The organism is Catenibacillus scindens, assembly GCF_014202115.1.
Taxonomy (GTDB): domain Bacteria; phylum Bacillota; class Clostridia; order Lachnospirales; family Lachnospiraceae; genus Catenibacillus; species Catenibacillus scindens.
Genome location: NZ_JACHFW010000004.1, coordinates 1 through 115,343, shown reverse-complemented (window position 1 = coordinate 115,343; position 115,343 = coordinate 1). Strand labels below are relative to the sequence as shown.

The following is a 115,343-nucleotide window of genomic DNA, read 5'->3' as shown; positions in this document are numbered from 1 at the left end:
AGCAGGTGGAACAAAGGCTGGGGATTCTGTGCCATCCGGTGGCCGGGGCCGCCGAAGATGATTGCCGGGGAGATGGACTTGAGGATGCGGTAGGCATCAGCGCTGTTTTTCAAAAATGTATAGTAAAACTGATTTTTTGAAAAATATCCTTCCTCCACCATGTTGTAAGAGTACTCAAAAATCCACTGTTCAACGCTTTCAATGCCATAGCGGTGGAGGCAGTGGTTCATGAACGCTTTAAAAGCCCTGGAGAAATCGGGAAAATCCTGGTTGGTATAAGTGTAAACCGGCTGGCCGTTTTCGCCAAATACAGGTTCCGGTTTGCCAAGGACGATAAAAGGCTTCAGACGAAAATATTTTAAAATATCTAACAGTGTGTCAACCTGGTGAAAATTCCATGTGCGGTCACTTTCGTTGTAGGGGATCAGATCCGGGTGAAAAAGTCCGTAAATCCTGCCATACTCAAAAGAAAAATGATTCATAATAGAGGCGATGTGTTCATGGAGGATAAAATCATTCAGTTCTTTGCCATAGCCCACGTTTAAAATCCGGCTCCACACATGAGACAGCGGGGCGTCAAGTGTGTTTTCAATAGACAACTCTACAGGATAGGCGCTGCCCTCCGGGTTTTTTATGCGGCAGTCCCGGTATACACCTTTGCTTTTTTCATAATCATAAATATCCGGCGGAAGAATATCCAGGTATGCCATGTTCTTTTTATATTGCATCCGGTAATTGAGAGGAGTCTTTTTATAAACATTTTTGAAGATCCGGTTAAAGGAGGCCAGATTGGGAAATCCGTAATTAAAGGCAATATGGGTGATACTCTCTGTGGTGTTGACAAGATCCCGGACAGCGTAGGATAAGCGCACTTTATATAAAAACTGATTAAACGTCATTCCCATATGCCGGCGCATAAATGAGGCCAGATACTGAGGAGTGATCTTTAATTCCTCGGCCAGATCATTTAAAGTGATGGAGGAGGCATAGTTGCGTTCAATGAAATCTTTGATATGAAAAATGCGCTGGGCTTTTTTATCTGAGGATACAGGAGAATTTGGCCGGTCAGCACCAAGTCCCTGAAGAAAGCATACATAATCGTAGGCGTTCAGGTTGCGGAAAGCGTCAGGATCTTCAGATTCCGTAAAATATTTGTCGATAAAATCTACAGTGCGGAAAAAAAGAGCGTCATAGGTTTCCTGCGGATAATTTTTAGGATCCAGATCCAGACTGTCTATGGCATAGGGAATATTTTTTAAAAAGAAATTGTACTGAAAGGAGATAAAAGCTGCCGCTGATGGCGGCACCTTATCAATTTTCGTGGAAAAATAATCCTGAGGCTTGAGAAGAAAAAGCATGCCTTCGGACAATTCATGTTCTTCCTGGTTACATAAAAGATGAATTTTCCCTCTGAGTACGGCGATAATAGTAAATGCCTGGTTCATTTCGATGGTCTGAGGATATTTATCACATACAGCGATTTTAAAAGGCGACTGGGCCTGACGGTTCAATGTTATCCCTCCATTTTACAAAAAATTGTTCCCGATTTTACTTTTATTTTATCAAAAATGCCGGAATATGACAAGAAAATATGAATAAAAAGAGGTGAATAATTAATATATTATTTTGAAAAAGTGACAAAAGTTGAAATATGAAAAAAATACTAGAAAAAAATATTAATTTTTACATAGAAATTCTTACGAAATCATTTTATAATACCTTTATGTTCTTACGGAGGATACGGAACATAGATTTTAGGGTTATTTTGAAGGAGGAAACGCGATGAAACCAAAAAGACTTTTAGCGATTCTTATGTCATTGGCAATGGTTGCAGGCATTGCGGCCTGTGGTAATTCTGAAAGCTCCTCAGGCTCAAACGGCGGCTCTGCCGCTGACACAACAGCGGCTGCGGGGGACAGCACAGCGGCGGATGATTCTGCGGCAGGCGATGACGCTGCGGCAGCAGATGACGGCGAACTGGAAGATATTGCTCAGATTGAGATTATGTTCTGGACACTGAACGTGATTCCGTCAGATGTGGATATGGTTGAGGAAGCCATTAACGAAATCACACGTGAAAAGATTAACACAGAAGTTAATTTGAATATTTTGGAGATGGGCAATTATACCCAGCAGTTGAACCTGATCATCTCCGGCGGTGAGAAGATGGATCTTATGGTTACATTGCCTGGCGATTCCGCTCACTTTAACTCCATGACATCCCAGAACCAGCTTATGGATATCACAGATCTTCTGACCGAGTACGCTCCGGAACTTCTTGAGACAGTGCCTGAGAGCTGGCTTGCCGGCACCGAGATCGACGGCCGGATCTATTCTGTAACATCCTTTGGCGATAAGGCCACACCTTTGGGCTTTGCCTGCCGTACAGACATTCTTGAACAGACCGGCATTGATCCGTCCACAATAGAGAACGCCAATGATCTGGAAGAACTTTTTGCAGCAGTGCAGGAAATTGATTCAAGTCTCACTCCTGTGGGTACAGGAAGCCAGAAGATCCTCACCGCTCCATATCTCATCGACGCTGACGGCAACTTTGTAAAGTATGACGGCCTGGGCGACGGCGACAACTCCCTTATCGGCCTTATGGACGGCGACGGGACAACCATTCAGAACAACTACACAAGACAGGTATATATTGACACATCCACCCGTTTCGTAGAGTGGTACAACAACGGTTGGGTATACAAAGACGGCGCTACCTATGATGAAACAGCAGAAACTCTTGTGGCTGGCGGCACAGCTTTCGGTCTGTTTAAGACCTTCGCCACAGGTTCTGAGTCCAGTTTAGCAGCATCCTGCGGTCATGATATGACCATCATCTGGCTTGATGATTCTCCGGAGATCAACACCGGTTCTCTCCGTAAGTTCTCCTGGGCTGTACCAGTAACCGCCACAGAGCCTGAGGCAGCAGTGAAATTTATGAACCTTCTGTTTACAGATGAGGAGATTGTAAACCTTCTCACATGGGGTATTGAGGGCACACATTACCAGACATTAGAGGATGGCACCATCGACTTTATGGATGGACAGGATGCAACTTCCTCCGGATATTATCTTGGCGATGAGACCGCCATCTTAGGCAACGGCTTCCTCGCAAAAGTATGGGCTGGCAGCGATCCTGGCCTGAGAGATCAGCAGTATGAAGTGAATATGAACGCCTATGTATCTCCGTACACAGGCTTCAGCTTTACAACAACAGGCTATGAAAATCAGGTAGCTTCCATTACAAGTGTGATCGAGCAGTACCGTCCGACTTTCGCGAATGGTCTTTACACAGAAGATTATTATAACGAATTTATCTCCAGACTTGAGGACGCCGGTGTAAACGAGTATATCGCTCATATTCAGGAAGAGTTTGACGCATGGCTTGCGGAAAATGGCGACGCTGCAGCTTCTGACAGCGCTTCCACAGACACAGCGGCTGCTGAAGAGACAACTGCGGAATAGGTTTTCCCAGCCCTTCAACCAGCAGGTTGAGCGGGCAGGCGGCTATGATTTTATCGAAACAGTAAAAAGGGAACAATCCCTAAAATAAAAAATTCCTCACGGCAGGCGCGGTTTTCAATCGTTTCAGATTGAAGCTGCGCCTGTTTGTTTTTCTTTTCTTTCGTGAAAAACTGTGATAAGATACTTCATAGATAGAGATGAAAGGTTTTATAGGAGATGATGTTTTTTGTTTGAAAGTCTGGCTGGAAGACAACCGGGGCTTATAGATTTTAACGAGTATAAAAGATATGCTCTTGGCATTCCTCTTGTGGAAAAAGGTGGACAACTGAGCGTGGTGTTTGAGGTGCGCGCCAGATCTCTGAAACGTCAGCCCGGTGAGGTATGCCTGCCCGGCGGACATGTGGAGACGGACGAGGATTTTGAGAGAGCGGCGGTGCGGGAGACCTGTGAGGAGCTGTGTATAGAGCAAAGTCAGATCCAGGTGATCGCTCCCATGGACATGTATGTCTCTGCTTCAGGACAGATGATCCTTCCCTACCTTTTCCGGCTTTTGGATTATCAGGGGACGTTTAATCCTGAGGAAGTGGATGAAATATTTTATGTGCCCGTGGATTTTTTCTGGGAGAATCCCCCGGTAAGCTATAAAAACCACATCTTTACAAAGCCGGATCGGGATTTTCCTCTGGACAAAATTCCCGGCGGGAAGCGCTATCCATGGAGCAGCGGATGGAGCAGCGTTTATTTTTACCCTAAGATCCACGGGCATGTGATCTGGGGACTGACAGCAAAAATTATGAAGTCGGCTGCCAATATTATGAAGGAGGCTGTTGATCATGGCCAATAAAAAAAATCAAAAAATTAAAAATACATCTAAAAAGATTTCCGGCGTCAAAAAAAACACCAAAAAGATTTTGGAATATTATTATATGACCCCGGAGGATACAACGGCAAAAGATATTTCCCTGAACATTACTGTCCTTCCGGAGGAGAAGATTGAGGTATGGCCTCAGCTTGATCTTTTGGAAGTGGTCATGGACAACGATTCTCTGATTTTTCAGAACGGACAGGAGTGCTTTATGGATCCGCTGGATCTGGAATATATTAAGGATCATCAGGTGAAATCCATCTACCAGATTAGTTTTGAACAGGGGGATATTGACCTTGTCCGCAAGGTGATGAGAGAAGTGCTGGAGAAAAAAGGCGGCATGGTGTGCAGCGATACCGATGATTTTGAGCCGTTGTATACCTGTGAGAATATCGGCCAACTGGGAGCAGAGCCAGACCGTTAATTTCAGGAATATAAAAAGGATGCCTCGCAAAATGCGAAGCATCCTTTTTTAGTCTTTTAAAATTTTGTTCCTGCGTATCTTTTTCTGCCGCAGCCGCAGGTGAGTCCGCTCTCTGAGAAGTGTATAAAATACTGAGAAGAGCGGAATAAATAAAAGCATACCGGCAACACCCCACAGGTTTCCGCCTACAGTTACCGCAGCCAACACCCACAGGGAAGGCAGACCCACAGAATTGCCCACAACTTTTGGGTAGATAAAATTCCCTTCGATCTGCTGGATGACAAGAAAGAGAATGACAAAAAGCAGCATATCTCCGGGGCTTACCATGAGCATGAGGAGAGCGCCGATAATGCAGCCCAGGAAGGCGCCTACAATGGGGATAAGGGCGGTAAAGCCGATAAGTACGCCGATCAGGAGTGCGTAGGGCATCCTCAGTATGGACAGAACAATAAAAAACATGGTACCCAGAATGGTGGCCTCCAGACACTGACCGGAGAGAAACTTAGAGAATACCCGGTTGGACAATGTGGCAATCTGGAGAATATGGTCGGCCTTGCGTTCGGGAATATAAGCGTACAGTAGCTTGCGGCACTGTCTGGCCAGTTTTTCCTTCTGAAACAAAATATACATGGCGAAGAAAAAGCCAAAGAAAAAATTGACAATACCGTTGATGATGGAGCTGACAATACCGGCCATGGATGAAAAGATAGTCTCCGCGCTGTTCCTGAGAAAATCTGTAATATGGGAGCTAATGGACGCCCAGTCGATCTCTACATTACCCAGTTTGTCCGCGAGTCCCTGATATTCATTGAGAAACTGATCAATACTGTTTTGCGTGCGGGTGAAAAATACAGGGATTCCTGTAATGATGGACTGGAAGGTCCGCACGAGCTGAGGTGCAATAAACAGTATGATAATGCAGATAACGCCGATAATACACACCAGTGTCAGTATAAAGCTGACCGGCCGCTTGATCTTTGCCACAAGTTTTTGGTGGCGACCTTTATATTTGCCAAAAAGTGTCCGTTCAATGGCGCGCATAGGTACGTTAAGGACAAAAGCGATCCCCATGCCTAAGAGAAGAGGAAAAAGCAGGGATATGATCCGCCGTATGCCAGCGTAAATCATATCCAGGTGATTAAGTCCCGTATAAAATAAAATCGCGATGATCACAATGAAAATAATTTTTTTAATGTTGTTTTTGTTAAGCTCCATCCGATTCCCTCCTTGAATTACATAAAGTATATCACAATATATAGGGCTTTTATAGAAAAAGTTTCTTAAAATAATATAAAGAAACGGTTCAGCCGTTTCCAAAAACACTTTAGATTGTTTATCCCGGAAGGGATATTTGACTTCCCTGCCTAAGACTCTTTACTTTACATATGTTTTATTTTATGATGGTAGGGCAAGGAGGGGAATCCATGGAAAAAGATACAGGGCGCCAGGTTTTGGACCTGGTGTCAATGATGGGTGAAGAATTATTAAAAAACGGGGCGGAGATCGCCCGCGTCCAGGAGACCATGGTGATCGCCGGAAGGGCTTTTGGCAAAAGCGATGTGGATGTGTATGCAGTTTCCAACGGTATTTTTGTCACTATGCATCATGATGACCAGACCCGGTGTACGCAGGTCAAGTATGTGCCTTTGTCAACACCGGATCTTGGAAAAGTGGCCCGGATCAACCAGCTTTCCCGTGAAATCTGTCAGGGCAGATATACTCTGTCCCAGGCTACAGACGAAATGAAAAAGATTGCCGAAGATACGGGCGTATCTCTGGGATGGCAGCTTGGTGCCTGCGCATTGGGAAGCGCGTGTTTTTGCTATCTGTTTGGCGGCAGCGTTTTGGACAGTCTGGCTGCGGCGCCGGTGGGGATTATTTTGTGTCTGCTTCAGTATGCCATGGGTAAGGCCAGGATCTCCAAAGTGATGCAGACCATTTTTGGGAGTATGGCGGTCACTGTGGGCGGTATACTTTTTGCTTTGTTATTTGCCGGGCTGAACAGAGACAGTATTACTATTGGCGGGCTGATCATTCTTGTTCCGGGAGTGCCTTTGACCACGTCGATCCGGGACTTTTTTAATGGAGATTATCTGTCGGGGACGATACGCCTTATTGACGCTTTACTGGTCGCTATATGTATGGCCATAGGCGTGGGCGTTGTTTACCGGGTTTTTTACTAAAACAATGCCCTAAGGGCGGAAGGATGATACATATGCTGCTGATTCAGTTTGTCGTGGCTTTTTTTGCCACGGCCGCTTTCTCTGTTATTTTTAATATTCCGAAAAATCAATGGTTTTTTGCCGGATTTACAGGCGGCGCCGGGTGGGTGATCTACTGGTGGCTGTCCGGGCAGCGAGGGGTGGTCGTAGCTACATTTATCGCAGTTGTTGTGATCACTTTGTTGTCAAGGATATTTGCTATTGTGCGCAAAGCTCCGGTGACGATTTTTCTGGTGTCTGGTATTTTTCCCCTTGTTCCAGGCGTGGGAATTTATTATACATCCTATTATCTGATCATGAACGAGCTGGCTATGGCTGGTGAAAAAGGGATGGAGACACTGAAGATTGCCGTGGCCATTACCCTGGGGATTATGTGTGTGCTTCTCATTCCTCAGAAGGTGATTGCCATACCGGATATTTATGTTCAGCGATATTTAAAAAAGAAAAAGCGGAGGTGAAGACTTGGCGCAAATACAAATCAGACCTTACAGGCCGTCAGATAAGGGGCGGCTTGGAGCAATCCACGACGCCGCAAGAAAAGCAGAGCTGTGCCTTGCAGGACTTGAGGACGCCTTTCTTCCTTTTTCACAGGCGGCAGAGCGGGAAGATTTTTTTCAATACCCCCATATTGAGGTGGCTGTTGCCGATGGCCAGGTTCAGGGGTTTATCGCTTACACAGATGAGGAGATTGCATGGCTTTACGTGGCTCCATGGATGGCCTGCCGGGGAATTGGCAGAGCGTTGATCAGACGGGCATTGGAAAGTGAGCCGGGGATTGGGGCTATAGAAGTGCTTTGGGGAAATGAGCCTGCAAAAAAACTCTATGAAAGTTTCGGATTTTATGTTCGTGAGGTCGAAGAAGGAGTTATGCCTGGAAATGAAACGTTTCATGTCAGGGTGTGGTGTATGTCCCGGTGATGGGGGATTTTATTTGGTATTCAGTGTTTTAAACTAACTGATATCATTATTAAATAGCGACAATCGTTGGAAAAAATCTTGCATTTTTCTTAAATATCTATACTTTCTCTTAAATTATTGGTATAATCAGATTATAGATAAAATCGTTGGACCGGATAATACATTTGGAGAAAGAGGTGGTAGTATGAAAAAGAAAGCAAGATGTATTCTGTCTGTTTTTATGGCGGTCCTTATGGTTTTTTCCTGTACCCTCGCCACAGCCTTTGCCGGGGAAGTTCCACCGGAAGATGAAGACGGGGAGATGGCGGCGATTGTTCTGGCAGAAGCGTTTGAAGATCAGATTGTTCTGGAAGCGGACGAAGATTATGCGTATGCTATTCAGATAACACAAGATCAGGATACGATTTGGCACTGGGCCGAAAAAAGCCAGTATGACGGGGATAAGGGGACGGTTGTCTTTGACGGATTAAAGGCGGGCACAGAGTATATATTTGCCCGATGCCTGAAGTCGGAAGAATTGTCGGAGACAATAGAGATTGATGAGAAGGAGACGGCGGTTTTCAGAACGAAAGATGTTGAGGATGACACCAGTGCGGCAGACACGCAGACCGAAACTTCGGAAACTGAGAGCAAAGAGACAGAGCAGACGGAGACAAAAGAGTCTGAGACGAAAGAATCTGAAACAAAGGAGACTGAGAGCAAAGAGACTGAAGAGTCCGAGACTAAAGCGCCGGATAACGGAGAAATAGTGACTAAAGAGAGGGAAAGCAAGGAATCTGATAGGACAAAAATTCAAAAATCCAAAGATCAGGTTCCAGTGAACGCTTTGACTACAAAACCTGAGACGAAGACCCCGGAGAGCGTTCAGCCTCAGAGCGTGGAGTCTGAGACGAAGACCCCGGAGAGCATTCAGCCTCAGAGCGTGGAGCCTGAGACAAAGACCCCAGAGGGCGTTCAGCCTGAAAGTGCGGAGTCTGAGACGAAGACCCCGGAGAGCGTTCAGCCTCAGAGCGTGGAGCCTGAGACAAAAACCCCGGAGAGCGTTCAGCCTGAAAGTGCGAAGTCTGAGACGAAACAGCCAGAGTATGAAAATGAGACAAAATCTGAGCCAGAGACTGAAACTCAGATACCGGAAACCCAACCTTTGGAGACAGAATCTCCGGAGACAAAGAATCCTGAGACAGAGGCTCCTAAGCCTATAGAAGCCAAAGCGCCCGGAGCGCCGGTCCTTGTCAGTGTGACTGATACCCAGATCAGTGCAGGGCTGGCTGAGGGGACAGACGGAAGTTTTTGTTATGAATTTAGTATCAACGGAAAGGATTACCAGGACAGTCCCACATTCTCCTCGCTGTCACCGGACACGGATTATATAGTGACGGCGCGGGTGAAGGCCGGAACTTATGGGGATCAGGTTTATGATTCCGGCAAGCCTTCTCAGGGATTAAGCGTACATACATTAAAGTCGGCGGCTCCGGCTCCGGCGGCACCTCAATTGTCTGAACGTACAGAAAATTCTCTGACTGTCGTTGCTGTTTCGGGGCAGGAGTACGCTTTGTGGACTGATGGAAAGGCCGGAGCATGGCAGACCGGCGGACAGTTTGCCGGGTTAAATACCAACACAACCTATGCAGTCGTAACCCGGATGGCTTATGATCCGGCAATTGCAATGGAAAGCCAGGTCAGCGCCCCATTAAATGTGAAGACTTTTATCGCTTTTGAAGGTTCCGCTATAGGCGGAGTTACAGCCGATGCTACCTACGAGGCGGGGACATCATTTACCATCACCGCTTCCGGAACCGGTATGGCTAACGGAAGTCCTTCAGTGGGAGACAGCCGATGGCGACCGCAGGGATGGCAGTGGGGCAGCGGAAGTCAGGGGACATGGAGCGAGGCTCCCTTTGAGAAATCCTTCACGGTGATCGAAGCCGGAAAGTATACGATTAATGTAACTTTTGGCCTTGAGACCTATACGGATAAAGGATGGGAAGCTGTAGGGGCTCAGAATATGCTGACCACATCTTTTAACGTGATCGCGAAAGAATTTACGATGAAGGCCACAGCAGCCAAAGGAGGAACGGTGACGCCATCGGGGACGATGAAGATCACCCAGGGTAAAGATTATACCTTTACTATGACGGCGGATAAAAATTATAAAATATCCAAAGTTTATATTGACGGGAAAGAGGCAGCTGTCCAGGGAAATCAGTATACGTTCACAAAAGTCAACGGCGATCATTCTATTTACGTGGTTTTTGAGCGTACCGACGGTATAGACACCCCAAAGACTGGGGATGACACACCAGTGTGGGCGCTGTGGACGGTGATCGGTATTTCCCTTCTGGCTATTATTGTTGTGGCGGCGATCCGCGTGAAAAAATCTTTAAAAAAGTAAAGGCTGCCCTTTTGGCAGACCGCAGAAGATAGTATGAGGACGATGGGAACCGGGCTGTATTTGACGGCCCGGTTCTTTTTTCTTGCATTTTTGGAGATTTCATGTAAAAATAAGAAATATTCGTAACTATTCGTAACCGTTCAGGACGGCGGGAAAACAGATGCGCCGTCCTGAACCGTTATAACTATGCACGTAAAAGGGGGATGCTGCCCCTGGGCAGCAGTATGAAAGGAAAGAACATGAACCAGATCAAAGATTTTTTAAAAAGAAACCGTCTCATAATGGACGGCGCTATGGGAACTTATTACGCTCAGAAATTCGCCCGCCGGGGGGAACCTTCAGAGATCGGCAATTTTGACGCGCCGGATGCGATCCGGGCGATACATATGGAATATATAAAAGCAGGGGCGAATCTGATCCGGACTAATACATTTGCGAGCAATTATCAGACATTAAAGCGGTCCGGTTATGGCGGGGAAAGCCATAATCCTGGAGAAGTGGTCAAAAGAAATCTGACCTGGGGATTTAATATTGCCAGGGATGCGGTCAACGCCTGCGGACGCCCCGCATTTATCGCTGCGGATATAGGGCCTGTGCCGGAGTACGGAGGCAGGGACGAGCAGGAGATACTGGATGAATATCTGCTCATGGCAAAGACGTTTATCCAGCTTGGGACCGATATTATTTTATTTGAAACTTTTTCGGATTTAAAATATATTGTCCCGGTAGCCCAGTATATTAAGGAACACAGCAATATTTTTGTTATTGCCAGTTTTTGCCTCAACAAATTCGGGTATACGAAATCTGGTATCAGCGCCAAAAAACTTCTCAAGGCCGTGGAAGAAGAGAGTGCTATTGACGCATCGGGTTTTAACTGTGGTATCGGGGCAGCCCACATGTATCAGATTTTAAAACGCATGGATTGGGGGACGAAACCTATTCTTGTGGCTCCAAACTCCGGGTACCCGGATACCATCAGGGACAGAAGCGTTTACCAGGAAAATGAGGACTATTTTTCTGAAAAAATGGCTGAAATTTCAAGGCTTGGTGTGAATATCATCGGCGGATGCTGCGGCACAACGCCGGAATATATACGAAAATTGGCGCCCCTTGTCCAGGAGCCCCTGGAAAAACGTCCGGTGGGGAAGAAAAATGCTGATACGGCCAACGTTCTTGCAGAGAGCGGACAGGGGCGGGAGGCGGAGAAGAATCCCCTGCTTGACCGTCTGGAACAGGGCGGGAAGGCGATCATTGTGGAGTTGGATCCTCCTTATAACGGGGATATGGAAAAAATGATCCAGGCGGTGGAGATTTTAAAAAAATATCCGGTGGATATGATCACTCTTTCAGATTCACCTATGGGAAAGATGCGGGCCGATTCTATTATGACCGGCGCTAAAGTTCAGAGGGAGCTGGATTTTCCTGTGATGCCTCACCTGACATGCAGGGATCGAAACCAAATCGCCATGGGCGGCGCGTTCTTGGGCGCTCATTTAAACGGTATACGCAACCTCCTCATTGTCACCGGGGATCCGGTTCCGGCAGGAGACCGGACGGTAATTTCGTCGGTATATGATTTTAATTCAGTGACTTTGATGGAGTATTTAAAACAAATGAATGAGGAATATTTTTCTCAGGATCCTATTGTTTACGGCGGGGCTCTCAACTATGGGAGAAAAAATCTGGATAAAGAAATTGAGCGTATGGAAAAAAAGATCCGGGCGGGAGCTTCCTATTTCCTCACCCAGCCTCTTTATTCTCAGGAGGATGTGGACCGCATCGCCTATATCAAATCCAGAGTGCATACAAAAATTTTCGGCGGCATTATGCCTTTAGTCAGCTACCGCAACGCTCTCTTTATGAAAAATGAGATTTACGGTATTCATGTTCCGGACGAGGTCATTCAGAGATACTCTCCCGATATGAGCCGGGAGGACGGGGAGAAGACAGGCATTATCTGCGCCCTGGAACTGATGGAAAAAATGCAAAATGTTGTTGACGGCTATTATTTTATGGTGCCTTTTAACCGCGCAACTATGATCGGAAAGATCATTGAACAATTTGAAAGTGAGACAAGGAGAAAATGAATATCAGGGAATTACTGAAAAACGGACCGCTGATCCTTGATGGAGCTACCGGAACCAATCTTCAGAAAATGGGTATGCCCATGGGGGTGTGTCCGGAACAGTGGATCATTGAAAACCGGGAAGTTATGCAGCGTTTGGAGAGAGAGTTTATTGAGGCGGGGAGCCAGGTCATCTACGCTCCAACTTTTGGCGCCAACCGAATGAAGCTAGGAGAATATCATCTTGAGAACCATGTGGAGTCCATGAATAAAACCCTTGTCCAAATTGCCAGGGAAGTGGCGGGGGACCGCTGTCTTGTAGCCGGAGATATAACTATGACCGGACAAATGCTGGCGCCTGTGGGAAATATTGATTTTGACGATATGGTGGACTGTTATAAAGAGCAGGCTAAGGCTATGGAAGAGGCAGGGGTGGATCTGTTTGTTATTGAAACAATGATGCATATCGGCGAAGCCAGGGCGGCCCTTCTTGCCGTAAAAGAAGTGAGTTCCCTGCCGGTGATCGTAACTATGACTGTGGAAAGCTCAGGGCGGACCATGTACGGCACATCTGCGGCAGCGGCTCTTGTCACTCTTGAGAGTATGGGAGCTGACGCTGTAGGTCTGAATTGCTCTACCGGACCCGATCAGATGATCAGCCTGATCCGAAAGATGCGGGATTATGCCACTGTCCCCCTGGTAGTTAAGCCTAACGCCGGTCTCCCGGTGCTGTCCGGAAACGAGACAACCTATACTATGGATAAGGAGGATTTCGCCCTCCACATGAAAGCTCTGGTGGAAGCCGGAGCATCCATTGTAGGCGGCTGCTGCGGAACAACACCGGAGTATATCCGCCGCCTCAGGGAGACTGTGCAGGGAATGGATGTATTTATTCCTGATAAAAAGAGCGTCCGCGCTCTCACCGGGGAGCGCTGCCTTTTGCAGATTCCTTTGGACGGGCCTTTTAAGGTGATCGGGGAGCGGATTAATCCCACAGGAAAAAAGGTGCTGAAAGAGGAACTTAAAAAAGGCTGTTACGACAGTGTTCAGGCGATGGCGGTGTCCCAGGTGGAAAATGGCGCACAGATCCTGGATATTAATGTGGGGATGAGCGGAATTGATGAAAAACAGACCATGCTTCAAGCGCTGAATGCTGTCAATGAAGTTGTGGATGTTCCGCTGTGCATTGACTCCAGCGATCCGGAAGTAGTGGAGGCGGCTTTACGCCGCTATCACGGCAGAGCCTTGGTCAATTCTGTGTCCTGTGAAAAAATAAAGTTGGAGCAGCTTCTTCCCGCGGTAAAAAAATATGGGGCCATGTTTATTATGCTGCCCCTGACTGACGAGGGACTCCCGGAAAATTTTTTGCAGCGCCGGGAAAATCTGGACAGGATCATGGACAAGGCGCTGAAACTGGGGTTTGAAAGGGAAGATATGGTGGCGGACGGCCTTGTGGCCACTCTGGGAGCCAATGCCGGAGCAGGGCTGGATACTTTACAGACCATCCGGTATTGCCATGATACCTTAAAGATCGCCACAGTCTGCGGATTGTCAAATATTTCTTTCGGCCTGCCGGACAGAAGCTATGTCAACAGCATATTCCTTGCCCTGGCCATCTCCAGGGGACTGACTATGGCAATCGCCAACCCCTCCCAGGAGCTTCTCATGCGCAGCGCTTTTGCTGCGGATCTGGTGATGAATAAGCCGGAGGCCAGTCTGCGCTACATTGAAAACGCGGCCAGCTATAAGAAGGAATCCGGAGAGCCGGGAAATACGCAAGGGAGTGACAGAAGCGCTGTCGGGGCAGACACCAAAAAAACGGAGCCTTTTTCTGTAAAGGAAGTCCAGAGAGAGGTGATGGGTGACATTTACGATGATGTCATTAAAGGAAGAAAAAAAATGATTTCCCAGCATATCCAGGGGGCTCTTGATAAAGGCGCGTCCCCTGCGTCTATTCTGGATGAGTCGCTGATCCCGGCCATTAACCAGGTGGGAGAATATTTTAACGCCAAGACCTATTTTCTTCCTCAGCTTATGATCTCAGCGGAGACGATGCGAAAAGGGGTGGCGGTTTTAGAACCCCTCCTCCAGGAAGATGCCCGGTCTGTAGGGTGGACGGTAGTTATTGCCACCGTTGAGGGGGATATTCACGATATCGGGAAAAACCTTGTGGCTATGATGATGAAAAACTATGGCTTTAATGTGATTGATCTGGGTAAAGATGTGCCGGCACGCCAGATTATTGACGCGGCGAAAGAGCATCACGCGGACATTATCGCCCTGTCGGCGCTGATGACCACCACTATGCAGCGGATGAGGGATGTGGTGAATCTGGCCCGCCAGGAGGGCATTGGCGCGAAAATTATTATCGGAGGCGCAGTAATTACCCAGGATTATGCCGATGAGATCGGTGCCGACGGATATTCAGAGGATGCTGTGGGCGCTGTAGCCTTAGTCAGGCGATTGATGGAAAATCCTTGACATTCCATATTCCAGGGCATATACTTTGAGTATCAAAGTATTTAGGAGGCAAACGCCGGAAATGCGGGCCGGCGTCAGTAGTATAAATGTCAGAAGTAATGTTATTAGGCACAGGAGCAAGCGTACCGGAGCGGGTTGTAACCAACGATGAACTGGCCGGGCTGGTAGAAACCAATGATGAGTGGATAAGGACACGTACAGGCATATGCCGGCGGCATATTGTTACCAAAGAAACATTAACATCAATGAGCGTAGATGCGGCGAAAAAGGCGCTTGCAGCGGCAAATCTTGATGCCAAAGATCTGGATATGATTATTGTGGCAACCCTTACGCCGGACGAACCCCTACCCAATGCTTCCAGCGCTGTACAGAAGGAACTTGGCGCGGTGAACGCTTTCTGTTTTGATTTGTCCGCCGCCTGCTCCGGCTTTGTTTACGCTCTGGGATGCGCAGCTATGTATATTAAAGGCGGGGCTGCCCAAAATGTTCTTGTTATCGGTGCGGAAGTCCTGTCAAAAATTGTGGACTGGAAAGACCGGAAAACATGTATCCTTTTTGGAGATGGGGCCGGCGCCGCCATTTTGGGGGCCGGACAGACGCCGGGATTTCTCGGCATGGTCATGGGGACTGACGGAAGCAAAGGCTATACGCTGCGTATGTTTGAGCGGGATATTGACAATCCTTTTATGAATGACGATCAGCGCAGAACCGCTAATATGGAGTCTGACGGGGAGGGGAATTTTTGTCCCAGATCCCGCTATGTTTATATGGACGGATCGGAAGTCTTTAAATTTGCCGTAAAAAAGGTGCCGGAAAGTATCTGTCAGCTTTTGAAGCAGCAAAATCTGACGGTGGATGACATTGATCATTTTGTTCTCCACCAGGCCAATTTCCGGATTATTGAATCTGTGGCAAAGCGGCTGAAAGTTCCTATGGAAAAGTTTATTATGACTATTGACGAGTATGGCAATACGTCCGCGGCCAGCGTCCCTCTGGCTTTGGACAGGCTGATGAACAGCGGCAAGGTAAAACCGGGCGATAAGATCATGATTTCCGGTTTCGGCGGCGGGCTTACATGGGGCAGTCTGCTCATAAGAATTTAGGACAGGAGAGAAAACTATGAATACTGTGAAGAAAGCGCTGCTTGTGGTAAGTTTTGGCACAAGCTATCTTCAGGCTATAGAAAACTGCATATCCCCTGTAGAACAAGCCATTGGAAGGGCGGCCCCCGGTTTTGATGTGTATCGGGCGTTTACTTCGGAGATGATCATCAGAAAGTTGAAGGATGTCTCTAAGATTGCCATTCCTTCACCGGGGGAAGCTCTCCAGGTTCTTGCCGGCCAGGGCTATAAAGTGGTGGCGGTGCAGCCAACTCATATTCTGGCGGGAACAGAATACCACGATCTCGCCAGAGAGGTGGAAGCATTCCGGACAGAGCATCCGGATATGAAAGTGATCCTTGGACAGCCCCTCCTTTATGAAAACAGAGATTATCAGCAGACGGCCCAGGCTCTTGAGGCGTGGATGCCAAAAACATCCGGCCAGGAAGTTGTCCTTTTGATGGGACATGGGACAGAGCATTTTTCCAACAGTTCTTATTTTGCCCTTCAGCATTATCTGGATCAGCTTAAAACCAGGGCTGTCTATGTGGCCAACGTGGAAGCACCTCCGGTCCTAACGGAAGTTATGGCTAAGATAAAGGATGAGGGTGTGAAGAAGGTTTATCTGATGCCATTTATGCTTGTCGCCGGTGATCACGCCCGCAACGATATGGCCGGGGAAGACGGGGATTCCTGGTATAATATCCTCAAATTCCATGGCTTTAATGTTCAGGTCTGCCTTCACGGTCTTGGGGAAAGTGAAGATTTTCAAAAAATTTATGCTGAGAAAGGCCAGTGGCTTATTGAAAAATGCGGATGCTGAGATACATCTGCTTTAAGAATTTCGGAAAGGGAGAGGCTTCGTAAGGAAGTTCTCTCCCTTCGGCGCTTAATCACTTGTCCTATATTCAGACGGACTTTTTCCATACCACCTGGGGAATACTTCAGCGTAATAACTGCAAATTCTACAATATAATTATAATTAGCAAAATTGAAGCCGCCAAGAAAGGGAGAAACAGTATAGATTTGGACGATTTTAAAAAAATGTGATAATTTTTTAAATTTTCATGTCTTCTTCTTGAAAGATTCCTTCGGGATGTTATAATTAAAATTTGTAATATTCCTGTAAATTTAAAAAAAAGAAGGTTTTACAATAGAGAAAGGACAGGAGTGAAGACAAGAAAATGAAAAAAATGATTATAAAGCCGGGAAAACAGATGATTGTCAATGGATGCATTGTCCTGGCTTTGTTGGGCGTATATCTATACAGCCTGTCAACGGAAGGTTTTTCCTGGCCCTGGTTTTTGAAATGTGTGGGGCTGATCCTTGCCATTGGATGTGTTTTAAATTTGAATATACGACTGAAAAAGGCTGCCGGGATTGTTTGGATGGCTCTTTTGCCGCCGCTTTCTTTTTATATGTTGGAATCTTATTCTCATAATGCCTTTGAGATGAGCGCTGTATTGCAGGTGTTGAATATTTTATTTTTTTACATGCTTTTTGCTCTTCTCTTTTTTATTACCGGCAGCGGGAGAGTTGCCGGTGTTCTCGGCTGTGCCCTGCCTATGGTGATTGGCATTGCCAATGACTACACGGTGAGTTTCCGGGGATCACCCATACTGCCCTGGGATCTTCTGTCAGTGGGGACCGCGGCCAGCGTCAGCGATAATTATCAGTTTACTGTAGAATACGCTATGCTGCTTACGTCCCTTGGTTTTGTCCTGCTCATGGCGGTAGCGTCCAAGCTGGATATTTCCTGGCCTGTGCGTTCATCGTTTAAAAGGCTGGCAGGGAGGTGCTGCGGCGCGCTTTTGTCTGTGGCGGCAGTGTTTTGTATTTTTTTAGGATTACAGACAGGGAGCTTTAAAAGTTTTCTCGGCCTGGACGAAACTTTGTTTATGCCCAATTCCCTCTATGCCACCAATGGTTTTGCCGTAAGTTTTATTTATAATTTACAATATATTGAGGTAGACAAGCCTGAGGATTATTCCGTGGACGCCGTAGCGCAGATCATGGCCCCCTATATGGAAGATGAGGGAGAGGACAGCGCCGGAGGCTCCCAGGTTCAGCGGAAAGATGAACAGCGCAATATTGTGGGAAATGGTTCTTCCGACACTTCCCTGACAGGGGAGAGCAGTGAGAGCCGGGAAACGGATGAGACAGCCTCCCTCCAGGAAACACAGGAATCGGAAGAGACTGTGGTTCAGATACCGGAAACCGGGGACAGTCTGGCTGGGGAGACACAGGATTCTGAGAATCCAAATATTATTGTGATTATGAACGAGGCATTCAGCGATCTGTCAGTTCTCGGTGATTTTCCGGTGAATATGGATTATATGCCTTTTTTTAGAAGTCTCACGGAAAATACTGTCCGGGGCAACCTTTTTGTTTCCGTTAAAGGGGGGAATACGGCCAACACAGAGTTTGAGTTTCTCACAGGGGATACAATGGCTTTTCTTCCCCAGGGAAGTATAGCCTATCAGCAGTATATCCACGAGGCTAAACCTACACTGACCTCCTGGCTGGAAAGTATGGGCTACGCCACAGCGGCCCTTCATCCTTTCAATGCTTCCGGTTGGGACAGAGATGAAGTATACCCGTATTTTGGCTTTGATACCATTCTTTTTTATCCGGATTTTACATACAGGGATACGCTGCGCACCTATGTTTCTGATGAAAGTTCCTTTAAACAGATCATTGATCTGTATGAAAATAAAGATGAGGATACTCCGGTTTTTATTTTTGAGGTAACTATGCAAAATCATGGGGGCTACTATAATGATTACGATAATTTTATTCCAGAGATCTCTCTGGAGTTTGAGCCTGAAAGTGCTAAAGAAAAGCATTACACAGAGCAATATCTGTCTCTTATTAAAAAAACGGATGAGGCTTTTCAGATGCTCATAGAGTATTTCAGCGCCCAGGATGAAAAGACCATTGTTGTAATGTTTGGCGATCACCAGCCCACGGATATTATTGCGGAACCCATCATGGAATACTGCGGGACTTCAGACGACGATTCCCTGGAATATGAACAGCAAAGATATATTACACCTTTTGTGATCTGGGCCAACTATGATATTGAGGAGAAAGAGATTGACCGCATCAGCGCAAATTACCTGAGCGGCCTTGTTCTGGAAGTGGCCGGACTTGAAAAAACCGGATATCAGGAGTTTTTATATGATCTTTTCCAGGAACTTCCGGTGATTACGGCAAATGTTTACATTGACGCTGAAGGGAATTATTATAATTCTCAAGATAATCCTTACGCCGAACAACTGGAACAATACCGTTCGCTCCAGTATTATCATTTATTTGAGGCGGACAAGTCATTATCCGATTTTTACGGCGTTACACCTCAGTAAATATAACAGTTCAGTCCCGCCCATCCCTGATAGCTGAATTGTTGTTGCTGTTCACTGGCAAGCCAGCGAACAGTAACTTTCGCAGGTTTATTTAAAGTTTTGCTGCGCAAAAGAAACTTGCGAACGCCTGAATCACATTCTCGCCTGAATCACATTCTGACGCAGCCAGACAGCAAGTGTCTGGCTGCTGTGTGAACAGTAACGAATTGTTACCTGTAAATGCTGCGTTTGACATTATTTCATTGACATGTGCCGCTTTAACGTGATAATATGGTAATGTTGAAGTTAAAAGTCTACGATCCGCGATGGTGATGACCGGAGTGGAACATAAAGCGCAGAGATTTGGATTGAGAGATGTCAGTTGACGCTGACCCGGAGACTGCGCCAAGACTCGCGCGCGAGTCTTGAATTGAAAATATAAAACATTAACAGGAGGATTGACATGGAACATCTGATCATACCGGAAGGCTATACATCGCCTTTGGATATACGCGAGACAGAAATTGCCATCAAATATGTCAAAGACTATTTTGAGCGGGAGCTTGCCAATCAGTTAAACTTGACCCGTGTGTCTGCGCCTTTATTTGTAGAACCTCAAAGCGGTCTGAACGATACGTTAAACGGTGTAGAACGCCCGGTGCGTTTCGGGATTAAAGAGCAGGCGGATCATGAGGTAGAGATTGTCCACTCTCTGGCTAAATGGAAACGTTACGCTTTAAAACGTTACGGCTTTCATCACGGCGAGGGCCTCTATACCGATATGAATGCTATCCGCAGAGATGAAGACACAGACAATCTTCATTCTATTTTTGTGGATCAGTGGGACTGGGAGAAAATTATTGACAAGGAAGAACGGAATTTTGATACATTAAAAGACACAGTGCGCAGAGTGTATGACGCCCTTCGCTATACGGAAAAGTATATGTCTGAAAAATACGGCTACATAAAACCGATCCTTCCGGATGAAATTTATTTTATTACATCCCAGGAATTGGAAGATATGTATCCGGACAAGACACCAAAGGAGCGGGAAAATGAGATTACACGTTTAAAAGGCGCAGTGTTTGTCATGCAGATCGGCGGAAATCTGGCATCTGGAAAGCCTCATGACGGCCGGGCACCGGACTATGACGACTGGTCTTTAAATGGAGATATTTTAGTGTACTATCCGGTGCTTGATATGGCTTTGGAACTTTCTTCCATGGGTATCCGTGTGGATGAGGAATCTCTTATGCGCCAGTTAAAGATCCGAGGATGCGAAGACCGGGCAAATCTGCCGTTCCAGAAAGCCTTGCTTAACGGCGAGCTGCCGTATACGATCGGCGGCGGTATCGGTCAGTCAAGAATCTGTATGTTTTTCCTGAGAAAAGCTCATGTGGGCGAGGTTCAGTCTTCTCTCTGGCCCGCCGGCGTGGTGGAAGAGTGCGAGGCCAAAGGGGTTTGGCTTCTGTAATGGCCCTGGGACGTATGTCCTGTCTATTCTATGGAAATATAAATATTTATAGGGGCTGTAAAAAATGATTTCTCATTTTTTACAGCCCCTATACACCCTCCGGGGGATGCGCACGATTTTTGTAAGGAAAGATCTGCGCGTGGCGCAGCAAAAATCGGCGCAGGGAACGTCATAATAAAAATTATTATGACGTTCCCCATAAAGTGATGTCTATGAAATCCTGCAGAAATAGGGTAATCTATTTTGGCGGGATTTTGTACATTAAATTTTTTGGCGCAATATTGTTATTTTTCCCGATGGATGATAAGACAAAAGAAAATTCAGGAAAACGACATTTTTACAGAAGATAAAAGGGCAGGGCAGGATTTTGATGATAAGGCATACATTATCTATGTCAATTCCGGCATACAGGAGGATACGGAGCTTGGCCGTTTAATGCATGATTTTCATTGCAAAAATGCCAGCGATATGTACAGTGAGATTTTGGCAGACCGGGTTCGTGAGTTAAAAGAGACACAGGATGGAATAGAGCGGATGTGCAGAGAAATGGAAGCGTTGTATAATGAGGGCGTGTCCTATGGTATAGCTCAGGGAGAACTCAAGAATAAAAAAGTAAATGCGGTGTCCTTTTCAAACCTGGGAATTTCTGTTGAGCAGATTGCTCAGGGAATGAATGTCAGCGTTGACCAGGTAAAACAGTGGATTGCTGAAGGTTTAGAAAAAGGAAGGGCAAAGTAAAAATGATGCAAGGAGAAATGTACATATTTTTTAATGGTTACATTTAGAATATTGTAAAAGTTTATCGCAGTTCTCATTTTCGGGAACTGCGATATGTGTTTATATCCGTAACAAGCAGAGAACGCTTCACATATTTCTAAATTTGTCATTTTTCTGTGTATTCTTATTGCGCTGATTTTTGTTCAGAATATTGGCGTTAATCTATATGCTACCCAATATATTAACCGGTATGCCGCTTCAGAGAGAAAGGGAATTTTGTCTGTTCAGATTGGGCAGTTAGATAAAGAGTTGACTGTCCTTAACAGTTTTATTTTACAAGTAATGTCGGGAAATGAGGATTTTCTTCGTCTGGCCTATACAAATCCTGAAGAAAATCCAGGAGATTATCGGAGAGTGAACGCCTATGTATCTCTGGGAAATTGCTTCTCCGAACAGCTTTTGCAGAGGTCTTTTGAGGAAGGCTTTTTAAGAGAGAAAACGGGCTGACCCCTATGGCATACCGGAAAAAGTATAGGGATAGCCAGTGAGAGGCAATATATCTGCATGGTATAAAATCCCTTCTCCCTTCATATGTTAGACAGAAACTGTTGGTTCTGGTTCTATGTATGGAGGGATTTTTTGTGGATGAAAAAATCAGAGAGATCGTTGATAAATACAGTTTTCATGTGGACAGTGTCAGCCGCGGCCGGGGGGCGTTTATCTGCAGTACCGATGAGGGGCCGCGCATTGTACGGGAGTACTTTCTAGCGCCGTCCCGCCTTGTCTTTGAATCCCTTGTAAAATATACGATCCGGGACCGGGGCTATATGAACGTGGATCAGATTGTGGTGAATCGGGATGGGGAGCTGGTCACAAAAAACCGATACGATAAAAATTATGTGGTGAAAGAATGGTTTGAAGGCAGAGAGTGCGATACCCGTTCCAGGGAGGATCTTCTGGCGCTGACGGTGAATCTGGCAAAGCTCCACAAAGTTATGTCCTGGGTACCCATTTCTCCGGATATGGCGGGAAAATACTGCTACGGTTCTATGAAATCCCTTCTGGAGCGACATTGCCGTGAATTGCGCGCAATCAGAAACTACATGAAAAACCGTAAACAGAAAAAAGATTTTGAAAATCTTTACCTGCAGTATTATGACGAATTTGAGGTGCAGGCTTTAGCGGCAGAAAAACGGATAGAAAATTGCGGGTATGGGGAGCTGATAGGCCGGGCCTTAGAAGAGCGGACTCTGTGCCATGGGGATTACAATCATCACAATGTAATCCTGATGAAAAAGGGGGATGTAAAAAGTCAGGGGGGCGGTCATGATTTGACCGGACCGGTCATGGCCACTGTAAATTTTGATAAAATGAACATAAATATCCAGGTTAATGACTTGTATTTATTTTTGCGGAAAGTGATGGAGAAAAACAACTGGAATGTGACTCTGGGGATTTCCATTGTGGAGGCCTATGACCGGGAGCGGCCGCTAAGCAGAGAAGAAAAAAACTATCTGTATATTCTTATGCTTTTTCCGGAAAAATTCTGGAAAATTGCCAATCATTACTATAATACCCGTAAAAGCTGGACCAGCGGAAGAAATCAGGAAAAGCTTGAGGCTTTTATCAGGAGCAGGGAAGTGAGAAAAGATTTTCTTCAGCAGTTTTACGACCGGCTATGCGAATGTTGAAAAGGAAGTTTTGTAAGAAAATCATAAAATTGCACAAAAAAAGTCGAAAAAAATTAATGAACAATGTCTAAAATGGTTAAATTATTCTTTATTTTTTTGTGAAAATGTATTATAATAAATCTGAATCATATAAGTTACATCACATTTGATGAATGCAGGAGGTAATTCCAATGGACTACAAAGAGATTTATGAGGAATGGCTTTCAAATCCTTATTTTGACGAGGCCACCAAAGCTGAGCTTTTGAGCATTAAGGATGATGAAAACGAGATTAAAGAACGTTTTTATATGGACCTTGAGTTTGGAACTGCGGGACTTAGAGGGATTATTGGTGCGGGGATCAATCGCATGAATAAGTACGTGGTGCGCAAGACAACACAGGGCCTGGCCAACTACATTAAAAAACAGGGCGGTGAGCAAAAGGGCGTGGCCATTGCTTACGATTCCCGCCGTATGTCCCCGGAATTTTCTGAGGAAGCGGCGCTGTGCCTGGCTGCCAACGGCATCAAGGCTTATCGTTTTGAGTCTTTAAGACCTACACCGGAGCTTTCTTTTGCTGTACGTCATCTGGGATGTATCGCGGGAATTAATATTACAGCCAGTCACAATCCGCCGGAATATAACGGCTATAAAGTATACTGGGAAGACGGCGCCCAGATCACACCGCCCCACGATTCCGGTATTATGGACGAGGTTAAGGCAGTGACCGATTATAACAATGTCCTCACTATGGACAAGGACGCCGCTGTTGCCGCAGGTCTATATGTGACCATCGGACAGGAAGTAGATGACGCTTATATTGGTGAGCTGAAAAAACAGGTGAAACATTTTGACAGTATTCAGGCTGTTGGCGATGAATTAAAGATCGTTTATACACCTCTCCACGGTACAGGCAATATCCCTGCAAGAAGAATCCTCAAGGAGATCGGATTTAATAATGTCTACGTTGTGCCTGAACAGGAACTTCCCGACGGCGAGTTCCCTACAGTGAGTTATCCCAATCCGGAATCCGATGAAGCCTTTGTCCTTGGCCTTGAGCTGGCCAAAAAGCTGGACGCGGATCTTGTTCTTGCCACCGACCCTGATGCGGACCGTCTCGGCGTGCGGGTGAAAGACAAAAACGGCGAGTACCATTGCCTGACCGGAAATATGTCTGGCTGCCTGCTGGCAGAATATACCATCAGCCAGTGGAAGGAATTAAAGGGACTTCCTGAAGACGGGGCTTTGATCAAGACGATTGTAACGACCAATATGGCGGACGCCATTGCCAGATATTACAATATCCGTCTTATTGAATGCCTCACCGGATTTAAGTATATCGGACAGCAGATTCTTAACTTTGAGACCACAGGCAAAGGTACATATTTGTTTGGTTTTGAGGAAAGCTATGGCTGTCTCATCGGTACTCATGCACGGGATAAAGACGCCATTGTGGCAACTATGGCTCTGTGCGAGGCTGCCGCTTATTACCGGACCCAGGGCAAGACTTTGTGGGACGCGATGATTGATATGTATGAGAAATATGGCTATTACAAAGATGACGTGAAGGCCATTTCCCTCTCAGGTATCGAAGGTCTGGCAAAGATCCAGTCTATTATGGAGACGCTGAGAAATAACCCGCCGAAAGAGCTGGGCGGATATCAGGTGCTTTCTACAAGAGATTATAAGAAGGATGAGATCGTTGACCTGGCTACAGGCAAGGTAACACCTACCGGGCTGCCCACATCCAACGTTCTCTACTATGATATGAATGATGATACATGGCTTTGTGTACGGCCCTCCGGCACCGAGCCGAAGATTAAATTCTACTATGGTGTTAAAGGGACATCCCTGGCGGACGCCGATGAAAAGTCTGCCGCTTTAGGCAAAGCTGTCCTTAATATGATCAATGAAATGATGTAAAGCCGCGAGATGATCGGGGCATGGCGATAATCGGATAGGGGAAGGGATCTTTCCCCTATCCGATTATCATAATTATCCGCCTCCTGACATAGGTTTAAATAGACCAGGTGATATGGAGGTAAATATGAAAAAGTTTGTCTGGATGGGCGCCGCCCTGCTGGCCGCCGCGTTTATACTCTGGGGCTGCGGAAGTATTCACACAACGGAGGCCAAGCTTTCGGATCTGGATTACACCGTTGTCTCTAACGATAATATCGAGGAGGATATCCAGAAACTTATTGATGAGAAAAAGGAAAATCCTTTTCAGATGACTTACAGCGACGGCAATTATAAATATATTGTCATCGGCTATGGGCGACAGGAAACCGGCGGCTACAGCATTCAGGTGCAGGAGGTTTATGATACAGAAAATACCATTTGCGTCAGCACCGATCTTCTTGGCCCGCAAAAAGGGGAGGAGCAGGTGATGGAGCCGTCCTATCCGTATATTGTCATAAAAATTGAAAATCTGGATAAAACAGTGGTCTTTCCGGAAAGTTAGGCTCCGATCCAGTCATAATATCCTCTTTGGCGGAATATCTTTAAAAGAGATATCATTGCAGGGAGGATATTTTTATGGAAATCTTAAAAAAGCGCATTCGGACCAATCAGTTTAAAGGCCGGGCATTTACCCAGGTGACACTGGACGATGATTTTAACGTGCCTGACGTTAGGCCGGATATTGATAAGATCATTGAGGAAAATGGGGATATAAAAATTACGGAAGTCAGAGTGATGGAAGGAAAGGTAAGCATCTGCGGCAAGCTGGAATTTGCGGTTCTTTACATCAGCGGATATGACTCCCGTCCAATACATCATATGGACGGATGTATTGATTTTGAGGAAGTTGTCAATATGGACAATGTGGCTGAAGGGGATGATGTGAAGGTTTCGTGGGATATGGAAGATCTGCGTACCAGTCTGATTAACAGCCGGAAGCTCAGCGTGCGCTCCATTATCGCCCTGACCTTAAACGCCAGTTGTATTGTGGAGATTGAAGCCGCCCTGAATGTGGAAGGGGGAAAGGATGTCTGCAGCCGGACCCGACGTGTAGATACAAGCCAGATACATATTCAGAAAAAAGATACATTCCGCATAAAAGATGAGATCACTGTGCCTGCCAATAAGCCCAATATTATGGAAATTTTGTGGAATGATGCCGCAGTGGATAATCTGGATATCCGGCTTATGGACGATAAGATCAGTCTGAGGGGAGAACTGGGAATTTTTGTCATGTATTCCAGTGAGGAGGAAAAAAACCCCCTCCAGTTTTTCAATACAACATCCCCGTTTTCCGGAAATCTGGAATGTCATGGAGCTAAAGAGGAGATGATCGGACATATTACGGCCAGGATCATACATACGGAAATTGAGGTACGCCGGGATTCCGATATGGAGGCACGCAATGTAGGCATTGAGGTTGTGCTTGAGCTGGAGATGGCTGTGTACGAGGACGAAACAACAGAACTATTAAGCGATGTCTATGCCCTTGATAAAAAGCTTGTACCTGTGTACCGGCCCGCGGTTTTTGATAATATTCTCATGAAAAATCAGTCGGATATGCGGCTGCATCAGCGGATTAAGATAAAAAATGACCAGGCAAAAATCCTTCAGATCTGCCAGGCCGGAGGCCATGTAAAAGTAGACCGGACCCAGATCAATGAGAGCGGGATCCTTGTGGAAGGTGTGGTTTATGTCCAGATCCTCTATGTGGCTGCCGATGACCGTATGCCGGTGAATGCTTTAAAAGGGATGGTGCCATTCTCCTGCCAGATTGAGATACCGGAAATGGATAATACTTGTACCTATGAGATTTCACCGGTTCTTGAGCAGGTCAGCTCCAATATGCTTGACAGTGAAGAAATCGAAATCAAAATGATGCTTGTGCTGTCTGCTATTGTCTTTAAGCGAATGAAGGTGGACATTATTGAGGATATTAAAGAAGAAGCCTGCGACCAGCATCAGGCGGAAAATATACCCGGTATTATCGGATATATTGTGCGTCCGGGAGATGAGCTGTGGACCTTGGCGAAAAAGTTTAATACGACGATGGAGGACATTATGTCAACAAATAATCTGGAACAGGAACAGCTCTCACCCAAACAGAAGCTGGTAATCACTATTCATGGATAGCCGGAAATCGTGATTCAGGCGCGCCCCGTTACTGTTCACTGGCAAGCCAGCGAACAGCAACTTGTGAACAGTAACCGTGCCCCTTCCGGATAGCTGCGCGGGTATAAAAACAGTGTTGCAAGAAGAAGAATCTTCATGTATAATGTATACAAATATAATGTATACAAAACAAGTGACTGCGCCATAAAGGAGCGCATCTGATATAACGATTTCCGGTACAGGATCTTTAAAGTTGCCAAGGAGAACAGGTATGATGAAAAATATACAATTAAAAGCTATGGGAAAAATCAATCTGGGGCTTGATGTAGTACGCCGCCGTCCGGACGGCTACCATGAAGTGCGTATGGTTATGCAGACGGTAAGTCTGTATGATAAAGTGGGCATCACTGTGGAAGATCAGCCTGGGATACGTATTACAGCTAATCTTTCCTTCCTGCCGCTCAATGAAAATAATATCGTCTATAAAGCTGCGAAGCTGCTAATGGATGAATTTTCAATTGACCAGGGGGTTTCCATATCTCTGGAAAAACATATCCCTGTGGCCGGGGGAATGGCCGGGGGAAGTACCGACGGGGCGGCAGTCCTTTACGGAATGAACCGTCTTTTTTCACTGGGAATGGGGCAAAAGCGGCTGATGGAACTGGGGCTTAAACTTGGAGCGGATGTGCCTTACTGCATTATGCGAGGGACGGCTCTGGCGGAAGGTATCGGTGAAGTGCTGACGCCGATGCCGCCCATGCCGGACTGCTGGATACTCATTGCCCGCCCGCCTTTTGGCGTGTCCACCCGGTTTGTCTATGAAAACCTTCATCTGGAAAAGATTGACCGGCATCCGGATATTGATGGTATTGTACGTGCCATTGAAGACAGTGATCTTGAGGCTATGTGTGCCCGTCTGGAAAATGTATTAGAGACTGTGACGATCAGAAAACATCCTCAGATTGAAGAAATTAAAAATTTTATGAGAGAACGGGGAGCAGTCAACGCCCTGATGAGCGGCAGCGGCCCTACAGTTTTCGGAATTTTTGAAAATGAGCGGGAGTGCCGCAGTGCCGCCGAAGCCGTGAGGGAGAGAGGGATGGCCCGGCAGGTTTACGCTGTGAAACCTTTTAATCCGTGAGGCATACATTCGCAGAAATGATAAAGGAATGGGATCATGAAAGAATTTACAATGAACGCCAATGAATATTTACCTTTAAGAGATGTGGTATTTAACACATTGCGGGAAGCTATTCTCCGGGGAGATTTAGAGCCGGGGGAGCGGCTTATGGAGATCGCCCTGGCAAACCGTCTCGGAGTGAGCAGGACACCGATCCGTGAAGCTATCCGAAAGTTGGAGCTGGAAGGGCTTGTGGTGATGATTCCACGCAAAGGGGCCCATGTGGCCAGTATCACGAAAAAAGATCTCCAGGATGTTCTTGAAGTCCGAACTTCCCTGGAAATCCTGGCGGCAAAGCTGGCCTGTGAACGGATGGATGACCAGCAGCGGGAAAACCTCTATCAGGCATTGGAGCATTTTAAGGATGTGTTAAAGACGAAAGACGTCACAGCTATCGCCGGCGCCGATGTGGATTTCCATGATGTAATCTTCGCGTCTACACAGAATGCCCGTCTTGTGCAGATTCTCAATAACCTTAGGGAGCAGATGTACCGTTACCGGCTGGAATATTTAAAAGATTTTTCAAGTCATGAGCGGCTTCTTCAGGAACACCGGGCGTTGGCCGCCGCTATTGAGGCCAAAGACCAGGAGCTGGCCGCCGCTATTGTCAGGGCCCATATTGAAAATCAGGAAATTTCTGTGATTCGCCACATCAGTCAGAGCTGAAAAAGCCGGAAGCGGAGTTTTTGGCCGACAGGCTGGGGAATAGAATCATTAAAACTGCATAAACTGTTTTTATCAAAGGCTGTTGCATGAAAATGTGACAGCTTTTTTACTATTCTGGAAAAGAGGGAGATTTATGCACAAAAATGTGACAGAGGTATTTTCATCCCTTGAAGAAAATATTCGTCTTATCGAAGATTTGTATAAAGACTGCGCCGATGTGGTGAAACGGCGGATGTGGATTGGTGAAAATCACTATCCGGTCTATGCTCTTTATATGGATACAATGATTAACCGGGAACTGGTGGAGACCCATATTTTCAGAAATCTTATGTTTTCTATGGGGCCGGTCTCATGGGATCGCCCGCTGGATGATATTTTAAAGTACGGGATGATCACCGCGGATGTGGCCGTTGAGACGGATCTGAATAAGGCGCTGAAAAATATGATGAGCGGTGATACTCTTTTGTTTGCAGACAAAGGGGAGGGCGTTCTTGTCATTAACAGTAAAGGTTACCCCAACCGGGGCGTCCAGACAGCGGAATCGGAGGTGTCCGTCCACGGCGCCAAAGATAGTTTTACAGAATCGGTGCGGTTTAATACGGTACTGGTGCGCCGGCGCATTAAAGATCACCGCCTAAAGACGATTCAGATCGTCAAGGGGGCGCGATCCAAAACGGATATTGCTATTATGTATATGGAAGATCTTGTACGGCCGGAGATTCTTGCAGAACTTCAAAGGCGTTTAGATTGTTTCGAGATTGACGGGATTTTGGACGGAGGAAGCCTGGAGCAGCTCTTAGAGAAAAAATGGTACTCCCCATTTCCCCAGTTTCAGTCCACCCAGAGGCCGGACAAGGCTGCTTCAGCCCTTCTGGAAGGACGGGTGGTAGTGCTGGCAGACAATTCTCCGGAGGTCCTTATGCTGCCGGCGGTGGCAGGCTGTTTTTACCAGGCATCTGACGATTATTACGACAGATCCGGCATCGCCTCTTTTACCCGGTTTTTGCGGTACGTGGCTTCAGTGCTGGCTTTTTCCCTGCCGGGACTTTATATTGCCATCGCTGCTTTTCACCCGGAAGTTTTCCCTACAAGTCTGGCCCTGTCTTTTGCGGCCTCCCGTCAGGGGGTTCCCTTTCCTCTGGCGGTGGAAGTTCTTATTATGGAACTTGCCTTTGAACTATTGCGGGAGGCGGGAATACGCCTTCCGGGAGCTATGGGAGGGACGCTTGGCATTGTGGGAGGCCTGATTATCGGGCAGGCGGCGGTGGATGCCAATATTGTCAGTCCTATTGTAGTGATCATTGTGGCGCTGACGGCCCTGTGTTCATTTACGATCCCCAATGAAGGATTTGCCTCGGCCTTTCGCCTTGTAAAGTTTTTCTTGATCTTTTTAGGTATGTTTTTGGGAATTTTTGGATTTGTCCTGGGAGTGCTTGCTCTTTTAGTCCATATGGCTTCTCTGGACAGCTTTGGTGTACCTTATTTAATGCCTTTTGCCGCTGGGGAGGTCAACGGGGGCAGCGATAAAAAGGATGGTATTATGCGATGGCCTCTGCGGAAGATGAACCGGCGTCCTGTATTTACTAAAAACGGGGCGAGGCGCCGTCTGATTTTTAAAGACTATACCCGTGATCAGTGAGGAAGAATGATGTTTTCAGAAAATCATATTGTGGCTTTGCGCCAGATGAAGAGGCTTCTTGTTGTGGATCTTTTTGCCGCCACAAGCCTGGTTCTAGCGCCGGTGGTATGCCGGTTGGCGGGAACTTCGGGAATTTTTGCCATTGCCGCCGGCTGTGCGGCCGCCGGGCTGTTTGCCTTTATTCTTATCCGCATAGGGAAAAATTTCAGGGGAAGTTACGGCGATTACTGTAAAGAAACTCTTGGAAAATGGGGCGGAGCCATCTTTATGGCCCTGTATTGTGTCCGGCTTTTTTTGATGGCGGCCATGCTTTTAGCTGTTTTTGCCCAGATTGTCAATCACACCTTCCTTACAGATATTCCCAGGGGCGTCCTTGGGACGGCGCTTCTCCTTTTATGCGTTTACGCCGTATTTAAGGGCCTTGAGACAAGGGCGCGCATGGGAGAACTTCTTTTTTATCTGGCCATCGTCCCTATCCTTGTCATCGTTGTTTTGTCCTTGCCCCAGGTGAATCCCGGACGGCTGTGGCCCATTACTTTTTTAAAACCGGAGCAGGCGGTGGAGGAGATGGAAAATATAGGCGGGGTTCAGGGATTTGCCTGGGCGTCAGTTATTACTTTTTCTATGTTTTCTGTCATTGAGTGGCTTCTATTTTTAAAACCTTATGTGAGGAAAACACAAAAAGCCGCCGGAGCTGTTGCTGCCGGGCTTTTGTGGCCGGCAGTTTTAAATATTGTGATTCTGTGTGTGTGCATCGGGATTTTTTCCGTGGAAGGAATGAACCGGGAATCTTGGCCGGTAGTGATCCTTATGCAGATCGTCCGTTTTCCAGGCGGCTTTTTATCCCGCCAGGACGGGCTTATGCTGGCGTTTTGGATGACCGGGATGTTTATGCTCATCGGCGGAAATATTTATTATGGAATGGAAAGTTTAAAAAGAATACATCAAAAATTATGTAAACCGTGGATGATCCTTTTTCCTTCCCTGTTTATATTGGTGGTATTTTTGGGGATTTATCTTCAGGACGCCACCCGCATCATGATTCGATTTATGACTTTTATATATATGCCTTTGGCGGTAATATCGCCGCTGATCCTCTGGCTGGCAGGACACAGGAAAAAGCTGCGGGAAAGCTGTGGGAAGAAGGACGGTGAAAAAGATGAAATGGGTTAAATGGACCGCCCTGCTTATAGCGGTGGCTGCAGGGATGGTATTTTTGGGAGGATGTAAAAATTACGCCCAGATCGAGGACCGAAACTATGTGATGTGTATGGGGATTGATGAGGCTGAAGGCGGGCTGTATGTCAGCTATGGCTTTCCGGATCTGAAAGCCCTTACCGGCAGCGGAGACAATATCCACTATCCGTCGGTTACACTTTTTGGGGAAAATCTTGAAGCGGTGGAGGCAGCCTTCGCCGCTGGGTCCAGCCGGCGCCTGGATTACGGCCAGCTCCAGATGATCGTTTTCGGTCGGGATCTTATGTCCCAGCCGGGGAAAATGAAAGAAATTCTTGAATATATCCGGCAGCACCAGGAGTTTACCCGTACGGTTCTTGTATGTATGGCCGACGGCGCGGCACGAGACATTGTCGCCCTGGATGATATTGTCAATGGTTCCATCGGGATTTATTTGAGACAGATGTTTGAAAATAATTTTTCAGGAAACTGTTTGACCATTGGCGACCTTGTCATCGGACTGAGCCTTGAGGAGGAATATCAGGAGATCACTGTGGTGTCTCCGGAAAGTCTTGGACCGCGGATTACCGGGAGCGAAAAAATCAGGGGATATGTCTGGCTGCTGTGTGAAAAGTAACGATATATCAGATATAAATGAAAAGAAGAGCTGCCATATAGGACAGCTCTTCTTTCATCTGGTAGAATAAGAGACGAGGGAGGTCTGGCAGTGCGGCCTGCCAGACAATGTTATGAAAAAATCAAACTGTTATAGTAATCTCTCTTGATTACTATGGTTTTATTATAAAGAATAAATGTGTCCAAATTTTGTCCGGAAAATAAAATAAGTATAAAGCCTTTCTTAAAAAATCATGGAAGCATCTCAAGAAAATCTTTTACTCCGGTCAGTGTGTGATCCCGGTGAAAAGCGCAGATAATTCCATTTTCATGGCCAACGACGGGACGGCGAACGATGGAGGAGCCAGTTGGAATATCAAAATAGGCGTCGGCAATGATGATTTCGGCCAGATCACGGATACTGGATTTTATGGTGTAGGCATTTTTCATGGAGCGGGTGATTTTGGGAGTAAGATTCTCTTTCTGAAACATTTCTGTCAGATCTTTAATATAGTTGGGATTGTTGCTTTCGGAAAGGACCATAAGTCCATAGGGGGCAAGCTGCGCCAGAGTCAGGTTCTTTTCTGCCGCCAGGGGATGCTCTGGAGACATGTAGGCCCAGACGTGATCTCTGGCCGCCCAGCGCCACCCCAGGGTTTGGTCCTCAAGACTGTAGCGCTCGAAATCCGGGAGGAATACGAGATCGTATTCGCCGGATAAAAGTTTGTCTCTGAGGATTTCCATGGAATCACTCTCCACAGAAAGCTGTATTTGCGGATACTTTTTTTGAAAGGCGTCAGCCAGAGGCCAGAAATAAAGCTCCGGGTTAGTAGTGCTGGTCAGACCGACACGAAGGCGCATCTGCTGTTCTTCCTGCCAGAGACGGACGGTATGTAAGGCCTGTTCCATGGAAAAAAATACAGGTTTCCACTGGCGGTATAAATAGTCGCCCTCACGGGTCAGATCGATCTGCCGGGTCGTACGGATGAAGAGAGGGATGGAAAGCTGACGCTCCATGCGGGCAATGCTCTTTGTCACCGCCGGCTGGGTCATGTGAAGTTTTAACGCAGCCTTTGAAAAACTTGACTCCTTGGCAACGGTTATAAATATGAGAACCTGCATAAAAGTAATATCGGAAAGCTGGAATGTCATTGGGATCACCTCAAAAAAATCTCTTTTTATTATAACGGATTTTTTTATTCCTGTCAGTAATAAATCCGGCGGATTCTTTCATTTTACATGGAAAAAATTTTTATATATAATAATAAAAAATAGAGACGATGGCCATTGAAAACACGTAAGGAGGAGGATTTTTTATGACCAGCCCAAAGAAAGTTCCTTTAAAAGAAGGGGCTCAAAAAAGAAGCTACTATAAATATTATCTCAGAGAGATGACACCCATCCCGGAGGAAAAACAGGAATTTTTGAAAAATCCCAAAGGGAAAGCTGAGGACGCATTAAAAATTGAAGACCGGAATAAACTTTTTGATCCAGGGTATCTTTCTGATGAAAAAGGCTATTTTATGTTGGAAAATGGTACAGGCGTTGTGAGCAACAATACATTTTTTAAAGACTGCAAAGGCAGTATGCTCCAATGGTGGTTTGCATGGCATGGACTTGATCCTTTAAGATATGCCATATGGGATCCATATGATCATTATGATCTGGAAATTAACGATGAAGCCCGCCAGAAGATGCTTGATCCCAATGTTTCTATTGCAGATAAATGCTACGATGTGGATCATCTTGTGACAGAATCTCTTGTTATGGGTACAGAGCCTATGAAACTGCTGATTCAGTTTAAAAATCCTAAATATATGGGCTATGATACCACAAAGATTTTTACAGACGCATGCTCATTTTTAGTATGCTCCAATGTACTGATTCTTCTGGAAGACGGCACCAAAATCCCTGTAGTCATGACCCACATGGCCAGAGATGTGGAGGGCGGATGTGAACTCAGATCCCGATTCTGGATGGGATATCAAATTTTTGACGGAGAGGCGAAAAAAATGATTCCGGATACAATGGTGTTCCCGGAAGAGGTAGTGGCACAGCTTCTTGGCCACAACTTTGCGGAATTTACCAACCTGGCGGCAATTCTGCCGTCCGTTTACGCGGAAGAAAAAGATAACTGGGCGTAAAAATACTTTTGACGCTTGTATCATAAACATTAAAAGGATGCAGAAACATGCTTTTAACGAGCATGTCTGCATCCTTTTTTCAAGGGGAGGATAAGTACTCAAAATTTTTTTCTTGTGTTCTTTGGGTACTTTTGAATGAATTGGAGGGGGAATCCAATGATCCCTGAATATCCCGCATATCAGATATTTCAGGGACATTAGTATTATGTCCGCATCCATGGATCTTATACGGATTTTTTTTGTAACAGTTCGGCTATCAGGGATAGGCGGGATGACTCCGGTCGGCAAAGCTGTTGACGTTTTGTGGAAAAAAGTATTATAATAAACCGACATGCTGCGGAATGAGCCGCAGTATTGCAGATGTTTAGGACACAGCAGAAACAGTGAGGAAAACAATGAGTGAATTATTTACGATGAACAGCAGTTTATATGAGATTTTAAATAATGAAAGAGTTAATAAAAAACTCCACTATCTTTTCAGTCCGTTGTACTATGAGAATATACGTCCTTTTTTCCAAAAACTTAAATTGAAACACATGATCCGTCTGGTGAAGACATCCTGGGGCCGGCCCTTTCCTGCCGAGGGGCTGTTGCGGTGCGCCAACCTTATTATTTCACGGAGAGAGGCTGGGGAACTGGTCAGCATTCCGGTGTGGAAAGATCTGGAGGGGGAGGCGGCACAAGCGGCGGAAGATGTTGTGTTGATTCCTTTCTTATTAAAAGATAAAACAAAAGCCCCCTGTGTCATTATATGTGCGGGGGGCGGTTACACCCGTGTGGCCAGCCACAGAGAAGGCATCCCTGTGGCTGAAGAACTGAATCGAAGAGGCTATCAGGCATTTCTTCTTAATTATAGAGTTTATCCTCATCTTTACCCTCAGGGGGAACAGGACCTTGTCCGTGCCATTCGTTTTGTCCGAGCCAATCACCAAAAACTTGGCGTTGACCCGGAAAATGTGATGATCATGGGATTTTCCGCCGGGGGACATTTATGCGCCTGCGTTGGTGCCTTGTATGATCATATTGAGGATCAGACCCACCGTTATGACGGGATTAGTGCCCGGCCGGACAAAATCTGTCTCTCCTACCCGGTGATCAGTTTTCTGGAGGACAGCCATGAGGGAAGCTGCATCCATCATCTGGGAGAAAATGTGCCGGAGGAACGGCGCCGGACGTTGTCGGCAGAAATGCTCACATCCAAGGACTATCCCAAGACATTTCTGTGGGCCTGCCAGGACGATGATGTTGTCCCTGTTTCCAATGCTGTGCGGATGGCTGACAGCCTGAAAAATAAAACGGCAGACCATAAGCTTTGTCTGTATCCTACGGGAGGACACGGTGTCGGACTGGGAGAGGGGACGAGTGCTGCCGTCTGGCTGGATGATATGGAAAAGTTTTTCTGATCCAACCGACAATCTGCTCTGCGTGATCACATCCAGCCGGCAGCGATGGACGCCCACAAAACAGTCATAAGTCCGGAAATGACAATGGCCAGTCCACTCATAGCACCCTCCACTTCCCCCAGTTCAATGGCTTTGGATGTTCCAACCGCGTGGGAGGAAGTGCCGATGGCCAGACCCTTGGCTACCGGGTTGGTAATGTGGAACAGGCGGCAGATTCCTACAGCGGCGATGCCGCCGAAAATTCCTGTGAGCATAATGGCAGCGATGGTGATAGCAGTCAGACCGCCCATCTCCTGGGAGAGACCAATACCAATGGCGGTTGTCACCGATTTTGGAAGCAGGGACGTATAGATCTGGTGATCAAAGCCGAAAATCATGGAGAAAATAAATACCATGACAACCGATGAAAAACTGCCGCATAACACACTGATAATAATCGCAGCCACGTTTTTCTTCAGCACCTCGATCTGGCGGTAGAGGGGAACCGCATAGCAGATCGTCGCCGGTGTGAGGAGAACGCTTAACAGGCTGGCGCCGGTCTCATAAGTCTCATAATCAATATTAAAAACAAGCAAAATGACAATGATAACAATACTGGCTACAAGGATGGGATTTAAGACAGGTACTTTTGTCTTCTGGGAAATTTTGCAGGAAATCCAGTACATTAAAAGTGTCAGAGCCAGACCAAAATAGGAGGACGTCTGTAAAAGTTCATTCATGGTCTTTTCCCCCTTTCTCTGTCTTTTCTTCATTTTCCTCGTAAACACCTTCAGATTCAAGGATGGGAACTTCCGCAGCCTCCATCTCGTCTAAAGCCTCTTCGGAAATTTTTCGGGAGGTGTTTTTTTTCATAATAAGCTGGGCCAGGGTACCGGTCAGTCCCATAACTCCAACAGTAGATAAAATGCAGGTGATCACAAGTCCAACAACATTGCTTTTAAGGACGCCCCAGTAATTCATTAAATTGACTGTGGACGGCACAAATAAAATCGGCATGATGGCCAGGAAAAAATCTGCGGCCTGTTCCACCTGACTTAGTTTTATGATTTTTAAACATAAGGCTGCAAATAAAAGGACGAGGCCGTAAATACTGGCGGGAACCGGCAGAGGCAAAAGCAGGTTCAGCAATTCGCCGATGGCGGTGATTACGCCGATGATCGTAAATTGGAATAAATATTTCATGTTAAGACTCCCTTTTATCCTGCCATGAGAAGCAGGACTCTGAAAATAGTTTCCCTCTAATTACAAAATCATATTATATAACTCATAGAAATAAAATGTAAATAGATACCCGAACAAATAATTGTATTTTTTTTGTACATCACTGGCAGACGTATGCCAGAGGGATGATGTGGAAAGGGAGGTTATATGCAGATTGTAATTGCGGGAGGGGGATTCGCCGGGTGCGCTGCCGCCCTGCAGGCTGCACGGATGGGTGCGAAAGTGATCCTGGCGGAACGAACGGATATGCTGTGTGGAACCGGGGCCGTTGGGGGAATCATGTATAATAACGGCCGCTATACTGCCGCCGGGGAGATGACCGCCATGGGCGGAGGACAGCTTTTTTTCATCATTGATCAGAATATCCGTCACAGAAATGTGGAATTTTTCGGACAGGCCCATGCCAGTTTATTTGATGTGGCAAAGACCGGCGCGGAAATTGAGCGGACCCTCCGGCGGGCGGGAGTGGATATCCGTTTAAAGACCCGGATCATTTCCGTTCATCATCTTTGGAAGAATGAGGGGAAGCAGCGTCTGATGGCAGTAAAAGACCAATACGGCGCTGTAATCGAGGGGGACGCCTTTATTGACGCCACGGGTACCGGGGGACCGCCGTCAAAGTGCCGGGGATACGGCAGAGGGTGCGTGTGCTGTATTCTCCGCTGCCCGGTATTTGGCGGGAGGGTCAGTCTGTGCGATCTGTGCGGCATTGAAGAATTTTCTGCCAAAAGTCAGGGGAAAGAAGGGGCCATCAGCGGTTCCTGTTCACTGATGAAAGATTCCCTGGCTCCACAAATTGTAAAGTCGCTGGATGAGCAGGGGGTAGCTATCATTGATATTCCAAAAGATCTTATAGAAGACCATCTGGCTCTTAAAGCATGCCGCCAGTATGCTCTTCCGGAGTATGCCACACACATCGTACTGCTGGATACAGGACATGCCAAGATGATGGCACCCTGGTTTCCTCTGGAAAAACTGAGAAAAATACCGGGCCTTGAATGGGCCCGGTATGAAGATCCCTATGCCGGCGGCGAAGGCAATTCGGTCCGCCTTACCGCCTCTGTTTTAAGAGAAGATACCCTTCTTGTCAGGGGAATGGAAAATTTGTTTTGTGCCGGAGAAAAAACCGGAAATTTTGTAGGCCACACAGAGGCCATTGTCACAGGTGTCCTTGCGGGGTACAACGCTGTGCGCAAAGCCATGGGAAAATCTTTGTGGGCCTATCCCCAGCAGACTGCCTGCGGCGACGCTATCCGATGGATCGGGCAGCAGATGGAGACTGAGGCCGGACGCCGGGAGAAATATACTTTTTCCGGTTCTGTTTTGTTTGACCGGATGAAAGAAAAAGGTTTATATACAACAGACATGGGGCAAATCCGCCAGCGGGTAGGAATGGCCGGCGGTGAAAATATTTTTGCTCTTATGCCCTGACCGGTTTTGAAAGCTTCTTTTTACAGAAGAAAAATGCCGGTATAAGAAAAATGTCGGCGCATAGCCAGGCCAGGGGATGGGCCATGCATATTCCAGTAAATCCAAGCCATGAGACCAGACAAAGGCCGGCGAAAGTTCTGGCGGCCATCTCCATAACCCCAGCGGTGATGGCCAGCCCTGAAAATCCCATGCCCTGAATGGTAAAGCGTACTGTATTGACTAAAGTCAGCAGGCAGTATCCTCCGCAGGAAAACATGAGGAACTGATAAGAATAATCCAGGATCACAGGATCAGAGCTGTCCAGAAAGATCAGCGACAGGCTCCGGCCTGTAATGGCCACAATGACCAGAAGTATGCCGGAAACCACAAAGCCGGATAAGCTGGAGGCTAAAAGACCGCGGCCCACCCGTTTCAAATCCCCGGCACCGCAGTTTTGTCCGCTGTATGGAGCCATAGTCTGGCCGAGAGCTTCCACCGGACAGGAGATAAAAGAGTTAAGCCGCTGGGCTGCCGTAACGCCGGCGACAACAGCGGTTCCCAGGCTGTTGACTGCAGCCTGGATTACCAGTGTGCCGATGGCGGTAACAGAATACTGGAGGCCCATGGGGATACCCATTTTACATAGGATCTTTACGTGATGGCTTCTCATGCGCCAATCATCTTTGGACATTTTTAGTATGGTAAATTTCTTTCTCATGTAGAGGAGACAGACAAAGCCGGAGATGGCCTGGGAGATCACTGTGGCCAGGGCCGGGCCTTCCACGTTCATGCTAAAAAGCCAGATAAAGGCAATGTCCAGGACAATATTGATGAGGGACGCCAGGGCGAGAAAGATGACCGGCGTGCGGCTGTCACCCAGGGAGCGAATGATAGCCGCTACAATATTGTATAAAAATGTAAAAGGAATGCCCAGGAAAATGATCAGTATATAAATGTAGGCATACTCAAAAATATCTTCCGGAGTGTTCATGATCTCAAGGATTTTTCGGCAGCACAGAGCCGTGACAACTGTAAGGATCAGAGAAAAAATAACGCACAGCCATGCGCTGCTGGCGACAAATCGGCGCAGATCTTCTTCATTGCGGGCGCCGAACATCTGTGCCACAGGGATTGCAAAACCACTGCAGACACCGGTACAAAAGCCGATGACCATAAAGTTTAAGGATGATGTGGACCCTACGCCGGCCAGAGGCCCTACGCCGAGAAACTGACCCACAATAATGGTATCCACCATACTGTAAAATTGCTGAAATAAAATTCCCAGAAACATGGGGATGGCAAAGCTGATGATCAGCTTTAAGGGAGAACCCTTTGTCATATCTTTAATCATATCTCACACCTCTTACTTATTCCATCAGGTAACGAGCCAAATTTGCCCCATAAAATGTCCGCAGCGGGGACAGGGCATTGTACGGCTCACCTTCGCATAAATGAAAGAGTATCACAGATCAGTGGGCGTGTCTACCATTAATTTCCGGTGAGATAATAAAGATAACCCGCCGGTGTGTGTACCCAGCCGCATGGCAAAATAGTGACAAAAAATATTTTTTGTTGATGTCGAATATTGTCTTTCGGCGTTGAAAGTAGTATGATAAAATTAATGTGCGCAGCATACAGAAATTACAAAATTTTTCATGACTTTTCAGCCATGCGGCTGGTTTAATAAAAATACCGCGCAAGATTACTTGCAGAGGATTTTTTACAAAATCAGACATATGGCGCCAAGCCCAATCGAGGATTCAGCCGCGTAAGCGGCGGGGCTTTTAAGATGTATGGTTGAATCGTTATAATGATGTTGGGGTCAAAAGGTCTTTTGACCCCATGATGCCACGGATTTCTCCGCGCTTTGCGCTCTCGAAATCCTAAAAACATTCGAAATCGCTCATTTTTCTTCGAAAAATGGCTGCTTTCTCATGTTTTTCGGGTCTCAAAGTCATGCTTTTTCATGCAAGCATGAAACGCATGACCTTTTGACCCTGGCATCTTATAATTTTTATAGATAAAGAGGCATGTGAAATGAGAGAAAATCCAAAGAGAGTGTCAAAAAACAATCAGGGGCTTGTAAGGCCATATCTTCAAAATCCAACTTTACGTTTGATTATTATGGCGGTGGTCATTGTGGTGGTGCTGGCCATTATTTTGTCCACTGTTTTTCGAAGAAGAACGCCCCAGGTAAGTACGGAGGCCGGGGTAGCTTATATCCATCAGCTTGAGGCGGCGGACGTGGCGCCGGTAGAGCAGCAGATTAAAGATATCCGACAGGAAGAACGGCGCAAAGCGTTGGAGAACGGTGAGCTGGACGTCTGGCAGCAGTTTGGCGACGCGGTGATCTTTGGAGATTCCAGAGCAATGGGCTTTTCTGTTTTTGGCTTCGTGGAAGACCGGAGAGTTTTGGCTGATTCTGGCGGAACATTGAAAAACATTCCGGATCATATCGAACAGCTTCAAAACGTTAATCCATCCATTGTTTTTTTCTGCTTTGGATTAAACGATATCAGCATCGGGTATTGGAACACGGTGGAGGAGTATATCACCGAGCTGGATTCTATGATTGACCTGGTAAAGACAAGTGTTCCGGGTGTGGAGGTTTATGTAAATTCTACTATTCCTGCCACAGATCCGGCCTTTGAGAAATCTGAAAAGTGGCGTGAAATTCCGGATTGGAACGCGGCGATTAAGGCCCACTGTGAGGAAAACGGCATCCACTATATTGACATTTCGGCCACAGTGGAAGAACATAAGGATCTCTATGATGTGGATGGAATACATATGCAGAAAGCCTTCTATGAATACTGGGCTATTGATATGATCGCGGAGGTAAATAATGACGATGAACAAGAAACTACAGCTGAGTAATGGAATGTCCATTTTTGGTCCTGTAAGGATCGGGATGGTTGTTGTGTTGCTGGTTTTTATCATATCTTTGCAGATGGGCGACAGAGTCAGCGCGGCGGCTATTGAAGATGTGGAGGCCGCTGTGACCAGCTCCATCACTATGGATTCAGTGGAAAAAAGTACGGATCGTATGTTTAAAAAGTTTTACGGCCTTAATGCCAGTGATTATGAAAGCGTTGTTCTCTACGCACCTGTGACCAATATGGACGCGGAAGAACTGCTGATTGTCAAACTGGCGGACACTTCCCAGGCAGAAGCTGTGCAAGCTGCCATTACCAACCGTCTGGATACCCAGAAGAATACCTTTGAGGGCTATGCCCCGGAACAGTATGACCTGCTGGATAATCATCACATTATTGATGTGCGGGGCAATTACATTCTCTATGTTGTCCATGCAAATGCCAGCGCGGCTGATCAGGCTTTTCGGGACAGCCTTTAAGTACGGGGCCTGCCGCCCGTCCTGCGGCAGAATTAGTAGAAAGAGATGGAAAGGGTTTAAAAATTATGATTTTCAGCAGTGTATTCTTCCTGTTTGTGTTTTTTCCAATTGCATTGCTTTTATATTTTATAGTTCCGTGGAAACTGAAAAATTTTGTCCTCCTGCTCATCAGTCTTGTTTATTTCGCCTGGGGGGAGCCAATCTACATTGTTCTGATGCTGTTCAGTGTCTGCTTTAACTATTTGAGCGGCCTGGAACTGGATTATTACCGGAAGGTAAAAGATCAGCGATGGCTTCGGATCTGTTTCTGGTTTACCATAATTGTCAATCTTGGAATGCTGGGATTTTTTAAATACTATGGCTTTTTGTTGGATAATCTTAACGCGATCCTGCCTGTGGACATCCCTTATAAGACGCTGGCCCTGCCTGTGGGTATTTCTTTTTATACCTTCTCGGCCCTCTCTTATATTATTGACGTCTATAAAGGCACTGTGCCGGCCCAGAGAAATTTTATTTCCTTTGGCGTTTATCTGACGATGTTCCCAAGACTTTTGGCCGGCCCTATTGTCCGCTATAAAGATATTTTTGAACAGTTGACTGTGCGCCGCCATACATGGTACAAATTCGGACAGGGCGTGACCTTATTTATCCGCGGCCTTGGAAAAAAGGTGCTTTTGGCGGACAATATCAGCGCTGCCTTTAATGCCATCGCTGCCATTCCCGGAGATGAGCGGTCTGTGCTGACTGCCTGGGTGGGGGCCCTGGCTTATACTATGCAGATTTATTTCGATTTCAGCGGCTATTCCGATATGGCTATTGGCCTTGGAAAGATGTTTGGGTTTGAATTTGGCAAGAACTTTGATTATCCATATATTTCAAAAAGTGTAACTGAGTTCTGGCGCCGGTGGCATATTTCACTTGGATCATGGTTCAGAGATTATGTCTATATCCCTCTGGGTGGAAACAGAGTCGCAGTGGGACGGCATGTGGCCAATATTCTTATTGTGTGGATGCTGACCGGCCTGTGGCACGGCTCCGCTTGGAATTTTATTATATGGGGGCTTTATTACGGCCTTCTGCTTTTGCTGGAAAAGTATTTTCTGGCAAAATATCTGGAGAAACTGCCGGGAATTGTCCAGAAGATATATGCCTTTATTTTTGCCGTCTTTGGCTGGGTGTTATTTTCCGCAACGTCACTTTCCGGTGCCTTTACCTTCCTTGGAAATATGTTTGGGATCGGCGGCCATGGACTTGTGGATAGCACAGGACTTTATTATCTGGGCGCCAATCTGATTCTTTTGGTCATCTGCTTTTTCTGTTCCACGCCTTTTGTGTGGAAGCATTACAGCAGGATTGCATTGAAGAAAGGTGCGTGGCGTTCTGTGGCGGCGGCAGGAATTTATACGGCAATTATCGTCCTTTCCCTGGCTTATCTTGTTAATGCTACATATAGCCCATTTTTGTATTTCCAGTTTTAACAAAGGAGATTTTATATGGAAAAAACAGCGATGACGCCTGAGGAACGGCGCCGGAAAAAGAAAAAAATCCTCCGGGAACGCCGGGGAAAAGTTTATATAAAAGTGACCTGTGTATTTCTCTTTTTTATTGTGGTGATTTTTGTGGCCAATCTGATCTCCGGGGATAAGTCCTTTTCTGAGTCGGAAAACCGTGTTCTCGCTCAGAAACCGGAATTTTCTCTGTCAAGTCTGATCAGTGGAGATTTCATGTCCGATATGGAAGATTATGTGGCGGATCAGTTTGTCCTGAGAGATCAGTGGATCAGCCTGAAGCTGTTTGAGGACATGGCTCTTGGAAAAAGGGAGTCCAACGGCGTGTACATTGGCAAGCAGGATACCCTTCTTGAAATTCCCGATGAACCAAACACTCAGTCGCTGGAAAATAATCTGAATGCCATTCGGGAGTTTTCACAGAGGCATGTGGATATCAATACGGTCATGACTTTGGTGCCAAATGCAGCCTACATCTGCGATCAGCTTCGGCCAAATAATGCGCCGGTGAGGGATCAGTCTCAGGATATTGCCAACGCGCGGGCTGTTGTGGGGGATTCTCTGAATTTTGTGGATCTTGTGGATACGATGTCCTCACATAAGACCGAGTATATTTACTATAAGACAGACCACCACTGGACAAGTCTGGGAGCAAAGTATGCTTTTGACACCCTCTGCCCGGCTCTGGGGATTACCGATCCGGTGATCGAGTATGACGTTTATCCTGTAAGCACCACTTTTTCCGGAACTCTCGCCTCAAAGAGCGGTTACCATAAAGCGGAAGATACTATTGAGATTTATGTGGCCAAAGACGTGAATACAGACTGCGTAGTCAACTATATTGACGAGCAGAGGAAGACGGCTTCCATTTATGACAGTACCGCCCTTGACCAGAAAGATCATTATGAAGTATTTTTCGGCGGCAATTTTTCCCGTGTGGATATTTCCACACCCAATGAACAGAACAAAAATTTGCTGTTGCTGAAGGATTCCTACGCCAACTGCTTTGTCCAGTTTTTACTGCCGTATTACAGAAATATTATCATGGTGGATCCCCGCTATTACTACGATGACCTTGACTTGCTTATTGAGAGTAACGGGATCACAGATATACTTTTCCTCTACAATGTCAATACTTTTATGACAGATACGTCCCTGGCGGCAGCCCTTGAGGCGGCGCCTCAGGATGAAAATGCTTCGGATGGGACGCAGTCTCAGCCTGCTGCGGAGGGCGAAAGTCAGTCCTCTGACAGCGGGCAGACAAATTCCGCCGGGGATGAAAGCGGAAGCGCCGAATCCGGAACTGAAAGCGGTGAGGGGCAATCTGAAAGCAGCGGTGCTGAATCTGACACAAGTGAGGTACAGTCTGAGACTGGCGCGTGATGAACATTATTTTTATTTTATGGGTTGACATCTGCTGGAAGTGTATGTTACATTAAACGTGTCAAAATTGAAGAAGAACTTTGAGGACTGACGGATAATTGTGGGTTACCACAGTGGATTCAAAGTTTTGTAGAGCCGACCGTCTGGGCAGCATCGGAATTTTCCAGTGCTGCTCTTTTTTATTGTGAAAGCCAGTCTCAAAGAGAGACAGGCGGGAGTGCGTCAGCACCGGAGCCATACGTGGCTTTCATCCGGAGAGATTCCGGTTGCAGTCAACGCCTGGAATAGGTGTTGACTGCGAAAGATAAAGAGGGCAAAAGCTACATTGGAAAAGAGACGGTGCTTTTTTTAAAGCTGGGAGGAATTCAAAATGATGGAAAAAGCATGGGAAAATTTTAAAGAAGGCGTATGGATGGACGAGATTAATGTCCGGGATTTTATTCAGAAAAATTATACGCCCTACGAAGGCGATGAAAGTTTCCTCGCCAAAGCCACTGACCGTACCAACCGCCTGATGAAAAAGTTAAACAATCTTCTTATGATCGAACAGCAGATGGGCGGCGTGTTTGACGTAGATACAGACACGATCATGTCCTTAGTTACATACAAGCCGGGATACCTGGACAAAGATGAGGAGATCATCGTCGGCCTTCAGACCGATAAGCCGTTAAAAAGAGGCGTCAATCCTTTCGGCGGTATGCGTATGACCAGAGAGGCATGCAAAGCCTACGGCTATGAATTATCAGAAAAAGTTGAAAAAGAATTTACTTTCCGTACAACTCACAACGACGGTGTATTCAGAGCTTACACTGATGAGATCAAAGCGGCCCGCCACTGCGGTATTATCACCGGTCTGCCCGACGCTTACGGCCGGGGACGCATTATCGGAGACTACCGCCGCGTGGCATTGTACGGTGTGGACACGCTGATCCGTTTTAAGAAGGCGGATAAGGAACGCATTGGCCATGAAGTGCTGCTCCAGGACAATATCCGTCAGTTAGAGGAACTTTACCAGCAGATCCATTTCCTTGAGCTGTTAAAAGAAATGGCCAAGATGTACGGCTACGATATTTCAAGACCGGCCCAAAATGCCAGAGAGGCTGTCCAGTGGCTGTATTTTGGTTATCTTGGCGCTATCAAGGAGCAGAACGGCGCTGCCATGAGCCTTGGCCGCACAAGCACATTCCTGGATATTTATTTTGAGCGTGATCTGAAAGCCGGCATTCTCACTGAGAGCCAGGCCCAGGAAATTTTCGATGATTTTGTCATGAAGCTGCGTATGGCCCGCCATTTAAGAACACCGGAGTACAATGAACTCTTTGGCGGCGATCCTATGTGGATCACAGAGTCCATCGGCGGAACCGGGGAAGATGGACGTACTCTCGTGACAAAAAGTTCTTTCCGAATCCTTAATACACTCTACAACCTTGGACCAAGCGCCGAGCCAAACCTGACAGTTTTGTGGTCCGAACAGCTTCCTGAGAAGTTTAAACGTTTTGTGGCTAAAGTATCCTGTGATACTGACGCCATCCAGTACGAAAATGACGATATCATGCGTCCTAAATTCGGCGATGATTATGCTATTGCCTGCTGTGTATCCGCTATGCGGGTCGGCAAGGATATGCAGTTCTTCGGCGCCCGCGCCAACCTGGCCAAACTGCTGATGATGAGCTTAAACGGTGGAAGAGATGAAAAGAGCGGCATGCAGGTAGCTCCCGCCCATGAGCCTTATCAGGGCGAGTACCTTGAGTATGATAAGGTGCTGGAGCTGATGGATATTTACCGCCCATGGCTGGCCAAGACCTATGTCAGCGCCATGAATATTATTCATTATATGCATGACAAATATGCCTACGAAAAACTTCAGATGGCTCTCCATGACACTGATGTTCATCGCTTTATGGCTTTCGGCATCGCCGGTATGAGCGTTCTCGCCGATTCCCTGTCCGCCATTAAATATGGAAAGGTTCGGGTGATCCGGGATGAGACCGGACTGATCAAAGACTTTGAGACAACTGGTGATTTCCCGGCCTTCGGCAATGACGATGACCGTGTGGACAGCATTGCCGCCGAGCAGGTACGTCTCTTCTATGAGGAATTAAAGAAAAACCCCACGTACCGCAACGCGGAGCATACACTGTCCATCCTCACGATCACATCCAACGTTATGTATGGCAAAAAGACAGGAAACACCCCCGACGGGCGCAAAGCCGGAGAGCCTTTTGCTCCTGGGGCAAATCCCATGCACAACCGTGAGAAAAACGGAGCCCTTGCCTCCCTTAACTCAGTGGCAAAACTTTCCTACGACGTGTGCAAAGATGGTATTTCCAACACATTTTCTATTGTGCCTGGTGCCCTTGGAAAGACGGAGGAAGAGCGGCTTAGCAATCTTGTGGCCATTCTTGGCGGCTATTTTGCCCGGAAAGCTCACCATATTAATGTGAATGTCCTTAACCGTGAGACACTCATTGACGCTTATGAAAATCCTGAAAAGTACCCCAATCTGACCATCCGTGTTTCCGGCTACGCGGTAAACTTCCACAAACTGTCCAGAGAACAGCAGCGGGAAGTCATTCAGAGAACTTTCCACGAGGCGATGTAAAGTGATGGAAGATCAGGTTTACGGTTATATCCACAGCTTTCAAAGCCTTGGGGCCGTTGACGGGCCGGGGGTGCGCTATGTAATCTTTATGCAGGGCTGCCCTTTAAGGTGCGCCTACTGCCATAACCCGGATACATGGGCTATGGCGGGGGACGCGCCTGCCTGTCAGAAATGGACTCCGGAAGATGTGGTTCAGAGAGTTCTCCGATATAAAGAATACCTGAAAAATGGCGGTGTCACTGTCTCCGGCGGTGAGGCGCTCATGCAGCCGGAGTTTGTGGAAAAACTTTTTTCACTGCTGAAAGAAAATGGCATGCACACTGCCCTGGATACCTCCGGGGTGGGGGATCTTAAAGCTGCGGCCAGAGTGCTGAAATATACCGATCTTGTTTTAGCGGATCTGAAATTTTCAGACACCGGGGATTATAAAACATACTGCGGCGCTTCCATGGATCAGGTGTTGGAGTTTTTAAGGCTGACAGAGAGCATGGAAGTGCCTGTGTGGATTCGCCACGTTGTCGTCCCCGGACTTAATGACAGTGAAGGACAGATCCGGAAGATTGGTGAGATTGCAAAAAGTTTTAAAAATCTCACCAGGCTGGAAATTCTTCCTTTTCGGAAGATCTGTGTGACAAAATATGAGGAGATGGGCATTGAATTCCCATTAAAGGATTACGATGCCTGTTCTCAGGAAGAAATTGACCGGATTGAAAAAATGCTGGGGCTTGCCCCCGGCGGTTATGTCCGATAGAGAAACAAGATTCTAAAAACAATTCTGCTCATCCTATTGATTCTGATATCCCAAAAGATATAACATACATTCGCTACTTAGCAAAACTAAGTAGCGAAACTAAAGAAGTTCCTTTGATAATAACTGAAAGAGAAAACAAAATAGCAAAGCCAGTCAGAACAGTCAACGGTTACGAAGAAAACCACCAATGGTTTTGTACCGGCACGCTTCCGCTGTTTTCAACTGTTACGTTTCGTTTTAGAAAATTTATAAAATTATAATATTTTCCCTGGGAATGTACAGTTGGATTTCAGAAAAAAATCAGCTATAATAAAAGCAGTATAAAACACCATTTTGAGTGTGGAAGCAAGGAGGCTGGCGTATGGAAGACTTTGTTAAATTAGTGGATGTTACCAAAACTTATAAAATGGGAGAGATTGAGATCCACGCAGTGGACGGTATCAGCTTTAGCGTGGAGAAAGGTGAGTTTGTTGTGATCGTAGGCCCCAGCGGTGCCGGTAAGACCACAGTTTTGAATATTCTCGGAGGTATGGACCGGGCGACCAGCGGTGAGATCTGGATCGACGGGACAGATATAAGTAAGTACACCAACCGGCAGCTTACCGGCTACCGGCGGGAGGACATCGGCTTCGTTTTTCAGTTCTATAATCTGGTGCCCAATCTGACCGCTCTTGAAAATGTTGAATTGGCTCTGCAGATCTGCAAAGATCCACTGGACGCTGAGACAGTTTTAAAAGAAGTCGGTCTGGGTGACCGCCTCGGAAATTTTCCGGCGCAGCTCTCCGGCGGAGAACAGCAGCGCGTTTCTATTGCCAGGGCTCTGGCAAAAAATCCCAAACTGCTCTTATGTGACGAGCCCACTGGCGCTCTGGACTACAATACCGGAAAATCTATTTTAAAACTTCTCCAGGATATGTGCCGGCAGCGGGGAATGACTGTTCTTGTCATCACTCACAATTCAGCTATCGCCCCAATGGCAGACCGGGTGATCAAGATTAAAAATGGCAAAGTTTCAGATATGTCGCTGAATGCTTCCCCGGTATCTGTGGAAACGATAGAATGGTAGGGATGTTCCATGAAGAAGAGAAAAAATGTTTTGCGCAAAGATTTTTATATGGAGATTGCCAGAACTTTTAACCGTTTTATCTCCATTTTTCTTATTGTTGCCATGGGTGTAGCGTTTTTTTCAGGGATCAGGGCTTCAGAGCCGGATCTGCGCTATACAGCCGACGACTATTTTGATGACAGCCAGCTTATGGATATCCGCATTCAGAGTACACTGGGACTGACAGACGATGACGTGGCCGCGATAAAAGAAGTGGATGGAGTTGCCGATGCCGTAGGCAGCTATGACATCGACGTAGTCTGCTGGAGTGAGGATAACCAGAAAGTATTCAAAGTTATGGCGGACATGGAAGAGAAAAACCAGATTGACGTCCTTGAAGGCCGGATGCCTGAAAAGGCCGGGGAATGTCTCATTGATGCAGGAACTCTTGAAAACCATAATTTTGAGATCGGCGATACCATTACCTTTGAGAGTGGTGATGATTCGGATATTTTAGACACGCTGACCACCAATACATTTACTGTGGTGGGAATCGGCAGCAGCCCGGAATACATAACATTTACAAGAGGAAGCACGACCATTGGTGACGGCGAGCTGGATTCATTTGCCATTGTCACGCCGGACAGCTTTTCCTCCGAAGTCTACACAAAGGTGGATGTGTGGGTGGAAGGGGCTGCCGATGAAGTCTGTTATACTGACGGATACGATGAAAAGGTAGCCGAGGTACTTTCACGGCTGGAGGATACCGTGGCTGACGCCCGGTGCGAGGCGCGTTATAATGAGGTTTATGGCGAGGCCATGGGCGAGATCCAGGACGCTCAGGATGAACTCGACGATGCGAGAAGCCAGGCGGAAGAGGAGCTTGCTGACGCTTTGGCTACTCTGGAATCTTCGGAAGCAGAACTTGAGGAAGGGGAAAACACAGTAGCTCAGGAGCAGAAAACCCTTGAGGATGGATGGACCGAGCTTTTAGATGGAGAAGCTCAGTTAGCTTCCGGCAAAAACGAGTTAGACGCCCAGGCGTCAAGCCTGGCCTCGGCCTGGCAGCAGTATTATGATGGACTGGAACAGTACAACGCCCAGGCAGCCCAGACAGATTTTGCTGCTGCCCGTCAGGCAATCGCTGACGGAAGGGCTCAGATTGATTCCCAGGAAGCTTTGCTAAATCAACAGATCAGTGATATTTACGCTCAGGCGGAAACGGCGGCCACTCAGACGGCTACCCAGCAGGTGGAGGAAGCGTTTGCCCAGCAGACTAGTGAGATTGACGCTCAGGAATCTGCCTTAAATGAGTTAAAAGACGGTCTGGCCAAGATTAAGTCCCAATATGATCAGACTTCAGAGGCCCTCTCCCAGGTAAATGAGCAAATCGAAGCGCTTAACGCGGCCGGACAGACTGTACCTGAAGAACTCAGTGCCCAGCAGGCATCTCTTGGCGCTGCTCAGTCTCAGCTCAAACCTCAGCTTGACGCTCTTCAGGAGCAATATGATAGTCAGTACGACAGCGGTATGGCTCAGATTGCCGCTGCCCGTACTGCTCTGGAGGAAGCAAAGGCCGGGGCGTTAGATAGCGCCGTGGCTCAGGCTGTGGAAGCGGCAAGAAAACAGGTGGATGAGCAGCTTGCTCAAAATGAGGAGATTATTTCAGCCCGTCAGGCCATCAATGATGCCAGAACTCAGCTTGACAGCCAGGAACAGCAACTGAATGCCGGCGAACAGGCATTGGCTGACGCTAAGGCCCAGCTTGACGCTTCCTATAGCCAGTTGGTGTCTGCCCAGGCTCAGATTGATTCCGCTTACAGCCAGCTTGCGGATAATGAAGCGCTTCTGGCCGACAGCAGAGCCCAGCTTGAGGATGGTCAGTCCCAGCTTGAAGACGCTTTAAGCCAGCTTGAGGAAGGGCGGCAGGAGCTTGAGGATGGATGGCAGGAGTATGAGGAAGCCAAGGCCGACGCCAAGGCAGAACTGGATGACGGACAGAAGGAGATTGATGATGCCAGGGCCGATGTGGAAGAGATTGAGTACCCTCAGTGGTATGTAACTGACCGGTCTTCACTGCCAGGCAATGCGGAGTTTGGAGAAAACGCGGACCGCATCAAGGCCATCGGAGAAATCTTCCCTGTACTGTTTTTCCTTGTGGCGGCGCTGATTAGTCTGACGACCATGACCCGTATGGTTGAAGAAGAGCGGATACAGATCGGTACCCTTAAAGCACTGGGCTACAATAAGTGGTCTATCGCCAAGAAATATATTTATTATGCCCTTCTGGCAACGATAACCGGAAGTATTGTGGGCGTCCTTTTCGGTGAAAAGGTATTTCCGTATATTATTGTCAATGCCTATAAGATCGTCTATCCATATATCCCCAATACGACGATCCCCTATGATCTTTATTACGGCCTTATGGCATCCCTGGCAGCTATTATATGTATTACAGCGGCTACAGTCCTGGCCTGCTATAAAGAACTGATCGCGACGCCCGCGGCTCTGATGCGCCCGGTGCCTCCGAAACAGGGGCGGCGTATTCTTCTTGAGCGTGTGTCGCCTCTGTGGCGCCGTTTAAGCTTTACTCAGAAGTCAACACTGCGGAATCTTTTCAGATATAAGAAGCGTTTCTTTATGACAATCTTTGGAATTGGCGGCTGCATGGCCCTTATGGTCGTAGGCTTTGGCCTGAAAGATTCGATTAAGGGCATTGTGGAACTTCAATATAGTAAAATCCAGCCATATAGCGGCATGGTTATTCTGGACGAGGAGGCTTCCCAGGATGAGAAGGATCTTCTGTACAATACGCTGGATGAGACGTCCGGAGTGAACGGTTATAAAGACGTGTATATGCTGAACATGGATGTATCTTCGGCAGATGATACAGTGGAAGCCTATGTTGTTGTGCCAAAGGATCAGGAAAATCTTGACCAGTTTCTTTACTTTGATGACCGTGTCACCGGGGAGGAATATGAATTGGGGGACAGCGGAGTAATCATCAGTGAGAAAACTGCCAGTCTTCTCGGCGTTGGCGCGGGAGATACCATAACCATACAGTCGGACAATTTTACTTCCGACGAGGTGACTATTTCTGCCGTCTGTGAGAATTATGTGGGAAATTATATTTATATGACCCCGACTTTATATGAGCAGACCTTTGGCGAGGAGCCGCCCTTTAATACAGTGCTGATTCGTATTGACGGGGACAGTGAAAAGGTCCAGGATCAGATTGGCCAGATCCTTCTCGGCGAGGAGGCGGTTGTCAGCGTATCCTATATGGACAGCATCAAGGCCAGTTTAAATGATATGCTCAGTTCACTTGATATTATTATTGTTGTTCTGATCATCTCTGCGGGTATGCTTGCATTTATTGTTCTGTACAACCTGAATAATATTAATATTAACGAGCGGCGCCGTGAACTTGCCTCCATTAAAGTTCTTGGATTTTATGATCTGGAAGTAGCGGCCTATGTGTACCGGGAAAATGTTTATCTGACTTTGATCGGCATGATTTTTGGATGTATCCTTGGAAAAATACTCCATCAGTTTATCATTGTGACTGTGGAGATTGATAGCTGTATGTTCAGCCGGGTGATTTACTGGCCAAGTTATGTGTATAGTATGCTCCTGACTCTTGTTTTTAGTATACTGGTCAATGTGGCTATGTTTTATAAGCTTAGAAAAATTGATATGGTGGAATCCCTCAAGAGTGTGGAGTAAGATTTGTGTTTTTATAGTAAACGACAAATATATTTGTCGTTTACTATAAACTTCGCCTGTGTTCCGGGGCATCGCCCCGGACATATGGCATCTTTGATTTTGCAAAAAACTTCCGCCTCTGTTTTTTATCTGTATTTCTGACGAAAGTATTAAATATCTTAAAAAATCTGTTAAATCCATAAACATTATTTAAAAAAGAAAAAAGTAACAGCAATAATGTGTAATATCTAAGAAATAATTGTTAAAAATTATGTAATATTTGTCTGGATTTTTTTTAGACCATGTGCTATAATAGCTTCGTGAGTATAAAAGATTTTGAAAGGAGTCATCCATTCATGGGAAGTAAAGTTTTGCGTACCCTTAAAGCCGCAGTGGCTTTTTCTCTTGTGTTTTCTTTGAGCGTCCCTGCTTTTGCGGCAGGCAGTACTAAAGAGGAAGTTCAGCAGACACTTTCCGAGCTGCAGAGTCAGAAAGCAGCCCTGGAGAGCCGGTTGTCAGATCTTCAGGCTAATAAAGCAGACACAGAATCATATATTGCACAGCTTGATACGGAATTGACCGCAGTGTACGAGGAGATTCAGCGGATCAGTTCAGAGCTTGATCAGACCGAAGCGGATCTGGCTCAGACCCAGGAAGATCTTCAGGTTGCTAAGGATAAAGAGGCAGAGCAGTATGAAGCTTTAAAGGCACGTATCCGCGCCATGTATGAGGCTGGCGATACTTCCATGATGGAGATCTTCATGCAGGCGGAAGATATTGCTACTATTCTTAACGCCACCGAATATATTTCCAGAATTTCCGATTATGATAACGCCCTCCTGGAAGCCCTCAATGAGACTCGTCTCCAGATCGAGGCCCTTGAGGCACAGCTTGAACAGCAGAAGGCTGAGCTGGAAAATTTAAAAACCCAGCAGGAGAGCAAGCAGGAAGAACTTCAGATGGTTATGGATGCTAAGCAGGCGGAGTTAGGCGAGATCGAGGGAAGCATCGGCGATGCCTACGACGGCATCTACAGTACAGAAGCGGAGATTGCTGAAAACAAGCAGATCCTTGCGGATATTGAATATCAGGAAGAACTTCAGAGACAGGCTGAGTTGAAGAGACAGCAGGAGGAGGCTGCGAGAAAGAAAGCTGAGGAAGAAGCTTTGAAACAGCAGCAGGCCGCCGCTTCTCAGAATAACAGCCAGAATTCTTCGACATCTGCTTCTGGATCATCTTCGTCCTCCGGAAGTACAAGCACCAGTACGAGTACGGGAAGCAGCAGTACAGGAAGTACCGGCAGCAGCTCCACAGGAAGCAGCAGTTCTGCCGGAACGGCCACAGGCGGCTTCATCTGGCCATGTGCCGGAGGATACATTTCTTCCGGATTTGGCGGAAGAGTATCTCCTACGGCAGGGGCATCCTCTAACCATCAGGGTATAGATATTGCTGCGGGATCAGGGACAGCTATTTACGCCGCTGACGGAGGTGTTGTCACAACTGTATCCTACAGCGCTGCCAGAGGTAATTACGTTGTTGTCAGCCACGGTAACGGTCTGAGTACTCTGTACCAGCACTGCTCATCTGTATCTGCTTCTGTTGGACAATCTGTCAGCCAGGGGGATGTAATCGCTTATGTGGGAAGTACAGGATATTCCACAGGCCCTCATCTTCACTTTGAAGTGTGGGTGAACGGAACACCGGTAAATCCTGCAAGTTATATTTAATTATTACATAAAGTATCAGAACCGCGGGCAGATGCCCGCGGTTTTTTGTTATAAAAAACGGCCTCTCCTATGTCATAAAAAACGCTTCTCTTTAGCTTGCGCTGCGGCAGAAAGATTTTTCTTCGCGGCCGTACCTTTTTTGGGGTTTGACATAAACTAAAAGAAAAGCGGCTTTTGCCGGGGTTGGAGTTATGGAGAGAACATGGGAGTTGATCGTCAAGTATTCCGGCTCTCTGGATACTTTAAAGACATTGAATATAAAGATTGTTTATCTGCTGAATCATTACGCCATTCTTACAGTGCCGGAAAGCGTATTGGATATTGTATATGATGTGCCCCAGATCGAATATATTGAACAGCCTCAGCGGCTGTTTTTTGCCGACAGTCAGGGGGATGGGGCTTCCTGCATATCCGTGATAAAAAACGGTCCTCTTGGACTGACAGGCCGGGGCGTGATTATCGGTCTTGTGGATTCAGGTGTGGATTACACTCATCCGGATTTTATCCGGGAAGATCAGATGACACGCATTCTGTCCCTGTGGGATCAGACAGCGGAGATTCCCAGAGAAGCTGAGAGGGAGGACGTCGGTGAATTCCTTGGGCCGCCGGCTGGATATTATCGCGGAGTTCTGTATTCCGCTGCTGTGATCAATGAAGCTTTAAGGCAGACGTCTGCAGAGGAGAGAAAATGGATTGTGCCCTCGGCCGATGATTCAGGTCATGGAACAGCGGTTCTTGGCATTGCCGGGGGGAACGGGCGGCAGGGAGGAAGAGCTTATGCGGGGGTAGCCACAGAAAGCGAATTTATTGTTGTTAAGCTGGGCAATCCCCAGGCCGATGGCTTTCCAAGGACAACAGAGTTAATGGAGGGGATTAATTACATTCTCACAGAGGGCGTTCGGTTAAAACGCCCGGTTGTCATCAATGTCAGCTTTGGAAATAATTATGGCAATCATGAGGGAACCTCCCTCCTGGAGACATATATTGACGATGCTTCATCTACAGGAAAAAGTCTGATTGTTATCGGCACAGGGAATGAGGGAGCCGCTGGTGGACACACTTTTGGTCAGGCAGTGACGGGAAATATTTCAGACGTTCCCCTATCTGTCGGCGAATTTCAGCCAGGGATGATCCTTCAGCTTTGGAAAAATTTCGCGGACGTTATGGACATTGAGCTGATTGCCCCATCAGGGAGGAGTTCCGGAGTTTTTCAGGAGAAGCTGGGCCCGCTGGCTTTTTCATTGGACAGTACCGGGATCTTACTAAATTACGGCCAGCCCAGTCCTTACAGTATGTCTCAGGGTATCTATATAGAATTTGTTCCGGAGGGGAGTTATGTGGCCCCCGGCGTGTGGACTGTCCGCCTTCATCCGCTGAAAATTGTGGATGGGACTTATCAGATGTGGCTGCCGGGGGCGGCGCTTTTAAATACAGGAACGCGATTTTTATATCCGTCCCCGGAGCTGACGCTCACTATACCGTCGACGGCGTCCAGAGCCCTCTCTGTAGGCGCCTATGATCCTGGAATTACAGCTATGGCTGATTTTTCAGGACGGGGAAACACTAGCAGGTGCGCGCCTGTGGCCGGATGTCTTTTGAAACCGGATCTTGTGGCGCCTGGCGTTAATATTACTACAACCGCTGCCGGAGGAGGGTACACTTATGTAACAGGTACTTCCTTTGCCACCCCCTTTGTCACCGGGAGCGCCGCTCTCCTTATGGAGTGGGGCATTATCCGGGAAAACAGTCCCTATCTTTATGGGGATTTTCTTAAAGCAGCCCTTCTTGCCGGGGCCAAACCCATGCCCGGATATGACCGCTATCCCAATGGAGTGACTGGATATGGACGGCTCTGCCTGGCAGATTCCCTGTCCAGGCTTCAGTCCTGAAAAATATTCGTAACTATTCAGCCATGTCTCTTTAGATTCTCGCCGCTAACTCAGCATTCTCGCCGCTTACACGGCTGAATAGTTACAAATTTTCCATATTTTCCAAAGCATGAAAAAAGATGGCGGAGTTATACTTATTTTATAGCGATTTCGCCGAGGCGCTGACGAAGAAAAGGGCGGAGCATGGTTGATGATAACCTTATTGGAGGGAGGTGAGGGCGTGAATGTCACGGATTGTCGGGAAGATGAAATTTTTGAATTTCATATGAGTAATGCCCAGTTTGAAACATTTCGGCCCCAGAATGTGTGTATTTGCCTGAAACAGGGAGATTATGTCCCGGCGGATCCGGTGGTGGCTGTGGGAGATTATGTTCTGCGGGGACAAAAGATCGGGGAAAGCAGTTCTTCACGTTCCCTGCCGGTATTTGCCAGTATCAGCGGACATGTGACCCGGATTTTTCAGGAGCGGCAGAGTGTTTATGAAAATGTTACTTATGTGGTTATTCAGGCGGATTTCCCTCAGCAGACAGAGGATAGACTGGAAATGGATCATGAAAAGGATCTGATCACAGGGTTAAAGGAAATGGGGATTGCCGGTATCGACAAAACTTCATCCTGTTCAGAAAAAAATATAAAACTTTGCCTTGGCGCTTTTGACCGTGAACCTATGGTGTACGCTCAGTACCGTCTTCTTGTAGAATGTCCGGCAAAAGTCCTTTTTGGAGCCAGAGTTATGGCAAAAGCCCTGGGCTGTCAATCTATAGATATATTTGTGTGTCAGGATGAGGTGCGCTATATTCTTGAAAAAGCTATACACTGTTACAAGAAAGCCTTGCTTCCTCTGGAACGGATTTGTTTTTACGCCGCTCCGGAAGATATTTATGGAAGAAATAGGGTTTTGTACGAAAACCATTCAGACCGCCTTTGGTTTGAACCGTCCCAGCTTTGCGCTGTTTATGACAGCTTCTATGACCATTATCCAATGATCGCCCGTGGGATATCCATATCCGGGAAGGTCAAATATCCGAAAAACCTGTGGGTGCCCAACGGCGCCTATGTCCGGGATCTTGTTGACTATTGCGGCGGTTTTGACTGCAAAGACGGCGGGGAAGAGACCATGGGGATATGCTTCGGTTATCATGTTATTGAGGGGGGACCTCTTCGCGGCCATTGTGTGGATATTGAAAAAGCAGCCGTGTCTTTAACGACGGAATCCATCACCGTTCTTCCGTGGAATATGTACCGGGAAGAAGGTTGTATTGGCTGCCAGGATTGTGTCAGGGTCTGCCCGGCTGGGCTGAAACCTTTCCGCATTGAAAAAACAATGGAAAAAGGGCTGGGCCATGTTCATCTGGCTATGGCTGGGGAATGTGTGGAATGCGGATGGTGTTCTTATGTCTGTCCGTCCCACCGGCGTCTTAAAGAAAAGGTAGCGGCAGCAAAAAAAATGAGCGCCTCCCATAGCTCAAAAGAAATAAAAAAGGAAAAAAAGTCCGGGGAGGCCTTTCGGGCAGTAGCTTCGGACTATATTGATCTGGAGCCCTCTATGGCCCAGACCATGGAAAACATTGTCCCTGTCAGCCATGGCGGCCCATATTTACATGGGAATAATAATATTCACGCGCTGTGGGGTATCCGGTTCAGGGCGCTGTCTGTGGTTTTTCTCCTGTATGTTTGTGTGGCGGGCCCTCAATTGTTGGTAAAGGCTTTATGGGGCGGAGGGAGTTTTTTCATTTTATCGCTGGCTCTGTCTGGACGAAGACGTTTTGACGGTATTTCCAGTTTGTGGCCGGCAGTGGAAGAGGGGATTTTGTCATCTATGGTATTCGCTTTTATACCCTCTCTGAGATGGCCTGTTGTCTGCGGAATCATTTCTGTTATTGCTAAAAGATGGTCCGCTGTAAATCCCTATCTTGTGGGGATTGGGTTGACCACCGCAGCCTGTGCCATGACTAGACAGATGATTACAGAAAGTCCTGTGATCATCTGCGCTGGCTGGATGGCTGCCTGGGGTTATATGCTCTTTAAGAAAATCGCAGTATTTTGGACGACGCCCATGTTTTTGTTAGGGTACGCCGCTGTCCGTTGGATATCCGGCGGCCTGTGGCTTTGGTCTCCGGCAGTATTTATGGGGGCGGTCTTTTTTGCCAACGACTATAAAAACGGAGGCAAAGGTACACTTTTACAGCATATGTCCGGAGTCCTTTCCGGACTTTTTGCAGCCGCGTTATCGTTGATTTTTCCGGCGGAGGCGGGGGTTTTTTTAAGCCTGCTGGCGGCGCACATTATTGCTTGCAATTTAATGGTGTACACCATATAATAAGGTATATGTGGAGGTGTGCCCGTGGAAAAAGAACCATTTGAATCTAAAAAATCCCGGCAGATCCCTCAGGGGAGAAGCCGGATTAAAAAAATATCACAGAATCCGGAGACAGGAAGGTTTGACCCGGATCTGGTGAGCATTCTTCCGGAGACATCCTGGGAGGACCGTATGACTTGGGCCCGGACTACGGCAGCACGGGAAAAGGCAGCAGCCCTTAAAGGCGAGCGTCAGGGCGCAGAAAACGGACGTCAGGTTTCTGGAAGGAGGACATGGACCCCGGAAAAAGAGCCACAATCCCTAAAAAGGAGTGGAAGGGAGCGTACGGAAGGGACGAGACCCGTGTCCGGAAATAGTGATGGGCGCCGGCGTCAGGGCGGTTTGCCCGCAACACAAAGACGTCCGTCGGGGCCAAGATCTCACCGGAAAGGAAGATCCTTTCGCCTGGCAAAGATTATTGCCGCACTCCTGATCTTTGTGGTCATTGTGGGCTGCGTGGCGGTGATCATCACCTATTCTCAGGGGAGCAGTACAAACAGAAGAGGGCTGAGGGCTTACAATGACGGAGAATATACACAGGCGGCAGAACTTTTTGGCCAGGCTCTTGAATCGGATCCTTCCAATTCAGAATATCTTGTAAATTTGGGGATGACTTACATAGCTCTCGGTCAGTATGATGAGGCTTTGTCCTCCTTTGACACTGCCATTACCAATACAAACCAGAGCAGTATTTTACAGCTCGCGAAGCGTGGCAGCGGCATTGTATACCTGTCCTCAGGCCACTATTCCAAGGCGGCGGATCTTTTCAGGGAGGCTCTGTCTTACAGTGGGGCTTCCTATGGAGAAACAGAAATTGATATTTTATATTACCTGGCGGAAGCTTTGGAACAGGCCGGAGATTCCACAGGTGCTGTGGACTGTTATACCCAGATCATTGAATACCAGGAAGATGCCAATGCCTATATGCTCAGGGGACTGGCCTATCAGAGCGCCGGTGACAATGCCAGTGCCGAGTCGGATTTGGAGAAGGCTATCGACAGTGATAAGAGAAACTATAAAACCTATCTTGCTCTATACGAAGTTCTTACAGCTCAGGGCAAGACTGATGAAGCGGCTCAGGTTCTTAATGACGCCCTCCTTCTTGGGGGAAAAAACGGTGAGGATTATTCCAATCGGGGAATTGTCTATATGTATCAGGGCGATTATGAGGGCGCCCAGGAAGCCTTTAATACGGCCCTGGAGAAAGGCTATAACGGAGCCTATCTTGGGCTGGCCCAGTCCCTGTCCAGCCAGGGCGATTATGAGGGAGCCGCGGCCATGTATGAACAGTATCTGGCTATAGATACGTCTAACGCAGCGGCCTACAATGAATATGGCCTGTGTCTTATGGAGTTGGAGCGGTACGAGGACGCCCAGGCAGCTTTCGCTGCGGGGATTGAGAAAAACGACCGTCTGGTGGACCGTGAGCTGATGTATAATGAAGCGGTGGCTTTAGAGTATTTAAAAGACTGGGAAGGCGCCCTGGAGAAAATGCGCGCTTTCGTGGAAAAATATCCGGACGACGCTCAGGGACAGCATGAGCTGACTTTCCTGGAAAGTATGCTGTCAGACTGACCGGATCGCAGGAACCCCGTCAAAAGCAGGCGGCCGGTTGGTCACGAAAAGCAGAAATCCGGACGGATAGATGAAGGAGATATTTATGGCAGAGTTTGGCAGAGAAAAATATTATCCAACAGAAGAGACCCGTGAAAAGGTGATTCTTGTGGGGATTGCCGCCGGAAGCGGCAGCGATACCCAGGAATCACTGGAGGAACTTGGGGAACTGGCAAAGACGGCAGGAGCTGATGTTGTTGGCATGCTCATCCAGAACCGGGAAGCGCCCCATTCTGGAACGTATCTTGGCAAAGGCAAGATCCAGGAGCTGTCCGCCATGATCTTTTCCTTGGGCGCCACAGGCATTATCTGTGATGATGAATTGTCTCCCGCCCAGATGGCTAACCTGGAGGATGCTCTCGGAACAAAAGTTATGGACCGGACGTTGCTGATCCTTGACATTTTCGCCCAGCGGGCTTCTACCCGCGAGGGGAAGATACAGGTAGAGCTGGCCCAGCTTAGATATCGGGCTACACGTCTGGTAGGTCTTGGCCGGTCATTGTCCCGCCTTGGAGGCGGCATTGGCACAAGGGGACCGGGTGAGAATAAACTGGAGATGGACCGGCGGCTGATCAAAGAGCGGATCTCCCATTTGAAAAGAGAATTGGAGGAAGTGGAGCGCCACCGGGAAGTTGCCCGAAAGCAGCGGAGCAAAAATCCAGTGTCCGTGGCGGCCATTGTGGGATATACCAACGCGGGAAAATCTACCCTCCTAAATACCCTTACGGGAGCCAATGTGCTTGAGGAAGATAAGCTTTTTGCCACCCTGGACCCGACGACCCGTATGCTCACTCTGGAGAGCGGGCAGCAGGTGCTGCTCACGGATACGGTAGGTTTTATACGCAAGCTCCCTCATCATCTCATTAACGCTTTCCGCTCCACCCTGGAGGAAGCCCGATACGCGGATATGATCATCCATGTTGTGGACGCGTCCAATCCTCAGATGGACGCCCAGATGCATGTGGTCTATGAGACTCTCCGCCAGTTGGATATTAAAGATAAGACGGTGATCACGGCCTTTAATAAGATGGATCTTGCCGGTAAGGATAAAGGGGAAGGCTGGTTTAAAGATTTTCATGCCGATCATACAGTGTATATCAGCGCCAGAAATTCCCAGACGCTGACCCCGCTCTTAGACGCCATCGAGGAAGTGTTGCGGGCGAAAAAAATTTATGTGGAAAAGCTTTTTGATTATCGCGACGGGGGAAAGATTTCTGGTATACGAAAGTACGGACAGCTTTTAAGCGAGGAATACACAGATAAAGGTATTCTTGTAAAAGCCTATGTGCCGGCAGATGTGTACGCTATGGTTGCCGGTGAAAAGTAAAAATGCCCGGTCCTTTTTAGGACTGGGCATTCATTTTTTTCTGATTGAATACGTCAAATATGGAAAGGGAACTGTTCCTGAATGTCTCTAAAATAACATCATCCAGTATCTCCTCAGAGGATGCGCCGTGGCCGGCGATAAGATTTTTGATAACCGGAATGAAGGAGAACCACATCAGTGTGCTGTAAAGATTTAACGTAGGTGAATCATAGTTAATATGGGAGGACAGCTCTTCACCGATGGTCTGGATGGTATCTTTATGTTTCAAAATATCTTCATTCAGTTCGTTGATGTACTGGTATCCGTAAAAATTCATCTTTGCTACAAGTTTTTGTTGGCTGATGAGATGAGGGTCTCGGACGATACGGTAATTAAACTTGTCCGCAATGGCTTGGGCCATATCATTTAAAACAGGACTGCTGTTGACATAGGCGATAAGGGAATCTTTGTTAATGTCTGTTTTTAACACTTTTTCTTCTTTGTCCAGACTTTGATTATATAGCGTGATCTCATAGCGGATATTTTCAAATTCCTCATCAAGGATCTCCAGGGTAGCGGCAAGACGGTTCAGCTTTCGCTTGATTTCCATAGGCGGCTCATAAAAAGACTTGTATCCAAGGCCGTGTTCCACCTCTGCCCAGGCATGCTGAAGGACAGTGCGGAGTTGGATTTCAAAGAGGATATCCTGGTATTTCTGATATTCCACTAACTGGCAACGGTCATCAGTAAATTTTACCACCAGATGAAGGGAGGTATAGCCAAATTCAATATTATTGACTTTATGTTTTTTCCTCTTGTCTACAATCTCCACCACCTCAAAGGTTTTATCAATAAGATCAAAAATCCGGTCTACATCACTTTCAAATAAGGTGACAATACGGCATCCCAGAATATCGGTGATTTCATCCAGGTGATTATATTTAGCTTTGGATATGACTTTATTTTTCAAAGCTTCTTCGCTTTTGATCCTGAGAGTCATATTGGAAATCTTTATATGATTCACCTCAATAAGCGTTGTAATGATTTCCCCCACATCACGCTGCAGCTTTTTATAAATTTCCATATTCTGATAGTATTCACTCATAATAGTATCAAGTGTATCTATCACTGCGCAATCGTTCCTTTCTCCGTAAACTCCTGTGATATTATAGCATATTCCGCTGAAGAAAGCTAATAGAATTCATCGTCAAACAGCTACATTTTTAAATTGCGGTAAATCCTGCAAAACAGGAGGAATTGCGAATGCAGCGAGGAGGGAACTGTGAATAGCAACAAGATCAATCGGGCCATATGTTTTTCTTGCGCCAGGGCAGCAATCCATTTATAATATATAAGGAAACAGTTCAGCAATCCAAAATAGCGGGAGGCTGACCTGTTATTCTATTAAGAAAGGGTGAAATGTATGGATATACTTGAAAGATTTTCAAAATATATTGCCTTTGAAACAACATCCAGCGAGGAATCAGATACAACGCCATCCACCCGGTGCCAGCTTGATCTGGCCCGCTATCTGGTGGATGAACTGAAAAAAATCGGTGTTGAGAAAGTGACGCTGGACCGCCATGGTATTGTATATGGATGGATCACAGCCACGGCCGGCTATGAGGATAAAAAAGCGTTGGGCTTTATTTCCCATATGGATACATCCCCTGCAGCCAGCGGAAAAAATGTGAAGATCAATGTGATCAAAGATTATGACGGAAAAGATGTGACCCTGCCAGGCGGCGTGACCCTAACGGTCAGGGATTTTCCCCACTTAAAATCGCTGGCAGGCCGGACTCTCGTCACATCGGACGGGACAACTCTTCTCGGAGCTGACGATAAGGCAGGCATCGCGGAGATCGTTACCGCTGTTGAAAAAGTATTAAGTGAGAAGATTCCCCACGGGCCTTTGTGTATTGCCTTTACCCCCGATGAGGAAGTGGGCCGGGGAGCGGATCACTTTGACGTAGGTCTTTTTGGAGCGGATTTTGCATACACAGTGGACGGCGGACCAGAAAATGAACTGGCCTGCGAAACGTTTAACGCCGCTTCAGCTCATATAAAGATCCACGGTGTATCGGTTCATCCGGGAGATGCCAAAGATGTGATGGTCAACGCAGGGCTGGTGGCCTGCGAGCTTGCTGCCATGCTGCCGCCAAGCGAAACTCCCCGGTATACCCAGGGCTATGAAGGCTTTTATCATCTTGACGCTATCTGTGGAGATGTTTCCCAGGCGTCTATGAGCTATATTATCCGGGATCATGACCGAAATATTTTTGAGAACCGTAAAAACACTGTGAGAGAAGTTGTAAATGCCTTAAATGAGAAATACGGCCAGGGAACGGTGGAACTTACTATAGAAGATTCCTATTATAATATGAAGGAAATCGTTGACCATCACCCTCACCTTATGGAAAATGCCAAAGCAGTGATGGAAGAACTGGGCATGACGCCGGACGTTATCCCAGTCCGCGGAGGCACCGACGGATCCCGCCTTTCCTATATGGGTCTGCCCTGTCCAAATCTTGGCACCGGGGGCTATGCTTATCACGGGCCCATGGAGCATATTACCAGGGAGGGCATGGAGCTGGCCTCAGCGGTTGTTGTGGGCCTGATCAAAAAATACGCCCTGTAAAAGGAGGAAATTATGAGTTACGCAGATCAGGTTTTTATATCTATGTGTAAAGATATTCTTGAAAACGGATGCAGTACCGAGGGGGAGAAAGTCCGCCCCAAATGGCCGGACGGCGCCTTTGCCTATACGATCAAGAAGTTTGGCGTGGTTAACCGCTATGACCTGTCTAAAGAGTTCCCCGCCCTGACCCTTCGCCGCACCGCCATTAAAAGCGCTATTGACGAGGTTCTGTGGATCTGGCAGAGAAAGTCCAACAATATCCATGACCTTAAAAGTCATATATGGGACGAGTGGGCAGATGAAGATGGCTCCATAGGAAAAGCCTACGGCTATCAGATGGGAGTAAAGCATCAGTATAAAGAAGGCATGATGGATCAGGTGGACCGGGTGCTTTATGATCTGAAAAATAATCCCTACAGCCGCCGGATCATGACCAATATTTATGTCCATCAGGACCTCCATGAGATGAATCTCTATCCCTGCGCCTACAGTATGACCTTTAACGTGACAAAACGCTCCGGGGAAGAGAAGCTGGTTCTCAACGCCATTTTAAATCAGCGTTCTCAGGATGTACTTACGGCTAACAACTGGAATGTGGTTCAGTATGCAGCCCTGATGCATATGTTTGCCCAGGTGTGTGACATGCAGGTGGGCGAGCTTGTCCATGTCATTGCCGACGCTCATATTTATGACCGCCATGTGCCACTGGTTCAGGAACTGATCTCACGGGAGTCATATCCCGCGCCTGTATTTTGGATGAACCCGGAAATTAAAGATTTTTATGATTTTACACCGGATGATTTCCGTCTGGATGACTATGTAACCGGTCCTCAAATCAAAAATATTCCGGTGGCTATATAAAAAAACTGGGAGATGAGTCTATGAATTTAATTGTTGCTGTAGATAATAACTGGGCGATCGGAAATAAAAACAAGCTGCTTAATAGTATTCCTGAAGATATGAAGTTTTTCAGGACAACCACCACCGGCAAAGTGGTGATCATGGGAAGAAAGACTCTGGAAAGTTTTCCCGGAGGAATGCCCTTAAAAAAGCGGCTTAATATTGTGATTTCCAGACAAAAAGGGTATACAGTGAAAGACGCCATCGTCGTTCCTGACATTGAGTCCGCTCTGGAAGAAGTGAAAAAATACCCTACTGAGGACGTGTATGTCATCGGAGGGGAGAGCATTTACCGACAGATGCTGCCTTACTGTGACGTGGCCCATGTAACAAAAATGAATTATGCCTATGAGGCGGATACATGGTTTCCCAATCTGGACAAAGATCCTGAGTGGGAGGTGGTCGCCAGAAGTGAGGAGCGGACCTACTTTGATCTGGAATATGAATTTGATATGTATGTGAGAAAGACAAGTTATCCGGCCATGAAAGATTATATACGGGCCCACTGTATGGACGAGTAGCAGAAAACTGTATAGATGAATAGAGTAAAGGGCATATCCGTGGAGAAGACTCCTGTGGGATATGCCCTTAAAAATATCAATCGCCGGGGGTTGCCCATCTGACGGGCGCCACCGCGGGGGTATGTTATTCGATGACTTTGATCCAGCCTTCCGGAGCTTTGATGTGTCCCATCTGGATGCCGGTCAGGGTATCGTAAAGTTTCTGGGTAATGGGGCCCATGGCTTCCATGCCGCTTGGAAAGCAGATCTCTTTGCCGTGATCGTTAATCTTTCCTACCGGGGAGATGACAGCCGCTGTGCCGCACAGTCCGCACTCAGCAAAGTCTTTAACTTCGTCAAAGTATACTTCCCGCTCCTCGACTTCCATGCCCAGGTATTCTTTTGCCACATAGACAATGGAACGGCGGGTAATGGAAGGAAGGATGCTGTCGGATTTTGGCGTTACCAGCTTATTATCCTTTGTGATGAAAATAAAGTTAGCGCCGCCGGTCTCCTCAACTTTTGTCCGGGTTGCCGGGTCAAGGTACATATTTTCTTCAAAACCTTCAGCGTGAGCCGTAACAATAGCGTGGAGGCTCATGGCGTAGTTTAATCCGGCTTTGATATGACCGGTGCCGTGTGGCGCTGCCCGGTCAAAATCGCTGACTTTGATAACGATAGGTTTGGCGCCTTCTTTAAAGTAAGGGCCTACCGGCGTGGCAAATACGCGGAACTGATATTCTGTGGCCGGTTTAACACCGATAACAGGGTTTGAACCGAACATGTAAGGACGGATATATAATGTAGCACCGGAGCCGTAGGGCGGAACATAGGCGGCGTTGGCCTTTACGACCTGGGCAACGGCTTCGACAAAGCGGTCTTTTGGAAATACAGGCATCTCAAGACGTTTTGCGGATGCCTCCATGCGCTCCGCGTTTAAGTCGGGGCGAAAAGTTACAATACGGCCGTCCTCAGTGGTGTAGGCTTTCAGACCTTCAAAAACAGTCTGTGCATACTGCAGAACGCCGGCACATTCGTTCAGGACAATATTGGCATCCTGTGTCAGGCCGCCCTCATCCCAGGCGCCATCTTTATAGTTGGAAACATAGCGCCAGTCTGTCTGATGATAGCCAAAACCGATATTGGCCCAGTCAAGATTTTTCTTTTCCATATCTATTTCCTCCAATCGAGTCTCATTTTGTCTCATTTTACGCTAAAAAGAAGCAAATCTAAGTTTTATTATACATCAGTTTTTGTAATTTTCAACTGGTTTTTTGTGAATAAGGTGATAATTTAAAGTTTTAAAATGTTAAAGCGCAGGACGGCATTGACTTTTCCTATAAAATCAAGTATAGTTGTGATGTGTTTTGATCACTATTAAAATAGGAAATAAATTGTAAACGCATTGATGAAGGGAGTACCGCATTTATGAAAAAAGTGCCGTTTGTAACAAAAGAGCAGCTTGACGCTATCGTTAAGGAATATCCAACCCCCTTTCATTTATATGATGAAAAGGGAATCCGTGAAAATGCCCGTAAGGTGAATCAGGCGTTTTCCTGGAATAAAGGTTTTAAAGAATACTTTGCCGTTAAGGCGACGCCCAACCCATATATTTTAAAAATTCTCAAAGAGGAAGGCTGCGGCACCGACTGCTCATCGCTGACAGAGCTGATGATGTCGGATGTGTGCGGATTTAAGGGCCATGAGATGATGTTTTCTTCCAACGACACACCTGCAGAGGATTTCAAGCTGGCCAGCGATCTTGGGGCTATCATTAACCTGGACGATATCAGTCATATTGATTTCCTGGAAAAGACCATTGGAAAGATTCCGGAGACAATCTGCTGCCGTTTTAACACCGGCGGAGAGTTTAAGATCAGCACATCCATTATGGATACGCCGGGTGAAGCTAAATACGGCTTTACGCGTGAGCAGCTTACAGAGGGCTTTAAGATCCTTTTGGAGAAAGGGGCTAAGACTTTCGGCCTTCATGCATTTCTTGCCAGCAATACAAAAACCAATGAATACTATCCCGCGCTGGCCCGGATTCTCTTCAAGACCGCTGTGGAACTGAAAGAGGAGACTGGCGCTCATATTAAGTTTATCAACCTGTCCGGAGGTGTGGGTGTTCCCTACCATCCCGATGAGGAGCCTAATGATATTTTGGTCATCGGTGAGGGTGTGCGCAAAGCCTATGAGGAGATCCTTGTCCCTGCGGGAATGGACGACGTGGCCATCTTCACAGAAATGGGCCGTTTTATGCTGGCGCCGTACGGTCATGTGATCACAAAGGCGATTCACGAAAAGAAGATTTTCAAAGATTACATTGGTGTGGATGCCAACGCCTGTAACCTGATGCGGCCGGCTATGTATGGAGCTTACCATCACATTACAGTGGCCGGTAAGGAAGATATGCCTTGCGACCACAAATATGACATTACTGGTTCCCTGTGTGAGAACAATGATAAATTTGCCATTGACCGAATGCTTCCAAAGATTGATATTGGCGATTATCTTATCATCCATGATACCGGCGCTCACGGTTATTCCATGGGCTATAACTACAACGGCCGTCTTCGCTCTGCGGAAGTCCTTTTAAAGGAGGATGGTTCCACTCAGCTCATCCGTCGCGCCGAAACTCCGGCAGATTATTTTGCCACCTTTGATTTTACAGGGATGTTTGACAAATATACAAAAGAGTATAAATAAAGCGGCAAGGGCGTCAAAAAGAATTTTGGCGCCCTGTTTTTGTGAGGTGGAAGTGTGAAACAAGTAATCGGCGTTATGCCATTGTTTGATGAAGATAAAGACAGTTTATGGATGCTTCCCGGATATTTTAATGATGTTGGGGTCAAAAGGTCTTTTGACCCCATGATGCCACGGATTTCTCCGCGCTCTGCGCTCTCGAAATCCTAAAAACATTCGAAATCGCTCATTTTTCTTCGAAAAATGGCTGCTGTCTACGCTCCGCTTCGGTCGGTGCAGAGCAGACATCCACCGGATGTCCTGCACCTCATGTTTTTCGGGTCAAAAGGTCATGCTTTTTCATGCAAGCATGAAAAGCATGACCTTTTGACCCTGGCATCATTTTAATGGAATTATAGAAGCCATATATCATCCCGGTTACAGATTCCTATGGGCGGTGCAGTGGCATCCGGAGTTTCTCTGGCGGACAGATGAGATGAGCAGAGCATTATTTTGCAGGTTTGTCAGGTCATCTGAATTATGAAAATATGAAAAGGCGGGATTTCACACAAGGTTGGCGGGAGCGCCGGACAGGAATTTTTCTATATTGTCAAAGACAATGGCTGCCCGCAGCTTCATAGATTCCGCTGTGGAAAAGGCCAGATGGGGCGTCAGCAGTATGTTTTTGCAGTTAAGGAGAGGATGGTCTTTGGGGATTGGAGGTTCCATCTCAAAAACATCCACGCCTGCGCCGGCAATCCTGCCTTCGTTCAGGGCGTCGGCAAGAGCCTGGGAATCGACTACCGGGCCCCGGGCTGTATTAATAAGAATAGCACTGCTTTTCATGTGTGAGAGAGCCTGGCGGTCTATAAGATTTCTGGAGGCTTCTGTTAAGGGACAGTGAAGAACTACAATATCGGATTGTTCAAGCATGGGATAGAGGGGGAGATAAGTGATCCCTTCCCCTGTTTTTCCCGGTGTAAATCCGTTGTAGGCCAGAATCCTGCATCCAAAAGCCTGACAGAGACGGATAGTATTCATGCCAATGGCGCCGGTGCCGATGATTCCTACAGTTTTGTTGTGAAGCTCAAAGCCGGTAATCCCGTCTTTGGTCTGGCCGCCGCGGCACTTTTTATCCGCCGCGGGAATCTGGCGCAGCAGTGTCAGGATCATGGCAATGGTCAGCTCAGATACTGCCTGGGTTGAGTAGCCGGAAGCGTTGCTTACTAAAATTCCCCGCTCTTTGGCGCGGGCTACCGGAATATGATCCACGCCGGTAAAGGCAACATTAATGTACTTCAGATGGGGGCAATGGTCGATGACTTTTGCCGGTAAAGGCATATTCGCCAACATTAAAATGTCCGCGTCTTTTGCCTCCTCTATGAGGACTGCCGTATCTGTGCTGCGGTCAAAAGCTGTAAAATGGTGTCCCGCAGCCATCAGAGGGGCGGTGTACTGATCTAAAAGTTCCTGGCTGATGCCCAGGGATTCGAGTAAAACGATGTTCATAAATAACCTCCTTGGATAGTATAAAATTTCTTGAATCTCAATGCCGGGTGCGTTATAATGATAATGGAAAAAGGGAAGATAACCGCCCACAAAGTGGTTGACCCTTATGAATAGGTAAAATAGAAATACCACTCCATCACTCGCCAAAGTTTCGGGGTGGTTTTTCTATGCTTAAAGCACTACTTGATAAACGTAAAGACGAATGTCAGCAATGCGAGAATGAACATGGCAAAGGTCATCAGGTCTTTCATGTCAACACCTCCGCAACAAGTAATAAAGCGTCTGTTTTGTGATAGTGTAAAGTTGAGGAGGTGTTGACTCTCGCGGCACTCGCCAAATGGACGCGGAAATAAAAAAACAGCCAGAATCTTTAAGAAACCCGCTGTTTTACTGAAAAAAAGTAAGCGCGAGACGGGATTCGAACCCGCGACCTTCGCCTTGGCAAGGCGACACTCCACCACTGAGCCACTCGCGCATAATAAAAACTCTTTTATTTTTCCTCTCTCAAGGACATTTATTACTATACATGATAAAGTCGTGTTTGTCAACAGATTTTTTTGAATTTTTTAAACATTTCTAACTATTCATTACGATTCACAGTCCCCTCCACGTCTCATTTGCAATCCCGCCTGCTTTTCTGGCTTTACCGCTGCTGCCGCAGCTACAACTGTTACAATTTATTTTGCTGCTGAAAAATATAGGTTTGCTATGGTGAATGGGATATGATAAAATAGGATTGCTTATAACGAACAATTAAGAAAGGGGTTTGCTCATGAGTCTTTTGATTAAAGGCGGCCGGTTAATTGATCCGGCGACAAAACGGGACGGACAGTTTGATGTTTTAGTGAAGGACGGCAAAGTATGCCGTGTGGATTCACAGATTGAACCGCAGGAAGGCGATCAGGTTTTGGACGCTTCTGGCTGTTACGTCGTTCCTGGACTGATCGACCTTCATGTTCACTTGCGCGAACCAGGATTTGAGTATAAAGAGACGATTAAGACAGGAGCTATGGCTGCGGCCAGGGGCGGATATACGTCTATATGCCCCATGCCAAACACGAAGCCGGTGATTGACAGCTCTGAGATGGTCCGTTGGCTGAAAGACAAAGCGGAGAATGAGGCTGTGGTTAATATCTGGCCGGTGGGAGCGGTGACGAAAGGTCAGATGGGCAAAGAACTTGCGGACATCAAGGCCATGGCTGAGGCCGGAGCTGTTGCCATCAGCGAGGATGGCAAGAGCGTGATGGATACAAAGCTGTATAAAGAGGGCATGATCCAGGCTAAAGAAGCCGGGATCACAGTGCTGGCCCATTGCGAGGACAAGACGCTGGTAGGCCGTGGGGCCCTTAACGCCGGTCCGGTGGCTCAGCGCCTGGGCGTTGAGGGCATCGGAAACGATGTGGAAGATATTATCGCGGCCAGAGATATCATTCTTGCCAAATCCACAGGGTGCCGCCTTCACCTGTGCCACTGCTCCACAAAAGACAGTGTTGCTATGGTAAAAGCGGCTAGGGCTGACGGTATCGACGTAACCGCAGAAGTATGCCCCCACCATTTTATACTGACTCAGGACGATATTCCTGGGGATGACGCCAATTATAAAATGAATCCGCCGCTCAGATCCAGGGAGGACCGGGACGCCCTTGTGGAGGGGTTAAGCCAGGGGATCATGGAAGCGATTTCTACGGATCACGCGCCCCACAGCGCGGAGGAAAAATCCAGAGGGATTGCCAAGGCGCCTTTTGGAATTGTGGGAAGTGAGACGGTGCTGTCACTGACCATGACTTATCTGGTTCATACAGGAAAGCTGACGCCCTATGAGATGGTTGAGCGGATGAGCTGGCGGCCGGCGCAGATTATCGGAATTGACCGGGGATCACTGGCGGAAGGCAAGGTGGCGGATATTACTCTGATCCGCCCGGACGAGGAATATGTGATCCACGGGGCAGATTTTGTGTCCAAAGGGAAGAATACCCCCTTTGAAGGCTTTAAAGTGCGGGGAAAAGTGTATAAAACTATTGTGGGCGGAAAAGTTGTCTTTACAGACGATCAAATGTGAATTGGAGAGAATAAGATGAGTATAAAAAAGATGACCGTTACGGTTAATTATCAGAAAAAGCTGGCCAAAGACGTTTACAGCATGTGGCTGGCAGTAGGTTCCATGGCCGACGAGGCAAAGCCGGGACAATTTATTTCAATCTACAGCAACGACAGTTCCAGGCTTCTCCCAAGGCCTATTAGTATTTGTGAAGTGGACAGAGAATTTCGCAGCATCCGGGTCGTTTACCGGGTAGTAGGCGCAGGCACAGAAGAGTTTTCTCATTTAAAAGCCGGACAGAGAGTATCGGTGATGGGGCCTCTGGGCAATGGTTATACATTAAAGCAGGAGGGCAGAGCCCTTCTCGTCGCCGGAGGCATCGGCATTCCGCCCATGCTTGAACTGGCCAAAAATCTGGACTGTGAGAAAGATATTGTCCTCGGCTATAAGGACAGCCAGACATTTTTAGCGTCGGAGCTGGAAGACTACGGCAATGTTTACATTGCCACAGAGGACGGAAGTGTGGGTACGAAAGGCAACGTCATGGACGCTATCCGTCAGCATGGCCTTACAGCCGATAAGATCTATAGCTGCGGCCCGACGCCCATGCTTAGGGCGGTCAAAGATTTTTCTGTGGAAAAATCCATTGAATGTGAAATTTCCCTGGAAGAAAAAATGGCCTGCGGCATTGGCGCCTGTCTGGCCTGCGTATGCAAGTCCAAAGATGTGGATGCCCATACGCATGTGAATAATAAACGTATCTGTAAAGACGGTCCTGTATTTAATGCTCTGGAGGTGGAATTATAATGAATACAAAGGTAACAATCGCAGGCGTTGAATTTAAAAATCCAGTGACTGTGGCCTCCGGAACTTTTGGCTCAGGGGCAGAATACGGAGAACTTATAGATCTGAACCGTCTGGGCGCTGTCGTGACCAAAGGCGTGGCCAACATTCCGTGGCCGGGCAACCCGACGCCCCGCATCGCTGAGACGTGCAGCGGTATGCTCAACGCTATCGGCCTTCAAAATCCCGGCGTGGATGTATTTATCAAGAGAGATATTCCCTTTTTAAAACAATTTGACACAAAGATTATTGTCAATGTTTGCGGAAAAACGACGGCAGATTATGTGGAAACGGTAGAGCGCCTTGGGGACACAGATGTGGATATGCTGGAAATTAATATTTCCTGCCCCAATGTGAAAGAGGGCGGCATCGCCTTTGGCCAGAATCCCAAGTCTGTGGAAGATATCACAAAGGCTATTAAAGCGAAAGCGAAACAGCCGGTGATCATGAAGCTGAGCCCTAATGTTACAGATATTACCGAGACTGCCCGGGCGGCTGAGGCCGGCGGAGCGGATGCCCTGTCCCTGATCAATACGCTGACAGGAATGAAGATTGATATTGAGCGCCAGACCTTTGCCCTTGCCAACAAAACCGGCGGACTGTCAGGTCCGGGGATCAAACCCATCGCTGTCCGCATGGTTTATCAGGTAGCCAACGCGGTGAATCTGCCCATTATCGGAATGGGAGGAATCCGGACAGCCAGCGACGCCATTGAGTTTATTCTTGCCGGTGCGACTATGGTGGCTGTGGGAACCGCTAATTTTGTCAATCCATACACAACGATTGAAGTTATTGACGGCATTGAAGATTACATGGAACGTCATCATGTGGATGACATTCATTCCATCATTGGCATTGTAAAATAGTGACACTTCAGCCCGCTGAAGAGATATGACATTGGCTGGGGCAGCGTTTTGCGGCTGCCCCATACTTGTGCGCTGCGCCGTCTCTTTACTTATTTTTCGGCCTTTGGCTCATTGGGAATGGAACTGTTGCTGTCAAGGAGACGGGCGTAATAACCGTGGGCCTGATAGAGTGCTGCGGCGGGATTGTGGCACAGAACCCTGTCCTTGGCCACAAGGGTGGTGACAAGGGCGTCGGAATGCTTATAAAACAGACTGTCATGGCCCACACACAAGCCGATGACCACATTCAGTCCCGTGTGATGGCGGTTAAGTATTTTGGCCTGTAAGATTGGGTTGCACATATTGACGCCTACATTTTCACAGCGCTTTGGAATACCTACAGTAACTTTAGGCACAGCGCCTGCTTTACATCCGATGCCGAAAACTTCAAAACCGTGGGCCCGGAAAATTTTAGCCGCTGTACGGGCTTCCGACAGCAGCCCGACACAGGTGGCGATGCCGATTTTAGTGATCTGCAGTTTTTTTGCAAACTCCATAATCTCCTCCACCCGGGTCATTTTACAGTAATTTTCCGATTCTACTTCGGCGGCGGCCTTTGCTACCCTAAGGTCTTCGCTCCCTTCACTGTAGCATTCCATGGCTTCCATGAGCGCTTCCTCATCCATATGGGTTGTCATGCAAAAATTATTATAGCTGCGGTCCATCTTATTGCAGTTGGCATAGCCGCAGTCAATACAGCTTTTATTTTCATTCATGATCTCTCTCCCTTTCATTTCTCTTTAATATTTTTCTGGCCGGTTCATTGACGGTCTTTACTGTCAATAATAATGGTGACAGGGCCGCTGTTAATGAGGGAAACTTCCATGTGGGCTCCGAAAATCCCGTGTTCTACATGAAATCCCATATTCCGGCATTTTTCCATAAATTCTTCATAGAGAGCTTCTGACATTTCCGGGGGTCCGGCCTGGATAAAACTGGGGCGATTGCCTTTTTTAGTGCTTGCCAGGAGCGTAAACTGGGAAACCACCAGAAGACTGCCGCCCACATCGGCCAGGGACAGGTTCATTTTCTCATTTTCATCCTCAAAAATACGCAGGCCGGTCACTTTTTTTACTACATAGTCCAGATCTTCCTGGGTGTCCTCCGTGTGGACGCCAAGCAAAACAAGAAATCCCCGGCCGATCTGTCCGGTGATCTGTCCGTCTACCTGGACGCTGGCCTGGGCAACTCTTTGAACTACTGCTTTCATTATATAAATCCTCCAATTCTAAAATCAATTTTTGTAACAGTTCAGCCATCAGGAATGGGGCGGGCTGAACTGTTACTAATTTCGTCTAAACGACAAATATATTTGTCGTTTCCTATTAATTATACCAGTTGAAGGTTGGGGCAGGCAATATTTTTAGGCGTTTTGAGCGGACTGAACTGCTGCCAATATGGTAACAGTAACTAACAGTTCAGCCGCGCCTGCGCTGTGCGGATGCCCTGACTATGAAATTTTGTCGTTTTTTCATCACATAAATAAAAAATGAAATTTTATTTACATTTTACAATACAAATGAAATAGATTTTACATTTGGCGGATATATTGATACTATCAGCGAAGAGAGCTGTATAAAAACTATCCAATACACCGCCGGGGCAGAAGGTTTGCTGCCGCGGAGATAGAGGGAATGATAGGAGGAAAATCAAAATGGAGAAAGTGAAAAAACAAACAGCAACACAATCACAGAAGCTTATGGTCTTTGTACTGACTATGGCGCTCTACGGTCTGGCGACTCTTTTTACAGAGCTGATTCCTTCCTTTCAGGTAGGAATTGTAGAATTTTCCGTGGAATATTTTTTGTTTATCCCATTAACCCTTTCCATGCTTTTTGATCCTATGTCCGCGGCCCTGGGCGCGGCCACAGGCGAGCTTGTGTTTTCAGAAATCATGCTGGGACAGTTCGGCGGACTGGGCGAACTGGAAAAGTTTATTACAGTAACCATTGGCGTTTATATCGCCGGGAGGATGGTTGCCAATCCTGCAAAACGTAAAATGGTAGGAATTGCCGCCATGACCGGCGTTGTTATCCAGCAGCTCCTTGGAACGATCGTAGATATTTTAAAAGTTCAGTTTGCAGTTTCAGATTTTGAGGCGGTTGCCGGACTTCCCGAAAGTGTTTTTGCCACAGAGGGCTTTGCATTTCTCAACGATGTGCTGTTTTCAGGAATCTTATTCTGCCTGCTGCCAACTCTTTTCCTTGTACCAAAGCTCTATGGCAAGATCGAACCGCTCCTTGGAATGCAGCCGAGAAGCAGGGAGACCTATCTTGGCGCTATTAACATAAAGGTTGTGCTGGGATGCATCGTGGCCTTTGCCGTGGCTGTCTGTTCAGAAATGCTGGCGGAAAGCGGCACGTCCCTGATCGACTGGGAGGCCGGATGGGCCGGAAGCAGCACAGCTCTCTTTGCGGGAATGATCGTGGCGGCAGCGGCGGCGCTTATTGTGCTGATCTTTATGCGCCGCGGCGCAGCGGTACGGGTCAATGGAGAGGAGCAGGCATAAAATGAATGTGATCGAGATTGAAAATCTGACTTTTTCTTATCCCGGCGCATCGGCTCCAACATTAAAGAAATTAAATCTTACTGTAGAAGCGGGCGACTTCCTGGCCATTGTGGGAAACAATGGCTGCGGGAAGTCGACCCTGTGTAAGGCGATGAACGGGCTGATTCCTAATTTTATCACCGGGACATATTCCGGCAGAGTGCTGGCCAAAGGTTTGGATACATGCGGCACTGATGTGGGAAGTTTAGCTGCCAGGGTGGGTTATGTATATCAGGATTTTGAAAATCAGATTGTGCGCCCGACCGTTCTTGACGATGCGTCTTATGCCTGTATGAATTATGCTATGAAGGATTATCTTGAGCGTGGAAAGGCAGCATTGGAAAAGTGCGGACTGGCGGGCCGGGAGAAAGATTACATATGGCAGCTTTCCGGAGGACAGACCCATTTGCTGGCGCTGGCCGGCGCGGTGTCTTTGGAGCCGGATGTTCTGATCCTTGACGAGCCCATCGCTCAGCTTGATCCAGGTCACGCGGACCGGATTTATGAAATTTTAAAGGATCTCAATGAAAATTACGGGAAAACCATTATTGTTATTGAACACCATACCGAATACATCGCGGATTACTGTAAGCATGTAGTTTTGCTGAAAGAAGGGACGGTTGCGTGGAAGCTTCCCACCCGGGAGGCGCTGTGCCGCGTGAAAGATCTGACAGCTTCCGATATTTTTCCACCTCAGGTTACCAGAGCGGCCTATGAACTAAAGAAAAATGGGGTACTGCCCATGTCGGGGGAGCTGCCTGTCACTGTCAGTGAGGGCCGAAAAATTTTTGGCGGACTTTCCTGTCACAGGGCGGAAGACGGGAAGGCGGCGTGTGAATCTGTCAGATCATGGGAGACGCCGCCAGCAGCCGTGGAGTTTAAAGATGTGTCCCTGGCCTATCGTTCTGTAAAAGGCGGCCCCAACCAGATCTTTGACAGGCTGAACCTGACCGTCAGAAAAGGGGAGAAAATCGCCCTGATCGGCTCCAACGGGGCGGGAAAATCTACGCTGATGAAGATGATGACTGGCCTGCTCAGGCCATCTCAGGGAGAAATTGAAATTTTCGGAGAAAAAATCCAGTCCGTTAAACGGGATAAGCTGTTCAGACGCATTTCTCTGGTTTATCAAAACCCGGAAGAGATGTTTATTAAAGATACTATAGAGTCAGACATAGCCTACGCTATGGAGGTTCGGAATATAAAACAGTGGAAGGAGCGCACCGGTCAGCTCTTGGAACAGTTCCGGCTGACCGGTCTTAAAGACAGAGACGGGCGGCTCCTGTCCGGAGGGCAGATGCGCCGGGCCAGTCTGGCTATCGGTATTGCCTTAAATCCGGAAATCCTGCTGCTGGATGAACCTACAGCCAATCTGGATATTGCCACCCGAAGGGAGATTATCCGGACTCTGGAGGATATGAAAGACGTAACCGATACCGTGATGATTGCTACCCATGATATGCAGCTTGTATGTGAGTGGGCTCAGCGCATTATTGTCCTTTGCGGCGGCAAGGTCATCGGTGATGGCACAAGGAATGAAATATTCGGCAATGAGCAGATTCGGGAAAGGACCGGAATACGTCCACCGGAAATCTTTTCTATGGGGCAGGAACTTTGCCCCCAGGCGTACTGCTATACTATTGATGAATTTGTTCAGACATTTGGAGGTGATTTTAATGGCAGGGTTCACAAAGAAGCTATCGGATAATTTATTTGACAAATTTTCTATGGATTTTCTGCGCAGTCAGGTATTGAAAAATGCCTATGGCAATGATGATACAGTGATCGCTCGCCTTGATCCGAGAATCCTTATTGTCTGGTATTTATTTTTTGGTCTGGTTCCCTGGTTTGCCAATGATCTGATATTTTTGCTGTTTTCCTTTATGATTGTTGTGGTGACTACCGTACTTGCACGAGTGGCCGGGCTTGTTCTGTTTTTGTTTTTACTCGGCGTATTTTCACAGACGGGATATCTGTTTGTTGCAACGCTGATTTTTGGAGGTAATGGGACGGCCATCGCTCCCTTGTTAGTGTTGACATTAAAGGTCGCCACTGTTTCTCTGGCGTCGATTACAGTATTTTCAGGTCTGGATCCGGACCGCCTTTCTAATGGCCTGATGTGGTTTAAATGTCCGGAACGCCTGTCATTTTCCATTTCTTATGCTTACCGTATGCTGCCGATGCTTATGGAAGAATTCCAGAGTGTGCTTTTGTCCTACCGTATGCGGGGCAATCCTCCCGACAGCGGGACATTTTTGGGAAAAATCCGGTATCTGATCTATCAGATTAAAGTGATTATCCATGCTTTTTATCCATTAATGCTGAATACGGCAAAACGGTCAAGAACAACAGTGGAGGCCCTGGAAATTAAAGGCTACCGCTATGCGGCGGTAAATAAAGACGTAAAAAAATTAAAATTAGCTTCCCTTAAAGTTACCTATGATGATATGATATTTCTGATAATTTCTTTTTTAATGATATGTATCAGCCTGTTCATATCCAGTATGGTCTAAAAGGGATATAGGAGGTAGATTATTTTGTATATGGATTTTCATACCCACGGAAAGCTGGCCAAAAAACTGCCTTTTTCCACGGTGTACACAGACTGGCTTTTTCGGGAAGCAAAAGATGCCGGCCTGGATGCCCTTTGCCTGACCGAGCATTTTAACACGCTTCAGTTTGAGGATTTGTACCGCTATATTTTGTCTGCAGGTGAGCGTGTGGGGGATAGTATTGTCCTTGAAAACGGACTGCGCGTTTTTCCGGGAATGGAGACAGATATTTGCGAGGGCGGCCATATTTTGTGCGTTGGTCCGGCAGAAGCTATTTTAGAGCTTAACCGATGTCTGGATCCTTACAAGGAAAAAGATAAATTTCTTCCCTTTTCAAAGTTGATGGATCTTTTTGAGGAGTATCCGGTAATTGTGGGAGCAGGACATCCTTTCAGAAAAGGAGAGCATATGTATATACCTCAGCTTCCAAAAGAACAGCTTGGGCGCCTTCATTTTATTGATCTGAACGGAAAAGATGTGGCGCTGGACAAAGAACGCACAGAGCGGCTCACCTGTCAGATGGCCCGGAATCTCGGAATTCCCGCTGTGGCTGGCAGCGATACCCACCAGGCGGTGCAGTACGGGTGTATACGGACAAGGTTTGAGCGGGATATGAGCCGTATAGAGGAAATTTATGACGCGATGAAAAAAGGCCAATATACCATTGACGTGCTGCCGGAGGCTGCTTTCCATGTGCGCACTGCCGGTCTTTTAAAACGTTCCCTGAAAGAAATTTATGCTCTGGGAGGCGATTATGTATCTGTGCTTGTGGCGGGAGAATCTATTTAGTATGCTAAAGATCTGTATCAGAGCTTTTAATAAGGAGGAGACGGGAAATGTCTTTTGATTTTTTGCCAGCAGACAATGAGTTTACGCGGGCAGACGCTCAGATTATGGAGTTTATCAGCGCACATCCCAATGAGTTTTTGCTGATGAATATGAGCCAGCTGGCCCGACAGCTTGGGGTATCCGACGCCACGGTGTCACGGTTCGCGCGCCACAGCGGGTTCGCGGATTTTAAAGAATTAAAAAGAGCTGTGATGCAGCAGCAAAATAATCAGTCGTCGCCGGCCCTTAAAATGGCTCAGACACTGATGAAGGATGAAGGAGGCTTTGGCCTTGCCGGGTGGCTGTCTTATCAACAGAGCTGCCTGCAAAAGACGCTGGAACATTTGGATGAGGATATTTTTGAAACTTCGGTTAAAGAGATCCTCTCGGCCCGGCATATATATATTCACGCTAAGAGCGCCTCTGCATCAGTGGGGCAGCTTCTTATGTTTCGCCTGCGCCGTCTGGGGCTGCCTGTCAGTATGCTGCCCTCCGGTGGATCGGAGATCTGGGAAGGACTTGCCCTGGCAGGGGAAGGCGATCTGATTATTATGTTCAGTTTTTCAAAAGTATCCCGGGAAGGGGTTATGATTTTAAATCAGTCCAGGGAGTCTGGTTATAAAACCCTGGCTTTTACAAGCCGCCTATATGTGCCGGCCGGACAGCGGGCGGATATGAATCTTTTTGTTTACCGCGGGGAAGAAAACGAGTACCATTCCATGGCGGCTCCAGCCGCAGTTGTGGATGCCCTGGCTGTGGCCGCAGCCAGAGAGCTTGGGCCTGATTCAGTCAAACGCCTGGACCGTCTCCATGAATTAAAAAAGAAATATTAAAATTTAATAATTATTCGACATTTTTCCTGTTGATTTTATTTCAAGAAATGATATGATAAAACACAAAGTCAATGACAGCTTGTAGCCGTCGGGCGTTCCGGTCCTGGAGAGCAGGGAGGTCTGATATGTTTACAAGTATTTACAGCGGAGCTGTCTGCGGCATTGAAGGGCAGCTTGTCAGTGTGGAAGCGGATATCAGCGATGGATTTCCATCTTACTGTCTTGTGGGCTACCTGGCTTCTGAGGTCAAGGAGGCTAGGGAGCGCGTAGCCGCCGCTTTGAAAAATTCCGGCTACCGTATGCCTGCGAAGAAGATCATTATTAATTTGTCCCCGGCAGGGATGCGCAAGCAAGGGACTGCCTACGATCTCCCCATTGCCCTGGCGCTTTTGGGGTCTCTGGGGATTATTCCCAGGAACCGGCTGGCCCATGTTTTTGCAGTAGGCGAATTAAGTCTGGACGGCAGCCTGAAACCTGTCAAGGGAGTTCTCTCGCTGGTTCTTATGGCGGGGAAGTCTGGTATTACCCGGTGTCTGGTGCCGGAGGAAAATGTGGCGGAGGCGGAGCTGGCCAGGGACCAATGGACCCATTTGCCGGAGATCATTGGTTTATCTGACCTGAACGCCGCATGTATTTATCTTTGTCAGGGGATGTCTTTGCCTTCTGATTGCAATAACAGATCAATTCTTAGAAACAATTCTGATAGTGAAAATCAAAGTATCATCAAAGATTCCACAGGAATAACAGTTTTAAAAAAACAAAAAAATTGGGTGGATTTTTCTCAGATTATTGGCCAGGAACCTCTAAAGCGGGCGATCATGGCGGCGATTGCCGGTATGCATCACCTTCTTATGATCGGTCCGCCGGGAAGCGGTAAGTCTATGAGCGCCCAGGCTGTCCGCGGGATATTGCCGCCGATGACCCACAGCGAGCAGTTGGAAGTCACTCAGTTGTACAGTGTGGCAGGCCTTCTTGAAAACGAGGGGCGTCTTATAGAACACCGGCCCTTTCGCAGTCCTCACCACACGGTGCCTGTTAAGACGATGACTGGAGGCGGCGCCATCCCTGTTCCCGGGGAGATCAGCCTGGCTCATCGTGGGGTTCTCTTTTTAGATGAGCTGGCGGAGTTTTCCCCATCGACTCTGGAAGTACTGCGCCAGCCTTTGGAGGAAGGGATTATTACCATCAACCGGCTTCATGGCAGTTTTGTGTTTCCCGCCAGCTTTATGCTCATTGCCGCCATGAATCCTTGTAAGTGCGGATATTTTCCGGATCGGTCTAAGTGCAGGTGTTCATCCCAGGAGGTTTACCGGTATCTTCACCGGATCAGCCGGCCGCTGTGGAACAGGATCGACCTGTGCGTGGAAGTTCATCCTCCGGTAGAACCCGGGAATGGATACAGTCACCTATTAAATAGGAAGAAACAGGAAAATACGGGCACGGCTGCAGGAGAAACAGCGCTGGACTCACGGAGTATGTCCGGGATTATCCTCAGAACAAGAGAGATCCAGGAGGAGCGCTTTAAGGGGCTGGGGATCTTCTACAATTCCCATATGTCGGCGGAGATGATAGAGCGATACTGCTTTTCCGACGCCCACATCCGTTCATACGCGGGAAAACTGGCGGACGCTCTGGAACTGAATATGCGCGGACTTCACAAGCTGATGAAAGTGGCGCGCACTATCGCGGATCTTGGCGGGGAGGAGCGGATTTTGGAAGAGCATGTGGATGAGGCTGCAACCTACCGTATGGTTGAACAGTCCTACTGGGAACTTTAGAAAATAGAAGATAAAAGGGGAGGGAAAAGATATGGCGGCAAAGGAACTGCTGGCAAAAGAGCTGCTTGAAAAGAATGCAAAGTTATATTTGAAGCTGTGCTGCTACTGGCTGTGCAGCCTTATTGAGTTTGGGATCGTCGGATTGTCAAAATTTGTAGAAGTCTGCGGCGGTATTGAACATGTTTTTTCTGTGAAGGATGAGCAGATTTCCGCTTCCGGGGAAATCCCTTACAAATTAAAAAGAGAGATTCTCAAAACAAGAGATATATCTGTCATTGAGAGAGAATATAATAAGTTATCAGAAAGAGGCATTTCATTTGTAGGCTGTATGGATGAGGATTTTCCGGAAAAATTAAAATATATAGCCAACTGCCCTTTCGGACTTTTTTATAAAGGCGTCCTGCCCGACCCGGATAAAAAGACGGTGGCCATTGTAGGCGCCAGAAACCCGTCGCCCTTTGGCCTGGAGACGGCCCGGCATTTTGGGGAGGTTCTGGCTTATGCCGGAGTGCAGGTCATCAGCGGGCTGGCTCTGGGAATTGACGGACGGGCCCACGCCGGGGCTCTTGAGGCCGGCCACAAGACATGGGGGATTTTGGGCTGCGGTGTGAATATTTGCTATCCCCAGGAAAATATACAGCTTTTTGAACAGATGAAAACTCAGGGAGGGATCATCTCAGAGTTTAAACCGGGGCAGCGGCCTCTGTTCTGGCATTTTCCCTTCAGAAACCGTATCATCAGCGGCCTTTCCGATGGGATTGTTGTGGTGGAGGCACGGAAAAAAAGCGGCTCTCTCATCACAGCGGGATTTGGCCTGGAGCAGGGGAAGGATATTTTCGCGGTTCCTGGGCGGCCGGTGGACGAGCTTTCAGAGGGGTGCAATAGTCTGATTTTGGATGGTGCGACGATGGTGACAGGACCTGAGGACATTTTAGAGGACTATAAAATTTCTGTAAAACTTCCGGTGAAAAATAAGTTTGTGCTTGATAATTTAGAAAAATTGGTGTATCCTAGCTTGTGTTTAGATGCCAAAAGCATTGAACAGATTGCGTATGAAGCGCGGCTTGATTATACACACACTGCGAAAGCGCTGCTTTCCCTTAGTGTGAAGGGATGCGCCCGTCAAGTCGGCAAGAATTATTATATAAAGAAACTGTGATCTTCCGAAAGCGGCCAGGCCGAAGGGAGAAGGTCCGGACGAAATTTTTTGGAGGAATGGTAATGGCAAAATATCTGGTCATTGTTGAATCCCCGGCGAAAGCAAAAACCATCAATAAATTTCTGGGGGCAAATTATACAGTCGTAGCTTCCAACGGTCATGTCCGTGATCTGCCTAAAAGTCAGATGGGAATTGATATCGAACATGATTTTGAACCTAAATATATAACGATCCGCGGCAAGGGCGATGTTCTCGCTATGCTGAGAAAGGAAGTAAAAAAAGCAGACAAAGTTTATCTGGCAACCGACCCCGACCGGGAGGGAGAGGCGATTTCATGGCACCTTGCTTACGCCTTAAAGCTGGATGAAAAGGCCACCAACCGCATAACGTTTAACGAGATCACAAAGACGGCGGTGAAAAATTCCCTGAAACATGCCCGCAAGATCAATATGAATCTTGTGGACGCCCAGCAGGCCCGGAGAATTTTAGATCGGATGGTGGGCTACAGCATCAGTCCCCTGCTGTGGGCGAAAGTGAAGCGGGGACTGAGCGCGGGCCGTGTCCAGTCGGTAGCTCTGCGGATCATCTGCGACCGGGAAAAGGAGATCGAATCTTTTATACCGCAGGAATACTGGACTTTGGATGTCCTTTTAAAAGTCGATGGGGATACAAAACCCCTGCAGGCGAAATATGTGGGAGATATCCACGGCAATAAGGAGATCCACTCTAAAGAGGAGATGGATAAGATTATTGAAAGTCTGGAGAACGCTCAGTATGAGATCAGGGAAATCAAGGTAGGTGAGCGGAGCAAAAAATCTCCCCTTCCCTTTACAACAAGTACATTGCAGCAGGAGGCGTCAAAGCAGCTTAATTTTTCCACACAGAAGACGATGCGTCTCGCTCAGCAGCTTTATGAGGGCGTGGATATTGAAGGGGAAGGCTCTGTGGGCCTGATCACCTATCTCCGTACCGACTCTACCCGTATCTCGGAAGAAGCGGACGCTAATGTGAAAAAATATATTGATAAAACTTACGGCGCCGATTATGTGGTTCAGGGAACTAAAACCGGAAAGGATAATAAAAAGATCCAGGACGCCCATGAGGCGATTCGCCCCACATACCTGACTATGACGCCGGTAAAGGTGAAAGAGTCCCTGTCAAGAGATCAGTTCCGCCTCTATCAGCTAATCTGGAACCGTTTTCTGGCCAGCCGCATGACAGACGCTGTCTATGAGACGACATCTGTAAAGATTCAGGCCGGCGACCACCTGTTCAGCGTGGCCGCCTCTAAGATTAAGTTTGACGGTTATCTCTCTGTGTACCGTCAGGAGGAGGATAAAGTTGAAAAGAATGTCCTCTCCAAAAAACTGACCAAAGAAAGCAAACTGACATTTGTCGATTACGAGGAAAAGCAGCATTTTACCCAGCCGCCGGCCCATTTTACAGAGGCATCCCTTGTAAAAACTCTTGAAGAACTGGGAATCGGACGTCCCAGCACCTATGCGCCAACCATCACTACTATTATTGCCCGGCGATATATTGCCAAAGAAAATAAAAATCTTTACGTTACAGAACTTGGCGAGATCGTCAATAAGATCATGGTGGAAGCTTTTTCCAGTATTGTGGATGTGGCATTTACAGCCAATCTTGAGTTCCTCCTGGATAAGATCGAGGAGGGGACGATCAGTTATAAGACAGTCATCCGAAACTTTTATCCGGATCTCAAGGAAGCGGTGGATCACGCCCAGGAAGAGTTGGAGCAGGTGAAGATCGAGGATGAGGTTTCCGATGTGATCTGCGATCAGTGCGGCAGAAATATGGTTATCAAGTACGGCCCTCACGGCAAGTTTCTGGCGTGCCCCGGTTTCCCGGAATGCCGCAACACAAAGACTTATTTTGAAAAGATCGGCGTTAAATGTCCCAAATGCGGCGGGGATATTGTCATCCGAAAGACACAGAAGGGCCGGAAGTATTATGGATGTGAGAATAATCCGGACTGCGACTTTATGACGTGGCAGCGCCCGTCAGACAAGCGATGCCCTGAGTGCGGCGAAGTGCTTGTCTACAAAGGCAGCAAGCTTGTATGTCTTAATCAGCAGTGCGGTTACGTTGAAAATATAAAATCCGACGAGGCCCGGCAGAACGCAGGATGATCTCAGTCAAATCCTTAAAGATTCAGGGCAATGCCGCAGCGGCATTGCCTTTTTTTCAGGCAGAGAACCATGGAAATGAATAATTATGCATATGAGCTGCCCGACAAATGGGCATGAGATACAGATTGCTCCCAAAAGTCATAAAATTTCATGTAATCATGAAATTTATAACCTTTTGTCATTTGTCTCATATATATTGTATTAGTTGTCTTAATTTCATCAGTTGTCAATAAATTTTGATTAAAATAAACTTTTTTTTCGGATAGCCCTTGTGACTTTCCAGAAATTGTGTTAAAATAATATGAACCTAAAGACTATTTGCATAATTGGATGTATATAATTTAAAAAGTTAGACAGTTCAGGAGGTAGCACATGGGTGTACAACTGCTTGATAAGACAAGAAAAATAAACAAATTGCTTCACAATAACAACTCAAATATGGTTGTGTTTAATGATATCTGCGAAGTCCTCAGTGAGATTCTGGAATCCAATATTCTTGTGATCAGCAAAAAAGGAAAAGTCCTTGGTATTAAAGAACGCGCCGGTATCACTGTGATCCACGAACTGATCTGTGACAATGTGGGAGAGCATATAGATACCCTTTTAAATGAACGTCTGTTAAGTATTTTGTCTACAAAGGAAAATGTTAATCTGATCACTTTAGGTTTTACAGGCGATGGGGTTTCAAAATACGAAGCCATTGTTACGCCTATTGATATCGCGGGGGAACGGCTGGGAACGCTGTTTATCTACCGTGACAGCACTCCCTACGAAATTGACGATATTATTCTCAGCGAGTATGGAACAACCGTTGTAGGACTTGAAATGCTTCGCTCTGTCAACGAGGAGAATGCGGAAGAAACGCGAAAAATTCAGATTGTGCGGTCTGCCATCAGCACTTTATCTTTTTCGGAGCTGGAGGCCATTCAGCATATTTTTGAGGAACTTGACGGAAATGAAGGAATCCTTGTTGCCAGCAAGATCGCGGACCGGGTGGGGATTACCCGCTCAGTGATCGTCAACGCTCTGCGCAAGTTTGAGAGCGCCGGGGTTATTGAGTCCCGCTCATCGGGGATGAAGGGCACATATATTAAAGTGCTGAATGATGTGGTCTTCGATGAATTGAAAAAACTGAAATAAGCGTAAGAAAAGGCTTGCTTAATGCGGGCCTTTTATGCTATAATCTTTTCGGTAAAAATTAACACGCAGGTCGATTTTGCGGAAAGGTGCCGCCGTTTCGGAGGAAAGGGCGGTTTCCGGAAAAGATGAAATCTGCGGAAGTATAAACCAGGAGGTATATCATGAGTGTTATTTCAATGAAACAGTTACTTGAAGCCGGTGTGCATTTCGGCCATCAGACAAGAAGATGGAACCCTAAGATGGCTCCATACATCTACACAGAAAGAAATGGTATCTACATTATCGACTTACAGAAATCTGTAGGTATGGTTGACGATGCTTACAACGCTATCAAAGATATCGTTGCTGACGGCGGCAAGATCCTTTTCGTTGGTACAAAGAAACAGGCTCAGGACGCTATCAAGACAGAGGCTGAGCGCTGTGGCATGTATTATGTAAACCAGAGATGGTTAGGCGGTATGCTGACAAACTTCAAGACAATCCAGAGCCGTATTGAGAGACTGAAAGAGATCGAAGCTATGGCAGAGGACGGAACATTTGATGTTCTTCCTAAGAAAGAAGTTACAGCATTAAAGAAAGAATGGGAAAAACTGGAGAAGAACCTTGGCGGTATCAAAGATATGAAGAAAGCTCCGGATGCGATCTTCGTTGTTGATCCGAGAAAAGAGAGAATCTGCGTTCAGGAAGCTCATATCTTAGGTATTCCATTAATCGGTATTGCGGATACAAACTGTGACCCCGAAGAACTCGATTATGTCATCCCAGGTAATGATGACGCTATCAGAGCTGTCAAACTGATTGTTTCCAAGATGGCTGACGCTGTTATTGAGGCTAACCAGGGCGAGCAGTATGACGAGGGTACATCTGAGGGAGAGGCTGTTGAAGCTGAATCCGAAGAAGAAGTTGTAGAAGAAGCTTAAAACAATTATTTATTTGGAGGAATTAATCATGGCAATTACAGCAGCAATGGTAAAAGAACTCAGAGAATCAACTGGCGCTGGTATGATGGACTGCAAAAAGGCCCTCACTGAGACCAACGGCGATATGGAAAAAGCTGTAGAGTTTTTAAGAGAAAAAGGTCTTGCAGCTATGGCTAAAAAGGCTAACAGAATCGCGGCTGAAGGTATCGTTGCGATCAAAGCCTGTGACTGCGGAAAAGCAGCAGCGATCGTTGAAGTTAACTCTGAGACAGACTTCGTTGCCAAAAATGCGGATTTCCAGGCATATGTGGCAAAAGTTGCAGCTCAGGCACTTGATACAAAGGCTGAAACTCTTGAAGCATTTATGGCAGAACCATGGGCTGAGGATACATCTCTTACTGTAGAGCAGGCACTTTCCCAGAAGATCGCAGTTATCGGCGAAAAGTTAAGCATCCGCAGATTCCAGAAAGTATCCATTGACAACGGTATTGTTGCATCTTACATCCATGCCGGCGGTAAGATCGGTGTTGTTGTAGCTCTTGAGACAGATTCCGACAGCGAAGCTGTAAAAGAGTGCGGCAAGAACGTAGCAATGCAGGTTGCCGCTTTAAATCCGAAATATGTGGACAGAAGCGAAGTTCCCGCAGATTTCATTGAAAGCGAAAAAGAAATCTTAAAGGCAGCCGCTAAAAATGAAAATCCGGACAAGCCGGACAACATTATTGAGAAGATGATTATCGGCCGTCTCAACAAAGAGCTGAAAGAAGTTTGTCTTGTTGACCAGGCTTATGTAAAAGACGGTGATCTCACTGTTCAGAAATACGTGGACAGCGTTGCCAAAGAAGTTGGCACTTCCATTAAGATCAAATCCTTCGTTCGTTTCGAGACCGGTGAAGGTATGGAAAAACGCGAGGACGATTTCGCTGCTGAGGTAGCTAAGCAGGCAGGAATGTAATTTCCTAAAGTAAAAGGTGCAAAAAGCCCTTGAAAATCCCGTAAGACGGGCATTTTCAAGGGCTTTTTTGCGTTTTAGTAATTGGATTTCAGAGGCACCAGATGTTGGGGTCAAAAGGTCTTTTGACCCTGGCATCTTATCAAGTAAAAATTGTGAATAAGTTGCAAACAGTCAAGCGGTGTCGAGAGTTTAATATAGATGAAATAACTATTTTGTATAATTTGGGGGAAAGTACAAATACACGAGAAGATTGCATTGTAGGAGTTTATTTACTTTTAGGGACACAGTAAGCTGCTGAAATTCACTTTGCCAAACTAACAGAGGAGGAACAAAAAAATTTTAAAGAATTTCCAATATATCATTTTTGGAAAACAGATGCAGAAGATTTATTTAATTACTTCCTCAAGAATGATAAATATGAAATGAAACAGGGAAAAGAATCAGGAGGATTTGCTCCAAACTGGATTGGACAGTTTTACGCGCTGTTTCAATGGATATATAAAATGTCCAGTAAGGAAGTTGTTAAACTTCTTCCAGTTGAATTTATGTTTGAAGCATATCCTGGTTTACATGATCTTGATCTGCAGGTGGCTGTCTGTAAAATGGGAGAGCAGTGTGGACTTAATATGCGGTAAAGCTGCTGATAGCTATAGGAGGAGAAATATGATCTGCTTTCATAATCCTGAAGAAGAGAATGGTTATTTGAGTAACTGGTATTTAACTGAATTTACAGTTGGCGGTGTCACATTTTCGTCAATGGAACAATATATGATGTACGAAAAAGCATTGCTGTTTCAAGATCAGGAGACAGCAAGAAAAATATTGCAGACAGATAATGCGGCGGAAATAAAAGCATTAGGCAGAGCTGTACAGCATTTTGATGATAAGATCTGGATAAAGGTAAGAGAAGAAATTGTTCGCAGAGGCGTACGCGAAAAATTTCGTCAGAATCCTGAACTTTCTGAAAAACTGGAGAAGACAGGTAAAGAAATAATTGCGGAATGCGCTGTAAAAGACAGAATCTGGGGAATTGGTCTTTCTATGAAAGATGAGAACAGATTCTGCATTGATAAATGGAGAGGGCAAAATCTGTTGGGTAAAATTTTGATGCAAGTTAGAGATGATATCAGGCATCAAGCGTCTTGACAAAAGAAGGTGAATCTGTGGAGGATGCCAAGGCAAGACTGGCTGAGGAACAAAAGGCAAGAGAGGAAGAAATGCGGCGTCTGGAAAGGCCGGCGGCAAAAATAAAGAAGTAAATTTGTCTGATCTCCTTTGAATGAAATTGATGAATGGTGTAAAAATAAGACAGGAAAGAGATGAGCGGAATCTGATCTTTCCTGTCTTTTTATGTACCTGTCGGTTTGCAATTATTCTGCGATGCCGGTAAGATTCTTCAGCTTATATTGAGAATCGTCGTGATTACGTCTGAATAGTCGCACAAATTTAGATAATTTCGCAAAGTAAAATACTTTACGAAGTACATTATATATAAACAACTCTAAATTGTCAAATTCTTTTGGCCTGTCAGCAGGTATTTTCTTATTCTGCAACAGGGTTTCTATGACTAAATATTTTGAATCATAAAACTGCGTTGCCGATCTGACATAACTTTTCAATTTGATTCCGTTTCAGCTCTATGGAGGAGTGGACATATCGGTTTAATGTAATATTCACATTTGAGTGTCCTAGAATTTCGCTGAGAGATTTCACATCCATATCCATTTCAACGCACCGGGTGGCAAAGGTATGGCGCAGTGTGTGGAAGTTCCGATAAGGAAGCCCGCACTGGTGAAGCAGAGACTTGTAGTGAAGCTGGTAGGATCGTGGGTCGAGGAAAATCCTTGCCTGGCTGTCGATCACACAAGCCGCAGGCTCAGCCTGGGATTTGTGTGAAAACAAATAGGGCAGCAGGCGGGAAGCAATAGGAATGTCCCGTATGGCAGACTGTGTTTTTGGCGATCCGATAAAAATATGTGTCCCTAGCATATCTTTGGCGTAGATCCGCTGTACCGTCTTTTCGATATGAAATACCTTTCGTTCAACATCCACATTGTTCCATGTCAGGGCACATATCTCTCCAAGGCGCATCCCTGTGTAAAGGCAGATCAAAATTCCAAGTTTCTGAGGCGTGATATCCAAAATAAGATAATTTTCAAGAACTTTCTGCTCTTCAACGGTGAAAATCTGCACAGGCTTACTGATATTGGAATAATGCCATTTCAGCAGAGGTTGTCTTTTCACATTGTAGACCGTGTCCCCGTATTTACACACGCTGTTGACGACGGACATAATATCTTTCACTGTTTTCTCCGAAAGCCCGCCCCGCCCGTCGGAACGGCCTTTTTCTAACTTTTCTGTAATAAAAGTTGAAATCACCGTCTGGTTAATGTTTTCCGCAGATATCCCGGAAAAATAGGGCTCAATGTGTTTTTTTGCAAGTCTAAGATAACAGGAATATGTGGATGGCTTTACCTGGGCCTCCATATATTTCAGCCATTCATTTAATAATTTTACAAAATTCATTTAATCTCCTCCTCATTTCACAAAGTATTTTACTTTGCGATAGATGACATAAAAAGTGGCTAAATGTGACTAAAGATAATGTTATTATGACTGTTTTTGTGACATTGTGAGAGCTTATTTTGCGATTTACAGGGAAATAAGAGAAATCGTTCAGATGGCTGGACTGTTGCAGATGAAGCGCAGAATAAAACAAACAAGTGACGGGATGAATCTATGAGTTATGAAAAAAGCAATCAGTGGGTCAAGCATATTGATTTTATTTTGTTTGATCTGATCTGCATTGAACTATCTTTATTTTTGTCAATTCTGCTGACGTCAGGAGCCGCCAATCTTATGGGCGGACGCTGGCATATCTTTCTGGAAATGCCGATCCTGTTTGTCTGCTGTGTTTTTTTTGCGGAACCTTACTCCGGAATTTTAAGGCGGGGATATTTACAGGAATTAAAGACGGTGATCATTAACAGTATACTTCTTGTGATCGTGCTGCTTGTTTACCAGTACGCGGTGCGGCCGGAGGATAACTATAGCCGGATGATACTTTTGATCTACCTGATTTTCGACATTGTTTTGTCTTATGTCTGCCATGTGCTGAGAAAACGCAGGATACGGCAAAGGACAAGCGCTCCGGATAAGGGGCGGATGCTCCTGCTGGCAGTTCATGGGCGCTGCGCAAAAAAATGTGTGGAGCGGCTTTTGAAAAATCCTTACGGCATGGTAAAACTGTGCGGGATCATTGTTCTGGATGGAACCTATGACGGAATCAAAGAGATTCTGGGTGTTCCTGTGTCAGGAAATGAAGAAAATCTTCTGGAATATTGCCGTTCAAATGTGGTAGATGACATTTTATTTTATGACGCCGGGCAGGAATTGAAAAAATACGAGGAGACGCTGCTGAATATGGGGATTTGTGTTCACTGCAGCGTTGTGCAGATTGAAGATAATTTTCTCAACTATCAGGTAAACACTATTAACGGCATTATGACCCTGTCCCGAAGCATTGCGCCCACTGCCCTGTGGCAGAGAGCCGCAAAGCGAGGGATGGATATTGCCGGAGGGTGCGTGGGATGTCTGATCACACTGCTTCTGGCGGTGTTTGTGGCGCCGGTTATTAAGATCCAGGCGCCGGGACCAGTATTTTTCTCTCAGATCCGCGTGGGAAAAAACGGGCGGCAATTTAAAATTTATAAATTCCGCTCCATGTATGCCGACGCGGAAGCGCGGAAAAAAGAACTGATGGCAAAAAATAAAATGAAAGGCTTTATGTTTAAAATCGACGATGATCCAAGAATCTTTCCTTTTGGAAAATTTTTGCGAAATACGAGCCTGGATGAATTTCCACAGTTTTTTAACGTGCTGCGAGGGGATATGTCCTTGTGCGGTACAAGGCCGCCTACGCTGGATGAGTATGTTCAGTATGAGCCTCATCATAAAAGCCGTCTGGCCATGCGTCCGGGGATTACAGGACTGTGGCAGGTCAGCGGGCGCAGCGAGATCACAGATTTTGAGGAAGTTGTCCGACTGGACAATGAATACATACGCAACTGGTGTCTGAGCCTTGATATAAAGATACTGCTGAAAACAGTGTTAGTCGTATTTCGGCGCAAAGGATCAGTGTAAAACATCTTTTGTGAAAAAACTGTTCGGCTGCAGGCCGAATGTTTACAAAAAGTTACTATTCACAGTCGATTTGAAGCAGATACACAGATTCGTCGAGCTTGCCCGTAAGAAGATGGGTACCTGCTGTAAATCAGACTGCGAATAGTAACTACAAAAATTCGGGAGCGATGCAAATGCGATTGATCAGAGTCCTTGTAGTGATATTTTTAGTTGTTGCTATTGGTCTGTATGGCGCCGGGGGGTTTAAGGAAAACAGAGACGCCGATCCGACGCTGCCTTCCATGAGCAGCGACAGGGATATCCTTGAAGTGACTACAGACTACACCCAGGAGGATCTTCTTGAAGGATTAAGCGCCTGGGATGAACGGGACGGTGACCTGACAGAAGATATACTTGTCGGTGATTTTTCTCAGTTTATCCAGCCCGGTCTGTGCAATTTAAGTTATGTGGTGTTTGATTCATCCAATCAGGCAGCCACATTAAGCCGCCAGGTGCAATTTACCGATTACCAGTCCCCAAAGCTGACTTTAAGTCAGCCGCTGGTCTTTACAGTGGGTGATGACGCCTCTGTTACGGGCCTGGTCGGGGCCACAGATATGCTGGACGGGGATCTGTCATCCCTTGTACTGGAAACCGGTTCTGATATTAATACCCAGGAGGCGGGAACATACCATGTTGATGTGGAAGTTACCAACAGTTTTGGCGATGTGGAGGAGCAATCCCTTCCGGTCCATGTAGTGGAACCGGGATATCAGGCCCTTTCCATTGAGCTGACATCTTACATAGCCTATATTTTGGCCGGGGAAACTTTTGATCCCGGAGATTATATTCAAAGTCTGGAAAATGTGTCCGGAACCTTTCTGGATAGCGGGCTAATCCAGACCGAGTCTTCTGTAGATACACAGACGCCGGGATGCTATGAAGTTCACTATTACGCGGAAAACGACGCCGGACAGTGGGGCGAAACCTGGCTGACCGTTATTGTGAGAGATTAGAAGGAGGGTCTTATGGGTGAAAACAGAGAGTTTCGGCTGGACGAGATCAGCCTGAGAAGTATATTCAAAGACCTGCTGAAAAATCTATGGGTCATAGCGGCGGCAGCGGCGGCGGCCTGGCTGTCAGTCACCGGCGTAGAAAAGCTGACCTATGTCCCACAGTATACAGCCACAGCCACACTGGCAGTGAACACCACATCCAGCAGCAGTGCTTACACATCCCTGAGCCTGACTAGCCAGATGGCCGGGGTTTTCGGCGAGATCTTTGGCAGCAGTGTGCTGGAAAACCGGATCTGTGAAGATCTTGGAGTGGACCATATTGACGGTGAGATCACAGCCACGGTCATTGAGGAGACAAACCTGATCAATTTAAGCGTCACTTCTGGTGATCCAAAACAGGCTTATTTGATCATAACATCAGCGTTAGATAATTACAATACAGTTTCAGAATACCTGTTTACCAACGCGGTCCTGCGCATAGTCCGGGAACCGTCGGTACCCTTTGGCCCTTCCAATACACTGGACATGAGCCGGATCAGGAATCTTGCCATGGCCGCAGGAGCGGGGACCGTTATTTTGATTATCGCCGGACTTTCAGCGCTGCGCTTCACTGTAAAAACCAGGACAGGGGCACACAGAAACCTTGATGGGAAGATTCTTGGCATCATTTCCTATGAGCGCAAGTTTTTTACATGGAAAGAGCTTTTTAGGAAAAAGAAAAGATCTCTGTTGATCTCTTCTTTAACAGTCAGCATGGATTTCGCGGAAAGCCTGCGCAAGGCGGCTTCCCGCCTGGAACATCATATGCGCCAGCGCCGCCAGCAGGTTCTTCTTGTGGCCAGTGTCTCGGAAAATGAAGGAAAATCTTCTGTGGCCGCAAACCTTGCCCTGGCGTTATCTGAAAAGGGAAAGAAAGTGATCCTTATAGACTGCGACTTAAAAAAGCCGGCCCAGTACCGGATTTTTGACCGTCCGTCTGCCGTTAAAGGATGGCTGGGGGATTATCTCCAGGAAAAATGTCAGGCTAACGATCTTTTATCCTATAACCGGAAAGACCACTTTTTCTCTGTATTTCAAAACACAGGGATGGAAAATTCAGCAAGCCTGCTGTCATCAGACCGGATGAAAAAGTTCCTCACCGCCTGCTGCGGCATGGTGGACTATGTCATTGTGGACACGCCGCCCATGGCTGCCTGCTCTGACGCTGAACTTCTCATGGGGCTGTCGGATGTGGCCGTTCTGGTCGTGCGCCAGGACTGGAGCGATGTGCGGGCCATTAACGACTCCGCCGATGCTATCCGGCGCAGCGGCATTGATTTCGCGGGATTTGTGCTGAACGCCTTCCAGAAGGATTTCGTCATCGGACATTCTGCGGGAGCAGGTTACGGCAGTTACCATAAATATAGAGGACAGGAAGGCGGTGGGGAACTTGGCTGATGAAAACAGAGTGCGCACAGAGGCGGAAGATGATGTCATTGACCTTGGCGCCCTGATCTTTGCCTTTTGGCGGATCTTTAAAGTCTTTTGGTGGATCATCCCCATACTGGCAGTTGTTGGGGCTGCGGCAGGCTATATAAAAAACGCCGCCTCCTATTATCCCATGTACCGCTCCACCGCGTCTTTTACAGTTGTGACAGCCAGCGGCAGCAGCGACGGCTTCAGTTTTTACTATGACAACCTGACTGCCGGGCAGCTTGCCGCCACATTTCCATACATATTGAGCAGCAGTCTTTTAAGCGACGCTATTAAAGAAGATCTTGGGGTGGATGTGGTCAACGGAAGTATCTCTGCCCAGGTTGTTTCAGACTCCAACCTGATCACTATGTCGGTGACAAGCAGCAGCCCCTCCGATGCGAAAGCTATCCTGGAATCGGTGATCCGGGTATATCCAAGCGTCTCCCGGTTTGTTATCGGAGCCACCCGGTTTAACATGATCGAGGAGCCGGAGGAACCGACCCAACCTTACAACACCCCGGATTATACCCAGGTTATGGCTAAATGGGGACTGGCGGGAGCCGCTGCAGGCATTGTTTTTTTACTTGCCGCAGCCTTTTTTAAGAAAACTGTCCAAAAACCGGAAGAGCTGAGTACATCCATAAGTCTTCAGTGTCTTGGCGATATTCCGGAAGTCCGTTTTAAGGCCCGTGGAAAACAAACCCGCCGGGAAATTTCCTGCCAGAGCAGCCAGACACCCCAGAATTTCAAAGAGGCTGTGCGCAGCCTGTGGGTTCGTCTTGAGAGGGAGCTGGTTAAAGACAAAGGAAAAGTTCTTCTTATTACAAGTACTGTTTCCGGGGAGGGCAAGTCGGTCATCGCCAGGAACCTGGCCCTGACAGCGGCCTCCAACGGCAAAAAAGTATTGCTCATGGACGGGGATTTTCGCAAAAAAGAAAAAGCCCCCCTTCATGGGGATGTTCACGATCATGGACTGGCAGATGTGATTTCCGGAAAGACAGCTCTTGAAAAAGCCATTTTCCGGGATAAGGAAAGCGGAGTCTACACCATGGCCGCAGGCCGTGTCTCTGGCCGGATCATCCGGCTTTTGGGAAGTAAGACGATGGGAACAATTTTTACCACCTGCAAAAAGACCATGGATCTGATCATTATTGACGCGCCGCCCTGTGATCTGTTTTCCGACGCCTCTGTCCTGGCAGACCATGCGGACAGCATTTTATATATTACTCGCTATGATTTCATTCAGAAGCGCCGCGTCTTAGACGGCGTCAGCGCCATGGAAGATACCGGCGTTCCCATTCTAGGCTATGTATTTAACAGTGTGCCTGTCCATCACAACGGCTACGGCTATTACGGTTACGGCCGGTATGGCTATGGTTACTACGGTTACGGGAAATACGGCTATGGCAAGTATGGCTATGGGAAATATGGTGAGAACCATGATTGATCTTCATGCCCACATTCTTCCAGGACTTGACGATGGCTCTCACTCATGGGAGGACAGTCTTGAGATGGCCGCTCAGGCTGTGGACTGCGGGGTGGAAGGCATCGCTGCCACGACCCACGCCAATCTTCCGGGAAATGCCCGTGCCGAAGAAAAAGCCAGTTATTTAAGGGCTCTGGAACAGTTTAGCTGGCTCCTCGACTCCGAGGATATGGAGCTTAACCTTTATCCCGGCATGGAAATTTTCGCCCAGGGGGCCTATATTGAGCGGCTTCAAAACCGGGAGCTGCTCACCATCAATAATACCGCCTATGTCCTTGTGGAATTTCCCATGGACGGCCCGGCAAGAGATATTTATATCGGCATTGACCGGCTGCGCCGTATCGGACTGTACCCGGTTCTGGCCCACCCGGAGCGCTATGCCTGTGTCCAGGAAGTCCCGGCTCATGTCCGGGAATGGAGGGAGATGGACGCGGTGATCCAGATGAACAAAGGGAGCATTCTTGGAAGTTTTGGCCGGGGCGTTCAAAAGACGGCTCATTATCTTCTCACCCGCCGAATGGTGGACGTGGCTGCCTCCGATGCTCACAGCCCGTGGCGGCGGACGACAAATCTGGAACTTTTGTTCCAAATACTGGCCCAAAATTATGGAACGTCCTGCCCAAGGCTGCTGCTTTATAAAAATCCGGAACAGATCGTCCGGGGAAAGAAAATTTTCAGGCCGTCATCCGGCGATCTCTGATGGCGGAATTGTTACTGTTTTAGGAAAGGACAGATGTTTTATGTTAACTGAAGATCAGAAAGTGGTTTTGTATCTGTTTAAATGCGCCCTCCACGGCCAGAAAGCAGATCCCCGCCGGTTAAAAACTGAATATTCGTCATTTTCCTGGACGACCGTTATGGAGATCGCCCGGTCCCACAACATCCTCCCCGTGATCTTTTCAGTATCCGAGGATGTGGCCGACTTTGTCCGCCATCCGGATTTTCCAAAGCTGACCCGTCAGGTCATGTCCATGGTGGCCGGTCAGATCCAGAGAAATCAGGCCCTCCTTGAACTCTATCGGGCTTTCGGAAAAGCGCAGGTGCCCCTCCCGCTGGTGATGAAAGGCATTGTCTGCCGGGAGCTGTACGGCGATTACGCCGATTACCGCCCCTCCAGCGATGAAGATCTGCTGGTGGCAAGGGAAGATTTCTTTGCCGTGGCCGAAGTGTTGAAAGAGCAGGGCTTTGTGTCCGATAAGCCGGGGGTTACACCGGCGCAGTTGGAGGATCTTCAGGAAGTGAGTTTTTTTCAGGCATCTTCCGGACTTTTAGTGGAACTTCATGTAAATGCTATAGGCCACGAAAATCTGTGGCGGCGCGGCGTAAATGAATCTTTTAACAATGTCATTGCTCACAGCCGTGTTTTTTGCATAGATGATGTTACTTTTAGAGCTATGGAGCATACAGAGGAATTTGTGTTCCTTACCTTTCATGCATTGAAACATCTGACCTGCGGCGGCGTAGGTATCCGTCAGATTGGCGATATTTTACTATATGCAGAAAAGTTTTATGACGCTATTGACTGGGATAAAGTTTGGCAAATTTTGGAAGAAAATAAGGGCAGTCAGTTTTTAACAGATATTTGCTTTATTGGAGAAAAATACCTGGGGATTTCCGTAAAGTCTCAGGGTTCTCCCTGTTGCCCAGGGGATCTCCTTCCGGAAATATTTGTGTCTGGGGCTTTTGGAAATTCAACTCAGGAACAGAGAACTGCAGTTCATTTGACAGGAGCTGCGGTGTCAAACGGCGATAATACATGGTTTGGCCGTCTTCATGTTTTTATGACACTGATATTTCCAGGGAGATACGATCTTTTAAATATGCACCCGGAACTGAAAGAAAAGCCCTGGCTCCTTCCCGTGTGTTGGGTTCGCCGGTGGATGCGCTTCATCCGGCATAACCGTGAGACAGGAGGAAATCTGGCGGCAAAAAGCCTGGCCATTGGCAGGCGGCGTGTCCGTCTCCTTAAAAAATACGGACTTGTGTCCGGCCTTTAGAAATGGGGGATTATGATGAAAATTAAAAGTGGTTTTATTGTGAGAAAAATTGCGGATCAGCACATGACTGTCCCAGTGGGGGAGCGCAGCCAGGAGCTTCACGGGATGATCGGCCTGAATGAAACCGGCGCCTTTTTGTGGAAGCTGCTGGAAGAAGACCAGACGGAGGAAAGCCTTGTCAGCGCCCTGACTTTAGACTACGAAGTGACACAAGATCAGGCCAAAACTTCGGTTCAGACATTCCTGAGCCGGCTGAAAGATGAAGGGGTGCTGGAAGATGAGTGACTGTGAGATTTTAAATCCTAAAATGGATTATTTTACTCAACTTCTGGAAGCCAAAGCCTATAAAGAGGGGATTCCCCTGAAAGGGACTTTTGAGCTGACGCCCCGGTGCAACTTTAATTGCAATATGTGTTATGTCCATCTCACAGACGCCCAGGCCAAAGCCATCGGCCGGGAGCTGACCAATGAGGAATGGCTGGATATTGCCCGCCAGGCCAAAGACGCCGGGATGCTCTATCTGACACTGACCGGGGGCGAGGTTTTCACCCGGCCAAAGTTCCGGGAACTTTACGAAGCCCTGTCGGATATGGGATTTCTCATCCAGATATTGACTAACGGCTATCTCATTGACGAGAAGGTGATGGAATGGCTGAAGAAAAAGCCGCCCTATGAGCTTAGGTTTACCCTATACGGCGCCTCTAATGAAGCCTACGAAAAGGTCTGCGGCGTTAAAGACGGATTCGACCGGGTCAGTCACGCCATCGATCTGGTGCTTGCGACAGACATCCCCTTTTACACCGTAGGCACTATCGTCAGGGAAAATGAGTCGGATCTTCAGGCCATGTATCAATACGCACGGGAGAAAAAGTTTATTTTTCAGCACACTATCGCCGTTGTTCACCCGGTGCGGGGCGCCACAGCAAATGCCTGGGAACATCGCATTGACATGGCGGCGCTGACCGAGGAGGAACTAAAAGAAGTGAAAAAAGTTCCCCGGTTCTACGCCAAGCGGAAGTCCGCGTTGGAAATCTGTCGCAGCTATCGCCGTGGGTTTTGGCTCACATGGGATGGAAAATTACAGCTATGTTCATTTATGACATATCCTGCGATCAGCATAAAAGGGAGAGAGTTTTTGACAGCATGGGAGAGACTGCTGGAAGAATTACAAAGTTTACAGACGCCAAAGGAATGTACCACCTGCAAATACGAAGGCTTTTGCCAGAGATGTCCGGGCGTCCTGGCCGCGGAATGCGGCGGGCCGGATCAGGTGGAACAGGCGTTTTGTAATAAAGCAAAGGCACTCTATGAAATTTATTTTAATGGTCAGGAGGAGATTTAGATGAAAAAAGAATTTATGGAACCGGAAATGAGAAGGATAGAGTTGAATTTAAAGGAGAGGATTGCCACTTCATATACATATGGTGTGGCAGGGGAGTTTAGGACAAGACAAACGACACCAAAGACATGTACAGACGAATTTGTTGATACAGAGATTTATGTATCTGAATGGTCAAATTTGACACAAGACATGCTATGGAGTATATACACAAAATGTGGTCCAGGATCTGGTACCGGTTTAACGCCAGATCAAGTATATACATTATTTAGAAATTCTTTATAACTTATAAATTATAATGTATGGAATTATTTTGAAAGTATGCATAAAGCTAACACCATTTGAAAAATTTTGGGGTCATGATTTTATGAGAACTGATAAATCGGGAAAGGTAAATATATATTTTTTTATGCATACTAATAAAGATCAGTTTCAATCTTGTTATGGTATTAACTACATAATGATTGACTATTGTCGATTTTTTTTTACTTCAACAGTAGAAGGAAATTCTATAATGCTTGCCTTAGACAATACGTATACTGTTTTTAACATATACACCGATTTCGGTCATGATGAAGCCATCCAGGAACTGATTCTTGTAGGTTTTTATTCCTACATGTCCCTCCGCCGGACACTGCTCATGCACGCCTCGGCCATCAGCTACAAAGGCCAGTCGCTGGTGTTTACGGCCCCGTCTGGGACAGGCAAGACCACCCAGGCGGAGTTGTGGGCCAAATATAAAGGGGCAAAGATTTTAAACGGCGATAAGGTTTTCCTGAAACAGGAGGAGGACGCCATTCACGCCTGGGGATCACCCTGGAAAGGTTCATCCCCCTATGCTTTAAATGAAAGCGCTCCCCTGAAAGCTATCATTGTTCTTCGCCAGGCGAAGGAAAATTCGATTCGCCGGCTTAGAACTTTGGAGGCTATGGAACTGTTTGTTCCCCATGTTTTCTTTCCAAAATGGGATGAGAAATGCGAGCAGGCGGTGCTGGATTTCCTTGATGTGGTCATGTCCCAGACGCCCATCTATCTGCTTTCCTGCCGCCCCGATGAGGAGGCTGTGGAGCTGACGGAGGGGACGATTTTTGGCGGGAATCCAGGGGAGACTGACGGTGAATCCAATGAAAAGTGACCGCTCGCAAGTAAGAGATTTAAAAGGGCAGGTCAGCCTCTACGGGCGAGAAGTGGTTCCGCTGATCCGGGAGGTTTTAGCGTCCGGCGGCAGCTTTGACCTGACAGTGTCAGGGACAAGCATGTCACCCACGCTAAAACCGGAACGGGATCAGGTGCGGCTGAAAGCTCCCCAAAGGAAAATGCCTGAAAAATATCCCATTTTATTTTTTCAGAGAGATGACGGAACTTATGTCCTCCACCGGAAGATCCGTGGGGGACGGCAGGGACTCTGGGTGATCAATGGGGACGCCCAGGCATGGACAGAGTGTATCCAACCCGGTCAGGTGATTGGCGTTGTCTATGAGATACGGCGGAAAGGCCGGTGGATACCGGTGAGAGATAAAAAATACCGCCTGTGGGTGTTTTGGTGGAGGCGGACGCGGATTTTGAGGCCGCTGATTTTCAGAGTGAAGCGCGGGCTGAACTGTTACATATTTAAACATGGCAGATGAGGGATCAAAAATGAATTTGATCAAAAAGATTTTCCGAAAACTCAGGCAGGGAATGCTTAAAGAATTAATGAGCGAACTGTTGTGGATTTATGGCTATGGCGTCCGCTACAAGTGGGCCATCCTCTGGTACATGGTGCTGGGTGTTTTTGGAACAGCCATGAGCTTCGGGGCCAGTATTATCAGCAAAAACATTATTGACGCCGTGACCGGGTACAATTCCGGCGGACTTGCCATGGCCGCGGTCTTCTATGTGGGAATGCAGTTGGTGCGCATTGTCACCAACGCTTTAAGCGGAAGAATTTCGGCAAAGATTGAAATCAAAGTGGATCAGGAAATCCGCGGGGATATTTACGATAAGGTCATGCAGGCGGACTGGGAGAAAATGTCCCAGTACCATTCCGGCGATCTTCTCAACCGGGTGGATAATGACGTCGCCAGCATATCCTCCAGCGTTCTCGGCTGGGTGCCGGATTTCATTACCCGGCTGCTCCAGTTTTTGGGGGCTCTGGGAATCATTTTGTATTACGATCCCACCCTGGCCGGGCTGGCGCTGCTCAGCGCGCCGGTGACGCTTCTGGTTTCCCGTGCATTGACTAAAAAAATGCGCAGCTATAACAAGCGTATGCGGGAGGTCAGTTCCGACGTTATGGCATTTAACGAAGAATCTTTTCAAAATGTGCAGGTCATAAAGTCCTTTGGATTAACGGCGCTTTATGAAAAGAAGCTCCGTGATGTGCAGAAAGTTTACCGGGACGTCCGTCTCGATTACAACAAATTTTCCATCATTACCTCCGCTTTTATGTCCCTCATTGGCTCGGCGGTGTCCATTGTGTGTTTTGGCTGGGGCGTTTACCGCCTGTGGACCGGCCACATTACCTATGGAACAATGACTCTGTTTTTGCAGATGGCAACATCCTTGTCCGGCTCATTTTCTTCCCTGGTGTATATGGTTCCGAGAGCCATTTCCGCGGCCACAGCCGCAGGGCGGATCATGGCTGTTTCCGAACTGCCGAAAGAAAAGTGCGAAAACCTGGAAGAAATCCGGCATTTTCTTGAAGAAAACCGAAGCTGCGGCATACAGGTTGCGGTGCGGAACATGGATTTTTCCTACTGCACAGGAAAAAAGGTGTTCCAAAACGCCGACTTCATCGCCAGGCCCGGTGAGATTGTCGCCCTGGTGGGGCCTTCCGGCGAAGGAAAAACAACCATGCTGCGCATACTCCTTGGTATTGTCAATGTACAGCGGGGAACCGTCCGTGTGGCCTCCGGCCGTCAGGCTGACGCCGACAGCGGCCAAAGCTATGAAATCACTGCGGCAACGCGGATGTTGTTTTCTTATGTACCCCAGGGAAACACCATGTTTTCCGGAACCATCGCCGAAAATCTGCGCATTATGAAGCAGGACGCCACCGATGAAGAACTGAACCGTGTTCTTGAGCTGGTCTGCGCCGACGGTTTTGTCCACAGTATCCCAACGGGGCTGAATAGCCCTGTAAGAGAGCGGGGCGGCGGTTTTTCCGAGGGACAGATTCAGCGCCTTTCTATTGCCAGGGCATTGCTGGCCGATGCGCCTGTTCTTCTTCTGGACGAGGCCACTAGCGCCCTGGATGTGGCCACAGAGCGCCGCGTCCTGAAAAACATTATGAAAGCGGAAAATCACAAAACATGTATTGTCACTACCCACCGGCCAAGCGTTCTTGGAATATGCAGCCGCGTTTACCGTATCAGCGGCGGAAGCATTTCAAAAGTGGACGAAGAAGAAGTGTCACAGATGATGATGGACTTTTAGCGCCGGCTTTAGCGTTCAGAAGTCAGAAACAAAAGAGGAGGATTTCAATGACAGCCCAAAATAATCACATTATCGCGCCGCTGCGATTTTCAGTCTACGAGGACCGGATTATTGTCCACGCCTCAGACAAGGCGGCCTACTGCCTTCCCTACGACACTATCCAATGTGTTTTATTTGAAGGTTTTGACGGCAAAACCCATACAACTACAGAACTTCGTCCGGAAGCTGTCCTCCAGGATGCTCAGGGCTACCTGATTATTTACCAGGCCGACGGCTCTCGGTGGGAAATGCATATGTTTCGCTGCAAGCCCGGCGCCGGGGCCCTCTATGAAGTCCTCTTTAGGCATCTGGAACTAAAGCGCTTTGAATATGCCAATGAGGCAGTTTATCGGAAGAGCAGAGTGTATGGGTGAAAAATGATGGAGGCACAGGGGGCTATGGCCAGGGAACAAAAGAAAAAAGAAAAACTGAATATCGCTATGCTGGGACATAAACGCATTCCATCCCGCGAAGGGGGCATTGAAGTTGTGGTAGAAGAACTATCCACCCGCATGGTCAGGCTGGGATATCAGGTCACCTGTTACAACCGGAAAGGACACCATGTCAGCGGATCAGAATTTGACGGCAGTCAACTGTCAGAATATAAAGGCGTAACGCTGAAAAACGTATGGACTCTCGATAAAAAAGGGCTTGCTGCTATGACGTCATCTTTAAGTGCGGCGCTAAAAGCCGCATTTGGAAAATATGACGTGGTACACTTTCACGCAGAAGGCCCCTGCGCCATGCTGTGGCTTCCGAAACTTTTTGGAAAGCGCTGTATTGCAACGATACATGGCATTGACTGGCAGCGGGCCAAGTGGGGCGGTTTTGCCAGCAAATACATAAAATTTGGCGAAAAAGTCGCCGCCAGATACGCTGATGAGATTATCGTCCTGTCCGAAAGCGTCCAAAAATATTTTAAGGATACCTATGGCAGACAGACGGCGTTTATTCCCAACGGCGTGAATTGGCCGGCTGTCCGAACTCCCCGCCTCATTAAAGAAAAGTTTGGCCTTAATAAAGATGAATACATGAATGCGGCATAATAGGAACAAGTCAGAGAGAACCTATGGCTCGCTGATACTGTTCATATTTTCTTGCCCGGAAAAGTGAGCAAAAAGCCCGTAGATAGGGCGTTTTTGGCCGACTTAAGGAGGGTAGTAATGCCGCAGCGGATGGACGCAAGTCTACCCGCTGTTCGTCGTGCTTGAGACGAAAAAATTTGAAAATCGGGATTGCGGGCGTTTTCCTGCCCAATAAAAGGCGGTTGGAGCCTGGAAAGTAACCGCAAGGAATGTGAGGAGTGGACAAGAGATGGGAGAACAAAAAAAGTTGAACATAGCAATGCTCGGGCACAAAAGAATCCCATCTAGAGAAGGTGGCATAGAGATCGTTGTGGAGGAATTAAGTACCCGAATGGTAAAAAGGGGCCACCAGGTTACTTGCTTTAATCGTCGAGGCCATCATATAAGCGGAAAGAAGTTTGATAGCGGAAATCTGAAAGAATACAAGGGAATAAGGATTAAAAGTGTATTCACAATAAATGCCAAAGGATTGGCTGCAATGAGTTCTTCTTTTTTCGCAGCACTTGAAGCCGCGCTTGGAAAATATGACGTTGTTCATTTTCACGCTGAAGGCCCCTGTGCCATGATTTGGTTACCAAAAATTTTTGGAAAACGTTGTGTTGCCACGATTCATGGAATTGATTGGGCCCGATCCAAGTGGAAGGGCTTTGCTAAAGAATATATAAAATTCGGTGAAAGAATGGCAGTAAAATATGCCGATGAAATTATAGTTCTTAGCAAAGGGGTTCAGGAGTATTTTCAGAATGAATATAACAGAAAGACGGTTTATATTCCAAACGGAGTAAATAAGCCTGAAATAAAGCCTGCTGATTTGATTACTAAAGAATTTGGATTACGGAAAAACTCGTTCATTTTATTCTTGGCACGTCTTGTCCCCGAGAAAGGGCTTCAGTATTTGATCGAGGCATTTAAGCACATTCAAACAGAGAAAAAACTTGTAATTGCTGGTGGAAGTTCTGATTCCGATGACTTTATGAAGCAAGTACAGGATATGGCTGCGGGTGATTCCAGAATCATTTTTACTGGTTTCGTGCAAGGCCAAATGCTTGATGAGCTTTACAGCAATGCATACATATATTGTCTCCCCAGTGATTTGGAGGGAATGCCCCTTAGTCTCCTGGAAGCGATGAGCTATGGAAACTGTTGTTTGACCTCCGATATAGCTGAATGTGCAGAAGTAGTGGAAGACAAGGCAATACTTTTTCAAAAAGGGAATGTGGCGTCCTTGCAGGAAAGGCTTGAAGAGTTGTGTCAGCATCCTGAATGTGTTGAGCACTATAAGAGGGGAGCGGCAGACTTCATCTGCAATAAATATGACTGGGATAAAGTTGTACAAGAAACATTAGAAATTTATAGAGGAGAATGTTGATGAAGGAACGATATGGAGCCATAGATGGCCTACGCATGATTGCCTGCATCGGGATCATGATGATGCACTTGCGGGCAAATAACGACTATGAGATCGGCGGCTATTTTTACAATACCGTAATTCCATCCTTCACAAACTTTGTCTTTTTATTTATGACGGTGTCAGCATTTGGTATGTGCTGCGGGTATTACGAGAAGGTCAAGAATCAACAAATTTCACTATCGGATTTTTACGCCAAACGGTTCAAGAAAATTCTGCCATTCTTTGGCATTCTGGTGCTGATCGATGTGCTGCTTTCGCCTTCTCGGAATGCAGTGTATGAGGCATTTGCTGATTTGACCCTGCTGTTTGGGTTCCTGCCCAATGCCGGTAATATCAGTGTGATCGGCGTGGGCTGGTTCTTGGGGCTGATATTTGTCTTTTACCTTTGCTTCCCGTTTTTCTGCGTATTACTTGCCAACAAGAAGCGGGCGTGGATTTCCTTCGCTGTCAGCCTTTTGTACAACTTTGTTTGCGCAGAATATTTTGAGGTTGAACGTTCAAATATCCTGTATAGCGCGTGTTTCTTCCTGGCGGGTGGGTTGATTTATCTCTACCGCAAAGAGCTGACCAAGATCAACCCCTACTTTGCAGTGATTCTGACTGCGGTGTCTGTTGTGGCCTATTATCTGATAGGCGAGTATTCGATGACTTGCTTGCTTGTATCCGTGTGTCTTTTGATATGTACAATTGTTGTGCGGGGGGGGGGTACTGGAGAGCCGCATTACCCGATTCTTCAGCAATATCAGCATGGAAATTTACCTGTCCCACATGGTGTTGTTCCGCATGATTGAGCGGTTGGGGCTGAACACCAGGTTCGGAAACGGCTGGTTACAGTATCTGATCACTGTTGTGTTGGTATTGACGGCAACCATTATTTTTGCGGTTGTTATGAAAAAAGTGATTTATGTTGCGGAAAGCAAAATACCAGTGCTGGTGGCATCGAAATCAAAGTAAAAGGACAAATATAATATGCGAATTCTAATGATCAACAAGTTCCTCTACCCCAACGGCGGTAGCGAAACCTACATATTTAAATTAGGAGATTATCTAAAAAGTCAAGGCCATGAAGTGCAGTACTTCGGCATGGAACACGAAGGACGCTGCGTGGGCAACCGTGTGAACGCTTACACCAGTGATATGGACTTCCACGGCGGTTCCAAGCTAGCAAAGTTGGCCTACCCGATCAAAACCATCTACTCCACTGAGGCCCGTAAGAAGTTGCGCCTTGTTTTGGAGGATTTCAAGCCGGATGTCTGTCATTTGAACAACTTCAACTACCAACTGACGCCCAGCATCATCCTTGAAATCCAGAAATGGCGGAAGCAGGGTCACCCCTGTCGTATCGTGTTCACGGCCCACGACTACCAGCTCATCTGCCCGAACCATATGTGCAACAACCCCAACACCGGCGAGAATTGCGAGAAATGCCTGGGCGGGCACTTTCTGAATTGCGTAAAAGGCAAGTGCATCCACGGCAGCACCGCCAAGTCAGCCATCGGGATGCTGGAGGCTGAATTTTGGAAATTGAACGGCGCGTACAAATACATCGATACCATGATCTGCTGCTCCCAGTTTCTTAAAACGAAGATGGACAGCAATCCGCTGTTCGCGCAAAAGACGGTGGCACTGCACAACTTTGTGGACAAGGTGGAGTGGAAAGATACCCCCAAGAAAGATTACGTCCTGTACTTTGGCCGATTTTCCAAAGAAAAAGGAATTGACACCCTGGTTCGGGTTTGCAAGGAACTTCCCGATGTGCAGTTTATTTTCGCCGGCACAGGCCCGCTTGAAAGTGAGCTGAGCGGTATCCCCAATATCAAAAACGTTGGCTTTCAGCGCGGCGAGGCGCTGGAAAAACTGATCCGGGAAGCCCGGTTTAGTGTCTACCCGTCCGAGTGGTACGAAAACTGCCCGTTCTCGGTTATGGAAAGCCAGATGTATGGCACCCCGGTGCTGGGGGCCAATATAGGCGGTATTCCAGAACTGATTGAGGTCGGTAAAACTGGCGCTCTGTTTGAGAGCGGTAACGCGGATGACCTGAAAGAAAAAATCCAGACGTTGTGGTCTAACCATGCGTTGACCGACCAATACACAGAAAACTGCAAGGCGATTACATTCGATACGATAGAGGCTTATTACAAAAAAATGCTGCCTATTTATGGCGCAGCAAAGTAACAAGAAGAAAAGAAAGGACAAAACAATGGCTAGCAATAAAGCAACTACCAACAAAAAACTGAACGGCACCGTGATCGTGACTTACCGCTGCAATGCGCGTTGCTCCATGTGCAACCGGTACAAAGCACCTTCGAAGCCGGAAGAAGAGATCAGCATCGAGACGATCAAAAAGTTGCCGCCGATGTACTTTACCAACATTACCGGCGGTGAACCGTTCATTCGCACGGACCTGAAAGACATCGTACGGGAACTGTACAAAAAGAGTGACCGTATCGTGATCTCGACCAACGGCTTCTTTACCGACCGTATTGTTGATCTCTGCAAAGAGTTCCCGCAGATCGGTATCCGCATCTCTATTGAAGGTCTGGAGCAGACCAATAACGAGATTCGCGGCCTGCAAAATGGCTACCAGCGCGGCTACCAGACGCTGAAAACCCTGCGCGAGATGGGCATGAAGGACGTTGGCTTCGGCATGACCGTGCAGGATAAAAACGCCCCTGACCTGGTACCGCTGTACAACATCTCCAACGAGATGGGCATGGAGTTTGCAACGGCTTCCCTGCACAACAGCTTCTACTTTGTGGAGGCAAAGAACATCATCCATGACCGCCCGATGGTGGCCAAGAACTTTGAAAACCTCATCAATGAGCTGCTGCGCAGCAACAGCCCCAAGAAATGGTTCCGTGCCTACTTCAATCATGGCCTGATTAACTACATCTACGGCCAGAAGCGCCTGCTGCCCTGTGATATGAGTTTTGACACCTTCTTCATCGACCCATACGGCGATGTTATGCCCTGCAATGGCACCAAGGACAAGGAGGTTATGGGCAACCTGAACACTCAGACCTGGGATGAACTGTGGAACAGCCCCGAGGCCGATGCGGTGCGCAATAAGGTGCGCCATTGTGACCGCGATTGCTGGATGATCGGCTCGGTTTCCCCGGCCATGCACAAGTACATTTGGGTTCCCGCCTGGTGGGTGCTGCGTCACAAGTTCAAGGCTCTGTTCACCAAGCACCCGTACAGTATGTATGAGCTGAAAATTTGCCGCGATTATCGTGACGGTAAGGTGACCAAGGAAGAACTGGATAAGTGCAGTACCTGTGACTTGTGCGCTGTGGTCAATGATGGCTTGAGCGAAGCCAGCAAGGAGCAGTTGAAGGATAAGACTGGCGAGGAAATTGTCGATGCGGATATTGCACAGCAGATGAACAGATAATTTGTATTAGAACCATTGTCGGTATGGTGAAGAGGAAAAGAATATGAGGAAAGCATTAATTGTTTCATCAACGGCAGGATTTGCTAAGGGGTTTCTCCTGCATGATATGCTTCTACTCCAGAAAATGGGATTTGAAGTTCATTGTGCTGCAAATTCGAAAGGCATTGTAACTTTTAATGTTGATGAGTTTTTTCTTGCTAAAGGAGTCATATATCATCAGGTTGATTTTTCATCATCGTCTCCTATAAGCAAGCAAAGTTTTATAGCGTATAGGCAAATCAAACGATTGTTAAAAGAAAACTTTTATGAAGTAATTCATTGCCATACACCAATTGTTAGTGCAATTGTTAGAGTTGCAGCTCTGTACTACAGAAATAAAGGAAGTAAAATTATTTACACAACGCATGGACTTGCTTTCCCTAAAGGGTCAAGTATAAAAAATAAATTGATTTATGGATTGACAGAATGGCTCTGTTCTTGTATTAGTGACGCCATCATCACTATTAACTGGGAAGATTATGCAACAGTAAAAAAAATGAAGTGCAAAAAAGTATATCACATAAATGGAGTAGGCGTAGATACAAATATATATCACAATGTGAATATAGATCACAATGAATATCGAAAAAAAATTGGAATCAAAAATGATGATTTAATGGTGCTTTCTGTTGGTGAATTGTCTCTGAGAAAAAATCAGCAAATAATTATTAAAGCATTATCCGAAATAGGAGACCCACATTATGTGTTCGTAATATGTGGCAAGGCAATGGTAGGAGAAGGGACAACAGACTTATTACAAAAATTGGCGCATGATTTAAATGTTAGGTTAATACTGTTGGGCTTTCGTAGAGATATACCTGAAATTACTCATTGCGCTGATATAGTTGTACTCCCATCATTAAGAGAAGGGCTTGGATTAGCTGGGATAGAAGCACTAGCTTCAGGAGTACCCGTAGTTGGATCTAATGTTCAAGGTATTAAAGACTATGTCATAAATGGTAAAACAGGTTATTTATGTAATCCAATGGATGCGCATGCTTTTGCAGAAAAAATTCAACTGCTATCAGATATGAAAATTCGAAATAGTATGTCAAAAAGTTGTGTCGAGAAAGCTGAGGAATTTCGAACTCAAGTATCATGGGATCAAATGGAAAAAATATATAAAGAAATAATAAATACCAAATGAAAGGTTGAAAAAAGTGATTGGAGTTTGTATAAAATACTTTCATGAAAATTATGGGGGAATGCTGCAAGCGTATGCTACAATTTCAATGCTTGAAGCACGTGGCGTTGAATACGAACTTATTCAATACCAAAAAGAAAACTCCCTTATAGGCATGATAAAATCGTTACCACGTCTATTGAATAGTGTGCTACTTAATGATAAGTATGAATTGTTTCTAAAGAAACGGGGGAAAAAAAGTATCCAGAGTTTGCAAGGAACGATGCAATTAGGAAGAAAGCTTTTGAAAAATTTAAAGAAGAAAAATTTGTGAAACTTTCTCCTGTGTTTTTGGGGTATGAAAAATTGAAAAAGGGAGCTGAACGGTACGAAGCTGTCATAACCGGTAGCGATCAGCTTTGGTCTCCTGCTGGGTTACCAACAAATTTTTTTAACTTAATGTTCGTCCCAGATAAAATTAGAAAGATCTCATATGCATCTAGTTTTGGTGTAAAACAAATTCCTTGGTATCAGATTAAAAGAACTGCCTATTATCTAAACCGAATAGATTATATAAGTATGAGGGAAAACCGTGGCGCAGAAATAGTTAAAGAATTAACTGGAAGGAAAGTGCCAGTAATCCTCGATCCTGTATTTATGTTTGATAAAAGTGGATGGGAAAAACTTATACCAGTAAATAAGGAATTTAATCACCCTTATATTTTCGCCTACTTTTTAGGGAAAAATTCCGAATATCGAGAAGTGGTAAGGGAGGCGGCAAATCAACTAGGATGTAAAGTAGTTACGTTGCGGCACTTAGACCAATATGTTGCTGATGATGAAAAGTTTGGGGACTTTGCGCCATATGATGTAGGACCTGATCGATTTCTGAACTTACTTCGTGATGCTAAGTATATTTGTACGGATTCATATCATGGTTCATGCTTTTCTATAATACATCAAAAGCCTTTTATTATATTTAGCCGTTATTCTGAAAACTCCAAACACTCGAAAAATTCAAGAATAGAAACGCTATGTGATAATCTAGAATTACAGGACAGAAAATACAATAGAAGTATGAACTTGGTAGATCAATTAGAGTCAAAAATTGATTATGAAATTGTAAACGAACATTTAAAAAAGCTCAAAAAAATTACGGAGGATTTTTTGAATCAAGCTTTTAGTAATCTGAGGTGAATCAAAATAATGTTAGATATTACAGATAAATTGCGATGCTGTGGTTGTACATCATGTGCGAATGTGTGTGCAAATGGGGCAATAAAAATGCTTCCGGACGAAGAAGGCTTTTTATACCCTGTAGTAGACAAAAATTTATGTAATAACTGTGGCCTTTGTAATAATGTATGTCCGGTTGAAAATAAGCCATTACAAAGCGAAGAAGAAAAAAAATCTTATGTCACACGAGCAAAGAATGAAAATGTTTTAATGGATAGCACATCAGGTGGTTTCGTCACTCCTTTGATTACATATGTTTTAGAAAGGAATGGAATAATTTGTGCGGCGGCATACGATGAAAATTTTAAGGTCAAACATATTATAATTGAAAAAGATTGGAAAGCAGACGATTTAGCTAATATTAGAGGTTCAAAATATGTACAAAGTGACCTTGGAAATTGCTATAAAAAGATAAGAAAGTATCTTGAAGAAGAACGAACTGTATGTTTCGTGGGAACTCCATGTCAGGTTAATGGTCTGAAATCATTTTTACGTAAAAGTTATACTCGACTTATAACAGTAGATTTGGTCTGCCATGGCACTCCTTCACCGAAGCTTTGGGAGAAATATTTGAACTATCAAAGAGAAAAATATAGTCCACAGATAAAAAAAATCTCCTTCAGAAATAAAACATATGGATACCATAGCGGGACGATGAAGATATCCTTTGCAAATAGAAAACCATATTTTGGAAGTGCACGTGTTGATTTAATGTTAAAGTGCTTCTTTAGTGAAATAGCATCGAGGCCAATTTGTTATCAATGCCCTTTTAAAACATTAGATCGGTGCAGTGATTTTACAATATATGATTGTTGGCACGCTTCTGATCTTGTGGATGGGTTAAAAGATGATGATAAAGGCTTTACTAATGTTATTGTACAGTCGAAAAAAGGGGAAGACATCCTTGATTTAATAAAAGATAAATACGATATTTACTCAGTCGAAACGAAGAAGGCTATCAAGCTTGATGGGATCATGGTTTTAAATTCAGCTGTTCCTCACCCGCTGCGCTCACAGTTTTATATAGCTTTAGATAAGTATGATATGAAAGAAATAGTTCAGAAATTTGTTCCGATAAAAATAAACGATTATATAATTGAAAGATTAAAAGTGATAATTTATCACATGGGAATTTATCGTGCAATAGTTAAGATAGCAAAAAAATAGAGTAATCTGTTGACAGCTATTTGTATAATGTGCTGATTTTATGCTTAATGAGGTATGGTGGATCTATGGCAATAATGATTATCGCAGTTGGGAGAGTAAATTGATTGAAATAGGTGAAATAATGTTTAGTATTATCATACCAGTTTACAATAGTGAAAAATACTTAAAGAGGTGTATAAATAGTATATTAGCTCAAACCTTCCAGAATTTTGAGTTAATTGCCGTAGATGATGGATCTTCTGATAGTAGTCCGGAAATTCTAAAAGCATATTCTGACAGTGATTCCAGAATTAAGGTGATTAGAAAAAATAATCAAGGTGTATCGTCAGCCAGAAACATTGGAATAAATTCTGCTAAAGGAGATTATATCATCTTTGTAGACGCAGATGATTATATCGACAAAGGTTTACTTCAAACGTTATGCACTAATTTAAATGGGGAAGATTTAGTCTTTTACAATTTTCTGGATAATGGAACAAAAAATCATGTAAAGCCATTATCTAATAATTTCTATAGTCGGGAAGAAGCATTAATGCTTATCTCGGGTAATTATTCTTTTAGGGGATTTGTATGGAATAAAGCCTTTAAGAGGAAAGTTATAGTTGACAATGATATACGCTTTCGTGATGATGTTCATATGTGTGAAGATCTCTGTTTTTGTGTCGATTTCATTGAAAAGATATCAACTTTTAAAATTATAAATGATGCCTTATATTTTTATGAGCATAGAGGTGTAAGTGCGAGCGCAAATGTATTCAATGATAAACGAATGTCGGCAATAAATGTATACGATTACTTACTAAGTAAAAGCATAATCAAAGCAAACAAAATTATATATATTCAATATAAGCATCAGTATATTAGACATTGCTTGTCAATTTGGAAAATGATTAAATTGGATAAGTCACATTACATATACCGCAACGAAATAATTAAGAGAATCAAAAAGGAAAACTTTGATTTTTTGATAGACAACAGTTTTAACATAAAATATAAGTTGGCATATATAATGATAAAACTTGTCCCTATGAGAGAAGGAAACAAAAATGATTAGTTATATAATTCCAGTGTATAACGGCGGCAAGTATCTTGAAAAATGTCTACAAAGTATAATAAGAAATTCTGATCCTGATGATGAAATTATTATAGTTGATGACGGCTCAATAGATGAAACCGCAGAAATATGTGATAGATATGAAGCAAAATATATACAGGTAACTGCAATACATAAAGTAAATGGTGGCGTGAGTTCTGCTAGAAATATTGGATTAAATCATGCAAAAGGGGAATGGATTGTATTTGTTGATTCTGATGATCTTCTAATAGCTAATGTCAACAGTAAGTTATTAGATGTATGTGCCTCAACTGAATTTGTTGCTTTTACTCATAAGGCGATATCAGAAAAAAATAAATCATTTTGTGGGAATGGCTTAATATTAAAAATTTTATCAAATAACAATCCTAATGAAGTCAAATTAAATGCGGTTTGGGCAAAGGCATATAAAAGAAAAATGATAGAGAATAATCATATCCGATTTAATGAAAATCTATTTCACGGGGAGGATATGCTTTTTAATTTAGATGTAGCATTGGAATGTGGCAAAGTGGAGATTGTGAATTGCGAAATGTATCAATACATTCCCAATACCCAATCGGCCATCCATAAATATCAAAAGAACAGCCTAGAAAATGAAAGGACCTTTTGTTCAGAGTTACTTGCTAGATTAAATAAATGCAACGATAGTAGAATCACAGATCAATATAATTATTTGATTGTAAATGGAGTTTGGATTATAACGGGTCAGAATATTTGCCACAGTGAAAATCATTTAAATCTTTCTGAAAGAATTCACGCACTTAAAGATTATGTATTACAAGGTCCATGTAGATTGGCGATTGACAAGGTTGAACTGAATAGGTTGAATTTAAAAAAGGCGGCAATGGTATGGCTTCTTCGCCATAAATTGTATGGCTTAGTTGTTCTTGCTTTTTCCGTTAAATCTTATTTGGACTATTAAGGAGAAAGAGTGAAAAATAAAGTGGATTTTTGGACGCACTTATATAAGGGTTCTTAAAAACCCCATTTTTACAAGTATAGAAAATGAAAAAGAGTTAGTTATCGTTGCGTTTTATAGTGGCTCAGTTGTCAAGACAAAAATCTAAGATTTTTATAATGAACTGATATGGTGGACAAGTTCCCGGGAGAAGGATGTAGATAGTGGGTT

At 46.4% G+C, this 115,343-nt stretch carries 98 protein-coding genes, 1 tRNA gene, 1 pseudogene and 1 riboswitch (1 of these 101 running past the window's edge); of the genes and pseudogenes, 87 read left to right on the top strand and 13 right to left on the bottom strand.

Annotated elements, in window-relative coordinates; genetic code table 11:
- A protein-coding gene (locus HNP82_RS06825; protein ID WP_183772798.1) for a GH39 family glycosyl hydrolase crosses the window boundary here: on the bottom strand, positions 1-1,511 show its 5' portion. Its footprint begins 880 nt before the window's first position; only the first 1,511 of its 2,391 coding nucleotides appear in the window; the start codon lies at positions 1,509-1,511; its stop codon lies beyond the left edge, outside the window.
- 271 nt (positions 1,512-1,782) lie between these two features.
- On the opposite strand from HNP82_RS06825, the gene HNP82_RS06820 reads away from it, so the two are divergent.
- The 3 genes from HNP82_RS06820 to HNP82_RS06810 all read left to right on the top strand — a co-directional run bounded on the left by HNP82_RS06820 (position 1,783) and on the right by HNP82_RS06810 (position 4,757).
- On the top strand, positions 1,783-3,468 hold the full coding sequence (locus tag HNP82_RS06820; protein ID WP_183772796.1) for an ABC transporter substrate-binding protein: 1,686 nt from the start codon (positions 1,783-1,785) through the stop codon (positions 3,466-3,468).
- A 226-nt stretch (positions 3,469-3,694) separates the two neighbouring features.
- Positions 3,695-4,312 (top strand): NUDIX hydrolase, encoded by a 618-nt coding sequence (locus HNP82_RS06815; protein WP_183772794.1) that lies wholly within the window; start codon positions 3,695-3,697, stop codon positions 4,310-4,312.
- Positions 4,302-4,757 carry a hypothetical protein gene (locus tag HNP82_RS06810; protein WP_183772792.1) on the top strand — a complete coding sequence of 152 codons (456 nt, stop codon included), beginning with the start codon at positions 4,302-4,304 and terminating at the stop codon, positions 4,755-4,757. Before HNP82_RS06815 ends, HNP82_RS06810 begins: the two co-directional genes overlap by 11 nt.
- Positions 4,758-4,805: 48 nt before the next feature.
- On the opposite strand, the gene HNP82_RS06805 is transcribed toward HNP82_RS06810, so the two are convergent.
- Complete coding sequence (locus HNP82_RS06805) at positions 4,806-5,972, bottom strand: AI-2E family transporter (protein ID WP_183772790.1); 1,167 nt, start codon at positions 5,970-5,972, stop codon at positions 4,806-4,808.
- A 209-nt stretch (positions 5,973-6,181) separates the two neighbouring features.
- Between HNP82_RS06805 and HNP82_RS06800 the strand changes: the two genes are divergently transcribed.
- The 21 genes from HNP82_RS06800 (at position 6,182) to HNP82_RS06700 (ending at position 32,511) form a co-directional block, all read left to right on the top strand.
- Positions 6,182-6,940, top strand: coding sequence for a threonine/serine exporter family protein (locus tag HNP82_RS06800; RefSeq protein WP_183772788.1), 759 nt, complete (start codon positions 6,182-6,184; stop codon positions 6,938-6,940).
- Positions 6,941-6,972: 32 nt separating this feature from the next.
- Complete coding sequence (locus HNP82_RS06795) at positions 6,973-7,437, top strand: threonine/serine exporter family protein (protein WP_243164676.1); 465 nt, start codon at positions 6,973-6,975, stop codon at positions 7,435-7,437.
- 4 nt (positions 7,438-7,441) lie between these two features.
- The gene (locus tag HNP82_RS06790) at positions 7,442-7,897 is read left to right on the top strand and encodes a GNAT family N-acetyltransferase (protein WP_207720575.1); all 456 of its coding nucleotides are present in this window, start codon (positions 7,442-7,444) and stop codon (positions 7,895-7,897) included.
- Between the two features lie 184 nt (positions 7,898-8,081).
- On the top strand, positions 8,082-10,289 hold the full coding sequence (locus HNP82_RS06785) for a hypothetical protein (protein ID WP_183772786.1): 2,208 nt from the start codon (positions 8,082-8,084) through the stop codon (positions 10,287-10,289).
- A gap of 224 nt (positions 10,290-10,513) precedes the next feature.
- Complete coding sequence (locus HNP82_RS06780) at positions 10,514-12,376, top strand: bifunctional homocysteine S-methyltransferase/methylenetetrahydrofolate reductase (RefSeq protein WP_183772784.1); 1,863 nt, start codon at positions 10,514-10,516, stop codon at positions 12,374-12,376.
- Entirely contained in the window at positions 12,373-14,835 is a 2,463-nt protein-coding gene (locus HNP82_RS06775; RefSeq protein WP_183772783.1) for a homocysteine S-methyltransferase family protein, read from the top strand. The genes HNP82_RS06780 and HNP82_RS06775 overlap by 4 nt, the downstream gene beginning before the upstream one ends.
- An 86-nt stretch (positions 14,836-14,921) precedes the next feature.
- The gene (locus HNP82_RS06770; protein ID WP_183772782.1) at positions 14,922-15,938 is read left to right on the top strand and encodes a beta-ketoacyl-ACP synthase III; all 1,017 of its coding nucleotides are present in this window, start codon (positions 14,922-14,924) and stop codon (positions 15,936-15,938) included.
- A gap of 16 nt (positions 15,939-15,954) precedes the next feature.
- On the top strand, positions 15,955-16,758 hold the full coding sequence (locus tag HNP82_RS06765) for a sirohydrochlorin cobaltochelatase (RefSeq protein ID WP_183772781.1): 804 nt from the start codon (positions 15,955-15,957) through the stop codon (positions 16,756-16,758).
- A gap of 361 nt (positions 16,759-17,119) precedes the next feature.
- On the top strand, positions 17,120-19,300 hold the full coding sequence (locus HNP82_RS06760; protein ID WP_183772779.1) for an LTA synthase family protein: 2,181 nt from the start codon (positions 17,120-17,122) through the stop codon (positions 19,298-19,300).
- Between the two features lie 442 nt (positions 19,301-19,742).
- Positions 19,743-20,753 (top strand): aspartate--ammonia ligase, encoded by a 1,011-nt coding sequence (gene asnA / locus HNP82_RS06755; RefSeq protein WP_183772777.1) that lies wholly within the window; start codon positions 19,743-19,745, stop codon positions 20,751-20,753.
- Positions 20,754-21,053: 300 nt separating this feature from the next.
- On the top strand, positions 21,054-21,491 hold the full coding sequence (locus HNP82_RS06750) for a hypothetical protein (RefSeq protein WP_183772776.1): 438 nt from the start codon (positions 21,054-21,056) through the stop codon (positions 21,489-21,491).
- 255 nt (positions 21,492-21,746) lie between these two features.
- Positions 21,747-21,977, top strand: a complete 231-nt coding sequence (locus tag HNP82_RS06745; protein WP_183772775.1) for a hypothetical protein — start codon at positions 21,747-21,749, stop codon at positions 21,975-21,977.
- Positions 21,978-22,111: 134 nt separating this feature from the next.
- A complete protein-coding gene (locus HNP82_RS06740; protein ID WP_183772774.1) occupies positions 22,112-23,161 on the top strand; it encodes a CotS family spore coat protein in 1,050 nt (349 codons plus the stop codon).
- A gap of 170 nt (positions 23,162-23,331) precedes the next feature.
- Positions 23,332-25,062 (top strand): phospho-sugar mutase, encoded by a 1,731-nt coding sequence (locus tag HNP82_RS06735; RefSeq protein WP_183772773.1) that lies wholly within the window; start codon positions 23,332-23,334, stop codon positions 25,060-25,062.
- 124 nt (positions 25,063-25,186) lie between these two features.
- Entirely contained in the window at positions 25,187-25,603 is a 417-nt protein-coding gene (locus HNP82_RS06730) for a protease complex subunit PrcB family protein (RefSeq protein ID WP_183772772.1), read from the top strand.
- Positions 25,604-25,677: 74 nt separating this feature from the next.
- Positions 25,678-27,234 carry a DUF3794 and LysM peptidoglycan-binding domain-containing protein gene (locus HNP82_RS06725; protein ID WP_183772771.1) on the top strand — a complete coding sequence of 519 codons (1,557 nt, stop codon included), beginning with the start codon at positions 25,678-25,680 and terminating at the stop codon, positions 27,232-27,234.
- 253 nt (positions 27,235-27,487) lie between these two features.
- Positions 27,488-28,354: a 4-(cytidine 5'-diphospho)-2-C-methyl-D-erythritol kinase gene (ispE, locus tag HNP82_RS06720; RefSeq protein WP_183772946.1), complete on the top strand. Its 867-nt coding sequence runs from the start codon at positions 27,488-27,490 to the stop codon at positions 28,352-28,354.
- 36 nt (positions 28,355-28,390) lie between these two features.
- Positions 28,391-29,059 (top strand): GntR family transcriptional regulator, encoded by a 669-nt coding sequence (locus HNP82_RS06715; RefSeq protein ID WP_183772769.1) that lies wholly within the window; start codon positions 28,391-28,393, stop codon positions 29,057-29,059.
- Positions 29,060-29,192: 133 nt separating this feature from the next.
- Positions 29,193-30,698 (top strand): spore germination protein, encoded by a 1,506-nt coding sequence (locus HNP82_RS06710; protein ID WP_183772768.1) that lies wholly within the window; start codon positions 29,193-29,195, stop codon positions 30,696-30,698.
- A 6-nt stretch (positions 30,699-30,704) separates the two neighbouring features.
- Positions 30,705-31,871 (top strand): GerAB/ArcD/ProY family transporter, encoded by a 1,167-nt coding sequence (locus HNP82_RS06705; RefSeq protein ID WP_183772767.1) that lies wholly within the window; start codon positions 30,705-30,707, stop codon positions 31,869-31,871.
- Positions 31,858-32,511, top strand: coding sequence for a Ger(x)C family spore germination protein (locus HNP82_RS06700; RefSeq protein WP_183772766.1), 654 nt, complete (start codon positions 31,858-31,860; stop codon positions 32,509-32,511). Before HNP82_RS06705 ends, HNP82_RS06700 begins: the two co-directional genes overlap by 14 nt.
- Positions 32,512-32,741: 230 nt before the next feature.
- Here the strand turns inward: HNP82_RS06700 and HNP82_RS06695 are convergent, their stop codons facing one another.
- The gene (locus tag HNP82_RS06695; protein WP_183772765.1) at positions 32,742-33,641 is read right to left on the bottom strand and encodes a LysR family transcriptional regulator; all 900 of its coding nucleotides are present in this window, start codon (positions 33,639-33,641) and stop codon (positions 32,742-32,744) included.
- A gap of 164 nt (positions 33,642-33,805) precedes the next feature.
- Here HNP82_RS06695 and HNP82_RS06690 point away from each other — a divergent pair, with 164 nt between their 5' ends.
- Together HNP82_RS06690 and HNP82_RS06685 are read left to right on the top strand one after the other, a co-directional pair.
- Positions 33,806-34,633, top strand: coding sequence for a DAPG hydrolase family protein (locus HNP82_RS06690; protein ID WP_183772763.1), 828 nt, complete (start codon positions 33,806-33,808; stop codon positions 34,631-34,633).
- A gap of 395 nt (positions 34,634-35,028) precedes the next feature.
- Entirely contained in the window at positions 35,029-36,036 is a 1,008-nt protein-coding gene (locus tag HNP82_RS06685) for an alpha/beta hydrolase (RefSeq protein WP_183772762.1), read from the top strand.
- A 26-nt stretch (positions 36,037-36,062) separates the two neighbouring features.
- Here the strand turns inward: HNP82_RS06685 and HNP82_RS06680 are convergent, their stop codons facing one another.
- Complete coding sequence (locus tag HNP82_RS06680; RefSeq protein WP_183772761.1) at positions 36,063-36,755, bottom strand: LrgB family protein; 693 nt, start codon at positions 36,753-36,755, stop codon at positions 36,063-36,065.
- Positions 36,748-37,218: a CidA/LrgA family protein gene (locus tag HNP82_RS06675; RefSeq protein WP_183772760.1), complete on the bottom strand. Its 471-nt coding sequence runs from the start codon at positions 37,216-37,218 to the stop codon at positions 36,748-36,750. The genes HNP82_RS06680 and HNP82_RS06675 overlap by 8 nt, the downstream gene beginning before the upstream one ends.
- 186 nt (positions 37,219-37,404) lie before the next feature.
- On the opposite strand from HNP82_RS06675, the gene HNP82_RS06670 reads away from it, so the two are divergent.
- Entirely contained in the window at positions 37,405-38,688 is a 1,284-nt protein-coding gene (locus tag HNP82_RS06670) for an FAD-dependent oxidoreductase (protein WP_183772758.1), read from the top strand.
- Here HNP82_RS06670 and HNP82_RS06665 read toward each other — a convergent pair.
- Positions 38,678-40,018 carry an MATE family efflux transporter gene (locus HNP82_RS06665; protein WP_183772757.1) on the bottom strand — a complete coding sequence of 447 codons (1,341 nt, stop codon included), beginning with the start codon at positions 40,016-40,018 and terminating at the stop codon, positions 38,678-38,680. The two genes, HNP82_RS06670 and HNP82_RS06665, sit on opposite strands and share 11 nt — an antisense overlap.
- Before the next feature lie 686 nt (positions 40,019-40,704).
- Between HNP82_RS06665 and HNP82_RS06660 the strand changes: the two genes are divergently transcribed.
- The 13 genes from HNP82_RS06660 to hflX all read left to right on the top strand — a co-directional run bounded on the left by HNP82_RS06660 (position 40,705) and on the right by hflX (position 61,932).
- Positions 40,705-41,544 (top strand): SGNH/GDSL hydrolase family protein, encoded by an 840-nt coding sequence (locus HNP82_RS06660; protein WP_183772756.1) that lies wholly within the window; start codon positions 40,705-40,707, stop codon positions 41,542-41,544.
- Positions 41,519-42,022, top strand: coding sequence for a DUF4358 domain-containing protein (locus HNP82_RS06655; protein WP_183772755.1), 504 nt, complete (start codon positions 41,519-41,521; stop codon positions 42,020-42,022). Before HNP82_RS06660 ends, HNP82_RS06655 begins: the two co-directional genes overlap by 26 nt.
- 65 nt (positions 42,023-42,087) lie before the next feature.
- A complete protein-coding gene (locus HNP82_RS06650) occupies positions 42,088-43,500 on the top strand; it encodes an MBOAT family O-acyltransferase (RefSeq protein ID WP_183772754.1) in 1,413 nt (470 codons plus the stop codon).
- Between the two features lie 15 nt (positions 43,501-43,515).
- Complete coding sequence (locus tag HNP82_RS06645; protein WP_183772752.1) at positions 43,516-44,913, top strand: DHHW family protein; 1,398 nt, start codon at positions 43,516-43,518, stop codon at positions 44,911-44,913.
- Positions 44,914-44,986: 73 nt separating this feature from the next.
- A riboswitch (ZMP/ZTP riboswitch) is annotated at positions 44,987-45,069 on the top strand.
- Between the two features lie 217 nt (positions 45,070-45,286).
- Complete coding sequence (pflB, locus tag HNP82_RS06640; RefSeq protein WP_183772945.1) at positions 45,287-47,515, top strand: formate C-acetyltransferase; 2,229 nt, start codon at positions 45,287-45,289, stop codon at positions 47,513-47,515.
- A 4-nt stretch (positions 47,516-47,519) separates the two neighbouring features.
- The gene (gene pflA, locus HNP82_RS06635; protein ID WP_183772944.1) at positions 47,520-48,266 is read left to right on the top strand and encodes a pyruvate formate-lyase-activating protein; all 747 of its coding nucleotides are present in this window, start codon (positions 47,520-47,522) and stop codon (positions 48,264-48,266) included.
- Between the two features lie 361 nt (positions 48,267-48,627).
- On the top strand, positions 48,628-49,332 hold the full coding sequence (locus HNP82_RS06630) for an ABC transporter ATP-binding protein (protein WP_183772751.1): 705 nt from the start codon (positions 48,628-48,630) through the stop codon (positions 49,330-49,332).
- A 9-nt stretch (positions 49,333-49,341) separates the two neighbouring features.
- A complete protein-coding gene (locus tag HNP82_RS06625; RefSeq protein WP_183772750.1) occupies positions 49,342-53,037 on the top strand; it encodes an FtsX-like permease family protein in 3,696 nt (1,231 codons plus the stop codon).
- A 335-nt stretch (positions 53,038-53,372) separates the two neighbouring features.
- Positions 53,373-54,743, top strand: a complete 1,371-nt coding sequence (locus HNP82_RS06620; protein ID WP_183772749.1) for a murein hydrolase activator EnvC family protein — start codon at positions 53,373-53,375, stop codon at positions 54,741-54,743.
- 191 nt (positions 54,744-54,934) lie between these two features.
- Entirely contained in the window at positions 54,935-56,632 is a 1,698-nt protein-coding gene (locus HNP82_RS06615; RefSeq protein ID WP_183772748.1) for a S8 family peptidase, read from the top strand.
- Between the two features lie 220 nt (positions 56,633-56,852).
- Positions 56,853-58,952, top strand: a complete 2,100-nt coding sequence (locus HNP82_RS06610) for a 4Fe-4S dicluster domain-containing protein (protein WP_183772747.1) — start codon at positions 56,853-56,855, stop codon at positions 58,950-58,952.
- 24 nt (positions 58,953-58,976) lie between these two features.
- The gene (locus HNP82_RS06605) at positions 58,977-60,566 is read left to right on the top strand and encodes a tetratricopeptide repeat protein (protein WP_183772746.1); all 1,590 of its coding nucleotides are present in this window, start codon (positions 58,977-58,979) and stop codon (positions 60,564-60,566) included.
- Between the two features lie 85 nt (positions 60,567-60,651).
- Entirely contained in the window at positions 60,652-61,932 is a 1,281-nt protein-coding gene (hflX, locus tag HNP82_RS06600; protein ID WP_183772745.1) for a GTPase HflX, read from the top strand.
- Between the two features lie 16 nt (positions 61,933-61,948).
- Here the strand turns inward: hflX and HNP82_RS06595 are convergent, their stop codons facing one another.
- Positions 61,949-63,040 (bottom strand): GTP pyrophosphokinase, encoded by a 1,092-nt coding sequence (locus tag HNP82_RS06595; protein ID WP_183772744.1) that lies wholly within the window; start codon positions 63,038-63,040, stop codon positions 61,949-61,951.
- 294 nt (positions 63,041-63,334) lie between these two features.
- Here HNP82_RS06595 and pepT point away from each other — a divergent pair, with 294 nt between their 5' ends.
- The 3 genes from pepT to HNP82_RS06580 are packed head-to-tail and all read left to right on the top strand — an operon-like array spanning position 63,335 to position 65,970.
- Positions 63,335-64,549: a peptidase T gene (gene pepT / locus HNP82_RS06590; protein WP_183772743.1), complete on the top strand. Its 1,215-nt coding sequence runs from the start codon at positions 63,335-63,337 to the stop codon at positions 64,547-64,549.
- 12 nt (positions 64,550-64,561) lie between these two features.
- Positions 64,562-65,410, top strand: a complete 849-nt coding sequence (gene thyA / locus HNP82_RS06585; protein WP_183772742.1) for a thymidylate synthase — start codon at positions 64,562-64,564, stop codon at positions 65,408-65,410.
- Between the two features lie 20 nt (positions 65,411-65,430).
- Positions 65,431-65,970, top strand: a complete 540-nt coding sequence (locus HNP82_RS06580) for a dihydrofolate reductase (protein WP_183772741.1) — start codon at positions 65,431-65,433, stop codon at positions 65,968-65,970.
- Between the two features lie 124 nt (positions 65,971-66,094).
- On the opposite strand, the gene HNP82_RS06575 is transcribed toward HNP82_RS06580, so the two are convergent.
- Positions 66,095-67,156 (bottom strand): branched-chain amino acid aminotransferase, encoded by a 1,062-nt coding sequence (locus HNP82_RS06575; RefSeq protein ID WP_183772740.1) that lies wholly within the window; start codon positions 67,154-67,156, stop codon positions 66,095-66,097.
- Between the two features lie 221 nt (positions 67,157-67,377).
- On the opposite strand from HNP82_RS06575, the gene HNP82_RS06570 reads away from it, so the two are divergent.
- The 3 genes from HNP82_RS06570 (at position 67,378) to HNP82_RS18790 (ending at position 69,178) form a co-directional block, all read left to right on the top strand.
- Complete coding sequence (locus HNP82_RS06570) at positions 67,378-68,658, top strand: diaminopimelate decarboxylase (RefSeq protein WP_183772739.1); 1,281 nt, start codon at positions 67,378-67,380, stop codon at positions 68,656-68,658.
- Between the two features lie 54 nt (positions 68,659-68,712).
- Complete coding sequence (locus HNP82_RS06565) at positions 68,713-68,865, top strand: hypothetical protein (protein WP_183772737.1); 153 nt, start codon at positions 68,713-68,715, stop codon at positions 68,863-68,865.
- Positions 68,866-69,046: 181 nt separating this feature from the next.
- Positions 69,047-69,178: a hypothetical protein gene (locus HNP82_RS18790; protein WP_183772943.1), complete on the top strand. Its 132-nt coding sequence runs from the start codon at positions 69,047-69,049 to the stop codon at positions 69,176-69,178.
- A 20-nt stretch (positions 69,179-69,198) separates the two neighbouring features.
- Here the strand turns inward: HNP82_RS18790 and HNP82_RS06555 are convergent, their stop codons facing one another.
- Together HNP82_RS06555 and HNP82_RS06550 are read right to left on the bottom strand one after the other, a co-directional pair.
- Entirely contained in the window at positions 69,199-70,143 is a 945-nt protein-coding gene (locus HNP82_RS06555) for a 2-hydroxyacid dehydrogenase (RefSeq protein ID WP_183772736.1), read from the bottom strand.
- Positions 70,144-70,546: 403 nt separating this feature from the next.
- Positions 70,547-70,618 (bottom strand) — tRNA-Gly (locus HNP82_RS06550).
- A gap of 297 nt (positions 70,619-70,915) precedes the next feature.
- Here HNP82_RS06550 and HNP82_RS06545 point away from each other — a divergent pair.
- Genes HNP82_RS06545 through HNP82_RS06535 form a run of 3 tightly spaced genes read left to right on the top strand, consistent with a single transcriptional unit; the run spans position 70,916 to position 73,890 of the window.
- Positions 70,916-72,202 carry a dihydroorotase gene (locus HNP82_RS06545; RefSeq protein WP_183772735.1) on the top strand — a complete coding sequence of 429 codons (1,287 nt, stop codon included), beginning with the start codon at positions 70,916-70,918 and terminating at the stop codon, positions 72,200-72,202.
- A gap of 15 nt (positions 72,203-72,217) precedes the next feature.
- Entirely contained in the window at positions 72,218-72,988 is a 771-nt protein-coding gene (locus tag HNP82_RS06540) for a dihydroorotate dehydrogenase electron transfer subunit (RefSeq protein WP_183772733.1), read from the top strand.
- A complete protein-coding gene (locus HNP82_RS06535; protein WP_183772732.1) occupies positions 72,988-73,890 on the top strand; it encodes a dihydroorotate dehydrogenase in 903 nt (300 codons plus the stop codon). Before HNP82_RS06540 ends, HNP82_RS06535 begins: the two co-directional genes overlap by 1 nt.
- An 89-nt stretch (positions 73,891-73,979) precedes the next feature.
- On the opposite strand, the gene HNP82_RS06530 is transcribed toward HNP82_RS06535, so the two are convergent.
- Both HNP82_RS06530 and dtd read right to left on the bottom strand, forming a co-directional pair.
- Positions 73,980-74,645, bottom strand: coding sequence for a DUF1847 domain-containing protein (locus tag HNP82_RS06530; RefSeq protein WP_183772729.1), 666 nt, complete (start codon positions 74,643-74,645; stop codon positions 73,980-73,982).
- A gap of 44 nt (positions 74,646-74,689) precedes the next feature.
- Positions 74,690-75,139, bottom strand: coding sequence for a D-aminoacyl-tRNA deacylase (gene dtd, locus HNP82_RS06525; RefSeq protein ID WP_183772728.1), 450 nt, complete (start codon positions 75,137-75,139; stop codon positions 74,690-74,692).
- A 444-nt stretch (positions 75,140-75,583) separates the two neighbouring features.
- Between dtd and HNP82_RS06520 the strand changes: the two genes are divergently transcribed.
- The 13 genes from HNP82_RS06520 to HNP82_RS06460 all read left to right on the top strand — a co-directional run bounded on the left by HNP82_RS06520 (position 75,584) and on the right by HNP82_RS06460 (position 89,938).
- A complete protein-coding gene (locus tag HNP82_RS06520; RefSeq protein WP_183772727.1) occupies positions 75,584-76,438 on the top strand; it encodes a cell division protein FtsQ in 855 nt (284 codons plus the stop codon).
- 1 nt (position 76,439) lies between these two features.
- Positions 76,440-78,182, top strand: coding sequence for an ABC transporter ATP-binding protein (locus HNP82_RS06515; RefSeq protein WP_183772726.1), 1,743 nt, complete (start codon positions 76,440-76,442; stop codon positions 78,180-78,182).
- A complete protein-coding gene (locus tag HNP82_RS06510; protein ID WP_183772724.1) occupies positions 78,151-78,987 on the top strand; it encodes an energy-coupling factor transporter transmembrane component T family protein in 837 nt (278 codons plus the stop codon). The genes HNP82_RS06515 and HNP82_RS06510 overlap by 32 nt, the downstream gene beginning before the upstream one ends.
- 30 nt (positions 78,988-79,017) lie before the next feature.
- Positions 79,018-79,815, top strand: a complete 798-nt coding sequence (locus HNP82_RS06505) for a PHP-associated domain-containing protein (RefSeq protein ID WP_243164679.1) — start codon at positions 79,018-79,020, stop codon at positions 79,813-79,815.
- Positions 79,816-79,862: 47 nt separating this feature from the next.
- On the top strand, positions 79,863-80,687 hold the full coding sequence (locus HNP82_RS06500; RefSeq protein WP_183772722.1) for a MurR/RpiR family transcriptional regulator: 825 nt from the start codon (positions 79,863-79,865) through the stop codon (positions 80,685-80,687).
- 71 nt (positions 80,688-80,758) lie between these two features.
- On the top strand, positions 80,759-82,465 hold the full coding sequence (locus tag HNP82_RS06495; RefSeq protein WP_279288888.1) for a YifB family Mg chelatase-like AAA ATPase: 1,707 nt from the start codon (positions 80,759-80,761) through the stop codon (positions 82,463-82,465).
- Positions 82,466-82,496: 31 nt separating this feature from the next.
- Positions 82,497-83,624: a DNA-processing protein DprA gene (gene dprA / locus HNP82_RS06490; protein ID WP_183772719.1), complete on the top strand. Its 1,128-nt coding sequence runs from the start codon at positions 82,497-82,499 to the stop codon at positions 83,622-83,624.
- A gap of 62 nt (positions 83,625-83,686) precedes the next feature.
- Positions 83,687-85,777, top strand: coding sequence for a type I DNA topoisomerase (gene topA, locus HNP82_RS06485; protein ID WP_183772715.1), 2,091 nt, complete (start codon positions 83,687-83,689; stop codon positions 85,775-85,777).
- 372 nt (positions 85,778-86,149) lie between these two features.
- Positions 86,150-86,917 carry a GTP-sensing pleiotropic transcriptional regulator CodY gene (codY, locus tag HNP82_RS06480; protein ID WP_183772713.1) on the top strand — a complete coding sequence of 256 codons (768 nt, stop codon included), beginning with the start codon at positions 86,150-86,152 and terminating at the stop codon, positions 86,915-86,917.
- A 161-nt stretch (positions 86,918-87,078) separates the two neighbouring features.
- A complete protein-coding gene (gene rpsB / locus HNP82_RS06475) occupies positions 87,079-87,837 on the top strand; it encodes a 30S ribosomal protein S2 (RefSeq protein WP_183772706.1) in 759 nt (252 codons plus the stop codon).
- Positions 87,838-87,865: 28 nt separating this feature from the next.
- The gene (tsf, locus tag HNP82_RS06470; protein ID WP_183772704.1) at positions 87,866-88,792 is read left to right on the top strand and encodes a translation elongation factor Ts; all 927 of its coding nucleotides are present in this window, start codon (positions 87,866-87,868) and stop codon (positions 88,790-88,792) included.
- A 422-nt stretch (positions 88,793-89,214) separates the two neighbouring features.
- Complete coding sequence (locus HNP82_RS17825) at positions 89,215-89,427, top strand: hypothetical protein (RefSeq protein ID WP_207720574.1); 213 nt, start codon at positions 89,215-89,217, stop codon at positions 89,425-89,427.
- 28 nt (positions 89,428-89,455) lie between these two features.
- Positions 89,456-89,938 (top strand): NADAR family protein, encoded by a 483-nt coding sequence (locus HNP82_RS06460; protein WP_183772702.1) that lies wholly within the window; start codon positions 89,456-89,458, stop codon positions 89,936-89,938.
- A gap of 435 nt (positions 89,939-90,373) precedes the next feature.
- Here HNP82_RS06460 and HNP82_RS06455 read toward each other — a convergent pair whose 3' ends face one another.
- Entirely contained in the window at positions 90,374-91,318 is a 945-nt protein-coding gene (locus HNP82_RS06455) for a tyrosine-type recombinase/integrase (RefSeq protein ID WP_183772700.1), read from the bottom strand.
- Between the two features lie 213 nt (positions 91,319-91,531).
- Here HNP82_RS06455 and HNP82_RS06450 point away from each other — a divergent pair, with 213 nt between their 5' ends.
- The 25 genes and pseudogenes from HNP82_RS06450 (at position 91,532) to HNP82_RS06330 (ending at position 115,136) form a co-directional block, all read left to right on the top strand.
- Positions 91,532-92,935, top strand: a complete 1,404-nt coding sequence (locus HNP82_RS06450) for a sugar transferase (RefSeq protein WP_183772698.1) — start codon at positions 91,532-91,534, stop codon at positions 92,933-92,935.
- Between the two features lie 173 nt (positions 92,936-93,108).
- Positions 93,109-93,930 carry a DUF5011/hyalin repeat domain-containing protein gene (locus HNP82_RS06445; protein WP_183772696.1) on the top strand — a complete coding sequence of 274 codons (822 nt, stop codon included), beginning with the start codon at positions 93,109-93,111 and terminating at the stop codon, positions 93,928-93,930.
- Between the two features lie 12 nt (positions 93,931-93,942).
- Entirely contained in the window at positions 93,943-95,367 is a 1,425-nt protein-coding gene (locus HNP82_RS06440) for a polysaccharide biosynthesis tyrosine autokinase (RefSeq protein ID WP_183772694.1), read from the top strand.
- Positions 95,360-96,832 (top strand): polysaccharide biosynthesis tyrosine autokinase, encoded by a 1,473-nt coding sequence (locus HNP82_RS06435; protein ID WP_183772692.1) that lies wholly within the window; start codon positions 95,360-95,362, stop codon positions 96,830-96,832. The genes HNP82_RS06440 and HNP82_RS06435 overlap by 8 nt, the downstream gene beginning before the upstream one ends.
- Positions 96,789-97,571: a tyrosine-protein phosphatase gene (locus HNP82_RS06430; protein WP_207720573.1), complete on the top strand. Its 783-nt coding sequence runs from the start codon at positions 96,789-96,791 to the stop codon at positions 97,569-97,571. The genes HNP82_RS06435 and HNP82_RS06430 overlap by 44 nt, the downstream gene beginning before the upstream one ends.
- Positions 97,572-97,611: 40 nt before the next feature.
- Entirely contained in the window at positions 97,612-98,868 is a 1,257-nt protein-coding gene (locus HNP82_RS06425; protein ID WP_183772688.1) for a nucleotidyltransferase domain-containing protein, read from the top strand.
- 12 nt (positions 98,869-98,880) lie between these two features.
- The gene (locus tag HNP82_RS06420) at positions 98,881-99,153 is read left to right on the top strand and encodes a PqqD family protein (RefSeq protein WP_243164673.1); all 273 of its coding nucleotides are present in this window, start codon (positions 98,881-98,883) and stop codon (positions 99,151-99,153) included.
- A complete protein-coding gene (locus HNP82_RS06415; RefSeq protein WP_183772686.1) occupies positions 99,146-100,210 on the top strand; it encodes a radical SAM protein in 1,065 nt (354 codons plus the stop codon). Before HNP82_RS06420 ends, HNP82_RS06415 begins: the two co-directional genes overlap by 8 nt.
- Positions 100,211-100,492, top strand: a complete 282-nt coding sequence (locus tag HNP82_RS06410; protein ID WP_183772684.1) for a hypothetical protein — start codon at positions 100,211-100,213, stop codon at positions 100,490-100,492.
- A 229-nt stretch (positions 100,493-100,721) separates the two neighbouring features.
- Positions 100,722-101,342, top strand: a complete 621-nt coding sequence (locus tag HNP82_RS06405; protein WP_183772682.1) for an ATP-binding protein — start codon at positions 100,722-100,724, stop codon at positions 101,340-101,342.
- Positions 101,323-101,835 (top strand): S24/S26 family peptidase, encoded by a 513-nt coding sequence (locus tag HNP82_RS06400; RefSeq protein WP_183772680.1) that lies wholly within the window; start codon positions 101,323-101,325, stop codon positions 101,833-101,835. Before HNP82_RS06405 ends, HNP82_RS06400 begins: the two co-directional genes overlap by 20 nt.
- Positions 101,836-101,845: 10 nt before the next feature.
- Positions 101,846-103,624, top strand: a complete 1,779-nt coding sequence (locus HNP82_RS06395; protein WP_183772678.1) for an ABC transporter ATP-binding protein — start codon at positions 101,846-101,848, stop codon at positions 103,622-103,624.
- 47 nt (positions 103,625-103,671) lie between these two features.
- Positions 103,672-104,037 carry a hypothetical protein gene (locus HNP82_RS06390; protein WP_183772676.1) on the top strand — a complete coding sequence of 122 codons (366 nt, stop codon included), beginning with the start codon at positions 103,672-103,674 and terminating at the stop codon, positions 104,035-104,037.
- A gap of 24 nt (positions 104,038-104,061) precedes the next feature.
- Positions 104,062-104,697, top strand: a pseudogene (locus tag HNP82_RS06385) (glycosyltransferase family 4 protein); the annotation flags it as partial.
- A gap of 280 nt (positions 104,698-104,977) precedes the next feature.
- Positions 104,978-106,117, top strand: a complete 1,140-nt coding sequence (locus HNP82_RS06380) for a glycosyltransferase family 4 protein (RefSeq protein ID WP_183772675.1) — start codon at positions 104,978-104,980, stop codon at positions 106,115-106,117.
- On the top strand, positions 106,117-106,950 hold the full coding sequence (locus HNP82_RS06375) for an acyltransferase family protein (protein ID WP_183772672.1): 834 nt from the start codon (positions 106,117-106,119) through the stop codon (positions 106,948-106,950). Before HNP82_RS06380 ends, HNP82_RS06375 begins: the two co-directional genes overlap by 1 nt.
- The gene (locus tag HNP82_RS06370; protein ID WP_183772670.1) at positions 106,943-107,113 is read left to right on the top strand and encodes a hypothetical protein; all 171 of its coding nucleotides are present in this window, start codon (positions 106,943-106,945) and stop codon (positions 107,111-107,113) included. The genes HNP82_RS06375 and HNP82_RS06370 overlap by 8 nt, the downstream gene beginning before the upstream one ends.
- 15 nt (positions 107,114-107,128) lie before the next feature.
- On the top strand, positions 107,129-108,334 hold the full coding sequence (locus tag HNP82_RS06365) for a glycosyltransferase (RefSeq protein ID WP_183772668.1): 1,206 nt from the start codon (positions 107,129-107,131) through the stop codon (positions 108,332-108,334).
- Positions 108,335-108,359: 25 nt separating this feature from the next.
- Positions 108,360-109,553, top strand: coding sequence for a radical SAM protein (locus tag HNP82_RS06360; RefSeq protein ID WP_183772939.1), 1,194 nt, complete (start codon positions 108,360-108,362; stop codon positions 109,551-109,553).
- A gap of 43 nt (positions 109,554-109,596) precedes the next feature.
- Positions 109,597-110,739, top strand: a complete 1,143-nt coding sequence (locus HNP82_RS06355; protein WP_183772666.1) for a glycosyltransferase — start codon at positions 109,597-109,599, stop codon at positions 110,737-110,739.
- 13 nt (positions 110,740-110,752) lie between these two features.
- Positions 110,753-111,049 (top strand): hypothetical protein, encoded by a 297-nt coding sequence (locus tag HNP82_RS06350; protein ID WP_183772664.1) that lies wholly within the window; start codon positions 110,753-110,755, stop codon positions 111,047-111,049.
- Positions 111,046-111,912 (top strand): polysaccharide pyruvyl transferase family protein, encoded by an 867-nt coding sequence (locus tag HNP82_RS06345; RefSeq protein WP_183772662.1) that lies wholly within the window; start codon positions 111,046-111,048, stop codon positions 111,910-111,912. The genes HNP82_RS06350 and HNP82_RS06345 overlap by 4 nt, the downstream gene beginning before the upstream one ends.
- A gap of 9 nt (positions 111,913-111,921) precedes the next feature.
- On the top strand, positions 111,922-113,118 hold the full coding sequence (locus tag HNP82_RS06340; RefSeq protein ID WP_183772660.1) for a Coenzyme F420 hydrogenase/dehydrogenase, beta subunit C-terminal domain: 1,197 nt from the start codon (positions 111,922-111,924) through the stop codon (positions 113,116-113,118).
- Between the two features lie 100 nt (positions 113,119-113,218).
- Positions 113,219-114,172 (top strand): glycosyltransferase family 2 protein, encoded by a 954-nt coding sequence (locus tag HNP82_RS06335; protein WP_183772658.1) that lies wholly within the window; start codon positions 113,219-113,221, stop codon positions 114,170-114,172.
- Positions 114,165-115,136: a glycosyltransferase family 2 protein gene (locus tag HNP82_RS06330; protein ID WP_183772656.1), complete on the top strand. Its 972-nt coding sequence runs from the start codon at positions 114,165-114,167 to the stop codon at positions 115,134-115,136. Before HNP82_RS06335 ends, HNP82_RS06330 begins: the two co-directional genes overlap by 8 nt.
- Positions 115,137-115,343 lie beyond the last annotated feature (207 nt).

Bases quoted from the DNA above. Each gene is read 5' to 3' on its own strand.
- HNP82_RS06795 (WP_243164676.1), top strand. From the start codon at position 6,973: ATGCTGCTGATTCAGTTTGTCGTGGCTTTTTTTGCCACGGCCGCTTTC.
- HNP82_RS06330 (WP_183772656.1), top strand. From the start codon at position 114,165: ATGATTAGTTATATAATTCCAGTGTATAACGGCGGCAAGTATCTTGAA.
- HNP82_RS06365 (WP_183772668.1), top strand. From the start codon at position 107,129: ATGCGAATTCTAATGATCAACAAGTTCCTCTACCCCAACGGCGGTAGC.
- HNP82_RS06425 (WP_183772688.1), top strand. From the start codon at position 97,612: ATGTTAACTGAAGATCAGAAAGTGGTTTTGTATCTGTTTAAATGCGCC.
- HNP82_RS06440 (WP_183772694.1), top strand. From the start codon at position 93,943: ATGGGTGAAAACAGAGAGTTTCGGCTGGACGAGATCAGCCTGAGAAGT.
- HNP82_RS06715 (WP_183772769.1), top strand. From the start codon at position 28,391: ATGAAAGAATTTACAATGAACGCCAATGAATATTTACCTTTAAGAGAT.
- HNP82_RS06505 (WP_243164679.1), top strand. From the start codon at position 79,018: ATGGATTTTCATACCCACGGAAAGCTGGCCAAAAAACTGCCTTTTTCC.
- topA (WP_183772715.1), top strand. From the start codon at position 83,687: ATGGCAAAATATCTGGTCATTGTTGAATCCCCGGCGAAAGCAAAAACC.
- HNP82_RS06360 (WP_183772939.1), top strand. From the start codon at position 108,360: ATGGCTAGCAATAAAGCAACTACCAACAAAAAACTGAACGGCACCGTG.
- HNP82_RS06695 (WP_183772765.1), bottom strand. From the start codon at position 33,641: ATGACATTCCAGCTTTCCGATATTACTTTTATGCAGGTTCTCATATTT.
- HNP82_RS06555 (WP_183772736.1), bottom strand. From the start codon at position 70,143: ATGAACATCGTTTTACTCGAATCCCTGGGCATCAGCCAGGAACTTTTA.
- thyA (WP_183772742.1), top strand. From the start codon at position 64,562: ATGAGTTACGCAGATCAGGTTTTTATATCTATGTGTAAAGATATTCTT.
- HNP82_RS06495 (WP_279288888.1), top strand. From the start codon at position 80,759: ATGACAGCTTGTAGCCGTCGGGCGTTCCGGTCCTGGAGAGCAGGGAGG.
- HNP82_RS06770 (WP_183772782.1), top strand. From the start codon at position 14,922: ATGTCAGAAGTAATGTTATTAGGCACAGGAGCAAGCGTACCGGAGCGG.
- HNP82_RS06355 (WP_183772666.1), top strand. From the start codon at position 109,597: ATGAGGAAAGCATTAATTGTTTCATCAACGGCAGGATTTGCTAAGGGG.
- HNP82_RS06575 (WP_183772740.1), bottom strand. From the start codon at position 67,156: ATGAGACAAAATGAGACTCGATTGGAGGAAATAGATATGGAAAAGAAA.
- HNP82_RS17825 (WP_207720574.1), top strand. From the start codon at position 89,215: ATGAAACAGGGAAAAGAATCAGGAGGATTTGCTCCAAACTGGATTGGA.
- HNP82_RS06700 (WP_183772766.1), top strand. From the start codon at position 31,858: ATGAAATGGGTTAAATGGACCGCCCTGCTTATAGCGGTGGCTGCAGGG.
- HNP82_RS06500 (WP_183772722.1), top strand. From the start codon at position 79,863: ATGTCTTTTGATTTTTTGCCAGCAGACAATGAGTTTACGCGGGCAGAC.
- HNP82_RS06615 (WP_183772748.1), top strand. From the start codon at position 54,935: ATGGAGAGAACATGGGAGTTGATCGTCAAGTATTCCGGCTCTCTGGAT.
- dtd (WP_183772728.1), bottom strand. From the start codon at position 75,139: ATGAAAGCAGTAGTTCAAAGAGTTGCCCAGGCCAGCGTCCAGGTAGAC.
- HNP82_RS06405 (WP_183772682.1), top strand. From the start codon at position 100,722: ATGCTTGCCTTAGACAATACGTATACTGTTTTTAACATATACACCGAT.
- HNP82_RS06735 (WP_183772773.1), top strand. From the start codon at position 23,332: ATGGACTACAAAGAGATTTATGAGGAATGGCTTTCAAATCCTTATTTT.
- dprA (WP_183772719.1), top strand. From the start codon at position 82,497: ATGGCGGCAAAGGAACTGCTGGCAAAAGAGCTGCTTGAAAAGAATGCA.
- HNP82_RS06340 (WP_183772660.1), top strand. From the start codon at position 111,922: ATGTTAGATATTACAGATAAATTGCGATGCTGTGGTTGTACATCATGT.
- HNP82_RS06750 (WP_183772776.1), top strand. From the start codon at position 21,054: ATGATAAGACAAAAGAAAATTCAGGAAAACGACATTTTTACAGAAGAT.
- HNP82_RS06810 (WP_183772792.1), top strand. From the start codon at position 4,302: ATGGCCAATAAAAAAAATCAAAAAATTAAAAATACATCTAAAAAGATT.
- pflA (WP_183772944.1), top strand. From the start codon at position 47,520: ATGGAAGATCAGGTTTACGGTTATATCCACAGCTTTCAAAGCCTTGGG.
- HNP82_RS06375 (WP_183772672.1), top strand. From the start codon at position 106,117: ATGAAGGAACGATATGGAGCCATAGATGGCCTACGCATGATTGCCTGC.
- HNP82_RS06705 (WP_183772767.1), top strand. From the start codon at position 30,705: ATGATGTTTTCAGAAAATCATATTGTGGCTTTGCGCCAGATGAAGAGG.
- HNP82_RS06730 (WP_183772772.1), top strand. From the start codon at position 25,187: ATGAAAAAGTTTGTCTGGATGGGCGCCGCCCTGCTGGCCGCCGCGTTT.
- HNP82_RS06395 (WP_183772678.1), top strand. From the start codon at position 101,846: ATGAATTTGATCAAAAAGATTTTCCGAAAACTCAGGCAGGGAATGCTT.
- HNP82_RS06760 (WP_183772779.1), top strand. From the start codon at position 17,120: ATGAAAAAAATGATTATAAAGCCGGGAAAACAGATGATTGTCAATGGA.
- codY (WP_183772713.1), top strand. From the start codon at position 86,150: ATGGGTGTACAACTGCTTGATAAGACAAGAAAAATAAACAAATTGCTT.
- HNP82_RS06415 (WP_183772686.1), top strand. From the start codon at position 99,146: ATGAGTGACTGTGAGATTTTAAATCCTAAAATGGATTATTTTACTCAA.
- HNP82_RS06655 (WP_183772755.1), top strand. From the start codon at position 41,519: ATGAACAAGAAACTACAGCTGAGTAATGGAATGTCCATTTTTGGTCCT.
- HNP82_RS06540 (WP_183772733.1), top strand. From the start codon at position 72,218: ATGAGTATAAAAAAGATGACCGTTACGGTTAATTATCAGAAAAAGCTG.
- HNP82_RS06675 (WP_183772760.1), bottom strand. From the start codon at position 37,218: ATGAAATATTTATTCCAATTTACGATCATCGGCGTAATCACCGCCATC.
- HNP82_RS06820 (WP_183772796.1), top strand. From the start codon at position 1,783: ATGAAACCAAAAAGACTTTTAGCGATTCTTATGTCATTGGCAATGGTT.
- rpsB (WP_183772706.1), top strand. From the start codon at position 87,079: ATGAGTGTTATTTCAATGAAACAGTTACTTGAAGCCGGTGTGCATTTC.
- HNP82_RS06645 (WP_183772752.1), top strand. From the start codon at position 43,516: ATGGAAAAAACAGCGATGACGCCTGAGGAACGGCGCCGGAAAAAGAAA.
- HNP82_RS06665 (WP_183772757.1), bottom strand. From the start codon at position 40,018: ATGATTAAAGATATGACAAAGGGTTCTCCCTTAAAGCTGATCATCAGC.
- HNP82_RS06670 (WP_183772758.1), top strand. From the start codon at position 37,405: ATGCAGATTGTAATTGCGGGAGGGGGATTCGCCGGGTGCGCTGCCGCC.
- HNP82_RS06420 (WP_243164673.1), top strand. From the start codon at position 98,881: ATGATGAAAATTAAAAGTGGTTTTATTGTGAGAAAAATTGCGGATCAG.
- HNP82_RS06680 (WP_183772761.1), bottom strand. From the start codon at position 36,755: ATGAATGAACTTTTACAGACGTCCTCCTATTTTGGTCTGGCTCTGACA.
- HNP82_RS06775 (WP_183772783.1), top strand. From the start codon at position 12,373: ATGAATATCAGGGAATTACTGAAAAACGGACCGCTGATCCTTGATGGA.
- HNP82_RS06650 (WP_183772754.1), top strand. From the start codon at position 42,088: ATGATTTTCAGCAGTGTATTCTTCCTGTTTGTGTTTTTTCCAATTGCA.
- HNP82_RS06450 (WP_183772698.1), top strand. From the start codon at position 91,532: ATGAGTTATGAAAAAAGCAATCAGTGGGTCAAGCATATTGATTTTATT.
- HNP82_RS06620 (WP_183772749.1), top strand. From the start codon at position 53,373: ATGGGAAGTAAAGTTTTGCGTACCCTTAAAGCCGCAGTGGCTTTTTCT.
- HNP82_RS06545 (WP_183772735.1), top strand. From the start codon at position 70,916: ATGAGTCTTTTGATTAAAGGCGGCCGGTTAATTGATCCGGCGACAAAA.
- asnA (WP_183772777.1), top strand. From the start codon at position 19,743: ATGGAACATCTGATCATACCGGAAGGCTATACATCGCCTTTGGATATA.
- HNP82_RS06390 (WP_183772676.1), top strand. From the start codon at position 103,672: ATGACAGCCCAAAATAATCACATTATCGCGCCGCTGCGATTTTCAGTC.
- HNP82_RS06410 (WP_183772684.1), top strand. From the start codon at position 100,211: ATGAAAAAAGAATTTATGGAACCGGAAATGAGAAGGATAGAGTTGAAT.
- HNP82_RS06460 (WP_183772702.1), top strand. From the start codon at position 89,456: ATGATCTGCTTTCATAATCCTGAAGAAGAGAATGGTTATTTGAGTAAC.
- HNP82_RS06445 (WP_183772696.1), top strand. From the start codon at position 93,109: ATGCGATTGATCAGAGTCCTTGTAGTGATATTTTTAGTTGTTGCTATT.
- HNP82_RS06780 (WP_183772784.1), top strand. From the start codon at position 10,514: ATGAAAGGAAAGAACATGAACCAGATCAAAGATTTTTTAAAAAGAAAC.
- HNP82_RS06785 (WP_183772786.1), top strand. From the start codon at position 8,082: ATGAAAAAGAAAGCAAGATGTATTCTGTCTGTTTTTATGGCGGTCCTT.
- HNP82_RS06370 (WP_183772670.1), top strand. From the start codon at position 106,943: ATGATTGAGCGGTTGGGGCTGAACACCAGGTTCGGAAACGGCTGGTTA.
- HNP82_RS06805 (WP_183772790.1), bottom strand. From the start codon at position 5,972: ATGGAGCTTAACAAAAACAACATTAAAAAAATTATTTTCATTGTGATC.
- tsf (WP_183772704.1), top strand. From the start codon at position 87,866: ATGGCAATTACAGCAGCAATGGTAAAAGAACTCAGAGAATCAACTGGC.
- HNP82_RS06570 (WP_183772739.1), top strand. From the start codon at position 67,378: ATGAAAAAAGTGCCGTTTGTAACAAAAGAGCAGCTTGACGCTATCGTT.
- HNP82_RS06380 (WP_183772675.1), top strand. From the start codon at position 104,978: ATGGGAGAACAAAAAAAGTTGAACATAGCAATGCTCGGGCACAAAAGA.
- ispE (WP_183772946.1), top strand. From the start codon at position 27,488: ATGAAAAATATACAATTAAAAGCTATGGGAAAAATCAATCTGGGGCTT.
- HNP82_RS06690 (WP_183772763.1), top strand. From the start codon at position 33,806: ATGACCAGCCCAAAGAAAGTTCCTTTAAAAGAAGGGGCTCAAAAAAGA.
- HNP82_RS06515 (WP_183772726.1), top strand. From the start codon at position 76,440: ATGAATGTGATCGAGATTGAAAATCTGACTTTTTCTTATCCCGGCGCA.
- HNP82_RS06455 (WP_183772700.1), bottom strand. From the start codon at position 91,318: ATGAATTTTGTAAAATTATTAAATGAATGGCTGAAATATATGGAGGCC.
- HNP82_RS06535 (WP_183772732.1), top strand. From the start codon at position 72,988: ATGAATACAAAGGTAACAATCGCAGGCGTTGAATTTAAAAATCCAGTG.
- HNP82_RS06430 (WP_207720573.1), top strand. From the start codon at position 96,789: ATGGCAAGTATGGCTATGGGAAATATGGTGAGAACCATGATTGATCTT.
- HNP82_RS06630 (WP_183772751.1), top strand. From the start codon at position 48,628: ATGGAAGACTTTGTTAAATTAGTGGATGTTACCAAAACTTATAAAATG.
- pepT (WP_183772743.1), top strand. From the start codon at position 63,335: ATGGATATACTTGAAAGATTTTCAAAATATATTGCCTTTGAAACAACA.
- pflB (WP_183772945.1), top strand. From the start codon at position 45,287: ATGGAAAAAGCATGGGAAAATTTTAAAGAAGGCGTATGGATGGACGAG.
- hflX (WP_183772745.1), top strand. From the start codon at position 60,652: ATGGCAGAGTTTGGCAGAGAAAAATATTATCCAACAGAAGAGACCCGT.
- HNP82_RS06725 (WP_183772771.1), top strand. From the start codon at position 25,678: ATGGAAATCTTAAAAAAGCGCATTCGGACCAATCAGTTTAAAGGCCGG.
- HNP82_RS06800 (WP_183772788.1), top strand. From the start codon at position 6,182: ATGGAAAAAGATACAGGGCGCCAGGTTTTGGACCTGGTGTCAATGATG.
- HNP82_RS06510 (WP_183772724.1), top strand. From the start codon at position 78,151: ATGGCAGGGTTCACAAAGAAGCTATCGGATAATTTATTTGACAAATTT.
- HNP82_RS06765 (WP_183772781.1), top strand. From the start codon at position 15,955: ATGAATACTGTGAAGAAAGCGCTGCTTGTGGTAAGTTTTGGCACAAGC.
- HNP82_RS06580 (WP_183772741.1), top strand. From the start codon at position 65,431: ATGAATTTAATTGTTGCTGTAGATAATAACTGGGCGATCGGAAATAAA.
- HNP82_RS06625 (WP_183772750.1), top strand. From the start codon at position 49,342: ATGAAGAAGAGAAAAAATGTTTTGCGCAAAGATTTTTATATGGAGATT.
- HNP82_RS06660 (WP_183772756.1), top strand. From the start codon at position 40,705: ATGAGAGAAAATCCAAAGAGAGTGTCAAAAAACAATCAGGGGCTTGTA.
- HNP82_RS06520 (WP_183772727.1), top strand. From the start codon at position 75,584: ATGGAGAAAGTGAAAAAACAAACAGCAACACAATCACAGAAGCTTATG.
- HNP82_RS06530 (WP_183772729.1), bottom strand. From the start codon at position 74,645: ATGAATGAAAATAAAAGCTGTATTGACTGCGGCTATGCCAACTGCAAT.
- HNP82_RS06710 (WP_183772768.1), top strand. From the start codon at position 29,193: ATGCACAAAAATGTGACAGAGGTATTTTCATCCCTTGAAGAAAATATT.
- HNP82_RS06685 (WP_183772762.1), top strand. From the start codon at position 35,029: ATGAGTGAATTATTTACGATGAACAGCAGTTTATATGAGATTTTAAAT.